This is a genomic window from Paraburkholderia monticola (assembly GCF_001580545.1).
Classification (GTDB): Bacteria; Pseudomonadota; Gammaproteobacteria; order Burkholderiales; family Burkholderiaceae; genus Paraburkholderia; species Paraburkholderia monticola.
The window spans coordinates 113,411-228,753 of sequence record NZ_LRBG01000012.1 but is presented as its reverse complement, the minus strand read 5'-3'; the positions used below and the strand labels follow the sequence as shown (position 1 = coordinate 228,753).

Here is a 115,343-nt window from a genome sequence, read left to right as displayed (position 1 = left end):
TCGACATCCTGAAGGGCGCCAACATGAGCTACCGGCGCGACGCGGTGCGCACGATCCGCTTCGATGCGCGTCTGCGTGGCGCGGGCGCGCAGGTGCACAACGACATGGCGTTCAGTCTCGCGGTCAAAAACGCGGGCTGGAAGCTCGTGTACGACCCGCAGGTCGCGGTCGATCATTTCCCGGCCGAACGTTTCGACGACGACAGACGCGACGCGCAGACGATGGCCGCGCTGCGCAACGCCGCGTTCAACTTCCATCTGATCCTGCGCGACCAGTTGCCGCCGCTGCGCCGCGAAACCGCATGGTGGTGGTGGACGCTGGTCGGCACGCGGCTCTATCCGGGCCTCACGCATGCGGCGCTCGCGCTGCTCTCGAAGCAGGCGCCATTGCGGCTGTCGCGCTGGCGCGCGGTGCGCGACGGCGCGCACGAGGCGCGTCGCGCGGTGTCGTGACGCGTATGCGCCACGAGGCCTCTTTCCACCCGCAACGCGGAGTGTCTGCATGAGTACCAAGGTTCATGTTCATCTGTTTTACGGCGCCGATCCGCGCTTTTATCGCAAGGGCGACGACATCGGCTGCCTGTACGGCTATCACCATGCGCAGTCCGAAGCATTTGCGCTGACCTATTCGCAGGACGCGCGCGAAAGCCGGCCCGTGCGGCTCCTGCGCCGTGCGCTGAAGGCCGCGCTCGGCTTCGATCTGATCCATACGTGGCGCAATCGCGCCGAGATGCTGCGCTCGGACGTGATCTGGACGCATACCGAGCAGGAGTGGCTGGCCGCCGCGCTGATGCTGCTGCTGTGCGGCCGCAAGGCGGGGCGGGGCGCGTCGCCGCTGCTGCTCGCGCAGAGCGTGTGGCTGATCGACAAGTGGCCGTCGTACGGCATCGTGCGCAGCTGGCTGTATCGCAAGCTGATGACGCGCGCGGATCGGCTGACCACGCTCGCGAGCGAGAACGCCGGGCTGTGCCAGGACTATTTCCAGCGCGATGCGACGCCGCTGCTGTACGGCCTGAACACGCGCGACTTCCCGGTCGTGCCGCCGACGCACTGGACGCCGCGCACGCCGCTGCGCATCGCGGCGATCGGCAACGATCGCGACCGTGACTGGGAGACGCTGATCAAGGCGTTCGGCAACGATCCGCGCTACACGGTGAAGCTCGCGACGCGGCGGCGCATTCCCGCGTCGCTGCGCGCGTCGAATGTCGAGATCGCGCTGTTCTCGGGCATCCGGAAGCAGCACGAGCTGTATGACTGGGCCGACGTGATCGTCGTGCCGTTGCGGCCGAACTCGCACGCCTCGGGCATCACGGTGATGCTCGAGGCGGCGGCGGTCGGCAAGCCGATGGTCGCGACCGACGTGGGCGCGCTGCGGGACTATTTTCCCGCCGACGAAGCCGCCTACGTGCCGCCGTTCGAACCGCAGGCGCTGCGCGACGCGGTCGACCGGTTCGCCGCCGCGCCGCACGAAGCGCTGCGCCAGGCGCAGGCGGCCGCGGCCGGTCTGCTCGCGCGCGATCTGACCACCGAGCACTATGCGATGCAACACGTGCGGATCACGCGCGAGATGCTGAACGCGCGGGGGCAGGCGAGCGCGCACGCCAGCGTGTCCTCGCACCCGCAACCGGCCGCGCAGGCCCGGGCGCGCGAATCCCGCGGAGGCCTGTAAGCCATGTCGACGATTCCACGCACGGGCCCGTTGCCGCCTGGCGGCCCCGCCGATGCCGGCCACGCCGATGCCGGCCGCGCCCAAAAATCGGCGGGCGGACCACTCTCCGGTGGCCGCCAGGAATGGCTGCCGCCGCTCCTGCTGTGGCTGATCACCGCGGTGCTGATCGTCGCGCATCAGGGCACGGTGCTCACGCTCGCGTTTCCGGTGCTCGCGGTCCTGACCGGCCTGTGGCTCTACTTAAAGAGCCCGGCGCGCTATCTCGGCTTCATGTGGTGGCTGTGGTTCCTGAGCCCGGAAGTGCGGCGGCTGGCTGACTGGTCGAAGGGCGCGTTCACGCCGACGAGCCTGATTCAGGTCGCGCCGCTCGCGGTCACGATGATCAGCGGCCTGTCGCTGCTGCGTTACTACCGGTTGCTCGGGCAGCGCCGCGGTTTGCCGGTGCTGCTGATCCTGCTCGGCCTGATCTACGCGTTCCTGATCGGCGTGATGTCGAGCGGCCCGCTCGCGGCCACCTACGACCTCGCGAACTGGCTCTACCCGATCCTGATCGGCTTTCACATCATGGCGCACACGCGCCAGTATCCGCAGTATCGCGACACGATCGTGAACACGTTCATCTGGGGCATGCTGGTGATGGGCGGCTACGGCCTGATCCAGTTTTTCATCATGCCGCCGTGGGACGCGCTGTGGATGCTCGGCTCGCAGATGAACTCGCAGGGCGACCCAGTGCCGATGGGCGTGCGCGTGTTCAGCACGATGAATTCGTCGGGACCGTTCGCGTTCGCGATGATGGGCGCGATGGTGTTCGTGATGGCCGCGCAGCATCGCGTGCGCTGGATCGCCGCCGGGCTCGGCTTCTTCTCGTTCGCACTGAGCCTCGTGCGCTCGACGTGGGGCGGCTGGGTCATCGCGCTCCTGATCCAGCTCGTCAAGTCGAACAACAAGGTGCGGGTGCGCATCGTCGGCAGCGCGGTGTTGCTCGCCGGCTTCTGCGTGCCGCTCCTCGCGGTCGGGCCGGTGGCCGAACGGATGCAGGCGCGTCTCACCACGATCGTCAATCTGCACGACGACCAGAGCTACGCGGCGCGTAACGAGTTCTACGCGACCTTCGCGAAGACCGCGTTTACCGACGTCTCCGGCGAAGGCATGGGCGCGACCGGCACCTCGACGAAACTCTCCAACGACGGCGGCCAGCTCGGCCAGTACGGCAACTTCGACAGCGGCGTGATGAACATTCCGTTCGTGCTCGGCTGGCCCGGCACGCTGCTCTACATGTCCGGCATCGTCTGGCTGCTGACGCGCGCGGTGCTCGCCTCGTTCAGGCTGCGCGACGACAAGTTCGTCTCCGCCTGCCTGAGCCTGTGTCTGGCGACCTTCGCGATGCTCGTGTTCACGAACTCGCTGGTCGGCACCGGGGGCCTGCTGCTGTTCATGAGCGCCTTTTCGATACTTTCCGCGGTCCACTACGAAAAAATGAACCGCGCACGCACGCTATTTTTCCACGGAGGCACGCATTGAGAGTCGCCATTGTCACGCACGTAGTGCGCCATAACGACGGCCAGGGGCGCGTCAACCACGAGATCGCACGCGCGGCGCTCGACGAGAACATTCGCGTGACGCTGGTCGCCTCGCACGTGGCACCCGAGCTGCTCGCGCATCCGAACGTGCGCTGGGCGCCGGTGAAGATCGGCCGCTGGTGGCCGACCAATCTGCTGCGCCAGCAGGTGTTCGCGCTCAAGAGCGCGCTGTGGCTGCGCGCGCATCGCCGCGACTACGACGTGCTGCACGTCAACGGCTTCATCACGTGGATGCGCGCCGACGTCAATACCTCGCATTTCGTGCATAGCGGCTGGTTCGCGAGCAAGTACTACCCGTTCGGCCTCACCAAGGGCGTGTGGTCCGCCTACCAGTCGGTCTACACGCGCTGCAACGCGCTGCTGGAGCGCTGGGCGTACCGGCGCTCGAAGGTGATCACCGCGGTGTCGCAGAAGGTCGCCGACGAAATCCGCGCGATTGGCCTCACGCCGCGCAACCGCGTGGACGTGATCTACAACGGCGTCGACACCCAGGGCTTCGCCGCGGCGAGTGGCGACCGCACGAGGTTCCGCCTGCCGGACGATGCGTTCCTGCTGCTGTTCGTCGGCGATTTGCGCACGCCGCGCAAGAATCTCGGCACCGTGCTCGCCGCGTTGAAACACCTGCCCGAGCACGTGCAGATCGCGGTGGCCGGCTTTCTGCCGGGCAGCCCGTATCCGGAACAGGCGAAGGCGCTCGGCATCGCGCATCGCGTGCATTTTCTCGGGCTCGTGAAGGAGATGCCGGTGCTGATGCATTCGGTCGACGCGTTCGTGTTTCCGTCGCGCTACGAAGCGATGAGCCTCTCGCTGCTCGAAGCGATGGCGGCGGGGCTGCCGGTCGTGACCGCGCGCACCGCGGGCGGCGCCGAGATCATCACGCCCGAGTGCGGCATCGTGCTCGACGATCCCGACGACCCGCAGGCGCTCGCTCGCGCGGTCGCGCAACTCGCCGGCGACGATACCGCGCGCCGTGCGATGGGCGAAGCCGCGAGCCAGCTCGCGACCGGCTTCGGCTGGGCGCGCATGGCCGCGCAATACATCGCGCTGTACCGGCAACTGGCCGGGCAGCAGGAAAACCGCCGGCGCAGCCAGACGGAAGCGACGGTCGTCGCGCAGAGCGATGCGCTGACGCTGAACCATCTCGCCGGACAAAAGAGCGTGGAATGAGCGCGCAGACCGCGCGATCCACGCATCGATATCACGACACTGCGCAAGCAGCAGCAAGCAACCGCAAGCAACAGCAAGCAACACACAGGGGCACATCTTCATGACGACTGACTCAATCAAATCACTGCAGATCGGGATGCACTGGTTTCCCGAACGCGCGGGCGGCCTCGACCGCATGTACTACTCGCTGGTCGGCGCGCTGCCGGGCGCGGGCGTCGCGGTGCGCGGCGTCGTCGCCGGCTCGCCGAAAGTCGCCGCCGATACCGGTGGCGCGATCAACGGTTTCGGCTCCGCCGCGCAATCGCTGCCGCTGCGGCTGATGGCGGCACGTCGCGCGCTGCGCCATGAGATCCGCACGTCGCGGCCCGACGTGATTTCCTCGCACTTCGCGCTCTATACGTTTCCGGGTCTCGACGTCACGCGCGGTATTCCGCAGGTGTCGCATTTTCAGGGGCCGTGGGCCGACGAGAGTCACGTCGAAGGTGCCGATTCGCTCGGTCAGCGCGCGAAGCGTTATCTGGAGCAGTCGGTGTACGCGCGATCGTCGCGGCTGATCGTGCTGTCCGATGCGTTCGGCAAGATTCTCACGACGCGCTACGGCATCTCGCCGGAACGCGTGCGCGTGGTGCCGGGCTGCGTCGATGTCGAGCAGTTCAATCTGCCGATCACGCAGGCCGAGGCGCGTCTGCGGCTGCAATTGCCGCAGGATCGGCCGATCGTGCTCGCGGTGCGGCGCCTCGTGCGGCGCATGGGTCTGGAAGATCTGATCGACGCGGTGAAGCTGGTCAAACGCAGCGCGCCCGACGTGCTGCTGCTGATCGCCGGCAAGGGGCGGCTCGAAAGCGAGCTCCAGGCACGCATCGCCGACGCGGGGCTCGAGCACAACGTGAAGCTGCTCGGCTTCGTGCCCGATCAACATCTGGCGGCGCTGTATCGTGCGGCCAACCTCAGTGTCGTGCCGACCGTCGCACTGGAAGGCTTCGGGCTCATCACGGTCGAATCGCTGGCGTCGGGCACGCCGGTGCTGGTGACGCCGGTCGGCGGATTGCCGGAGGCGGTGGCGGGCTTGTCGCCCGATCTGGTTCTGCCGGAAATCGGCGCGCAGGCGATCGCCGCGGGACTCGCCAGCGCGTTGAACGGCACGCTGAAGCTGCCCGATGCCGACGCGTGCCGCCGCTATGCGCGCGAGCACTTCGACAATGCGGTGATCGCGAAACGTGTCGCCGCGGTCTATGCCGAGGCGCTTGCGGGGGACGCGCTGCATTGAAGCGTCGCGGCAGCGGGGCGAGCGAAGCGGAAAGAGGCGAGGCGCCGAGCGTTGCAAGCGGGCCTCGCCTTCGCGTCGCTATTGCGCAATATCGTGCGCAAAACGCGTCTGATTCAGTGCAGTGCGTAAGATGGTGCGCAAAATCAGTGCAGCAATCGGGCAACAGCTCAAACGTGACAATGAGCATTATCGTGCGCAAAATTACGAATTTGAACTATACTGCGCACTATGATGCGCAAAAAGACCTCTCCCTCTCCGATCACCAGCGTTGAGCGCCTCGCGGCCAGCCTGCGGGCTACCCGGCGTGAACGCAAGCTGACCCAGCAGGCGCTCGCCGAGCGCGCGGGCGTCGCGCGCCGTACGATCACCAATGCCGAAGGCGCCGGGAACGTGGGCATCCAGGAGTGGTGCCGCCTCGTTAGCGCGCTTGGCTACGAGCTGGTTCTGCGCCCGCGCGACACCGTGGTGCTGGACGAGCTCGACGCCATCTTCCAGGACGATGAATGATGAGCGACGCCAGGACATGGGACCTCGAGCGGCTGTTCGGCAAAATCCGCACCCTTGAAGTGCACACGCCCCAAGGGACGAGCGGCCTGCTGGCCAAGGAGAGCCGCTACTCGTTCAACTACGCACAGGTGTCCGACGCCGCGGCGGTATCGCTGACCATGCCGGTGCGCCGGGAAAGCTACGCCAGAGGCGATCTGATGGGTGTCTTCGCGATGAACCGCCCCGAAGGTTATCTGCGGCACATCATCGAGGACCGGCTTGCGCGCCTCGGCACGCCAAGCGACCTGTTCCTGCTGTTCCTTGCCGGGTGTAACCAGATTGGGCGGCTGACGTACTCCATGCCGGGGGAACGGGTGCCCGAGCACGAAGGCGAACACCTCGAGGAACTGCTGTCCTCTCCGTCCGGCAAACTCTTTGCGCGCCTCGTCGACCAGTACGCGCTCGGCTCCGGTATTTCGGGTGTCCAGCCCAAAACCGTGGTGCCGATCGCGCAGGAAAGCCCACGCGCGCTCGACGAGCACACCGCGCTGCCCCTCAATTCGGTCATCGTGAAGGCTGAGGGCGACGACTTTCCGGGCATCGCGCGCAACGAGTTCTTCTGTATGTCCGTCGCGAAGGAGGCGGGGCTGGAAGTTCCCCAGTTCTGGCTTTCCGATGACGGCAAGCTGTTTGTGATGGCGCGCTTTGACCGGCACCCGGACGGCTCACCGTTGGGCTTCGAGGACATGGGCGTGCTCACCGGCAAGTCCAAGTACGAGGGCAGTTACGAGATGATTGCGAAGGCCGTCGACATCTACACGGGCTCCGACTATCAGCAGAGTGTGCGCCTCTTCGAGCGGGTCGCCTTGTCGTGTCTATTGCGCGATGGCGACGCGCACATGAAGAACATCGGCATCCTCTACGAGGACCCGACCGGGCCGCGCCGCCTCGCGCCCGTGTTCGACGTCGTGTGCACGGACATCTATCCGGAGCTCGACGGCAAGTTGGCGCTCAAGCTCAATAAGTCCACGGTGTTTCCGATCCCGCAAGTCCTCTTGGAGTACGGCCGCCGCCTGGGTTTGCGCGAGGACGAGTGCAAGTCCACCATGGACAGTCTGCGCAATGCCTACGAGCGTGTCGCCGGCCGGTTCGAAAGCGACCCGCGCTTCGTGGAGGATGGGCTGCTCGCGAACATCCGGCGGGTGATCGAGCGCGTCGGCGTGCAGCCGGTCGTGAGGCCCCGGGTCAAATAACACGAGCTGGGGCAATGCCATTGCTCGACGATACCCCTCCGTCGAAAGCCTGACAGCGCGACCGAAGGCAACGGGTCGAACAGAACGCTTCCCCGGAAATCCGCGAAGAGCCGAAGAAATGGGCCTTAAATAACGGCACTTTCGCTTTGAACTTGAGGCCGGATCAGCCCCCGGACGCGATTTTTCCGCGTTATCTTTCAAATCCTTGAAACGTCGCGATTTGCGTGCATTCCGTCACGTTCGCGTCACACATCCGCGACGATAATCCCCGCGCCCGAAAGCACAAAAACACACGGGCGTCCCGCTAGAAGCGGGAGACCATGTATTTCAAGATCTCGGGGATTCTCAGATGACCATCCGTCACCGCATTACGCTTCTCGTCATTCTGATGCTGGTCGCGCTATCCGCCATTGGGGGATACGCGGTGCTTCAGACCCGCAACAGCGCCGCCGACGTCAGGCAGGTTACCCAGGGCGTGGTGCCGAGCGCGCTCGCGTCGGCCGACCTCGTGTCGCAGGTCAAGGACGTTCAGCTCGCGATGATGACGCTCGTCTATGCGCCCGACGCGAATATGGTCGCGCAGGCTCAGGCGCTACTGAAGAGCAAGGAAGCCTCGTTGCAGGCGGCGCTCGACGTGCAGGCCAAGGCCGCACGAGGTCAGGCGCAAACCGGCCTCGTGAGCCAGGCGCGCGAGAGCCTCGCGAACTATTTCAACGCGGTCAACGACACCGCGAAGATGAAGGCCGACGGCAAGAACGAGCTGGCACAGGCCTATCTGTTCGCGAACGTCGCGCAATACCGCGATGAGCTCGAAGGCATCGTGGAGACGCTGCGCATCGAAAAGAACCGTCAGAAGGACGCCGCGATCGACGCGCTGAACAGCGCGCTCGCCACGACGACGACGGCGATCGGCGCGGCCACGGGCGCTGCCATCGTCCTGCTGGTGCTGATCAGCGCGCTGCTGTATCGCCAGATCACGCGTCCGCTGAGCCGGATGCAGGCGGAGATGAGCGAGATCGCGACGAGCCAGGACTTCACGCGCCGCGTGCCGGTCGGCCGCATGGACGAGATCGGTCATTCGATCGTCGCGTTCAACGGCATGATCGAGCAGATCCAGCACAGCTCGCTGCAACTGAAACAGAAGACCGCCGATATCCAGGCGATGCTGCAGAACATGCAGCAGGGCATTCTGACGGTGGTCGAAGGCGTGATCGTGCATCCGGAGTACTCCGCCTATCTCGAAGCGATCTTCGAGACGCGCGACATCGCGGGCCGACCGTTGCTCGATCTCGTGTTCGGCGGCACCGATATCAGCAGCGACACGCTCGCGCAGATCGAAGCGGCGCTGCAGGCCTGCATCGGCGAAGACAGCATGAACTTCGCGTTCAACCAGCATCTGCTCGTCAACGAGATCGCGAAGCCGATGGCCGATGGCCGCGTGAAGACGCTCGATCTGAGCTGGTCGGCCATCACCGACGAACATGACGTGGTGCTGCGCCTGATGCTGTGCGTGCGCGACGTGACCGAACTGCGCGCGCTCGCCGCCGAGGCCGGCGAGCAGAAACGCCGGCTGGAAATGATCGGCGAAATCCTCGCGGTCAGCCAGGAGAAGTTCCATCACTTCGTCGAAAGCGCGACGGGCTTTATCAGCGAAAACGAGCGGATCATCCGTCAGCATCACGCGCCGAGTCACGAAGCCGTCGCAGAGTTGTTCCGCAACATGCATACGGTCAAGGGCAATGCACGCACGTACAGCCTTCAGCATCTGACCGGCATCGTGCACGAAACCGAGCAGCGCTACGACGCGCTGCGTCGCGCGGAGACCACCGAAGCGTGGGACCAGCAGCTTCTGATCGAGGACCTGCAGCGGGTCAAGGCGGCGCTCGAAACCTACGCGACGATCAACGAAGTGAGCCTCGGCCGCAAGGGTCCGGGCCAGCGCGGTGCGGTGGACCGCTTCCTGATGGTCGATCGCGAGTTGATCCAGCGGCAGTTGGCGCTCGTCGAAAGCGCCGATCCGGCCGACCCGCAGGCCCTCGTATCGATGCGCGACTCGTTGCAGCGCGAGTTGCGGTTGCTCGGCACCGAATCGATCTTCGAGGCGCTCGCGGGCGTGCTCGAATCGCTGCCGTCTCTGGCTGCGGAACTCGGCAAAGAGGCGCCGGTGGTCAGCATCGACAACAACGGCTACCGCGTGCGCAGCGAGGTCAGCGGCACGCTGCGCAATGTATTCACGCACCTGCTGCGCAATTCGGTCGACCACGGCATCGAGTCCGCCGCCGAGCGTGTCGCGCTCGGCAAGGATGCGGCCGGCGTCATCGAACTGGAAGTGGGCGTCGATCATCACGCGTTGCAGATCACGATCAGCGACGACGGTCGCGGTCTCGCGCTCGCGAAAATCCGGGCGGCCGCGATCGAACGCGGCTGGATCGACGCCGATGCCGCACTCAGCGACGAAACGATTGCCGAGTTGATCTTCCGTTCCGGCTTCTCGACCGCGCAGAGCGTCAGCGAGATTTCAGGGCGCGGGGTCGGCATGGATGCCGTGCGCGATTTCGTGCGGCGCGAGCAGGGCCGCATCGAATTGCGCTTCACCGACGATCGTCGCGGCGCGGACTATCGCCGCTTCCAGACCGTCGTGTCGTTCCCCGAGGACTGGGCGGTGGACAGTCTCGACGCATCCGCCGAGGAGGCGCGGCAGCGTGACGTGGATGCGGTAGCGGGCACGCGGCCTGATGGATTGACCGAAGCGATGGGAGCAGGGCGTGTTTGAAAGCTATCTTCTGGCGGCGGGCGTGGGCGGTATCGTCGCAGCACTCGCCGCGGGAATTTTTTATCGTCGCAAGCTTCGCGCTGTCGTGAACGCGCAGCGTGTCGACGCGCTCGCGCGGCAGGCCGTCGAACAACAGTTGCATGAAGCGAACGGGCTCGTCGAGCAGGCGAGCCGCGAGCGCGCCGCGTTGGAGGCGATGCTCGCCGATCTGCGCGCGCAGGCCGGGCAGTGGGCGCACGAGCGCGATGCGTTGCAGGCGTCCCTCGACGCCGCCGCCGCGCACAGCGACGAATGGCTGCAACATGCCGCGAAGATCGCGCAGGAGGCCGCCCGCCTGAAGGCCTTGACCATCACGTTCGAGCGTTGGCACGAGCAGATGATTTCGCTGATGTCGCAGAACCGCGACATGCACAAGAAGAACCAGGAGCTGTCGTCGATCGTGCAGCACGTGCTGATCGTGTCGCTGAACGCGTCGATCGAAGCGGCGCGCGCCGGCACCGCGGGCCGTGGCTTTTCCATCGTCGCGGGTGAAGTGCGCTCGCTGGCGTCGCGCTCGCAAGAGTTGTCGAAGAGCTATCGCGAGAGTCTGCATCGCAATGACCTGACGACGGCCGCGACGTTTCAGGACATTCAGGCCGGCGGCAAGATGATCACCGCGTCGCTCGGCGGCGTCGAGGTGCTCGCGAACCAGTTTCAATCCCGGCTCGAGCAGGCCGCAGCGTGATTAGCGATCAGGCGAAGCAAAGCATCGCGGACATCTTCTGTCACGCGGCTCGCGCGAGATTGCCCGCGACGCCGGGCGACCCGTGCGAGATCACCGCGGTGCCGAGGTGGGATCGCGAGCATCCCGCTGGTCCTTACGCGATGGCGTTGACGATCTCGTCGATCGGCTTCCGGCTGCTGTTCGTGCTGCACTTCGGCAAGGACGACGCGACGCGCGCCTACTACGCGAGCGGCGACACGACCCGTTCGCTGTCGGAGACGCTGATGGAACTCGGCAATCTGTGCTGCGGCTACATGAACCAGCAACTGGTCACGCACTTCCCCGATCTCGGCATGTCGACGCCGTATGAATTGAATAGCGCCTGTGTCGAGTATCTCGACGAGTTGCGACCCGATCAGGTCTGGACCTACGAGCTGACGATCGGCGCAGCGGTGCGCCTTGGTGTCACGCTTTGCCTGTGCGCTCAGGCGCCGCTCGATTTCAAAGCCGAGTTTGCCGTGGCCGACGAGGCCGAAGGCGAACTCGAACTCTTCTAGCAACACTTGCATTCGCAGACTGAAACACCATGAATACCAGCAAGCCCGTCAGCAAGGTGCTCGTGCTCGACGATTGTCCAGCCCACGCGCAAGCGCTGAAGCACTTTTTCGACGAACACAACCTGATTGCACTGAAAGTGCGTGACAGCAGCCGGCTCGGCTCGGTACTGGCCACCAATATCGATCTCGGCGGCGTTCTGCTCGCGCACGATTACGGTGGCTCGGTCGAGCAGGCCGCAACGGCCGCCGCGCGGATCAATACGGTGCGGCCCGAACTGCCGGTGATCCTGCGCTCGAGCGGCGACGTGCCGCCCGACCAGCTTCCCCGCGCGTTGACGAGCGCCGCGTGCGCGAGTTTCGATGGCGCCGACATGACGGCCTTGCGCGCGGCCGTCGATCGATACATCTTCAGCCTCGACTTCCCGAATGCGCTCGTGCGCGGTATCGCGGAGATCACGGAAGCGCGGCTCGCCACGTTGTTCGATGACGTCACGGTGCGACGGGACACGCCGAGCATCGTGCGGGATCGGATCATCTTCGGCGAGGTGTTCAGCCTGATTCCGCTCGAAGGCACCTGGTGCCGCGGTTATATGTTGATGCAGGCCGAAGAGGAGCCGCTGCTCGGCATGATCGAACGCGATCGCGCGGCACGGCAGGTCGGCGTCGGCCCGGCGCAAGCGGGCTTTCGCGATCTGAACAACGTGCTCGGCGAACTGACCAATCTGATCTGGGGGGCGTTCAAGGACCGCTTCCTTGGCGAGCGGCACGCTCGCGAAGCGAGTCAGGTGCAGGTGCCGCTACTCGTCAATCACAAGCATCGCTACATCTCGTTCGGTTCGGACAATCCGCAGCTGCGGTTCGAATATCGATTGACCGACGAGGCGAGCGGACAGTCGGTGGCGATCGACCAGCGCTTCGTTTTCAATCTGAGCTGGTCACCCGAAGATTTTTCTGAAAACACGGTGGATGTCGACGATCTCGTCGAGTCCGGCGAACTGGATCTGTTTTGATACAACGCGTCGGTGACGCAAGGGAATGGCTATGGCAAAGATTCTGGTGGTGGACGATTCGAGCACGGTACGCGATGAAGTCGCGGGCTTTCTGACGAAAAACGGTCTCGATGTCGCGACGGCCATCGACGGCAAGGATGGGCTTGCCAAGCTGAAGACGGATTCGGGTATCCGCCTGATCGTCAGCGACGTGAACATGCCGAACATGGACGGCCTGACGATGGTCGAAAAAATCCGCGGCGAGCTCGCGAACAAGAGCGTCAACGTGATCATGCTGACGACCGAAAGCAGCCCGGCCATGAAAGAGCGCGGCAAAGCCGCCGGCGTGAAGGGCTGGATCGTCAAGCCGTTCAAGGGCGATGCGGTGCTGGAGACGTTCAGAAAGCTCGCGGGCTGAGCAGCCGTGCGCGGCGAGAGCCGCCGCCCACGGCCGCCGCCTCAGAACGTCTCGTGCTGCTCGTTGCGCGCGATGTCCGCCTGCACCATCATCTGGCACAACTGTTCGAGCGTGGTCTGCGGTTGCCAGCCGAGCGTGTCGCGCGCCTTGTCCGCGCAGCCGATCAGCAGGTCCACTTCGGCCGGCCGATAGAACTTCGGATTCACGCGCACGAGCGTCTTGCCGGTCGCGACGTCGATGCCGATCTCGCGTTCATCCTTGCCCGACCATTCGAGCTGGAAGCCCGCCGCCGTGAACGCCATGCGCACGAAATCGCGAACCGTCTCGGTGCGGCCGGTCGCGAGCACGAAGGTGTCGGGCGTGTCGACCTGCAACATGCGCCACATACCCTCGACGTATTCGAGCGCGAAGCCCCAGTCGCGCTGCGCGCTCAGGTTGCCGAGTTCGAGCACCTCCTGTTTGCCGAGCTTGATCTTCGCGACCGTGTCGCTGATCTTGCGCGTGACGAATTCGCGGCCACGCAGCGGCGATTCGTGATTGAACAGAATGCCGCTGCTCGCGAACAGGTTGTACGACTCGCGATAGTTGATCGTCGACCAGTGCGCGAACACCTTGGCGACACCATACGGACTGCGCGGATAGAACGGCGTGTTCTCGCGTTGCGGCACCGCCTGCACGAGGCCGAACATCTCGGAGGTCGACGCCTGATAGAAGCGCGTCTTCGGGCTCAGGATGCGCAGCCCTTCGAGCAGATTCAGCGCGCCGATGCCGGTCACTTCGGCGGTCGTCACGGGCTGGTCGAACGACACGCCGACGAAGCTCTGCGCGGCGAGGTTGTACAGCTCGTCGGGCTGGCTGCTGCCGAGCAGGCGCAGCGTCGAGCCGAGGTCGGTGAGGTCGTGTTCGACCAGACGCAGATTCGGATGATCGAGCACGCCAAGCTCGAGCATGCGCCAGAAGTTGACCGAACTCGTGCGCCGGTAGGTGCCCGTCACGTGATAGCCCTTGTCGAGCAGCAGCCGGGTCAGATAGGCGCCGTCCTGTCCGGAGACGCCGGTGATGATCGCTTTGCGTGGTTGGCTCATAGCTTGCCTTCTAGTTTGTGAATGAAATAAAGCACAACGTCCGAAAAAATTTGCTCACGGTGTGTCGTCGAGCAGCCGTCGCACCAGCGGTTCGACGACCCGATAATCCTGTTCGGCCTTGAGCCGGTAGAGCTCCGGCTTCGGATGCGCGCCGTCCGACATCAGCGCCTTCCAGTCCGGCAGGCTGCTCACATAGGCATACTGATCGACGAGCGGCACGCGCTGCTCGGCGGCGACGCGGCGCGTCATCGCGACCATCTCCGCCAGCTTCGCGTTGAGCCGCTTGTCGGGCATCGGGTTCGAGGTCTGCAAAACCGGCTCCTTGCCGAGTTCGCGTGCGATCTGCACGAGCGTCGTTTCGGCCGCGTAGAACTGCGCGGGCGTCTGGTTTTGCATCACCTCGTTGATGCCGTAGTTGATCAGCACGATCCGGGCGGGCGAGGCCGTGAGGCGTTCGCGCCACGGCAAGCCCGCCGTCGGGCCCGCGCGGCGATTGCCGGTGCCGTCGCGCAACTGCGCGGCCATCGTGCCGCCGACGCCGTAGTTCATGACCTGCACGCGTTCGCCGTCGTGCGCCTGCAAGGCCTGCTGCAACCCGGTCACGGCGTTGCGCGCTTGCGGACCGCAGTGGCCGTCGGCGCAGGTGATGCCGAGCGTCGTCGAATCGCCATAGGCTTCGATCAGCACGGGCGTGGGCGATGGCGCGACGGCCGCGCTCGTTGCGGGCGCGAGCAGCGTCAGCGCCGTGACGACGCCCGACACACCCGCAGCCATACCGGCGCGGCGACTCATGCGCGCGTTTGCGGCGCTTGCCGCGCAACGTTGGCACCGGTGCTGGCCGTCGTTCTCGCGCCGCGCGCGCCGAAAATCAGGCGCTTCTCGAAGGCGAACCACGTGATGCTCGCGTACACGAGCGTGATTGCGAGCGCGATCGCGGCGCTCAGATAGCGATTCAGATGCAGTGGCCAGACCATGTACAGCACGCTCAGGTGGATCAGATAGATCGTGTAGCTGATCGTGCCGATATAAACGAGCACGGGATTGCAGAGGAGCCGCTTCACGATGCCCTTGCTCTGCAGCGCGATCACGACGATCGACGTGCACAGCACCAGCGACACGCTATAGAGCCCCGCATTCGACAACGGTGTATTGGCCGCGCGAAAACGCGGGAAGTGCAGATGCAGCCACGCCAGCACCGCGAGCGCGGCCAGCGCGCCGAGCACCGCGAGTGCCTTGAACGGTTCGAGCGCGTCGCGATCGCGCCGCACGGCCACCGCGAGCAGTGCGCCGGCCGCGAGCAGATCCATGCGGAACGGCGTGAGGTAATAGATCGGCCAGAACGTGTCGAACCACGGGGTCGCGACGGCGCGCAGCACCGGCACCAGCACGATCAGCGCGGCCGCCACCAGCCCGAGCAGACGCTCGGGCACGAGCAGGATCACGAACGGCCAGAAGATATAGAACTGCTCTTCGACCGCGAGCGACCACAGCACGTTGAGGCTGTCGTGACCGCTCTGATTCAGCGCATCGCCGATATTGGTGGCGAAAAACGCATACCAGTACCAATGCTGCGCCCAGGCGAGGCCGAACAGCACCGACGACACGGCCATCAGCAGCAGGTAGGGCGGCAGGATGCGGCGCGCGCGCCGCGCATAGAAATAGCTGAAATACGACTGCTGCCGCGACTTGCGATCGAGCAGGATCCCGCTGATCAGAAAGCCGCTCAACACGAAAAACAGATCGACGCCCATCCATAGCGGCGCTTTCAGCGCGTGCTGCGCGAATACCGCGAGCACGGCGATCGCACGCAGACCGTCGAGCTGCACGATGCGGGAGTGGGAGGGCGCGAGGGGCAATGCGCTGGCTGTCATGAACCGTCCAGGGTGTTAGCTGCGATCGATTCTAGGGAAAAGAAAATCGCGAAAAAACTGCTGGCAATTGGCTAAATGAATCAGATTGAAACAGGTTATTTCTTTAGCCATTCCAGATGGATTTATATGTTTGTATCTGAGCATCAGTGCGCCCCGTAATAAATGCGCATTGCGTGATATCGCATCGGTAAGAAAGGCGAATCGTCACGCGAGGCGTCGGCGTTGATCGCAAGCGAGCTTTTTGTCGATTTATAAATCCGTTTCTTTCCATGCATTTAAGTTGGCGAATATTTTTGAATTATTTTCTATTTTCGTCGCCGGATTTTTTCCGATTAACTTAGTCGTGCGGACGACTGCCTTCAGGCGCTGCGCTTGCCTCGCTTGCGCGTCGTTTCGCTTCGCCACATCACCGAATTTCGCCCCACGCGGGCGCAGGTCCGCATGCATTGCGTCGACCGGACATCGATTGGAGGATCCACCTTGCCCTGTTTCGCGTTCAATCGCCGGTTCGCGCTGACGGCCTGCTTTGCCGGCGTCATCGCGGCGTCGGCCTGCATGCCCGCCGACGCCGAAACCGCGTTGAACGCGAGAACCTCATGGATCGGCAATAGCTTCGGCTTTGGCGATGGCACATGGACGCAGATCAACATCACCGCGCTCGCGGTCACGCCCGATGGCAAGGTGTATACGAACGCGCCATGGGACGAAAGCGGCGCCGAAGCGAGCGTCTACCAGGACGGCAAGATGCTCGGCTTCGCGGGCGGCACGCATGGCTGGGGCAACGCCGGTGGCAATGCGATCGCGCTGAACCGCAAGTACGCGTTCGTCGCGATCGCGGTAGGCAATGAGAAAGGGCATCTGGTCGAGCCGGGCGTATGGCCGGAGAAGGGCAAGCAATGGTTCGGCATTTCGCGGCGCCTGATCGACGATCCGAAACGGGTCGCACCATTTCAGCCCGCCGCGAAAACTGCCGACCCGCATGCGCAACTCGCGGCCGGCTTTCTGATGATGAACGAAGTGCCCACCGGCACGAACGCGGAGATCGGCGGGCTCGCCGCAAACGACACGACAGTGTTCGCGGCCAATACCGCGCGCAACCGCATCGAAGTCTACGATGCCGAGTCGATGCAGCAGAAGGCGACGTGGAGCGTGCACGAGCCTGGGCGTATTGCGCTCGCGCCCGACGGCACGTTGTGGGTGCTGAGCGGCACACGCAGCGATCGCGCGCCCGTCATCGAGCACTATACGGCGACCGGGCAGCGGATCGACGAGAGCTTCACGCTGCCGTCCGATACCGTCGCGGTCGATGTCGCCGTCGATGCGCAAGGCCGCGTGCTGATCGCCGACAACGGCCCGCGCCAGCAGGTGCTGTTCTTCTCGAAGCGCGACGGCCGCTACACGGAGTCGGGCACGCTCGGCGAGCGCGGCGGCATTTTCAGCGGCGTCGCGGGGCAGCCGGGGCCGTCGCGTTTCAACGGGCTGACCGGCGTCGGCATCGATGCGCGCGGTAACGTCTACGTGTCGACCAACGGCGTAGGTCCGCGCTACGAGCCGATCGGCGCGGGTCTCGGGGCGACGCTCGAAAGCTATGCGCCGAGCGGCAAGCGCAACTGGCAGGTCGAGGGGCTGCTGTTCGTCGACGGCGCATGGATCGATCCGGCGAGACCCGACAGCGTCTATACCGGCAACAAGCGCTTCGAACTCGATCTGTCGAAGCCGGCCGGACAGGACTGGAAATACGCCGGTTTCCTGTCGAACCGTTTCAAGTACCCGGACGATCCGGTGTTTCACACCGACCAGTATCCGGGCCTGCCGATCGCGCGTCGGTTGAAGGGGCACACGTTCCTCTTTCTGACCGATATGTACGCGGACCATCTGAAGATCTACCGCTTCGATCCGCAGCACGACGGCGAGACCGCGATTCCGTCGGGCTTTATCGCCGGGCGCGAACGCGCGGTCGCGAAGGTGCCGAATGCGCCGCCGGGTGGCGACTGGATCTGGCGCGATGCGAATGGCGACGGCCGCTTCGATCGCGACGAATTCACGCCGAACACGAGCGGCACGAAGCTCGCGGGCGGCTGGGGCTGGTGGGTCGATACGGCCGGCGACATCTGGCGCACGCGCGACACGAAGGGCATCTACCGGTTCCGTTTCGGCGGACTCGACGCGAAGGGTAACCCAGTCTACTCGTATTCGAACCTGACGCAATACCCGGTGCCGGTACCATTCACCGAACTGCATCGCGCGATCTACGAACCCGCTACCGACACGATGTACGTGAGCGGCTATACGGCCGATATGCCGACCGAGCAGGGTTTCTGGAAGGAGGTGGGACGAGTGCTCGTGCGCTACGACAAGTGGTCGAGCGGCAAGCCGGTGCAGCGCTATGCGATTGCCTTGCCGTGGCAGACGCAGAGCAAGCCGATCGCGACGATCATCGGCCTCACCGTCGAGGGGCAATACGTGTTCGGCGTCGAGCCGGTCGGCGCGGTGCACGTGTGGGACAAGGACACGGGCAAGGAACTCGGCGTGATCCGGCCGGGCCCCGAAGTGGGACGCGCCTCGGGCTGGGTCGACGTGCCGAACGGTATCAGCGCGGCAAAGCGCAATGACGGCGAGTACCTCGTGTTCGTCGAGGAAGACGCGCGCGGCAAGGTGCTGATGTACCGATGGAAGCCCTGAGGTCCGCCGAGCTCACCGATGCAGCCGCGCGCAATCTAACCGCAAAACCCAAGGGATTCGATGGATAAGGGCATTCTCAGAAACGTAGCGATCAATTTCTTCGGGCTCGTGCTGCCGACCTTCGTGTCGCTCGTGACCGTGCCGTCGTATATCCGGCTGCTCGGCGTCGAGCGCTACGGCGTGATCAGTCTCGTGTGGACCTTGATCGGCTACTTCGGGATTCTCGATCTCGGCATGAGCATGGCCGCGCAGAACCACATTTCGAAAGCGCGAGCCTCGGGCGATCAGCACGAAAGCGCGCGCGTGTTCTGGAGCGCGACGTGGCTCAATCTGACGACGGGCGTGATCGGCGGTCTGATCATCTACTTCGGCGCGTTCCTGTACACCGCGTATTTCACGAAGGTATCGCCCGAGTTGCAGCACGAGGTCTATATGGCGCTGCCGTGGCTCGCGGTCGCGATTCCGATCGCGAACGTCTCGTGGGTCTTCGCCGGTGCGATCAACGGCGCGGAACGCTTCGGCGTCTACAACACGAACCAGACGATCGGCACGTTCCTGTTCCAGTTGCTGCCGCTCGGTGCCGCGCTGTGGCTCGGCGCGACCTTGCAGAACGTGCTCGCCGCGGCCGTGGTCGCGCGGATTCTCGCGGCCGTGCTGCTCGGCCGCTCCGCGCTGAAAGTGCTTGAAATACGCAGCATTCTGCCGCCGCAGCTCGGCGTCGCGAAGGGGCTGTTCAACTTCGGCGGCTGGATGCTGATCGCGAGCGTGACGACGATGGTCGCCGATTCGCTCGATCGCGTGATGCTCGGCTCGCGGCTCGGCGCGCGTTTCGTCACGTACTACACGGTGCCGCAGAATCTCGTCACGCGTCTGAATATCGTGCCGACGGCGCTGGTGCGCACGCTGTTTCCGCGCCTGTCCGCGGTCGGCCGCGCCGATGCCGACACGATCACGCAGCAGTCGCTCGAATTTCTCAACGGCGTGTTCACGCCGGTCGCGCTCGTCGCGATGCTGGTGCTGGAGCCGTTTCTGCATCTGTGGGTCGGCAACGAAATCGCGACGGTCGCGGCACCCGTGGGTCGCATCATGATCGTCGCCGTGTGGCTCGTTGGCCAGGCGAACGTGACGCGCATCCTGATCCAGTCGCAGGTCAATCCCGCTACCGCCGCGCGCGTCGGTCTCGTCGAGCTGCCGCTGTTCGCGGGCGGCTTGTGGCTCGGCATCACGCATTTCGGGCTGACCGGCGCGGCCGTGGCGGTCGGCGTTCGCGCGCTATTCGACTACGCGGTGCTGCTGCATTTCGCCGCGATCCGCGCGCGCCAGATCGCGCTCGACATGCTCGCCCATCTCGCCTTTCTGCTCGCCAGCCTGTGGCTCGCGAGCTTCCTGCCGAGCCTCGCGCTCGCGATCGCCGCCGGCATGTTGATGGTCGGCGCGAACGTCGCGTGGTCGATCACGATGACGCCCGCCTTGCGCAATCTTGCGCGTTCACTGCTATTGCGACTGAATCCGAGGAAAAGCGCATGAATCAAGACGTCCTTGAAGACAACCTGTTGAGGCCTGCGACACGCAGCGCGCTCGACGAACTCACGAGCGCGCCCGGCGTGCAGCCCGCAACGCGCCGCAGCGCGCCGCGCGCGAACAGGAACGTGCGCATCGCCATCGTGCACGACTGGCTCGTGACCTACGCGGGCGCCGAGAAAGTGCTCGAGCAGATCATCGCGTGCTTTCCGGATGCGGACCTGTTCAGCCTCGTGGATTTTCTCGACGATCGCAGCTTCCTGCGCGGCAAGCCGGTGACGACCTCGTTCATCCAGAAGCTGCCGCTCGCGCGCAGCAAATACCGCTCGTATCTGCCGCTGATGCCGCTCGCGATCGAGCAGCTCGACGTGTCCGCGTACGACGTCGTGATCTCGAGCAGCCATGCGGTCGCGAAGGGCATTCTGACCGGCCCCGACCAGGTGCATATCAGCTACGTGCATTCGCCGATCCGCTATGCGTGGGATTTGCAGCACCAGTATCTACAGCAATCGAAGCTGACCAACGGCCCGAAGTCGGCGCTCGCGCGGCTGATTCTGCATTACATCCGCAACTGGGATATCCGCACCTCGAATTCGGTCGACGGCTTCGTGGCGAACTCGGCGTTCATCGCGCGACGCATCAAGAAGGTCTATCAGCGCGAGGCGCAGGTGATCTTTCCGCCGGTCGACATCGAGGCCTTCACACTGTGCACGCAGAAGGAGGATTTCTATCTGACCGCCTCGCGCATGGTGCCGTACAAGAAGATCGATCTGATCGTCGAGGCGTTCGCGCAGATGCCCGAGCGCAAGCTCGTCGTGATCGGCGACGGACCCGACATGGCGAAGATTCGCGCGAAGGCGGGGCCGAATGTCGAGATCATGGGCTATCAGCCGTTCAAGGTGCTGAAGGACCGCATGAGCCGCGCGAAGGCATTCGTGTTTGCGGCCGAAGAGGACTTCGGCATTTCGGTGGTCGAGGCGCAGGCCTGCGGTACGCCGGTGATTGCGTACGGCAAGGGCGGGGCGCTCGAAACCGTGCGCGATGTGTCGGAGCCTGAACCGACCGGCATGTTCTTCGATGAACAGGATACGGAATCGATCGTCGCGGCGGTCAATCGCTTCGACGGGCTCGCGCACCGGTTCCTGCCCGAAAACTGTCGCGGCAACGCCGAGCAGTTTTCGGCCGCGCAGTTCCGCGAGCGCTTCTTCGCGCAGGTGCGCGCGGCGGTGCCCGCGTTGCGCACGGCGACGCTGCCCGCGTACCAGCCGTATCGGCCGGATACGCAAGACGTCGCGAACGTGCCGCGCATTCTCGCGGTCGACCAGAGCGGCGTGCTCGGCGGGGCCGAGCTGTCGCTGCTGGAGATCGTCAAGGCGCTGCGCTCGCGCATCGAGGTCGTGCTGTTCGACGATGGGCCGTTCCACACCGCGCTCGCGAAGACCGGCGTCGAAGTCAGCGTACTCGATGCGGGTGTGCTGAAAAACGTGCGCAAGCAGGGCGGTTCGATGCCGAAAGGCCAGGCGTTGAAAGGGCTGCTATCGCTCGTGCGCGAAACCGCGAAACGCGCGCACAAGATGGACGTGATCTATGCGAACACGCAGCGAGCGATGGTGATCGGCGCACTGGCCGGCAAGCTCGCGAGACGGCCGGTGGTCTGGCATCTGCGCGACATCGTCAGCGCCGAGCATTTCGGCGGCAAGCAGCTCGCGATCATCAAGTGGTGCGCGCGGCTCGGTCTCACGCATGTGATCGCCAATTCCGCCGCGTCGGCGCAAGCGTTCGCCAAGCTGACGCGATTCGATAGCAGCCGCATCGACGTCGTGTTCAACGGGATTGCCGCGGAGCCGTTCGACGCGTTGCGCACGGTGCCGCAAGCGGTGTTGCGCGAGCGCCTCAATCTGCCGCGCGACGCGTTCCTCGCCGGCTCGTTCAGCCGCCTCGCGCGCTGGAAAGGGCAGCATGTGCTGCTCGAAGCGATGGTGCTCAACCCGCAGATGCATGCGGTGCTGGTCGGCGCGGCGCTGTTTGGGGAAGACCAGTACGAGCTCGAACTGCGTGCGTTCGTCGCCGCGCACCAGCTTGGCTCGCGCGTGCATTTTCTGGGCTTTCAGCACGATATCGCGGCCTGCATGTGTGCGGTCGACGCGGTCGTGCACACGTCGATTACGCCGGAGCCGTTCGGTCGCGTGATCGTCGAGGGGATGCTCGCGCAGCGGCCCGTCGTCGCGTCGCGCGCGGGCGGGGTGCTCGAAATCATCGATGACTACGAGAACGGTGTGCTGTGTACGCCGGGCGATGCGCATGCGCTCGCCGATACGCTTGCCGAATTGCGCTCGAACGATGCGTTGCGCGACAAGCTGGTCACCAATGGTTATCGGACCGCGCAGGAGCGCTTTGGTACGCGCAGCTATGTGGATGGGGTGGCGGGGATTCTGAAGGGTGTGGCGGGGCGGTAAGGCGGTCGCTTTTACGCGGGGGAGACCGAGGGCTTGGCCGGTCCTTGCATGGCGTGACGGAGCGAAGGTCGAATGACCTTCGCTCCGTTTTTTTTGCTGTTATTCGTCTGCATCATGCCTGGTGAGCTCATCAAGTCTGTTTTTTGTTATTCGGGTCATACAGTCCAAAAATACCATATAACGGATTGACGCCGGGCCTAGTAAGTACGTATCAGAGTAACACTCATTATCGCGAACCGTTTTCCAATGTTGCTGAGCCGTCTCGAAATAAGATAGAGCTGGTCGTTCTCCATTCGACTTCAAATCCGCATCGTTCTTTTGGAGATTCGCGTAAATCAACGGTACCCGGTTGGTTAGGATGTCGTTGGCCTTTTCAAAGTAAAAATGAGAGTATTGCCAAAAATCCTCCGTGTTCAATGAGTCTATTTTGAAACGACTTTGTGTTTCAGAGTCGGTCTTTTCCGGAAAAGGAAGTTTTATGAAGATGTACTTTTGAATAATAAAATTCGTCAGAGTATATTGGGTTGCCAAAAATTGTGGGCGATAAAACGAAAACATAAGAAATGAAGTTGTGGCACGTAGCATATGCGTGCCAGGACGTGATGAAAAATCAAATATGTGACATGGCAAATCAGTCAATTCTTCTAGCTTGCCGCAGGCGCCCCGTTACCTTCCCGTTTCTGCGGCTCGACTGGACATTTTCTGAATATTCAGAGATATCAGGCGAATTAACCATTTAAACGAGTCGCAGCGAACAACTTCAATTTGAGATATGACGGGTTTGACAAACATTGGCAAGAATTTAAGAATCGTCAATGTTTGTCAATACTGGATCTATCCCAAATTAAAGCTGTTGACTACGATCCGCTTAGATGGTTAATTCGTCGGGTGTTGTCTGGTAGAAAAGAAGTGGACGAATGGAGCAGCAGAACCAGAAGGGCAGTGAAGCCAAGGAGCAGTGCCATTTGCCGCATCACATGTTGCAGTGCTGGCTAAATGACCTGATGGGGTTGCGTGCACGAATCAACGGATGGGGGTGCATATGAGGATGCGTCCGGCAGCGGAGATCGTTGCTGAAATGAAGGCTCGTTTTGCAGATCTATTTGAGGGATCAGACGGGCTTGACTGTTTCAGTTGTTGCTTGACATTCCAGATATACAAGGGCTTCCCGGATGTGTCTCACGGAACGTCGATGAACGTGCAAGCCGGAGAACAGATTCCGATTAATTCGATCATGGCTCTCCCATCGGGTTACGAGATGAACCAGGCTTTAGGGCATGGCGGGGAATGCCTCTGTCGCGATCGACCTGCGGGTCGTTTCGATGAGCGGTTCATCGTAAAAGATGATGAAGGTAGTCCAGTCGCGAATGTGCGCTATCGCATCTTCGCTAACGGCAAGCAAATTTGTACCGGCATGACAGATTCAGCCGGACTGACAGAGCGGGTTGTAACGCAGGGGCTGAAATTTGTGATGCTAGAAGTGGAGAGATAACATATGAACGACAGTCAGTACGGGTTTAGATCCCCCACCGAGGATGAAGATGACGAGTGGGTCCTCGTTCATCATGGTGCGGTGACTAATACGAACCCTGGATCACTTGTGGAAGTGACAATTAATACCCGGCCAATTTGCTCGAACATGACAAATAAAGAGTTTAGAAAAGAGGTCATGCGTGCACGCGATGTCGGTGTTGAGTTAGTCAAGAGACGCATTGAAGGTCTGGCACGCTGGGACGTGACAGAGCAGGAGCGCGTTACAACCTTTTTCGCACGCGCGGATGAATCCACAAGAAGAGTACTCAGTAGTGGTCTGTCACGATTGGTCACAGCAATGCAGGAACTGGTGCCCGAAAAAATCATTCGATGGGACAGTAAAACAGGCAAGGCGCTTTCATGTGGCCTCAAACCAACTTCCCGAGATACTCAAGCCTCCGTATGCAGGCCTGATTCGGAAAAGCGGATTATCGTTATTCATACGGATTTTTGCAAGAGTCCATTTGGCTTACTGCGGGACGCGTGCAAGATAAAGACGATGATCCACGAATGTACACACTTTACAGATACTTTTAATTCGCGCGACATCGTGTATGGCGATAGGGAATCAGGGCTGCGGATATGGGCGAATAATCATCCAGATGAGGCGATTGAAAATGCGGATAGCATAACCGGATATATAGCAACGTTCGACAAAGTAATATCATGATGAGCGAGAGGATGAGATCTTGGCGCTGCGCACTGGTCGCTGCACTAACCTTATTTACTGGTTTTTGTGGACTGGCTTACGCAGGCCACTCGATGGATAGCGTGGTAGTCAGTAAGCCATCCGCCACATGCCGATTCCTGAAAAGCGTGTATTTGGAGTTGCCATTCAACACGACTGCGCTTTCGAAGGAAAATCGGCAGTTAATTGAAAATGCTGTGAAGGTGGCAAAAAAATGGCCCGATGTGGATATTCAGGCAATCGTAATCGCCGGCGCATATATTGGCGAACGTGATCTGGATATCTTGCAGGGCCGCCGTGGGGAGGTGGTGAAAACGTATCTGAGAAAACTTGGAATTCTAAGTAAAAACATTTATGTCGAACCTGTAACTATGACGGACAGTTATGTGACGAAGCGCCCTGACGGCGAACTTGCTGTTCGGCAAATCGAGATCGAATTAACTCCGATTTGTCGGGGTAGCTGCGAATGGATGTGCGACGATCCAAGGCTTTGGCCACCTGACCCGCCTACCAACCCGTAAACATAGTAACTAGGCCCTGCTTCGGCGGCGCCCCGAAAGCTAGGCCACGCAGGCAAGCGTCGGTTTGCAGGACATACAGGATGCCGTTCAGTGCTGTGCGCTCGTCAGCCTTGTACGAGGACAATCCCCTCTGGGCGACGGCGTGAACACCCAAATCGACGGCTCCAGCGCCACCCATAATTCGTTGCTGATTTGTCGTCTCGCCATGCCGGCACGGATACGGTGGGCATGACTCGATGTCCAGGTCCTGTTACCGCCTTTTAGGCCTCAGGCTCGCCGACCACCTCATCGCGGGCAGTTCGACCAGCCGATAAAACACATAGGCAGCCGGCACGGCGACCACCATATAGCCAAACGACGGCCAGATCGACATCTGCAGCGACGAGCGAAACAGCCACGACGACAGCAGCACGAAGATCGGCAGATGGATCAGATAGAGCGAGAAGCTGAAGTCGCCGAAGCGCGACAGCAAACGCGACACCGCGCGCGCCCAGGTACGAAGCAGCGGACGCACGCCCCGCGCTTCACGAGGTGAGCCATTGCGCCCATCGAGCGCCTTATACAGATAGCACGCGAACCCGAGCGCCCAGATCTGGAACGCACCGTATTGGCCGAAATGAAACGCGACGCAGCCGGCCGCGATCAACGCCGCCGCCAGCACATAGAGCACCGCGGGCGCCCGCGCCTCGCGCGCGCTGCGCGCTTTCGCGTCGGCGATCCACGCGCCGAGCATCCACGAGAACCAGTACGACGTGAAGAACTGCAGATCGTGACGTTCGAGAACGTACGCAGACGCGAGGTTGATCGCGGCGACGAGCCCGAGCGCGGCATTCATGCCGATGCGTCGCCGCAGCGCGAACAGCAACGGATAGATCGCATAGAACTGCACTTCGAGCGACAGCGTCCACAACGCGCCGTTCGAACCATACGTTTTGCCCGCTACACCCTGCAGCGAGAACAGGTTGACCAGAAACGGCTGCCAACCGATGTCGCGAATCTTGTGACTGACGGGCGGCAATTGCAGGCTCGCCGAATCGAGCGCGAAGGTCAGCACGAGCGCCGCGAGCAGCACCGGATAGATACGCGCGAAGCGCCGCAGCCAGAAGTTGCCCGCATCGAGCCGGTAGGCGGGATTGTCGGCGAGCCGCAGCGCGCCGCCGCGATGAATGCAGTAGCCGCTGATCACGAAGAACAGCGGCACGCCGGCCGAGCCCCATGCAATCGGAAACGTCAGATACGCGGCAAGCGTGCTCGGGCTCAGCGCATGTCCGACGCTCTGATGAAACGCCTGCATGCCGACCCACACGATCTGGCGGCAATGAAAATACGCGACCAGCAGCGCGGCGAAGCCACGCAGCGCGTCGATCACGTACTCCTTGCCGGCGCCATCGATACGCGCAGCGCTGCGCGAGTGCGCCACGGCCGGTGTGTTCTGCGTGCGCGGCAGTGGCGGGAGGGGCAGGGATGAGCCGGCGGCATCCAGTGCTGGGTCGCTCATACGCGGTCCTTGTCTGAAGCGGAAATGGGAAAAGAGGAGGCGCAATCGCCATTCGACCGGGTGCCTCGCGCACCCGCGATGCATCCATGCTAGAGCACCGCAATGCTAAAAAATGAATAAAAAATTGCATTGCAAATTAATTGGAACATTGATTTTGTGACGAATTGTAATGACTGGTCGGTGTATCCGAGGTCGAATTATTTGCCGCTTTTGTCGTGCTAATTTAAAGCAAGGATTTTCTGACACGAGGTGAAGTCATGAACCTGCATTTACTCGCCGGCGCGGCCGTGCTGCTGATTCTGGTAGCCGCCTCCGCCTATCGCGATGCGTTGCGCAACGAGCCAATCCGGCGCTATCGCATGAATCCGGGCAAGCAGCCGCCGGTCGACGAACAGCAATGACGCGCTGCCGGAGTCGGCCGTTCGATTACCACGGCAGGCGCGCCGGCGTTCGTCCGAAAGGTAAGACTTTCGGATTTTATTGATTTTTCATTAACGAATAGCGTAATAATTGCCGCTAATTTTTCGCGATATGGCATATCGATTAATGTGCCGAATTATCTGGATTAAATCGGAGAATACGCTTGCCTGAACCTCGCAGAGTTTTCTGCTAGTCTTGCGCCGACATCGATTGGCCGCCAGGTCCGCGAACACACCAACCTCTAACCGATGTGGGAATGTCTACCATGCTGAAAGTCACCAAAGCCGTGTTTCCCGTAGCGGGCCTCGGGACACGATTCCTGCCGGCTACCAAAGCAAGTCCGAAGGAAATGCTGCCGATCGTCGACAAGCCGCTGATCCAGTACGCAGTCGAAGAAGCGATCGCCGCCGGTATCACCGAGATGATCTTCGTGACGGGCCGCAGCAAACGCGCGATCGAAGATCACTTCGACAAATCCTATGAAATCGAATCCGAGCTCGAAGCGCGCAATAAGCAGAAGCTGCTCGATCTGGTGCGCAGCATCAAGCCTGCCAACGTCGACTGCTTTTACGTGCGCCAGGCCGAAGCGCTCGGTCTGGGCCATGCGGTGCTGTGCGCCGAGAAACTGGTGGGCGACAGCCCGTTCGCGGTGATTCTCGCCGACGACCTGCTGCATAGCTCAAAGCCGGTGATGAGCCAGCTCGTCGATACGTTCAACCACTATCACAGCTCGGTGATCGGCGTCGAAACGATCGCGCGCGAGGACAGCCGCTCGTACGGCGTCGTCGACGGCCGCGAGTGGGAAGACAACGTGATCAAGCTGTCGGGCATCGTCGAGAAGCCGGCCCCGGACAACGCACCGTCGAATCTCGGCGTGGTGGGCCGCTACGTGCTGATGCCGACGATCTTCAAGCATATCCGCGCGCTGCAGCCTGGCGCGGGCGGCGAGTTACAGCTGACCGACGCGGTGCAGTCGCTGCTGACCGAAGAGCAGGTGCTCGCGTACCGTTACTTCGGCACGCGCTTCGATTGCGGCAGCAAGCTCGGTTACCTGAAGGCGACCGTCGAATTCGCGCTGCGTCATCCCGAGGTGAAGGCGGACTTCGAGGCGTATCTGCAGGCGTATATGCAGAACGAAGTGCAAGCCGGCGAGGCCGGGCAATTGACGGCCGAAGCCGCATGAACTGACAAGGCCCTGAAAAAAAACGGGCGCCGCATCACGCGGCGCCCGTTGTCGTTTCAGCTAGACCTGGGCGGCCTTACGCCTGCTTCTTCACCTCGAGCCGGAACTTGTGCAGCAGCGGTTCGGTATAACCGCTCGGCTGCTGACGCCCCTCGAATACGAGTGCCTGCGCGGCCTTGAATGCGATTCCGTCGAAGCCGGGCGCCATCGGCTGGTAGAGCGGGTCGCCCGCGTTCTGCCCATCGACGACCTTGGCCATGCGCTTGAACGTCTCCTCGACGAGCTCGCGTTGGATCACGCCGTGATACAGCCAGTTCGCAATGTGCTGGCTCGAAATACGCAGCGTCGCGCGGTCTTCCATCAGGCCGACGTTGTGAATGTCCGGCACCTTCGAGCAGCCGACACCCTGGTCGATCCAGCGCACCACGTAGCCGAGAATGCCCTGCGTGTTGTTGTCGACCTCGGCGCGGATTTCGTCGTCGCTCCATTGCGCCTTTTCGACGACAGGAATCGTCAGCAGGCCGTCGAGCAGTTCGTCGCGCGCCTTGGCGTAGTCGGTGCGTTCGAGCTCCTGCTGGACCGCCTGCACGTCGACCTGGTGATAGTGCAGCGCGTGCAGCGTCGCGGCGGTCGGCGAGGGCACCCACGCGGTGTTCGCGCCAGCCTTCGGATGCGCGATCTTCTGCTCGAGCATCGCGTGCATCAGATCGGGCATCGCCCACATGCCCTTGCCGATCTGCGAGCGGCCGCGCAAGCCCGCGCTCAAGCCGACCAGCACGTTGCTGCGCTCGTACGAGGTGATCCACTTGCTCGACTTCATGTCGCCCTTGCGCATCATCGGGCCCGCTTCCATCGCCGAGTGCATCTCGTCGCCGGTGCGATCGAGGAAGCCGGTGTTGATGAACGCGACGCGCGCCGATGCTTCCGCGATACAGGCGAGCAGATTCACGCTGGTGCGGCGCTCCTCGTCCATGATGCCCATCTTGATCGTGTTGCGCGGCAGCTTCAGCAGATCTTCGACGCGCGCGAACAACTCGCTCGCGAACGCGACTTCGGCCGGGCCGTGCATCTTCGGCTTGACGATATAGATCGAGCCGGTACGCGAGTTCAGCTTGTTCTGGCGGTCGCGCAGCGCGCACAGCGTCGTGATCACCGCATCGAGAATGCCTTCGGGAATTTCGTGGCCGTCTTTCGTCAGCACGGCCGGGTTCGTCATCAGATGGCCGACGTTGCGCACGAACAGCAGCGAGCGCCCGTGCAGCTTGACCTGCGACTTGCCGTCGGCGCCGGTGTACTCGCGATCGGCGTTGAGCCGGCGCGTGAAGGTCTTGCCGCCCTTGGTGACCTCTTCCGTCAGGTCGCCGTTCATGAGGCCGAGCCAGTTGCGATAGAGCAGCACCTTGTCGTCGGCGTCGACGGCCGCGACCGAATCCTCGCAATCGATGATCGTGCTGACCGCCGCTTCGACGACGACGTCCTTCACATGCGCGGCATCGGTCTTGCCGATCGAATCGTTCGCATCGATCTGGATCTCGACGTGCAGGCCGTTGTGCTTGACGAGCACCGCCGACGGCGCGCTCGCGTCGCCCTGATAGCCGACGAACTGCGCGGGCGTTTGCAATGCGCTCGTGCCGCTTTTCAGCGCGACAACGAGCTGGCCGTTTTCGACGCTATAGCGCGTCGCTTCCGCGTGCGAGCCGTTCGCGAGCGGCGCGGCCTGATCGAGGAACTTGCGCGCATACGCGATGACCGCGGCGCCGCGCACCGGGTTGAAGCCTTTCTGCTTTTCCGCGCCATCGCTTTCGGGGATCGCGTCGGTGCCGTACAGCGCGTCGTACAGGCTGCCCCAGCGCGCGTTCGCGGCGTTCAGCGCGTAGCGCTGGTTCGACAGTGGCACGACGAGCTGCGGGCCGGCCTGCTCGGCGATTTCGCTGTCCACGTGGTCGGTCGTGGCTTTGACGCCGGCGGGCACGGGCACGATATAGCCGATGCCTTCGAGAAACGCCCGGTACGCGCGCAGGTCGCGCACCGGGCCGGGATTGGCCCGATGCCATGTGTCGAGTTCGCTTTGCAGGCGGTCGCGCTCGGCGAGCAACGCACGGTTTTTGGGCGCCAGCTCGTGCACGAGGGCGTCGAAACCCGACCAGAAGGCGGCGCTGTCGATTCCGGTTCCGGGCAGGGCTTCGGTTTCGACGAACTGGTCGAGATTGGCGGCGACCTGCAGTCCGCCGCGCGGGTTCATCTGAGTCATCGACTGCTCCATCTGTTATGGGACCGATGAGGGGGGCATCGGTCCTCGTTGTGCCAAGGGATGGCTTGTGCGCCTGGCGCCTTAAGCGCCGAGCGCCTGAATGGCGGCTTTCGCGATCTGCGCATCCTGCTCCGACTTGACGCCCGACACGCCGACCGCGCCGACCACCTGGCCGTCGACGATCACCGGCACGCCGCCTTCGAGCGTGCTCTGCAACGGCGCGCTGAGGAACGCGGTGCGGCCGTTGTTGATCATGTCTTCATAGACCTTGGTTTCGCGCCGGCCGAGTGCCGCGGTGCGGGCCTTTTCGGTGGCGATGTAGGCGGTCGACGGCGCGGCGCCATCGAGACGCAGCAGCGCGAGCGGATGGCCGCCGTCGTCCGCGAGCACGATCGCGACGGCCCACTTGTTCTTCTCGGCTTCCGCGCGGGCAGCATCGAGAATGCGGGTCGTCTCGGTGACGGTCAACACGGGTTTGCTCAGCATGGTCAATTTCCTGTCTCGGTGATGGGAGGGAGGCTTCTACAGCTTCTATCAGTAACCGGTGATGCGGCGCCCTGGCGCCTGGCTGATCCGACGATTCTACTTCCAGGCGTCCCGAGGGCAAAACGGCGGCTTCCCTGGGCGGCCCTCGGCGCAGGACGCGAAGCCGCTGCTGGAACCGCGCACGCCGGGCGCTTTACAATGCGTGTTGACCAGAAAACCACGTTCCGAGCGAAACCTCAGACCATGACCACCATCAGCGAGCTGTTCGTCTATCCGATCAAATCCTGCGCGGGCATCACGCTGGGCGAGGCGCGCCTGCTGGCGACGGGCCTCGAATATGACCGCAACTGGATGATCACCGACCCGCACGGCGCGATGTTCACGCAGCGCGCGTATCCGCGCATGGCCTTGATCCGTGTCGAACTCGGCGAGCGGGATCTGATCGTGCGCGCGCCGGGCATGCGTGAGCTGCGCACGCCGCTCGATGCCGCGCGGCTCGCGGCGGCCCCGCGGGTCGATACGGCGGTCTGGCGCGACGCGGCCTATGGGCTCGATACCGGCGAAGAAACCGCCGCCTGGTTCACGGAGTTCCTCGGTCTGCCCGCGCGCTTGCTGCGCTTCGATCCCGAGCGCGAACGCGTCGTCGATCCCGACTATACGGACAGCACCGGCGGCGCCACGACGTTTTTTGCCGACGGCTTTCCGCTGCTAGTGGTCGGCCAGGCTTCGCTCGACGATCTGAACGCGCGCCTGAACGGCAAGGGCGCGCCGTCGATCAGGATCGATCGCTTCAGGCCCAACATCGTGCTCGAAGGCCTCGACGCCTATGAAGAGGACTATGTCGAGACGCTCGCCGTCGACGCAGATGCGGACGCGGGCGCGAGCTCGCGTGTCGAGCTGCGTCTCGTCAAGCTGTGCTCGCGCTGCCCGATGCCGACCATCGATCAGGCGCGCGGCGCACCCGATCCCGACTGGCCGAACGAGCCGACCGACACGATGCTCGGCTATCGCGTGAGCGAACGTTTCGACGGCGCGGTCACGTTCGGCAACAACGCGCTGGTCGCGAGTGGGGCGGGGGCGTGGCTGCGGGTCGGGCAGGAGGTGGACGCGGAGCTGGGCTTCGGCGACTGAAGCGCTCAGGCCGCCCGCGCAATCACTGGCGCGGGCAAGCTGTCCCGGCCTTGCTCGCCGCGATTTTCACGTTCCCACCAGGGCGCTTCGGCGCTTTCGCCAACCGCATCGCCCACCAGAATCACCGCGGGACTCCCGAAGCCCGCGCCGAGCGCATCGGCGGCCAGCCGGTCGAGCCGTGTCAACAGGCGCCGCTCGTCGCTGCCGCCCGCCCATTGCACGACCGCGGCCGGCGTCGCGGCCGGCAGATGCGCGAGCAGCGCGGCGGCAATACTGTCGATGCGCCGCATCCCCATATAGATCGCGAGCGTCGTGCGCGTCGCGGCGAGCGCGGCCCAGTCCGGCTCGCCGTGATCTTCGGTGTGCGCGGTGACGAAGCTCACGCCGTGGCAATGCCGCCGATGCGTGAGCGACATGCCGAGCCCCGCCGCGGCCGCGAAACCCGACGAGATGCCATTGACGATATCGACCGCGATGCCGGCCTCGCGCAGCGTCGCGAGTTCCTCGCCCGCGCGGCCGAACAACAGCGCTTCGCCACCTTTGACGCGCACCACGTGCAGGCCCTTTAGCGCATAGCGCCGCATCAGCCGCTCGATGAATGCCTGCGGCGTCGAACGGCAGCCGCCGCGCTTGCCAACGCGAATCACGCGTGCCTGGGGCGCGAGCGTGACGATGTCGGGATTCGCGAGGTCGTCGAGCAGCACGACGTCGGCGGCCGCGAGCGCCTTGACGGCCTTCAGCGTCAGCAGATCGACGTCGCCAGGGCCTGCGCTCAGCAGCGTGACCTTGCCGGTGGTGGTGTTCATGTTCGTGTCCTTGTAACGAAAACGGCGTCCGCTCGTGGTGATCACGAGGGGACGCCGTTGTCCATTGCACTGCTTGTTGACGCGTATGAAGCGTATGAAGCGTTGAGTCCGCACATCGCGACGACGTTGCCGCGATGACGTTGTGCTGGGTCAATGCAAGGTCCGCGCCATCGATCGAACGAACGCTCGCAATCCGTTGCCGCACGCCGCGATTCACGCGCAAAACCCGGTCTCGTCAGCGCCTGCGAGCGCCCTCGTTGCGCACGTCGGGAGTGCTGCGTCGCACCATCCCTGTGCCTTGCCGCATCAAAACGTGTCGTGCGCGCCGTGTGGCGTGAGACCGCGCGATCTGCCGTAAATCCCCGCCGCGCCGCGCTTTCCGGCGTATTTCCTGCAATTGGCACAGCCTTTGCGTTATGCATTGCCATCGGACCAACGGCGGTTCGTCGCGCATGCAGCACAACTGCACGCGCCCAGTAGCACCGAACAGGACAACGGCGTCCCCTGAATTCAGCCCTCGGCTGGATTCGCGGGACGCCGTTTTTATTTCCGCAACCGCTTTCGCCAGACACCAGAGGACAGCGCGCTCATGAAACTCATCGTTATCGGTCACGGGATGGTCGGCCATAAGCTGGTCGAATGCCTGGCGCAAGAGGTCCAAGAGGCCGCGCACGATCTCGACATCACGGTGTTGTGTGAAGAATCGCGACCGGCCTACGATCGCGTGCACCTGTCCGAGTTCTTCGCGGGCAAGACCGCCGACGATCTGTCGCTCGTCGAGCCCGGCTACTTCGAGCGTCACGGCGTGCAACTGAAGCTGAACGCTCGGGCCGTCGCGGTCGATCGCGATGCGCGCACGGTGACGGTTGCGAGCGGCGAAACATTGCCGTACGACAAGCTCGTCTTCGCGACCGGCTCGTATCCGTTCGTGCCGCCGGTGCCGGGCCGCGAGCGGGGCGATTGCTTCGTCTACCGAACTATCGACGATCTCGAAGCGATGCGCGAATGCGGTGCCCGCGCGAGAACGGGCACGGTCGTCGGCGGCGGCCTGCTCGGCCTCGAATGCGCGAAGGCGCTGCGCGACATGGGCCTGCAAACGCACGTGGTCGAGTTCGCGCCGCGCCTGATGGCCGTGCAGGTCGACGACGGCGGCGGCCGCGTATTGCGCCGCCGGATCGAGGATCTCGGCGTGACCGTGCACACGCAGAAGAACACCACGGCGATCGTCGACGGCGAAGCCGGCACGCACCGCATGCAGTTCGCCGACGGCAGCCATCTCGACACCGACATGATCGTGTTCTCCGCGGGCATCCGTCCGCGCGACGATCTCGCGCGTGCCTGCGGGCTCGAACTCGGCGCGCGCGGCGGCATCGTGGTAGACGACGCCTGCCGCACCAGCGATGCGCACATCTATGCGATCGGCGAATGCGCGCTGTGGCAGGGTCAGCTGTTCGGCCTGGTGGCGCCTGGCTACGAGATGGCGCGCGTGGTCGCGAAGCAACTGCGTGGCGACACGGCCGCCTTCACGGGTGCCGACATGAGCACCAAGCTGAAGCTGATGGGCGTCGACGTCGCGAGTATCGGCGACGCGCACGGCAACACGCCCGGTGCGCGCACCTATCAGTTCAGCGACGAACGCAAGCAGGTCTACAAGAAGCTCGTCGTCTCCGACTGCGGCAAGTATCTGCTCGGCGGCGTGATGGTCGGCGACGCGAGCGAATACGGCACGCTGCTGCAGATGATGCTGAACCGCATCGAGCTGCCCGAGTCCCCCGAATTCCTGATCCTGCCGCAAGCGGACGGTCAAGCGAAACCCGCGCTCGGCGTCGAAGCGTTGCCCGCGGCCGCGCAGATCTGCTCGTGCAACAACGTGTCGAAGGGTGCGCTGTGCGCGGCCGTCTGCGCAGGCGCGACCGACATCGGCGCGTTGAAGAGCGCGACCGGTGCCGGCACCTCGTGCGGCGGCTGCGTGCCGCTCGTCACGCAAGTGATGAAGGCGGAGATGAAAAAGCAGGGACTCGCGGTCAACAACCACGTCTGCGAGCACTTTCCCTATTCGCGCCAGGAGCTGTATCACCTCGTCCGCGTCGAAGGGCTGCGCAGTTTCGGCGCACTGCTCGCAAAGCATGGCCGCGGGCTCGGTTGCGATATCTGCAAACCGGCGGTCGCGAGCATTCTGGCGTCGTGCTGGAACGAATTCGTGCTGAAGAAGGAGCACGCGTCGTTGCAGGACACCAATGACTACTACCTCGCGAACATCCAGCGCGACGGCACCTATTCGGTCGTGCCGCGCATGGCGGGCGGCGAGGTGACGCCCGACGGCCTGATCGCGGTCGCGCAGGTCGCGAAGAAATACGGCCTCTATACGAAGATCACGGGCGGTCAACGCGTCGATCTGTTCGGCGCGCGCGTCGAGCAGTTGCCGTTCATCTGGGAAGAGCTGATCGCGGCCGGTTTCGAATCGGGCCACGCGTATGGCAAATCGCTGCGCACGGTGAAGTCGTGCGTCGGCTCGACGTGGTGCCGCTATGGCGTCGGCGATTCGGTCGGCCTCGCGGTCGAACTCGAAAATCGCTACAAGGGGCTGCGTACGCCGCACAAGATCAAGTTCGGCGTGTCGGGCTGCACCCGCGAATGCGCGGAGGCGCAGGGCAAGGACGTCGGCGTGATCGCCACCGAGAAAGGCTGGAATCTGTACGTGTGCGGCAACGGCGGCATGAAGCCGCGTCACGCGGAGCTGCTCGCCGCGGACCTCGATAAGGCCACGCTGGTGCGCTATATCGATCGCTTCCTGATGTTCTACGTGCGCACCGCCGACCGCCTGCAACGCACCAGCGTGTGGCGCGACAACCTCGAAGGCGGGCTCGAGTATCTGATCGACGTGGTCGTCAACGACCGGCTGGGCGTCGCCGCGGATCTCGAAGCGGAGATGCGGCACGTGGTCGACACGTACGAGTGCGAATGGAAGAAGGCCGTCACCGATCCCGAAACGCGCAAGCGCTTCCGTCATTTCGTCAACAGCGGCGAGTCCGACAGCAACGTCGCGTTCGTCGAGGAGCGCGGACAGATCCGGCCGGCCACGCCCGACGAGCGGCAGTTGCGGCACATCACGATTCCTATTGCCGTCGAGACGGTTTGATCTCACCCGATTCCCGCTTACTTACTGATCAAGGAGCCCAGTCATGAAGAACGAACGCTTGCCCCGCACGTGGACCGCGATCTGTCCGCTCGACGAGATCGTGCCGAATACCGGCGTTTGCGCGCTGGTGAACGGCGAACAGGTCGCCGTCTTCCACGTGGACGGCGGCGCAACGCAGTCGCCTGCCGCGCCCACGGTCTACGCCATCGAAAACTTCGATCCGGGCTCGCATGCGGCGGTGCTCTCGCGCGGTCTCGTCGGCAGTCTTGGCGAGCGCGTCGTGGTCGCCTCGCCGATCTACAAGCATCACTTCGATCTGCGCACCGGCGAATGCCTCGAAACGCCGTCGTATTCGGTCAGCGCGTTTGCCACGCGCGTCGAAAACGGCCAGGTGTTCGTCGCGGTTTGACGTCACGACTTCGCTTCATCGTTCGCATTTCTACCCAGATCATTCGCGCATGTCTGCTACCAGCGTAAAAAGCGTGTGTCCGTATTGCGGCGTCGGCTGCGGCATGGTGCTGCACGTCGAGGACGGCCAGGTCGTGAAGATCGCCGGCGACAAGGAGCATCCGGCCAACTTCGGCCGGCTCTGCACGAAGGGGCAGTCGGCCCACGTCGCGCTGCGCAAGTCGGGCCGTCTCGAAGGCGCGTTCGTGCGTCATGCGCGCGACGAAGACCCGGTGCCGCTGCCGATGGCGCAAGCGTTGAGCAGCACTGCGGCGCGTCTGCGGCAACTGCTCGACGAGCATGGTCCGGATGCGCTGTCGTTTTATGTGTCGGGGCAGATGTCGCTGGAAGCGCAGTATCTGATCAACAAGCTCGCGAAGGGATTCATCGGCACCAACAATATCGAAGCGAATTCGCGCCTGTGCATGGCGAGCGCGGCGAGCGGCTACAAGCTGTCGCTCGGCGCGGACGGGCCGCCGGGCTCGTACGAAGACTTCGATCACGCGGACCTGTTTTTCGTCAGCGGTGCGAATATGGCCGACTGTCATCCGATCCTGTTCCTGCGCATGATGGATCGCGTGAAAGCGGGCGCGAAGCTGATCGTGGTCGATCCGCGCCGCAACACGACCGCCGAGAAAGCCGACCTGTTCCTGCAGATCAAACCCGGCACCGATCTCGCGCTGCTCAATGGCCTGCTGCATCTGCTGCACGAAAACGGCGCCACGGATGCGGCATTTATCGCCGCGCACACCGAAGGCTGGGACGCGATGCCCGCGTTTCTCGCGCAGTACACGCCGGAGCACGTCGCCCGCATCACGGGTCTCGCCGCCGACGACATCCGCCGCGCCGCGCAGATGATCGCCTCGGCCCAGGACTGGATGAGCTGCTGGACCATGGGCCTGAACCAGAGCACGCACGGCACGTGGCACACCAATGCGCTGTGCAATCTGCATCTGGCGACGGGTCGCATCTGCCGGCGCGGCAGCGGACCGTTCTCGCTGACGGGTCAGCCGAACGCGATGGGCGGCCGCGAAATGGGCTATATGGGAGCGGGTTTGCCGGGGCAGCGTTCCGCGCTGGTCGCCGCGGACCGCGCGTTCGTCGAAGAGCTGTGGGGCATCGCACCGGGCACGCTGAAAGCAGAGGTGGGCAACGGCACGATCGACCTGTTCGAGCGCATGGCCGCGGGCGAGATCAAAGCGTGCTGGATCATCTGCACGAATCCGGTCGCGACCGTCGCGAACCGGCAAACCGCGATCGCCGGTTTGCGCGCGGCCGAGCTCGTGATCGCGCAGGATGCGTTCCTCGACACCGAAACGAATCGCTACGCCGACGTGCTATTGCCCGGCGCGCTGTGGGCGGAAGCCGAAGGCGTAATGGTCAATTCCGAGCGCAATCTCACGCTGATGCAGCAGGCCATCGAACCGCCCGGCGCGGCGTTGCCCGACTGGCAGATCATCGCGCGCATCGCCTGTGAAATGGGCTTTGCCGAGGCGTTCAGCTACGCGAGCGCCGACGAAGTGTTCGCCGAACTCACGCGCGCGGCCAACCCGGCGACGGGCTACGACCTGCGTGGTGCGAGCCACCGTCGGCTGAAGGACTCGCCGCTGCAGTGGCCGGTCGCCTCGGCCGGGTCATCCGAGCGCAATCCGGTCCGCTATCTGAATGACGGCGTGAGCCAGACGCTGAGGGAGTCGGACGACGGCAGCCTCCCACGCATTGCGTTTCCGACCGCCAGCGGCCGCGCGAAGTTTTTCGCGCGCGAGTATGCGCCTGCCGCCGAGTTGCCCGATCGCGAGTTCCCGATCGTGTTGAACACGGGCCGCCTGCAGCATCAATGGCACACGATGACCAAGACCGGCAAGGTCGCGATGCTGAACAAGCTGAACCCGGGGCCGTTCGTCGAGATTCATCCCGACGACGCGGCCGAGCTCGGCATTCGCGCGAAAGACGCGGTCGAGATCCGTTCGCGCCGCGGCCGCGCGATCCTGCCCGCGGTCGTCACCGATCGTGTGAACGCGGGGCAGTGCTTCGCGCCGATGCATTGGAACGACGTGTTCGGCGACGACCTGTGCATCAACGCGGTGACCAACGACGCGATCGATCCCATTTCCCAGCAGCCCGAACTGAAAGTCTGCGCGGTCTCGCTGAGTCCGGTCACGACTGGCGACGTTGCACTGACACCCGATGACGACGGGCTCTCCACATCTGCCGACGCAGCGGTATTAGCGCTCGGCGCCAAGGATCAACCTATGCCCCGTATCGAAGCCCTCACGACCTTGCTGCAATTGCCGCCCGAGCCCGTGCTGGCGCCGTCGCTCAGCGATGCGGAACGGGCGTATCTGGCGGGCTTCGTCAACGGCTTGCGTTCCGCCGAAGCTCAAGGCCTCACCAGCGTGCCGGTACTGCCGCACAGCGCGCCGTTCGATGCGGTGAAGCGCCTGTATGTGGATGGTCTGCTGGCGGGACTGTATAGCCGTAGCGCCACGACGGCGAGCGCCGCGGAGCCGAAGCCGGCGCAAGCGGACGAGTCGCGCGAATCCGGTGTGCGGATCGTGCGCGCGCGGCCGAAGGTCACGCTATTGTGGGCCTCGCAAACCGGCAACACCGAATCGCTGACCGAGCGTTACGCGACCCGTCTGATGGAATCGGGCTTCGAAATCCGCACCGCGTGCATGGCCGACTATCCGTTCGCGACGCTCGCCAAAGCGCAATACGTGCTGCTGATGACGAGCACGTTCGGCGACGGCGATGCGCCCGACAACGCTCAGGACTTCTGGACGCACCTGAGCGCAGATAGCGCACCGCGCCTCGATGGCGTGCGCTTCGCGGTGCTGGCATTGGGCGATCGCAACTACGATCAGTTCTGCGGTCACGGTCGCCGCCTCGACGAGCGGCTCGCCGCCCAGGGCGCGCTGCGTCTGACCGAGCGGGTCGATTGCGATAGCGAATATCAGTCGGGCGCCGACGCCTGGCTCGAACGGGTGATCGTGTGCATCAAGCAGGCGGATGCCGCGTTGCATGCGGTACCGCCGGGCGGCATGATCAACGCGGTGGTGGGCGCGGTGCCGACCAAGGCGCGGCCGGCCGCGTCGCGGGTGGTCGGCAACCTTCGGCTGAACCGGCAGGGCGCCGCGAAGGATACGCGCTACGTCTCGCTGCAAACGGGCGAGACGAACCTCGAATACGAAGCCGGCGACGCGCTCGGCGTATGGCCGAGCAATTGCCCCGAGCTCGTCGACGAACTGATCACGCTGAGCGGTCTGCAAGCGGAGACAGCGGTGCAGGTCGCCGGTATCGGCGAGATGCGGCTCGCCGATGCGCTCGGCAAGCACTACGAGATCGCGCGACCGAGCGCCGAGGCGCTCGCATTCGTGGCCGCGCGCAGCGGCAATGGCGCGCTGCGCGATCTGCTCGTGCCCGAACGCAAGGCCGATCTGAAGCAATGGCTGTGGGGACAGCAGCTCGCCGATGTCTTGCACGAATATCCGGTGAGCCTCACGGCCGCCGAGCTGACCGGCCTATTGAAGCGCATGCAGCCGCGTCTGTATTCGATCGCATCGAGCCCGAAGGCGCATCCGGGCGAAGTGCATCTGACGGTATCGGCGGTGCGTTACAACAATGGGCGCAGGCACCGCAAGGGCGTGTCGTCGACGTTTCTCGCGGATCGCGCGAACGACGCCGAGGTGCCCGTGTTCGTGCAGAAGTCCGCGCACTTTCGTCCTCCTCATCAAGCGGACACGCCGATGATCATGGTCGGGCCGGGCACCGGTATCGCGCCGTTTCGCGGCTTTCTGCACGAACGGCAGGCGCGCGGCGAGCGCGGACGCAACTGGCTGTTCTTCGGCGAACAGCATGCCGCGACCGACTTCTACTATCGCGACGAACTCGAGACGATGCGCGCGAGCGGTCTCTTGACCCGGCTCGACGTCGCGTTTTCGCGCGACCAGGCGGACAAGATCTACGTGCAGGACCGCATGCGCGAACACGGTGCGCAACTATGGGCATGGCTCGAAGACGGTGCGCATTTCTACGTATGCGGTGACGCGAACCGGATGGCGCGCGATGTCGATGCGGCGCTGAAGGACGTGATCGCGACACACGGCGGCATGAGCGAAGAGAAAGCCCTCGAATACGTGAGTCGTCTGACGCGCGAAAAGCGTTATGCACGCGACGTTTATTGAGTAGAAGGCGCGCTGACAGGCGCCGTGATGGCATGGCGATTGCATGTTCAATCCCGATGAAAAACTCTGGGCGACATGCCGGCGCAAAAGATCAGTAACGCAACGACCGGATTACCAGGCAACTTATTTACTGAGGATCTCTGATGAAAAACGTGATGCACTCTCTGCGAAGCGGTGACTGGCGCGCGCTCGTCGCCTGCTTTCTGTATTTCGACACGGGCTTCACCGTCTGGGTGCTGTATGGGCCGCTCGCGCCGTTCATCAGCAAGAGCATCGCGATGACACCCGCGCAGCAGGGTCTGCTCGTCGCGGTACCGGTGTTGTCGGCGGCGATTCTGCGCGTGACGCTCGGCAATCTGTATCAGTCCGCGCATGGCAAACGGATTGCGTTGATGGGCGTGTTGCTGTCGGCGGTGCCGACGATCGTGCTGCCGTTGCTGCAAGCGGTGCCGTCGTATGAAATGCTGCTGGTGCTCGGCGTATTTCTCGGCGTCGGCGGTGCGAGCTTCGCGGTCGCGCTGCCGATGGCCGGCAGCAACTATCCGCCGAAAGTGCAGGGCCTCGTGTTGGGGCTCGCGGCAGCCGGCAATATCGGCGCGGTGCTCGACGGCTTCCTGTTCCCGCAACTCGCGACGCGCTACGGCTGGCAAGTCGCGGCCGGCGGTGCACTGCCGCTGCTCGCTATCGCCGCAATCACGCTGTACTTCTGGGCCAACGACGCGGGCGTCAAGACGGGCAGCGTGCTGCGCGCCTTCGGCAGCTTCGCGACGACGCTCGTCGGTCTGATCGTGCTCGTGCTGCTGGTCGAGGCAGGGCTGTTCGGCGCGGGCAATACCGGCGTGCTGCTGTTGCCGGTGATCGGCGCGCTGCTGGCGATCGCGGTGCTGCCCAAGCGCTACCGCTCGGTGCTCGCCGAGCGCGACACGTGGGTCATCATGCTCGTCTATAGCATCACGTTCGGCGGTTTCGTCGGCATGTCCTCGTATGTGTCGCTGCTGCTGACCAATCTGTATCAGCTGTCGAAAATCGATGCGGGTCTGTTCATGGCGCTGCTCGCCGCGACCGGCGCCATGGTGCGCCCGCTCGGCGGGCTGATCGCCGACCGCGTCTCGGGCGTGCGCGCGCTGACCGTATTGCTGGCGATCATCGCGGTCTGCGATTTTCTGTTCGCCTCCGCGATGCCGTCGTTCGCGGGAGGCATCGCGCTGCTGCTGTGCATGTATGTCGCGTTCGGTCTCGGCAATGGCGCGACGTTCCAACTGGTGCCGCATCGCTGGGCGGGCCGCACCGGGTTGATGTCGGGCATCGTCGGCGCGGCGGGCGGCATCGGCGGCTTCTATCTGCCGGTCGTGATGGGCATCGCGAAGGAGAGCACCGGCAGCTACCAGATGGGCTTTGCGACGTTCGGCACGCTGGCCGCCTGCGCGTTCCTCGCAATCGTCGCGCTGCGCCGGCCGTGGATGGCGTGGTCGATGCAAACCGGCGTCATGCATGCGCATGCGACCGAGTAAGGCGAGGTGTGCGGCGTAAACTCGTTGTGGCGCCGCACCCACCATGCGCTGAAAAAAAGCGCAGTCGAATGCTTGCATATTGTCGGCGCTGTTTCTAATATGCAGCCAGGAGGCGGCATATGAACCCATCGACCGATCGCATCGAAAAGCAGATTCTGTTGAAGGCGCCGCGCTCGCGGGTCTGGCGCGCGCTGTCCGACGCCGAGGAATTCGGCAAATGGTTCGGCGTGAATCTGACCGGCCAGCAGTTCGTCGCGGGGCAATCCACGCAGGGGCACATCACCTATCCGGGCTATGAGCATCTGTTGATGAACGTGCAGGTCGAGCGTGTCGAACCCGAGCATCATCTGTCGTTTCGCTGGCATCCGGCCGCGATCGATATCACGATCGACTACACGCCGGAGCCGACCACGCTCGTGGAGTTCGATCTGACCGAGGTCGAGTCGGGCACGCTGCTGCGCGTCGTCGAATCGGGCTTCGATCAATTGCCGATCGGGCGCCGCGAGGAAGCGTTCCGGCTGAACGACGGCGGCTGGGGGCAGCAGATGGTCAACATCGAACGATATGTCGGCGCGAGCTAAGGCAGCGTCGCCGAAGGTGGGCCTGAGGGCGGCGACATTGCGCAGTTCGGCGGCGGTGTTCGCGGCGCTCGGTGACGAGACGCGTTTGCGTCTCGTCGCGGCGTTGTGCGCGGGCAGTGCGATGTCGATCGCGCAACTGACGGCCGGCACCGACATCACACGGCAGTCGGTCACGCAGCATTTGCAGGTGCTGGCCGATGCGGGTCTCGTGCACGACCTGAAGGTCGGACGCGAACGCCTGTGGGCATTCGAGCCCACGCACCTCGACGCGGCGCGCCGCGCGCTCGATGCCATTTCACGGCAGTGGGATCAGGCGCTGCTGAGGTTGAAGACGATGGTCGAGGAGTGAAGGGCGCGGCGCTCCAGCGATGCCGCGCCACGCCTCATCAGAACTTGTGCCGCAACGCGACCCGCACGGCGACCTGCGTGCCCGTCGACGACGGCGCCTGCGTCCCCGGAATGAACGCATGGTCGAGAATTGACTGCGTCGAGCCGCCGCTCACGCGTTGATACTCGCCTTGCACATACACGTCGGTGCGCTTGCTCAAGTTGTAGTCCGCCATCAGACCGGCCGAGTGAATCTTCGGCGTCACGCTGCCTGACGAGGCGTCGTAATTCATCATCGTGTACACATACTGCGCGCCGACGAAGCATGCCGGCGTGAACTGGTATTTGCCGTTGATTTCGAAGTTCTGATACTTCAGCGTATCGAGCCGCACGCCGGGCGCCGCGAGCGGCAGGCCGATATAGCCGTTGCCGGTCGGGTTCCGGTAGTTCGAGTTCGTATACGCGAAGCCCGCGGTCGCCGAGCCGAACGTGTAGTTGATGCCGCCGCCGAAAATGCGCATGCGTCCCGCGATGAAGCTCGCGTCGTTCGCGGTGATCGCGCCGACCGAGCCCGCCCCCGGATTGTTCGCCTGCAGATACGCCGCCGCGATCAGCAGGCCGCCGTTCTGATACTGGCCGCCGAAGCTGTAGGCGCGGTTATTCGCGAAGTTCGTGTCGTTGCTGAAGCTGTACACGCCGCCGAATTGCAGGCCTGCGAGGTTCGGGCTCGCGTATTTGACGCTATTGCCGAGGCGAAACGAGTTGTCGGTGTTGTCGTTGTCGTACGGGTGCGCGAAAAGGTAGCCCGCCCAGTTGCCGTTGGCCGTGGTCTGCGCGAGGTAGTCGACGACCGAGTCGTACTGACGGCCAAGCGTCAGCGTGCCGTAGCTGTCGCTGGACAGACCCACGAACGCCTGGCGGCCGAACATGCGGCCGCCTTGACCGAGCCGTCCCGAGCTGACGTCGAAGCCGTTTTCGAGCTGGAACACCGCCCGGGTGCCGCCGCCCAGATCTTCGGCGCCCCTCAGGCCCCAGCGGCTGCCCTGCGCATAGCCGCTCGCCATTTCCCAGACCGCGCCGCCACCCGCGTTGTTCGTGTAGTCGATGCCCTCGTCGAGCACGCCGTAGAGCGTCACGCTGCTTTGCGCGAACGCGCGAGGTGCCGTGAAGGCGGCGAGCGCGCTGAACGTGGTGAAGGCGACAGCGGTGGCGAGGCGTTTTCTTTTCATTCGATGCTCCGGCGTGTTGGCGAAAAGGCCGGATTCTGCAATTCGAGATGGGTCTCGCGTATAAGGCTGATCCCTGGTTAAACATGATTTTTTCGAATGTTTGTCCGGCGAATTACTCGCTTGTGGCCATCCGGGACGCGGACAAAAATTCCGTTCATGCAACTTTGGCATCCCCGCGATAGCCGGCGCATCTGCGGCTTTCGCGTTACGCATTCAGGAGACGACCATGCGACTCGATCGCAACTTTGCTAACGGCCGCTTCATCGAGGCTGCCAGCGCCGAACTGATCGCCGTGCGTAATCCGGCCACCGGCGCGGTCATCGCGCAGGTGAGCGGCGCGACCGAGGCCGAAGCGCTTGCCGCCGTCGACGCCGCGGCGCAGGCGCAAAAGGCGTGGCGCAAGCTGCCGGCGGTGGAACGCGCCGCGTATCTGCACAAGCTCGCCGATGCGCTCGACGCATGCGCACCGGCCATCGGCGCGGCACTCGCGCTCGAGTCGGGCAAGAGCGTCGCCGACGCGACGAACGAAGCGATCTACGCCGGCCAGATCACGCGCTACCACGCGGAGTGGGCGCGGCGCATCGAAGGGGAAGTGATTCCGAGCGATTCGGCCGACGAAAACCTCGTGCTGCATCGCGAGCCGATCGGCGTGGTCGCGTGCCTGATTCCGTTCAACTACCCGGTCTATACGTTCATGCGCAAGGTCGCGCCCGCGCTGATCGCGGGCAACACCGTGGTCGTGCGGCCGAGCAACAACACGCCGAGTTCCGCATTCGAAATCGCGAGAGCCATCGAAAAGGCCCGCCTGCCCGTGGGCGTCGTCAACGTTCTGGCGATGAACCACGCGAGCGCCGAATCGCTCTGCACGCATCCGAAGGTCGGCATGATCACGTTGACGGGCAGTGTCGCCGCGGGCCGCAAGGTGCTGGACTACTGCAAGGCAAACATCGCGAAGCCATCGCTCGAACTCGGCGGCAAGACGCCGGCGATCATCGAGGCCGACGCCGATCTCGAGAAGGCCGCGCGCGAACTGGTTGCGTCGAAGACCACGCATTGCGGCCAGTTGTGCACCGCGATCGAGCGCGTGTATGTGCAGGAAAGCGTGCATGACCGGTTCGTCGCACTCCTGAAAAAACACATGAGCGCGGTCGAGTTCGGCGATCGCAGCAAGCAGGCTTCATTGATGGGGCCGCTCGTGAGCGATGCGTCGCGCGCCTCGATTCATGCGATGGTCGAACGTGCCATCGAAGCCGGCGCCACGCTCGAAACGGGCGGCACAGTGCCCGCCGGCGACGGCTTTTTCTATCCGGCCACGCTGCTCGCGAACTGCCGCCAGGACATGGAGATCATCCAGGAAGAGACGTTCGGGCCGATCATGCCGGTCGTCAAATATCGCACGCTCGACGAAGCGCTCGAGATGGCCAACGATCATCAGTTCGGTTTGTCGTCGGTGCTGTACACCGAGAACTATCGCGCCGCCATGAAGGTCGCCAACGGCATCGAGGCGGGCGAGCTGTACGTGAACCGCACGCCGGCCGATCCCTATCAGGGCTTTCACGCAGGCTGGAAGCGTTCCGGTCTCGGCGGCGACGACGGCAAGCACGGCATGCTCGAATTCACGCAGACCCGCCTCGTGGTCATGAAGTACTGAACTCTCGCGCGGCGCCACCCGCCGCGCAATTTCACCCAGCAAATCCATAACAACATGACGGAGACCCGGCGGTCGAACGGACCGTTGGCGCGTCTCCAAGGAGCGCTCACGTGTCATCCCAGCCCGTTCGAACCGCCGCGTCGCTTCCGTTGAACGACGCCGCTGTCACCACCGCCGCGCAAGCCAGTAACGGCCGGCGCTACCTGCAACTCGCGCTGCTCGTGATCGCGGCCGGCGCGATCTATCCGATCCTCTATCTGCGGCAGGTCTATCAGCCGACGATGCTCGAGGTTTTCCACATCACCGATAGCCAGCTCGGCTATCTGTATTCGTCGCTCGGCACGATCTTTCTGCTCAGTTACCTGCCGAGCGGCTGGCTCGCCGATCGCATCGCGCCGCGTCTGTTGATCTGCTTCTCGCTGATCGCGACCGGTGTACTCGGGCTCTGGTATTCGACCGCGCCGTCGTTCAACACGCTGATGCTGATCTTCGGCGGCTGGGGGCTGTCCACCGGTCTGACGTTCTGGGCCGCCGTGATCAAGCGCGTCAACATGATCGCGGGACCTGAAGAGCAGGGCCGTTTCTTCGGGCTGCTCGACGGCGGGCGCGGTCTGATCGAGGCGATGCTGGCGACGATCGCGATCACGCTATTCGCATGGATCACGCAGACGCGCGGCGAGTCCGTCGCGGTCGGCTTCAGGATGGTGGTCTACCTGTACGCGTTTCTGTGCATCGCGCTCGGCGTGCTGCTCGCGCTCGTCAAGGACCCGCAAGCCGCGCGCGATGCCGCAAGCGATGCCAGCTCAGCCGATCGAGCGCGCCGTGGCAACGTGCTCTCCGATCTCGCGACGCTCGCGAGGATTCCCGAGCTGTGGCTCGTCGCGGCGATCGTGTTCTGCGGCTATCAGGTGTTCTGGGCGACCTACAGCTTTTCGGCCTATCTGCACGAAGGCGAAGTGGGTCTGACGGTCGTGATGGCCGGCACGATCACGACGCTAAAGCTATGGATGCGGCCGATCGGCGGCATCGGCGGCGGCTTTCTCGGCGACCGCTATTCGAAGGTCTCGGTGCTCGTGATCGCGCTGTTTCTCGCCGCGCTCTCGCTCGTCGGTCTGATGGCCGCGCCGCGTATTGCGAGTCATGTGCTGCTGGTGTTTCTGGTGCTGTTCATCGGCATCCTGACTTACGCGATCCGCGGCCTGTACTGGTCGCTGCTCGATCGCTGCAACATCCCGAGCGCGACGATGGGGCTCGCGATCGGCCTGATCTCGGTGCTCGGCTACTCGCCCGACGTATTCCTGCCGCTGATCAACGGTTATCTGACGCAGACGTTCCCCGGCGTCTTCGGCTACCAGCTGTACTTCGGCTATGTGGCCGCGATGGCGGCGGCGGGGGGCTTCGCCGGACTCGCACTTGGAAACATGCTCAAACGAAAAGGGGTTGCCTGAATGAAAGTCGTCTCGCTTGAAACGCATATCGTCGCCGTACCGCCGCCGCATCTCGGCGGCATGTACTGGATCTTCGTCACGCTGAAGACCGATTGCGGTATCGAAGGCGTCGGCGAAATCTATTCGGCGACGTTCCATCCGAAAGCGATGGTCCACATCATCGACGACGTCTTCAGCCGCTATCTGCTCGATCGCGATCCGCATCATATCGAGCGGCTGTGGCGCGAAACGTATTCGAGCGGCTTCACGCAGCGTCCCGATCTGACGATGATGGGCGTCGTCAGCGGCCTCGAAATGGCGTGCTGGGACATCATCGGGAAGGCCGCGGGCAAGCCGGTCTACGAGCTGCTCGGCGGCATCGTGAATCCGCGTCTGCGTTCGTACACGTATCTGTATCCGAAGAACAGCCGCGGCGAATACGACTACGACGATCCCGATCTCGCCGCAGAGTGCGCGGCGCAAAACGTGAAGCGCGGCTTCACGGCCGTGAAGTTCGATCCGGCGGGTCCCTACACCGCGTATTCGGGACATCAGCTTTCACTGGAAGTGCTCGACCGCTGCGAGACGTTCTGCCGCCGCGTGCGCGAAGCGGTCGGCAGCAAGGCCGATCTTCTGTTCGGCACGCACGGGCAAATGGTGCCGTCGTCCGCGATCCGGCTCGCGAAGCGGCTCGAGAAATACGATCCGCTGTGGTTCGAAGAACCGGTGCCGCCGGGCCAGGAAGGCGCGATGGCGCAGGTCGCCCGGCACACCAGCATTCCGGTTGCGGCCGGTGAGCGTCTGACCACCAAGTACGAATTCTTCAAGTTGCTCGAAGCGGGCGCCGCGTCGATCCTGCAGCTGAACGTCGCGCGTGTCGGCGGGCTGCTCGAAGCGAAGAAAGTGGCCGCGCTCGCCGAGGTCTACTACGCGCAGATCGCGCCGCACCTGTACAACGGGCCCATTGGCGCGGCGGCCAGCATCCAGCTCGCGGCCTGCACGCCGAATTTCCTGATTCAGGAAAGCATCGGCACGTGGGACGGTTTTCATGCGGCCGTGCTGAAGAAGCCGATTCAATGGGAAGACGGCTACATCATTCCGTCGCGCGAGCCGGGGCTCGGCGTCGAGCTGAACATGGACGTGCTCAGGCAGCACACGCCGTACACGGGCGAGCGTCTGCATCTGCAGATGGCCGCGCAACCGGCCGACGTCAAGGATCTCGCGCCGGCCAGGGGCTGAAGCACGAGCCGATATTCAATCGATTGAGCGCCGTCAGGCGACACACAGCATGAATTACGACTACATCATCGTCGGCGCCGGTTCGGCGGGCTGCATTCTCGCGAATCGCCTGTCGGCGTCTGGCCAGCATTCGGTGCTGCTGCTCGAAGCGGGCGGCAAGGACGACTCGTTCTGGTTCCGGATTCCGGTGGGTTTCACGAAAACCTACTACAACGAAACCTACAACTGGATGTACTACAGCGAGCCCGAAAAGGAACTCGACCACCGCTCGCTCTATTGCCCACGCGGCAAGGTCCAGGGCGGCTCGGGTTCGATCAACGCGATGATCTTCGTGCGGGGGCAGCAGCGGGATTTCGACGATTGGGCCGCCGCCGGCAACGTGGGCTGGTCGTATCGCGACGTCCTGCCGTATTTCCGCAAGCTCGAATCGCATCCGCTCGGCAACACCGAACAGCACGGCGCGGACGGCCCGATCCGCATTTCGCCGATGAAAGACGCGGCGCATCCGATCTGCCGTGTGTTCCTGACGGGCTGCGAGCAGGCCGGCTACGCGCGCAGTGACGACTTCAACGGCGCGCAGTTCGAAGGTGCCGGCATCTACGACGTCAACACCCGCAATGGCAGGCGTTCGTCGAGCAGCTTCGAGTATCTGCACCCGGCGTTATCGCGGCGCAATTTGCGCATCGAACATGGCGTCCTCGCCCGGCGCGTGCTGTTCGACGGGCAGCAGCGCGCGATCGGCGTCAGCGTCCTGCAGAACGGCATCGCGCGGCAGTTCATGGCGAATCGCGAAGTGATCCTCGCCGCCGGCGCGGTCGATTCCCCCAAACTGCTGCAGCTGTCGGGCGTCGGCGCGAGCGAGCTGCTAGCGAAGCATCGCATTGCGCTCGTGAAGGAATTGCCGGCGGTCGGACAGAATCTCCAGGACCACCTGTGCGTGAGTTTCTACTACCGCTCGAACGTGAAGACGCTGAACGACGAGATGCGGCCGCTACTCGGCAAGCTGAAGCTCGGCCTGCAATATCTGTTGACCCGCAAGGGACCGCTCGCGATGAGCGTGAACCAGGCGGGCGGCTTCTTCAAGGGCAACGATCAGGAAGCGCTCCCGAATCTGCAGCTTTACTTCAATCCGCTTTCGTATCGAATTCCTAAAAGCAGCAAGGCGAGTCTCGAACCCGAGCCGTATTCGGGCTTCCTGCTGGCCTTCAACCCGTGCCGGCCGACCAGCCGCGGCTCGATCGAGATCGCATCGAATCGCGCCGAAGATGCCGCGAAAATCCGTATCAACGCATTGACCACGCAGAAGGATCTCGACGAAGTCATTCAGGGCTGCGAGCTGGTGCGCAAGATCATGGCGTCCCCGGCGTTGCAGGCGATGACCGTCGAGGAAATCTCGCCGGGGCCGCAGGTCGACACGCGTGAGGCTTTTCTGCGCTATTTCCGCGAGCAGTCGGGTTCGATCTATCACCTGTGCGGGTCGTGCGCGATGGGCGACGATCCGCGGACGTCGGTCGTCGATGCGCGTTTGCGCGTGCATGGCATCGCCGGCCTGCGCGTGGTCGATGCGTCGATCTTCCCGAACATCACGTCGGGCAACATCAACGCGCCGACGATGATGGTCGCGGAGAAGGGCGCCGAAATGATTCTCGAAGACGCGCAGGCCGAAGCCGCGCAGGCGGCGACGCCGGCCGAGTTCGCCGCCGCGGCTTGACGGCGGCGAGCCAACTCACTGCGCTTCGCCCAGCGTCGCGGCCTCCGACGCATCGAGCGCCCGCGTGCTCAACCAGATCTCCTGCTGCAGCCAGTCGCGAAACAGCGCGACGTGCGGCAGCGGATCCTGCTTGTCGCGGGTGACGAACCAGTACGACTGGTGTCCGTCGACGTGTACGTTCAACACCTGCACGAGCTGCCCCGTCGCGAGTTCGTGCGCGATCATGTGGCGATCGGCGATCGTCACGCCGAGCCCGTCGATGGCCGCGCGAATCGCGTGATCGAGCAGGTCGAATTCATATCCGCCGCGCGTATCGACGTTTTCGATGCCGGCCGCCTTCAGCCAGTGCTGCCAGGTGAGATAGCGCTGGTCGGCGCTTGCGAGCACGTGCAGCAGCGTGAAGCGGTTCAGATCGATGCCGGCGCGGCCGGTTTCGCGCGCAAGCAGCGCGGGCGAGCAGACGGCGATGTGCCGCTCATTCATCAGCAGCTGATTGTCGACGCCATCCCATTCGCCGTTGCCGAAACGGATCGCGCAATCGAGCACGCCGGACTCGGCGAGCTTGTCGTCGAGCCGCGTCGACAGGCTCAGTTCTAGATGAGGATGCGCGTCGCGCAGCCGCCCGAGGCGCGGCATCAACCAGCGGCTCGTGAAAGTGGGCGGCGCATTCAGGCGCAGGCGGTTGCGGTGGGTCTTCTCCTGCAGGCCGCGCACCGTCAGCTCGATGCGGTCGAACGACTGCTGCAGCGCCTGCAGCAGGATGCGGCCGGCCGGCGACAGCTCCAGATGATGATGGTGACGAAGCAGCAGCGTCTCGCCGAGCTGCGCCTCGAGCTGCCGCACCTGGCGGCTCACCGCGCTTTGGGTGACGTTCAGAAGCTCCGCGGCGCGCGTGAAGCTGCCGGTGCGGCCTGCCACTTCGAAGGCTTTCAGCGCGTTGAGCGCCGGCATTTTGCGTTTCAAGGTATTCGGACGAAAGGTGCGCGCGACGGCGAAGCCGAACATTTTACCGACTTGCGGCCGTCCGTCCGGGAAGCGCGAGGCAATACAAAAGGGGCCAACAATAGGCCCCCTAACCGCAGCAAACAGGGAAGAAATGCAGGAAGGAAAGCGCGTTAGCGGCTAGTCGGCGATCCGCTTGTCGGCCAGCGCGTTCTGACAGTCGGCGAGAACCTGTCGGACGAGCCGCGCTTGCGGGTCGAGTTCGTCGGTATCGAGAATTTCCTCCACCGCGTCGCGCGCCCAATCGGTGTCGACGAAGCGTGCGTGGCGCCGCGCGATTTCGACCGCGGTGGCCGTCAGCTTCGCGATGCACAGCCAGTCGGCCTCGCGCGCGCGGCGGTCGAGCCACTTGTGCGCGGACTGCACGTGAAACGCCGCGTCGGGCCAGTCTTCGTTCAGATAATAAGCGCCGAGGCTTCCGCATGTGAGCCAGCACAACAGCTCCAGACGGTCACGGGGACTCAGATGTTGGCGTACATCACTCATGGCGACGCTCGCTGCAGTAGATGGCTTCCCGGTGAGGCCGGCGGGCGCCGGTCTCCGCTTTTTACAAACATTAGCATGCGGAATTCCCGGGCGGCAATTCCCGACCTACCCTGGCGTGCGGCGTCGCAACAGGCGGACTTCGGGCGAGCGCTCAGCGAGGCGCCCGAAAGCGCCGGACGACCCGCGAACCGCCTGCCGGCGCGGCCTCAGCGTTCGCCGCGCGTCGCGACGATGAAAAGCCGCGGAAACGGCAGCAGCACCGTGCCGTCCCCGAGCGCCGGATAGGCTTTGGCGATTTCGTCGCGATAGCGCTGCAGGAACGCGCTGCGTTCGGCGTCGTCGAGCGCGGCGAGAAACGGCCGCAGCGCGCTGCCCTTGAACCACTCGACCACCGCGTCCGCGCCCGCGAGCGGGTGGTGGTAGACCGTGCGCCACACGTCGACGCGCGCGCACAGCGGCTTGAGCAGCGCGTAGTACCAGTTCGCGTCGTGACGCATCGTGCGCTCGACGCCCTTCAGCTTCGGCGCCCAGGGTCCGTCGACGGCGATTTCGCGCAGCAGCCGGTGCGCGGGCTCGTCGAGATTGACGGGCATCTGCACGGCGAGGCTGCCGCCGGTGGCCAGCTTCGCCACCAGCGCGGGGAACAGCCGCTCGTGGTCCGGGACCCATTGCAGCACCGCGTTCGCGAGGATCACGTCGTAGGGGCCGCGCGCGTCCCACGTCGAGACGTCGCCGATGTCGAAGCGAAATTGCGGCAGACGCGCGCGGGCCGCCGCGATCATGTCGGCGGAGCTGTCGATGCCGCTGACCGTCGCGCCCGGCACGCGCGCGGCCAGCACCTCGGTCGAATTGCCCGGCCCGCAGCCGATGTCGACCGCGAGCCGTGCCCCGTCCAACGGCACCGCCGCGAGCAGATCGCGCACCGGGCGCGTGCGCTCGTTCTCGAACATCACGTACTGCTTCGCCTGCCAATCGCTGTGCTCGTTGGTGGTGTGGTCGGTCATCGTTTGCTCCTTGGTGGGGTTCGGTGCGGCCATTCTCGGTCGCCCGCTGCCCCGAGTAAAATGAATTTATGATTCCGATTACTTCATTTTTCTAATGAAAATCGACACCCTCGGCGTGCAGGCCTTCGTCGCGATTGCCGATCGCGGCAGCTTCCAGAGCGCGGCGGATTCGCTGCACGTGACCCAAACGGCGATCACGCAGCGTCTGCGCAAGCTCGAAACCTATCTCGGCGTCACGCTGATCGAGCGCACCACGCGGTCGATGGCGCTCACCGAAATCGGCCGCAATTTTCTGCCGCAGGCGCGCCGGCTGCTCGGCGAGCTGGCCGACGCGCTCGTCGAGATCCGCGAAACGGGCATCGCGCGGCGCGGCGACGTGTCGATCGCGTGCGTGCCGACCGTCGGCGTGCAGTATCTGCCGCGCATCCTGCAGGCGTATTCGGCGCGCTATCCGCACAACCGCATCAAGATTCTCGATCACGCGTCCTCGGCGGTGGAGGAGGCCGTGTTGAGGCGGGAGGTCGAGTTCGGCATCAACTTCGCGCGCGAGCATCATCCCGATCTCGCCACCGTGCCGCTCACCGAAGACCGCTACGTGCTGATCTGCCACGAGGATCATCCGCTCGCGAAGCGGCGGCGCATCGCGTGGCGGCAGCTGCAGGCGGTCCCGCTGATTTTCGCCGGCGAGGTCAGCGGCAACCGCGCGCTGCTCGACGTCGCGCTGGAATCGCGCGAGCTCGCGCTGCGTTGGTTCTACGAGGTCCAGCGCAGCTCGACCGCGGTCGGGCTCGTCGCGCAACGGGTCGGCGCGGCCGTCGTGCCGGCGCTCGCGCTGCAGAAGGGCGCGTATCCGACCGTGCGTACCGTCGAGCTCACGCAGCCCACCGTGTCGCGCACGCTGGTGCTGGTCGCGCGCAAGACCGCGCAGCTGTCGCCGGCCGCCCAGGCGCTGTACGACATGATCCGCGAGCAGGCGACGCTCAAAACCGGATGACGGCGCGCGATGCGCAAGGCAAACTGGCTCGCTTCGGCGTTTCGTTCGTTCGAGCCGCTCACCCACCCACCCACCCAAACGACCACCCGCTCATGCTGCAGATACTCGGCAAGACCACTTCGATCAACGTGCGCAAGGTGCTATGGACCTGCGCGGAACTGGGGCTTTCGTTCGAACAGGAAGACTGGGGCTCGGGCTTTCGCTCGACCGATGTCGCCGAATTCCGCGCGCTCAATCCCAACGCGATGGTGCCCGTGGTTCGCGATGGCGAGTTCGTGCTGTGGGAGTCGAACACGATCATCCGCTATCTCGCCAACCGCTATCGCGGCGAGCACCTGTATCCGGCCGATCCGCTCAGGCGCGCGCGCTGCGATCAATGGATCGACTGGCAGGCGAGCGAATTGAACCGCTCGTGGAGCTACGCGTTTCTCGGGCTCGTGCGGCGCTCGCCCGAGCATCAGGATCCGCGGCAGATCGCGGCGTCGTGCGCGAACTGGTCGAAGCATATGGCGATCGTCGAGCAGCAGCTCGCGCGCACCGGCGCGTATATCGCGGGCGAGGCGTTCTCGCTCGCCGATATTCCGATCGCGCTGTCCGCGAACCGCTGGCTCGAAACGCCGCAGCAGCACGATGATTTTCCGGCGCTGGCCGCGTATATGGCGCGGCTGGCCGAGCGCGACGGGTATCGCCGGTATTGTCGTAACGGCACGCCGTGATTACAGAAAGCCGTCGTCAAAGCTTGCAAATTGCTTCGCGCAACCGCTGCTGCGCAGGGCATGGCGGGTCGCCTACAATGGCGGCCATTTAGCGATATTGAAGGTCCAACGATGCGGGTAACGAAATTCGCGCTGGCTTTGTTGACGGCGTGCTTCACTCTGAACGCGAGCGCCGAGATGACGGCCGCCCAATACAAGCAATGGGCGCACGCCGACAACAGCTCGGTCTACGCGGCATACATCACCGGCACGATCAACGCGTACGGGTGGGCGAACGGCGATCTGGTGTCGCGGAAATTGAAGCCGCTGTTCTGTCCGCCGGAAACGCTCGCGATCGGCAATCAGACGGTTTATCCGATGCTCGACGCGTTCTTCGCGAATCACCCGGGCATTTCCGACGATTTCCCGATCGGCCTCGCGATTCTTCGCGTGCTGCAGGGCGCGTATCCGTGCTGAGGTAGTGAGGGCAGGTGGCGCGCTCGCGCCGGGAAAGCGGGGCGGGGAGGGGAGAGAGTAGGGAAAGGGCGAACTCGCAAGGCGAGCCCGCCCCGCAGCATCAAACCTGCACGAGATTCGGGATCTGCACGTCCGGATTGACGTCCGCTTCGTAATCGACGCCCTTCATTTCAAAGCCGAACAGACGCAGAAAATCGGTCTTGTAACCGGCGAAATCGGTGAGCTCGTAGATGTTGTCGTTGGTCACCTGGTTCCACAGTTCCTGCACGCGGCCTTGCACCTGGGGAGCGAGCTCCTTGTAGTCGGCGCGCAGACGGCCTTCGTCGTCGAGATGCGGCTGGCTGCCGTAGAGGCTGTCCTTGTACAGGCCGTACACCTGCTCGATGCAGCCCTCGTGCGTGCCTTGCTCCTTCATCACCTTGAACAGCAGCGACAGATAGAGCGGCATCATCGGAATCGCCGAACTGGCCTGGGTGACGACCGCCTTCAGCACCGCGACGCGCGCGTCGCCGCCCTTGGCCGCGAGCTTTTCGCGGATGCCGAGCACTTTCTGGTCGAGATCCTTCTTGGCCGCGCCGATCGAGCCGTTCCAGTAGATGTCGTGGGTGATCTTCTCGCCGAGGTAGGTGAACGCGGTGGTCTTGGCGCCGTCGGCGAGCACGCCCGCTTCGCCAAGCGCGTCCATCCACATCTGCCAGTCCTCGCCGCCCATCACCGCGACGGTGTGCGCGATTTCTTCCGGCGTGGCCGGTTCGAGCACGGTTTCCTTGATCACTTCCTTGTCGGTGTCGATGCCGCGCAGGTTGACGGCCTTGCCGATCGGCTTGAGCACCGAACTGAACACCTCGCCCGTCTTCGGATGCTGGCGCTTCGGCGCCGCAAGGCTATAGACGACCAGATCGACCTGGCCGAGATCGCGTTTGATCACTTCGATCGTGCGCGCCTTCACTTCGTCGGAGAACGCATCGCCGTTGATGCTGGTCGCGTACAGGCCTTCGGCCGTGGCGAACTGCTCGAACGCGGCGGTGTTGTACCAGCCGGCCGTGCCAGCCTTGGTTTCGCTGCCGGCGCGCTCGAAGAACACGCCGAGGGTCGCCGCGCCCGAGCCGAACGCGGCGCTGATGCGCGCGGCGAGGCCGTAGCCGGTCGACGCGCCGATCACGAGCACCTTCTTCGGGCCGTTCGCGATGGGGCCGCGTGCCTTCACATACTCGATCTGTTCCTTGACGTTGGCTGCGCAGCCGGTCGGATGGGTCGATACACAGATGAAGCCACGCACACGCGGTTTGATGATCATGAAGCACCTCTTGTCGGAATTGGCGACATTATAGTGGCCCCGCCGCGGCCGCACGCCCCCCTGAGAACGAAGCAAAAATCGGCGCACCCCCCACATCTTGGTACGATTGCGCCTTTCCCAGCCGACGACAGCACGTGAAGCGCCTCTTTTCCTCCTTCCTGGCGGCCCTCGACAAAGGGCTGACCCTCGCGAACCCGCTATTCGCGAAGGCCGCGTGGCACCTGCGCCACCCGACTCGCCGCACGTTCGCGTGGGGGCTCGCCGCGCTACCGGTGCTATTCGTGCTGTACGTGCTGCTGCTGATTCCGTTCACGCCGAGCATCGGCGACATCCGCAAGGCGAAGATCGAGCAGCCGGCGCAGATCCTGTCGGCCGACGGCAAGCTGCTCGCCGAGTTCAAGCCCTCGAACCGCGAGTGGGTCAAGCTGAAGGACATCTCGCCGACCGTGGTGAACGCGCTGATCGCGACCGAGGATCATCGCTTCTACCAGCATTTCGGGCTCGACTGGCGGCGCACCGCGTCGGCCGCGTTGCACACGTTTTCGGGCGACCGCCAGGGCGGCTCGACGATCACGCAGCAGCTCGCGCGCAATCTGTATCCCGACGAGATTGGTCGCGCGCCGACGCTGACGCGCAAGCTGAAGGAAGCGATCACCGCGCTGAAAATCGAGGCGTTCTACACCAAGGACGAAATCCTCGAAACCTACCTGAACACGGTGCCGTTCCTGTACAACGCGTACGGCATCGAGATGGCCGCGCGCACCTATTTCGACAAGTCCGCCTCCGAGCTGAACGTGCTCGAAGCGGCGACGCTGACCGGCATGCTGAAGGGCAACGCGTACTACAACCCGGTGATCAATCCGGAGCGCGCGTTGCAGCGGCGTAATACGGTGCTCGGGCAGATGGTCAAGTACGGCAAGCTGACGCCCGCCCAGTACGACTTCCTGAGCCGCAAACCGCTGCACCTGGAGTTCGAGCGCCAGATCGAGCCGCCCGGACCCGCGCCGCACTTCACGCAGCAGCTGCGCAAGTGGCTCGTCGCGTGGGCCGATCGCAACGACTACAACATCTATTCCGATGGACTCGTGGTGCGCACGACGATCGATTCGCGTCTGCAGACGATGGCGACCCAGGCGGTCACGCTGCAGGGCAACCAGTTGCAAGGCATCGCGAACTCGGCATGGGGCACGCGCGCGGGCTGCTCGGCGGACAAGGATCTGCTGCGCACGTTCCTGCGCGAAACGCCTGACTTCCGCGCGGCAAAAGACAGCGGTCTCTCCGACGACGACGCCCTCAAACGCCTCCTCGCCGATCGCAAGCTCGTGCAGAGCGTGTGCGACACGAAAACGCGCGTGCAGGCCGACTTCCTCGCGATGGATCCGCGCAGCGGCGAGATCAAGGCGTGGGTCGGTAGCCGCGACTTTACCGAAGACCCGTTCGATCACGTGCAGCAGGCGCGCCGTCAGCCGGGTTCGACCTTCAAGCCGTTCGTGTACGCGGCGGCCTTCGAGGCCGGCGCGAAACCGGACGACAAACTGCCCGACAACCCGGTGCAGATCGAGCTGGCCGGCGGCGAAGTCTGGAAGCCGAGCGACGAGGACGAACCGAGCGGCCGCATGATCAGCCTGCGCGACGCGCTCGCGTATTCGCGCAACCGCATCACCGCGCAGGTGATGGAGTCGGTCGGCCCGAACAAGGTCGCGAAGCTCGCGCGGGCGATGGGCGTGCGCGACAGCCAGCTCGAGGCCGTGCCGTCGCTCGCGCTCGGCACGAGCCCGGTGACGCTGAAGGAAATGGTCTCGGCCTACGGCACGATCGCGAACCTCGGCAGCTATGTCGAGCCGCTGATGGTCACCCGCATCGAGGACCGCAACGGCAACGTGCTCGCGGAATTCCAGCCGGCCGCGCCGCAGCGCGAACTGCCCGCCGACACCGCGCGCACGCTCGTCGACGTGATGCGCGACGTGGTGAGCCGCGGCACCGGCGCGAGCATCCGGACGCGCTTCGGCGTGCGCGGCGACGTCGCGGGCAAGACCGGCACGACCCAGGGCAACGCCGACGGCTGGTTCATCCTGATTCAGCCGCAACTGGTGGCGGGCGCGTGGGTCGGCTTCAACGACAGCCGTGTGACGCTGCGCAGCGATTACTGGGGGCAGGGCGCGCATAGCGCGCTGCCGATCGTCGGCGATTTCTTCCAGCGCGCGCAGCGCTCGCGGCTCGTCGACAGCCACCTGAAGTTCGACACCGAGCAGCAGCCCGGCTGGTTCGCGCAGCGCGCCGAGCGCCTGCGTGAGTGGTTCGGGCATCTGTTCACGCACACGCCGGCGCGGCCGGACAAGCAGGTCGTCGCGCATGCTCCGGTGCGGCGCGCGCCGGTGGCACCAGTGGCGCCGGTGGCGCCTGCCGTAGCGCCGACGGCGTCAGAGGCAGCGGGTGCGTCCGCGGTGCAGGGTGAAGCGCGCGCGTTACCGCCGTTGCTGCCAGCGCCGGGCCCGGAAGCGGTCCCCGCGCCGGCGCTGGGCAATACCGTCGACGGCGAAACGCATGGCGCCGGTGCGGCGGCGCTCGCGCCAACCCCGACGCCGGACGACGTGGTGCCGTCCGATGCCGGGGGGCAGGGCGCAGAAGGGTCGAATAACGGCAGCGGGGCGAACTGAAGGTGACCCGGGCGGCCCGCTAGGACCTGGCGACCCCCGGTTCACCCGGCGACCGCGCATGCGGATTGCCGTGCGTCGTCTCGAGCGACGTATCGTGATGCAGCAGCAGCACCGCCGCCATGCCGACCAGCCCCGCGCCCGAGAGGCACAGCAGCCCGGCGCCGAAGCCCCCGGTGCTGTCCTTGATCCAGCCCATCGCGAACGGCCCGAAGAAGCCCGCCAGGTTGCCGAGCGAGTTGATCGCGGCGATGCCGCCCGCGGCCGCCGCGCCCGACAGGAACGCGGCCGGCAAGGTCCAGATCACGGGCAGGCAACCGAAGATGCCGAACCCGGCGATCGATAGCGCGATCATCTTCTGCACCGGATTGTCCAGTCCGGCCGAAGCGGCGATGCCGGCGGCCGCGACGAACAGCGCAATCGCGACATGCCAGCGGCGTTCGAGCCGGCGATCCGAATGCCGTCCCCACAAAATCATGCTGGCGAGGCCGACCACGTACGGCAGCGAGGTCACGAAACCCGTCTGCAGATTGGTGAGGCCGAACGACTTCACGATCTGCGGCAGGAAGAAACTCAGGCCGTAATTGGTTGCGTTGGCGCCGAAATAGATCAGCGCGATGGCGAGCACGCGCGGATTGATCAGTGCCTCCTTCACGCTGAAGTGGCGCACGGCCTCGCGATGCTCACGCTCCTGTTTCTGGCGCGCCATCAGCCAATCCCGTTCGTCCTTGCTGAGCCAGGTGGCATCGGCGGGCTTGTCGGTCAGATAGAACAGCACCGCGACCGACAGCAGCACGGCCGGCATCGCCTCGATCAGATAGAGCCACTGCCAGCCGCCGAGTCCGCCGCGGCCGTCGAGCGACAGCAGCGCGCCGGAGATCGGACCGCCGATCACCGTCGACAGCGGAATCGCCGCCATGAAATAGCCGACCACGCGCCCGCGATAGGCGGCCGGGAACCACAAGGTCAGCAGAAAGATGATGCCCGGGAAAAAGCCGGCTTCGGCGATGCCCAGCAGAATGCGCAAGCCGAAAAACACGTGTGCGGCCGACAGCCCGGTAAAGCGCGCGATGTCCGGGATGAACGCCATCGCACCGGCGAGAATACCCCAGGTGAACATGATCCGCGCGATCCAGCGGCGCGCGCCGAAGCGTTCGAGCAGCAGGTTCGACGGCACTTCGAAGAAGAAGTAAGCGATGAAGAACACGCCCGCGCCGAAGCCGAACGCGCTCGCGGACAGATCGAGCGCCTTGTTCATCTGCAAGGCCGCGAAGCCCACGTTCACACGATCGAGATAGGCGATGAAATAGCAGAGCATCAGAAACGGGATGAGCCGAATCGTGACGCGATGAAGGGTACGTGCCTCGAGATCCATTGATGTCTCCTCCGGTTCGATCACCGGTGCATGCCGCCATGTTGTGGGGTCTGTTTGCACTTCGATATGCCTCTCCGTCGAAAAGGCATCGTTACAGACTAGACGGTCGATGGCGATTCCGGAAGTTCTTTTCTTAACCAAACGGTCCGCTCATTGCCGAGGTCGGGTCCGCGTGACGCTGGGGTCCATTGTTAAGACTCGCGCAACAGTGTTTTCAGTTGTAGCGGCTGATCTCGTGAGAACGTTTGCGGATAATTGCTGCCTGACTATTCGGTTAAAAATGCAGGTGTTCCACGATGTCGAAACAGGGTTCGGACAGTCTTGCCGGCGCGCGAGCGGCAAGCACGGAAAAGAAGAGGGCGCCGCTGCTCACGCGCCTGCGCGGTGTCGCCGCCGCGACGCTCGCGTGCGCGAGTCTGGTCGGATGCGCGTCGAGCACGGATGTGGTGGCGAGCGACAAGCCCGGCACCTTCACGGTCGCCGCCAGTGCGACCGGTGGTCGCATGGCCTGGGCGCACGCGCACCAACTCGCGACGAACGAAGCGCGCGATTACTGCGAGCGTCGCGGCATGCAAAGCAGCGTGAATATGGAGACCGTCAGCGGTATCGGCGTGATGACCGAGCACGGGTCGTCGGTCAATTTCGAGTGCCATCCGCGGTTCTGAGGCAGCGCGGCTCGTTGCACGTGCATCGATGTGGGCGGGCGGCCAACGCCGCCGCCCTATGACGATTACTTTTTATCGAATGTGACCAGATGCTGGTCGTTCGTATCCGCGACGAAAATCGCGAGCAGTCTGGCCGGCTCGGTCGTGCTCGCGTTCTCGCTGACCATGTGATGCGCGCCGGGCTTCTCGGTCCACGATTCGCCCGCATGGTAGACGCGCTCGGCGCCGTGATCGACACGGCTGCGGATCGCGCCCGACAGCACATATCCCACCACGAACGCCTGACCATGCCGATGGGGCGCCGATTTGCCGCCCGGCGGATAGTCGACGACGAGCGCGGTCATCGTCTTGCCGGGCACATTCGCGATCGGTTCGGCGAAGGCGGGCGTGATGGTTTCGTGCGGGGCGGCGCTCGCCTCGGCGCTGTCGGCGGCATGCGCGGACGCGCACTGCAACGCGCCCGTGGCTGCGACGCCGGCGAGCAATGCCGACGCGAATAAAGTGCGGAGCAGGTTCATGGCGTCACTCCGCGTCGGCCTGACACAGCGCGTCGGCCGCGCGCTCGGTCACGTGGGCGTCTTTTGCCCACTGCGCCGCGACCTCGGCCAATTCGCCACGCGCTCGTTCGAGCGCCGCGGCCCGCGCTTCCGGGTCCGCGAACTGCAACGGCTGCGCATCGACGAAAGTCGGCCGGGCGACGCCCAGAAAGCCGAATGCCGCCCTGAGCGCCGGGGTCAACGCATCCATCGATTCATACGGCGAGCCCGCGCGCAAATCCGCGCCGCGGCTGGTGATGAACAGCACCTTCTGGCGTCCGAGCTGCCCGACGATGCTGCCGTCCTCGGCGTGCACGTAGGTGACACCGGTGCGCGTGACGCTATCGATGAACGCCTTGAACGCCGAGGGCATCGACCAGTTGTACATCGGCATCGCGAAGACGAGTGCGTCGGCGGCGAGCAGGCGTGCGCACAATGCATCCGACGGTGCCAGCGTCGCCCGCATCGCCGGCGTGCGCTCGTGCGCGGCCTTGTAGGTCGCGATGGCGAACGCTTCGGTCACGTGCGGTGGCGTGTCGAGCGTCACGTCCAGGTAGTCGAGCTCGAACTCGACGCGCTCGTCGCGAAGACGCTCGAGAAAATAGCGACTCAGCGCGCGGGAATTGGATCGCTCGCGCTTTGCGCTAGCGTCGACGTGCATGATCTTCATGTTGTCCGTCCTTGCGGTGGGTTTAACGTGAGATCAGATTAGACGCTCGACTGGTTTGGCGAAATAACCGGTTCCATGGAATTCGAGGTAGCCACTTTTTAGCCACTTTTCGAGGTTCGCGTGGGCGGTACGCTGGTACAGCCCGGTCACGGCTCTGATTCGTCGCCAGGGATTTCGTCGAGAAACCGGGCCAGCCGGTGGGTGTCGGCGTCAGTCCAGCCCTCGGGAGGCACAACGCTGGCCCAACCCCTGATGTAGTCCTCCGCCGAGTAGTTGTGCCCGAAGCCCTGCGGCACGCCGAGCTGGTGGATCACGTCGGCCACTGCCTGCACGCCCGAAACGAGCGGAAACCAACGCATTGCGTCAGGCATGTCAAAGCCGCGGGGGCGCGCCAACCATTCCGGCGGCCGCCAGAACGCCTCGACACTCCAGAACACGGCCGGATCGGCCGGATGCTGCAGATAGACGATTCGCGGGGAAGGCCAGGCGGCGTCCAATGCCACTTGATGCGGATCGCGGTTCTGGAACCGTACGGTGCGGCCCCCGTCGAAGATCGGCTGCCAGAAGGGCGATCCGCGATCGCGCTCGCGCGTGAGTTGCGCATGGATAGGATTGCTCTGTTTGGCGCCGGCAATGAGAACGCCATCGGTGCGGGCCACCATGTTGGCTACCGAGGAAGAAGCGTGCGCTGCCACGAAAGGTGCTTCCACCCCCGCGGCACCGAGGCTCTTGCCGAACAGAACAAGCTTTGGCCGCCGTTGCGGCGGGAGCTGCGACCACCGGGCACGAACGGCGTCGAAGAGCGTGATACCCGCCTCGTTCGCGAGCCCAGCGTCCATAAAGATCGCGTACCGGCTGGGCAGGAAAGAATATTGAATCGCTACGATCGCCGTGTCGCCACGGTACAGCTGCTCAAGCGAAGCGGCGGCGTTGGGGACGATCCATCCCGTGCCGGTGGGTATCCAGACGACCAGCAGTTTCCGATCGAAGCCGCCCGCGCGCTCGAGCTCGCGGACCGCGAGCTGCGCGCGCTCTTCGAGCGTGTCCGCGGAACGCACGCCTACGTACACTCTGACTGGCTCGACGAGGCTGGCATCAGCCCCGTGGAACAGCGCAAGACGCTGCGTGCTGGTGACGGCCGCCACGAAGTCGCGGCCCATGCGTCCCAAACTGTCCCATGCGACGAACGATTCGCTGCCGCCGGACACCGCTGACGACTCGGGTGCCACGGTTCCCTCGGTCGTGTCCTCGTTCGCCCGCGAGTGGACGAAGTTGACGGCCGAGGTGAGGGCGGGAAGTACCACTCCACGACCGAGCGCGATGCCAATCAGGATGATGAGCAATGCTGTTGCCGGCACCGATACGATCGACGGCACGTGGCGTTGAATCAACCGCCTCACGGCGGCGACACCGCGGGCCACGACTCGCGCGACGACCACCAGCAGCGCTGCGGCGAACGGCGAGATCACGCCCACCAGCACGCCGTCCGACCAGACGAGAGATGCCATCCCCATGAAGCTGCGCTGTTCGTTCTGCCAGCCGAGCCATAGCTTCGCGCCGAGGACCAGCGCAATGAGCCAGACCACCACCAGAGCGATCCAGCTACGCCGGCGGATCTCGTTGCGCGGCAAGCGGCCCCAGCGCGCCACGAGTCGATGCGCGCCATATCCGGCCAGGGTGCCGAGCCCATAGCCAATGGCCACGCAGATCGCGCTGATCACAGTTTGCGTTGCCCACGAGCGCGGGATCATCGTTGGCGTCAGTGACTGCCACCAGAAAAGCAGCGCGAGCAACGAGCCGCTGAGCGTCGGCGTATCGATTGCGCCACGGGGCGACGGAGCTACGGGCTGATTGGAGTTCCGCATGCGCGCTCGCTGGGATTGAACAAGACATGAGGCGATAGGAAACGGGACACACATGTATCTGATACACGACATTAGTACGCTTCGCTCTCACATCAAATATGTTGATAATTTGTCTTATGTCAAATTAAAGATCGGCTGCTTGCAGGTCGTTTGCGATCTGCGGCAGCCATGACCTCGCGGTGGACTCTGAGGCGCCGCCCTCGAACCATGAACGCCATCGACGTCGAACACCCTGACCTCGCCGGCGGCTCGCGCGTCACGATCGAGAGCGACAGGCGCGTCGATTCGCACACAGGTCGCTTGTTTGCACGCATTCATTAAGTCGCGTTCTTCGGCAACCGGCTTGCGAGGCTTCGCTCACAAAAGCAACCGATTGCACCCAACTCCTTATGAAAGGCTCACCAGTCTTACCTGCGCCACCCGAATCTTCGTGGAAAAAATCCACGCATTCCCGAACATGACCACGTTTTTATGAAAAATGGCTTGACTGGAAGATATCGGCACCGTACTTTGCAATCGATTGCATAAATATCTCGCTTTCCTCGTTCTGTCTGGCGCACATGAGGTACCGGGACCGGAACAGGCAGCATGCAATTAAGCAGTCGACCGGACGACTCGTCGCTGTAGAGAATCCGTCTTCTGGCCGACATACATACAAGAAAATGGATTGGTGTGACCTCGCCCGACAACGACGCGCGGCGTGCCGATCGAGGATGGAGAGATGTCATGAAGAAGATGCTGGTCGCGGTCGCGGGGACGTGCGCGCTTACGGGCATGGCGCGCGCGCAAAGCAACGTCACGCTGTATGGCTTGATCGATGCGGGCGTGAACTACACCACCAATGTCCAGACCTCGAAGCCCGCCAATGGCGCGCCGGTCGGCGGCTCCCAGTTCGCGATGCTCGACGGCGGGCTCGGCGGCATCAGCGGCAGCCGATGGGGCCTCAAGGGCACCGAAGATCTCGGTGGCGGCTGGAAAGCGCTGTTCCAGCTCGAATCGGGCATGAACATCAACAATGGGTCGCTGGGCCAGGGTGGCGCGATGTTCGGCCGTCAGGCGTTCGTGGGGCTGTCGGGAAGTCCGGGTACGGTGACCTTCGGCCGTCAGTACGATTCTATGCGCGACTTCGTGCAAAGCTATGCCGCCACCGGCCAACTGAGCGGCGTGATTGGCGCACGTCCGGACGACCTCGACAATCTCGCCGATTCGCGTCGTCTGAACAACGTGATCAAGTACACGAGCCCGAAATTCAAGGGCTTTACGTTCGGCGGCCTGTACAGCATCGGCGGGATCGCCGGCGCACCTGGGCGCAATCAGTTCTGGTCGGTCGGTATGAGCTATGCGAACGGGCCGTTCGGGTTCGGCAGCGCCTACGTGAATGCGCGCAATCCGAACCTCTCTTACTTCGGCACGAACCCGAACTCGTCGACCAGTCCGACCGGCAACAACATGGGGTTCGCCGGCAGCGCCACGGCGGCGCAGTACAACCCGGTCTATGCGGGCTTCGCATCGGCTCATACGATGCAGATTTTCGGGGTGGCCACGACCTACGGTATCGGCAATTTCACGCTCGGGGTGAACTATACGAATACCCGTTTCGACAGCCTCGGCGACACCGCGACGTCGGGACCGAACCCATACAACTACAGCGGCAGCGCGGTGTTCGACAGCCCCGAGGTGAACATCCAGTATCAGGTGTCGCCGGCACTGCGACTCGGCGCGGCCTACAACTACACGCACCTGAAGCGGGCCAACTACGCCAACGGCGCGACCTACAACCAGTACTCGGCCGGCGCCGACTACGCATTGTCCAAGCGCACTGTCGTCTATGGCATTGCCGTGTTCCAGACGGCCAGCGGGACGGACTCGCTGAACCAGTCCGCGGTCGCTTCGATCGACGGCCTCACGCCGTCCGCCACCAGCCGTCAGGCGTCATTCCGGGTCGGCCTGCGGCATTACTTCTAAAGCGTAAAAGGAAGCGGCCGTCTGGCCGCTTCCTTTTCCCCTTCCCCTTTCCTGTTTCCGCTTCCCTGCTTCGTGGTTGTCGCCGCGATTGCCTTCGCGTTATCGCACGTCCTGCCACGCGGCATGCTGGCGCGCCCGCTGCACATACCGTAGATCGATGCAGGGAGGAAGCGCATCATCGCCGGGCGGATGCGACGTGTAGTGGTCCCGCAAGCGAAGCACCTGGCGCGCCGCTGCTTCGGGGATGTCCATGTCGCGAATCAAGCCGTGCGCCGGGTCGATCAACTCCCGATACACCGCTTGCGCCGCGGCCGGATCGAGACCGGCAAACTCGGACCTCAGCACCTCGGCGCAAGCCGCCGCGTTGGCCGTGTCGAAGATCCAGTTCAGCGCACGGCGGTAGCCCAGCAGAAAACCTTGCAGCGCGTCCGGATGGGCGTCCGCCCACGTCTGCCGCACAGCCCCGACGGTACCGAGATACGCCGGATAGTGGTCTCGCGAGCGGCGTAGCGCAACGAAGCCTTGCTGCTGCGCAAGCGTGTCGAACGGCGAACGCACCAGCGTCGCGTCGTGGCGCCCCGCGATCAGCTCGCGATAACGGTTGCCGGTGCCACCGGCCGCGACGAACGTGACCTCGTCCTGCGCGACGGCGTGATGCGCGAGCATGTCGCGCAAGACGAACGCGAAGCCGGTCGACATCGCGTCAACGGAGAGCGTCCGCCCCCGCAGCGCGTCGACCGACGCGAGTCCGGGCCGGGCCACGAGCGACAGGAAACCCGCGTCGCCGCCCATGAAGGCCATGAGGTCGCTCATCCGGCCGTCGCGGGTTTCTCCTTGCCCTCTCGTGTACGCGAACACGTTGTCGATGCTGGTCAGCGCCAACTGCGCGGTGCCTTCCTGCAATCGGTTGATCATGTCGACCGAGCCCTTGGTGTAACTCATGCTCACCGTTACGCCCTGCTCTTCGAAGAAGCCGCGCTGCTGCGCGATCCATACCGGCAGATTGAAGGCGCCCTCGAAACAGAGCAGCGCCAACGGTTCGAGTCCGTCGGTGCGAGTCGAAACGTTGGACGGGTCCGCGGGCTGCAGGGCGGCAGGCGTCGATGCAGGAACCGAATTCATGACAGGCACCCCCAAGGCCGGCCTCGGCAAATGCCGGGCCGGTATCTGATGAATGGAATCGTCGCGCGCGTCGCGTCGGCATGGCCGCCGGCGCGAAGGTACGCGCGCTGCTTGCCGCGGTGAGTCAGGCCTTCTTTTTCCTGCTCTGGGCTGTCCTTGCGTGCGCCGTACGGCGCGGCGGCGCGGTGGATGCGCGCACCACGAGTTCCGGCTTCAGGCGTACTTCGAGCGGTTCGCTCGCCGGTTCGTCGATCGTGCTCAGCAGAATCCTGGCCGACTGGACGCCGAGTTCGCGCTGCTTGATCCGAACCGTCGTCAACGGAGGATCGATGACGTCGGTAAGCGGCGTGTCGTTGTGACCGACGAGCGAGATATCCGCCGGGCACGCGATACCGCGTCGGCGAAAGACATCGAGACAGCCGATCGCAATCAGATCGTTGCCGGCGATCACGGCGGTGACGTCTTCGAATTGCGTCAGCAACGTCTCGCACGCGCGCGCGCCGGCCTCGCGCGTATAGGCGGTGCTCTCGACTTCCATGTGCTCGTCGAACGGCAGGCCCTGCGCGATCAGCGCGGTCTGGAACCCGAGATGGCGGTGGTAGCTGGTCGATACGTTGAGCGGCCCGAGCACATGACCGATCTGGGTATGACCGAGCGCGACCAGATGGTCGACGGCAAGGCGAATGCTCAGCACGTCGTCGTTCACGACGCAGGACACGCGCCCCCGCTCTTCCGAGCGATTGACCGTGACGACGGGCAGTTCCTGCGCGAGGCAGTACGAAATCAACGGGTCGTCGCGCTCGACGGAAGCCACGATGAGCCCGTCGATCTGGCGCCCCTGCATCTGCTCGACGATATGTTGCTGCTTGACGTAGTCGCTCCCCGCGTTGACCACCAGCGCGGTATAGCCGGCTGGGCTCAGCGCTTCCTCGATACCGAGCAGGATCAGCGGAAACATCGGGTTGGTGATGTCCGGCAGCAGCACGCCGATCAGGTTCGAGCGCTTGGTGCGCAGCGAAGCGGCGATGCTGTTCGGGCGATAGCCGAGATCGCGCGCCGCGGCGAGCACCTGCGCGGCCACTTTCTCGCCAACCAGATGGCGGGTTTTCGGATTGATGACGCGCGATACCGTCGAAGGATGGACGCCAAGTTTCTTCGCCAGATCGCGCAACGTGATCTTCATGGTCGACATTCAGTCAATTCCGGGCTACGCCAGTAAACGTGACGCCGTATTCTATCCTTGATGCGCTACAGGACGCTTACGTGATCATGGCCGTATGCCGCCGCGCGCAAGTGCCCGGCATACGGCGCGCAGACGCTCAATCGACGACCGCGATACCCTGCACTTCCACCAGCATTTCAGGTCTCGCGAGACCCGCCACCGTAATCAGCGCGCTGGCCGGAAAGTTATCGCCGAAGATCTCCTTGCGCAGTTGCGTGAAGGTGTCGCCGAAGCGTGCGTCGGTGATTGAGACCGTCATCGTGACGAGGCTCGCGAGCGTGCCGCCGGCCTGCTCGAGCGTGCCGCCGATCAGCGCGAATATCTCGCGCACCTGGCCTTCGAAATTGCCGGCGAGCGAGCGGCCTTCGCGATCGGCCACCACGGTTTGACCGGCCAGCCACACGATGCGCCCGCCTTGCGTGATGACCGCCGGCGAGTAGGCGCGTGCCTGTGCGTTGTCGCGCTTGATGTAGCTGCGTTGATGCGTCATGCCTCGACCTCCTTGAGTTGATTGGCTTGTGCGTGGCGTTCGATCCATTCGCCGAAGCGGTTCATGAAACCGCTCAGCACCTCGCGCGTCGGCGCGTCGGTCAGCTGTCCCTGGGCGTCGAAGCGCGTCCAGGTTTGCGTGACCAGCACCTCGGGCTTGTTGAGCGTCAGCATGTCGAGGGCCTGGCAGACCTGGCGCAGATGCGCCTGCGCGCGCGCCGTGCCGAACCCCGCGCCGGCACCGACGATCCCCGCCGGCTTGCCCGCGAGCGGCGATGCGCTGGTCGGACGGGAGAGCCAGTCCAGCGCATTTTTCAGCACGCCCGAGAACGAAAAATTATATTCGGGCGTGGCGAGCAGCACGGCGTCGGCGCGACGAACCTTGTCGCTCAGCGCGGCCACCGCGGCGGGCATGCCGGCCCGCTCGACGTCTTCGTTATAGAACGGCAGATCGCCGAGCTCGACGATCTCCAGCACCATGCCCTGCGGGGCGAGCTGCTGGGCGGCGCGCAACAGCGCGGTATTGGTCGAGGCTTTGCGCAGGCTGCCCGACAAGGCAATCACGTGGAGGGTTTTCCGATTCATGAATCGCGACTCGCTTGAGAAAAGTAAATTCAATTTGCCATTTGCCATCCGGAGCCGCGCGTTGGTGCGGTCCCATCGGCTGCTTACTTCATCGCGCACTGGTCGACCAGGTGATCGCGATAGTCGACCTTGATTTTCGAGCGGGTGGCCAGTTCGGCTCCGGCGCTCCCCTTGACGACGTCGACGCGATAAAAATCGACCAGGCCGAACTGGTTGGTATCGAACCTGAAATTGCCGCGCACCGACTTGAAATCCGCCGTCCTGAGCGCCGCGCGCAACGCGTTCTTGTCGGTGACGTTGCCGCCGACCTTGCGCAGCGCGGCGTCGAGCAATTGCGCGGCGTCGTACGAGGCGGCCGCGTACATCGACGGCAGGCGGCCGTACTTCGCCTTGAACGCGGCGACGAACTGCCGGTTCTGCGGATTGTCGAGATCGGGCGAGTACGCCGAGGCGGTAATCGCGCCGACCGCCGTCTCGTGAAGCGCGGGCAGCGTCGTGCCGTCGACCGTGGCCACGGAGATCAACGGCAGCTTGCCGAGCAGCCCGGCCTGGCGATACTGCTTCACGAAGTTGACCGCCTGCCCGCCCGGATAGAACACATAGACCGCGTCGGGATTGGCGGCCTGCAACTGCGCGATTTCAGCGGAAAAATCGAGCTGGTTGAGCGGCGTATAGACCTCGTCGACCGGCTGTTGCTTATACGTGCGCTTGAATCCGTCGACCGCGTCGCGCCCGGCCTGGTAGTTCGGCGCCATCACGTACACGCGCTTGTAGCCGAGGTCCTGGGTGAGCTGGCCGCCCGACTCGTTGATCTGGTTCATCGTGCCGGAGGAAACCGAAAACAGCAGCGGCGCGCAGCCGTTGCCGGCGAGCGGCGCGGGGCTCGCGTTCGAACTGAGCAGCACGACGCCGGCCGAGGTGATCGGCTTGGCGACCGCCATCATCACGTTGCCGTACGTCATGCCGGTGATGATCGAAACCTTGTCTTCCTCGACCAGCTTGCGGGCGGCCTGCACCGCGACGTCGGGACTCAGCTGGTCGTCGGCCTTGACCAGTTGCACGGGCACGCCGCCGAGCTTGTTGTCCTTTTGCGCGACCGCCAGCATGAAGGCGTCGTACTGATCCTGACCGAGCGCGCCACCGGGGCCCGAGAGGGTTCCAAGAAAACCGATCTTCACTTGCGCGCTCGCATTGGCGGCCGCCAATGCGGCACCGAGCAGCACCAGCTTGATACAGGTCGTTCGCATACTCATGGCCACAGTCATCTCCAGGTAAAGACTCGTTGCGTTATCGTCATCGGGTTCGCGTCGTCGCGCTTCGTGGCAGCAGCTTCACGGCCGCAGCTTCACGGCCGCAGCTTCATGGCCGCATTACGCGCCGCGCGCAGGCTTGGGTTCGTAAGGCATCGTCAGCAGGATCGCGGCGGGCAGCGCGCTGTCGTTGCGTAACTGCCGCGCCTCGCCGGGCGCCAGATAACAGCTGTCGTACGGGCGCAGCACGGCTTCTTCGCGACCGTCGCCGATCGTCACCTCTCCGGCGAGCACCAGATACAGCTTCTCCACCGTCGAGGCGGCGAGCGAGGTGCGCCCACCGGGCAACAACCAGGACAGCCCCTGCCAGCCCAGTTGCGCGGGCGACACATCATGCCCCTGCACGCGGCGACAGTGCATGCCGTCGTGATGCGCCGCTTCGTACGACGGCATATCGGTGTACCGCGTCACTTTCATGGCGTCAACAGCACCCGTTCGCGCGCGCCCGCCGCGACTTCCCGATAGGCGTGGTGCGCCTGCGCAAGCGTATAGACGAACTCGGGCTTGACCGGGAACGGCCGCAATACCTCGCCCGCGAAGCCGTCGGCCAGCGCATCGAAGATCGATGCGCATTCGACGTGATCGAGCGCGAGCGTATCGATGCCCACGTACGTGTGCTGTCCGCGGTAGAAGGTGAAGATGTCGAACGGCACGCTGCGCGCGAGCGTGGAGATGAACACCTGCGTCGCGCCTTTCGCCATCGACGCGTTGCCCGCCTCGAAATAGGGGCTGCCGACCGTGTTCAACACGATGTCGACGCCGCGTCCGTCCGTGCATTCGCGTACCCGCTCGGCCACCGGCGTGGTGCTGGCGTCGATCGTTTCGACTGCAGCGTTCGCGTGGCCCTGATAGGGTTCGCCGTTGCGCGTGACGGCGATCGCCTGCAATCCCTGCGCGGTCGCGAGTTGAATCGCGGCCTGTCCGACCTTGCCGTTGGCGCCGAGTACGAGCACGCTCTTTTTGCCTTCCGTGAAGCGCGCGCGACTCAGGCCTTCATACGCCGTCACGAACGGCACGCCGATTCCGCCGGCGGCGAGCAGCGGCACCGCGGCGGGCTTCTCGCGCACGCCCGCGGCGTCGACCACCAGATACCTGCCGTGGCTGCCGTCGCGCCGGATGCCCAACTCGCCGCCGCTGCCCCACACCTCTTTGCCGAGCCACGCGGTCGGCCCCTCGAGCACGGTGCCGGCATAGTCGCGGCCCGGCACGCGCGGCCATACCGCCTGCGGCATCAGGCCCAACGCAGCCTTCACGTCGCTCGGATTGACCGCGGCGCTATGCACTTCGATCAACATCTGGCCGGCGCCGAGCGCCGGTGGCGCGCTTTCGGTCAGTTCGAGTTGCAGGGCGTCGACCGCGTCCACGGCCTGGTAAAGTTTCAATGCCTTCATGCAGCGTTTTCCTTCAAAGAATATTCGTGCGGTGCGCTGGTCGCGGGCCGCATCGGCAATTACAACTGCCGGCCACCGTCGACCACGATGGTCACCCCGGTCGAGAAGCGCAGCCGTGTCGCGCACGCCTCGATCGCGGCGGCGACGTCGTCGGGGCTGCCGATGCGCCCGAGCGGCGTGCGTGCGCCGACCTGTTCGTTGAAGTCGGCGCTGCGTCCCGGCACGAAGCCCGTGTCGACGACGCCGGGACTCACGCCCAGCACGCGAATATGCGGCGCGAGTGCGCGGCCGAGCGCGCGGGTCATGGTGTCGAGCGCGGCCTTCGCCGAGCAATAGGCGATGTTGCTGCCCACACCGGTGGTCGCCGCGATCGACGAAACATTCACCACGAGACCGCCCTCGCCTTCGCGCAGCAGCGGCGCGAATGCGCGCACCGCGGCGAACGCGCCGCGATAGTTGATCGCGAAGATCTCGTCGATCATCGCGTCGCTGAGACCGTCGAGGTCGGCGTGCGGCACCGCGTAGGTCTTGCCCGCCGCGTTCACGAGGATGTCGGCGCGTTGCCATGTGCTCGCGACGTCGGCGGCGAGCCGGACCAGCGAAGCGCTGTCGGTGAGGTCCGCCTGGAAGATCTTGTGACCTTGCCCCGGCAAGCTTTGCAACGCGGCTTCGGCGCTCGAGTCATGCCGGAACGTCACGAGCGCGATCGTCGCGCCGGAGGCCGCGAGATGCCGTGCGGCGGCGAGGCCGATGCCGCCGTTGCCGCCGAGCACGACGGCCACCTGGCCATCGAGAGGAGCGGCGGGATTGGGTGCGTGGGTGGACGTATTCATCGGATTGCGATGCTCATTTGATGGGCGGTTTGGGAAAGGTGCGCGTGCCGGGTTGCAGCACGAAGTCGTAGTCGAGCGTGTAGCGCGCCGGCAGGTCCGCGTCGGCCGCATGATGGACCAGCTGGCCTACGGTGCTTTGCGTTGCGCCGAACACCACGTCGCTATCGAGGTACTCCGCGTCGTCCGCGAAAATCTGCGTGACCAGCGTCTTTCTGCCTTCGCAGGACAGCATGAAATGGAGATGCGCCGGCCGGTACGGATGGCGCCGCTGCCGCGCGAGCAGATCGCCCACCGGCCCATGCGTGGGCACCGGGTAGCCGCGCGGACGCACGGTGCGGAACCGGTAACGGCCCGCTGCGTCGGTGATGAAACGGCCGCGCAGGTTCATGTCGGGCTGCATCTCGTCCTGGTTCTCGTAGAGACCATGCGGCGAGGCCTGCCAGACGTCGACTACCGCGCCGGCGACCGGCTGTCCGTCGGCATCGATGACGCGGCCGGCCACGAATAGCGGCGCGGCGTCGATGGGCGCGCGCGCAATGTTCTCGCCGGGCTCGCATATCGGAGCCTCGGCGCGCCAGAACGGCCCCAGCAAGGCCGCCGCCGTCTGACCTTGCGCGGCCGGATTGCAGCGCAACGACACCAGCGTCGAAATGCCCAGCACGTCCGCGGCGAGCACCGCTTCATTGTGACTGTCGTGGGTGGCCCGGCCGATGCCGACCAGAAAGTCGAGCGCGACTTCGAGCTCCCGTTCGGTCAGGTTCACCTCGCGCACGAATGCGTGCGCATGCCTCACCAAGGCCGCCATCAGCGTCTTCAGACGCTCGTCTTCGGTGTCTTCGAAGGCCTTGATGACCGCTTCGGTCAAGGAACGTTCGTCGCTAATCAAACCATGCGCTGCCATCTTCATCTCCGCAATATTCGTGCAATCGATTGCATCCTAGCGAGCAAGAAAGTCGACGTCAAGCACTTGTTGCCAGGGCGGGTTCTAGCGGCCCGCTGCCAATCACGCGACAACTGCGGGAAAACCCCGAAGAAACCCGCATGCAGCAAGGCATTTCCGCATGGACAGGGGCGTTCGCGAGCGGATGCCCGGTGGCGGCAGGTTGGCTTTATGCAGCGTTTGCCCCGTTCCGCCGCGCTTGTCGAGAAAACTATTTGACAGTAATAAATCCGCTATCGATAATGCAATCGGTTGCAAAAACTAATCGCCGTTCCGTACCGTGATGTGCCAGCGCGCGGCCCGCGCTGGAGATCGACAAGCTTTATGGAGGAGGCAGCACCATGTCTGAACCGGCCCACGTTCGAGGCGTCAACGAACCGTCGCACGTATCCCCGTCGAGCTACGGCATCGACGCGGCGACGGGACAATTCGTTCACCCCGAGGCCTCGCCGTTCCACCCTCATGCGCGCCCGGTCGCGGGGAGTCTCGACTACCTCGAGGATCGCGAGTACCGCCACAACATGACCGTGCAGGCACACTGGCCGATCGTCGTGAGTCCGTCGGTCTGCTGGCAGCAGATCGTCGACTGGGGTGGCCGGCGCTATATGTACAACTACTTCAAGACGCGCCTGAACATCTACGACATCACCGATCCGCGCGAGCTGAAGGTGCTGGTGGAGCGGACGTTTGCGCCCGGCGAATCGTTCGGCGCGTCGACGATCGCCTTCAACGCGAAGCTCGGCAAGTGGATCATGCTGCAGTCGGCCGAAGTGCCGCGCGGCCTGAACGTCATGGGCGACGGCGGCAAATACGCCGAACCCGGCCGGGTGGCCGAGCTGATGGCCAAGCCGATGTTTCGCGGCTTTCGCGTCTTCGAGTTGACGAGCCCGACCGAGTGGCATCTGCTGGCGGAAGTCAGCACCGACGCGCTGCATCCGCACGCTCGCGTGCAACAGGGCTCCGGCGCGCTCGACGTGCCGACCTATCACGGCGGCCGCTACGCGTTCATCGCCGCGGCGCCGGACAACACCTTCGTCAACCAGGAATATCCGAACTACGTCTATTCGCCGGGTCAGCTGATCTACGACCTCGAAGATCCGTGCAATCCCCGCCTCGTCTCGGCGTGGTGGGTGCCGGGCCAGCGTCTCGGCGAGGACGCCGCCTACCGCGCGCTGCGCCAGCACGGCAATCGCACCTCGTGGCTCGGCGCGCGCATGCCGATCGCCGTCGACCCGCCGCTCGAACAGGGCGGCCGGTACGGTTACACGGTGATGGGCGGGCTCGGCTTTCACGTCATCGACCTCGCGGACCCGGCCAATCCGGTGACCGTCGGCAGTCTCGATCTACCGCTGAACGTCGGCGGCGTGGAGGGCGACAACGTCGATGCGTCGCGCGCCGGCGACCTCGGGATCGTGCTGGTCAACGGCTATCCGATGAACGAGGACGGCTACGAGCCGTACAAGGACATCTTCGTGATCGACGTGAAGGACCCGGCGCACCCGGCCATCGTCGGCGTGCTGCCGCGCCCCACCCCGCCCGCCGATGCGCCGTACACCGACTTCGTGCTGCGGCGGGGCAAGTTCGGCCCGAAGCGTCCCGGCTACTACTTTCAGCCCGGCCGCGCGCATCCCGGCGTCGCGATTTATCCGTTCATGAATGCCGGCATCCAGGTGTTCGACATTCGCGATCCGGCGCACGCGAGCATTGCCGCGTACTTCGTGCCGCGCATGACCGGCGACTTCGCCGACACCCACTCCTACGCGACGCCGATGGAGAACGTGTTCATCGAATGGGACCGCAAGCTCATCTGGGCTTTCGGCAACACGGGCATTTATCTGCTGAGCACGCCGGCACTGGGCGAGCCCGATTTCGGGCCGCCGCGCAACTGAGGCCGGCTCGCGCCGGCGATGTCTGAATCACCCGCCAATTTCTGAATTGCGTCCACGGACGCGTTGCTTCGAGGAATAAAAATGAACAGCAGTGTTGTCAAGGAAATCGAACAGATCACTCGCCGCCCACTGCACCTGGCGGGCAGCCCGGCGTTTCGCGAGGCAACGCGCCTGTACGGCTTTTCGGCCGCGCCCGCGCATCCGGTGCCGCTCGGCGTGATCCTGTGCGAGAGCACCCAGGACGTGGTGGCCGCGATCCGGGCCGCGCGTGCGGTTGGCGTACCGCTGTCGGTGCGCGGCGGCGGTCACAACGCGTTCGGCTTCGCGCTGTGTCAGGACGGCATCGTGCTCGATATGCGCAATATGCGCGACGTGCAGGTCGATCCGACACTTCGGCGCACCCGCTGCGGTCCGGGCACGACGTGGGGCGTGTACGACGCGGCGACCCAGTTGCATGGCCTTGCGAGCCCCGGCGGCGTGGTGTCGTCGACCGGTGTGGCGGGTCTGACGCTGGGCGGCGGGATCGGCGCGCTGCGCGGTCTGTTCGGCCTCGCCTGCGATAACCTGCGCTCCGCCGAAGTCGTGCTGGCCGACGGCAGCATCGTGACCGCCGACGCAAACCGCGAGCCGGATCTGTTCTGGGCGTTGCATGGCGGCGCGAGCAATTTCGGTATCGTCACCTCGTTCGAATTCAACGTGCACGCGGTCGGCACGCAGACGGTCACCGGGCCGATCTACTTCTCGTTCGACGAAGCCGTGAAGGTGATCGCCAATTTCCGGCGGATCGCGCCGGAGCTGCCCGACGCCTGCGCGACCGAATTCAATTTCGGCCGCAACAAGGAGGGTCGCACGCAGTTGGGCATCATGGTGCGCTTCATGGGCGACATGGCCGCGGCCGAGCCGACGCTCAAGCGGATTCGCGCGTGCGGCACGCCGATCGCCGACATGGCGGTCGAGCTGCCCTACTGCCAGGCCCAGCGCCTGCTCGACCCGAAGGCGCCGTGGGACGACCGGCACTACTGGAAGACGCAGACGCTGAACGGGATGCATGACGAAGTGGTCGAAGCCGTGGTTCATTTCGTCGAAACCAGCCCGTCGCCGCTCGGCAAGATCGTGATCGAACGGCTCGCCGGCCAGATCAGCCGCATCGACCCGGACAGCGCGGCGATCAATTTCCGCCATGCGCCGTACAACGCGATGATCGTCGGGGAATGGAAGGACGTGGCCGACGACGAAGCCAACCACGACTGGGTCAAACGCTTCGCGGCGGCGCTGGCGCCGTTCAACGCCGGCGGCGCCTATACCAACTACATGGCCTCCGACACCACCGAAGACGATATCCGCGCGGCCTTCGGCGACAAAAAGTACCGGCGCATGCAGAGCATCAAGGCGTCCTACGACCCGGAGAACTTCTTCAACCGTAACCAGAACATCCGGCCCGCAGGGTAATGTCGTCCGCCGGCGGGGAACGCTCCGCCGGCGGCCCGTTCTTTCGACGGAGCGCGCGCGATTTTGCGCCGCTACCCCGACAACCTACCTGACAAGGGCAGCATGACACCTGCACTCTTCATCATGCAGTGCCTGAACGGCCTGCAACTGGGCGTGCTGTTGTTCCTGATGGCGGCCGGCCTCACGCTCGTGTTCGGCATCATGAACTTCGTGAATCTCGCGCACGGCTCGCTTTACATGATGGGCGCGTTCATCGCGGCGACCATCTATAACCACACCGGCTCGTTCGCGCTCGCGGCGTTGCTGCTCATTCCAGCGATGCTGTTGCTCGGGCTCGTCGTCGAATTCGTCGTGTTCAGAAAGCTCTACGAGCGCGATCACCTCGATCAGGTGCTCGCCACGTTCGGCCTGATCCTGTTCTTCAACGAACTGGCGCGCATGATCTGGGGCGCGTCGCCGTACTACATGGAAGTGCCGGACGCGCTCTCGGGCACCGTCGAGCTATTCGGCATCACGTATCCGGCCTACCGCTTCGCGATCATCGTGGTGGGCCTCGCGGTGGCGGCGGGCTGCTATCTGCTGATCCACAAGACGCGCTTCGGCATGCGGATTCGCGCGGGCTCGACGCATCGCGCCACGGTCGGCGCGCTCGGCGTGAACATCGTGTTGCTGAACGCGCTGCTGTTCGGGCTCGGCGCAGTGCTCGCCGGTATCGCCGGGCTGATGGCCGGCCCGCTGCTGTCGGTGCAGCCCGGCATGGGCGAGCCGATCCTGATCCTGACGATGGTGGTGATCGTGATTGGCGGTATCGGCTCGGTGCGCGGCGCGTTTCTGGCCGCGTTGATCGTCGGCGTCGTCGATACCGTCGGCCGCACGTTGCTGCCGGCGTTACTGCGCGGCCTCCTCGAACGGAGCACGGCCGACACCGCCGGCCCCGCGCTCGCGTCGATGCTGATCTATCTGATGATGGCGGCCGTGCTGGCGATTCGCCCGCAAGGTCTGTTTCCGGTCCGGCACGGGTGATGGCACCTATGAAGTTTTCCCTTCGCACGTTCGTGCCCGCGCTGTTGCTCGCGGCATTGGCGCTCGTTCCGCTGTACGCGTGGCTGACGCAGCAACCGTTCTATCTGACGCTGTTCGGTCGCATCGTCATCTTCGCGATCGCGGCCGTCTCGCTCGATCTGCTGATCGGCTATGGCGGCATGGTGAGTTTCGGCCACGCGCTGTTCCTCGGGCTCGGCGCGTATGTGGTCGGCATCATGGGCTATGTCGGCATCGACAACGGCTTCGCCCATCTGGCCGTCACGTTGGCGCTGTGCGCTGCGGTGGGTCTCGTCACGGGCCTGATTTCGCTGCGCACGTCGGGGGTCGCGTTCATCATGATCACGCTCGCCTTCGCGCAGATGTTCTATTTCCTCGCGGTGAGCCTGAAGCGGTTCGGCGGCGACGAAGGCCTGCCGATCGCCTCGGGCAGCCATTTCGGCGGCGTGACGCTCGACAACCCCAACGTCCTCTACTACGTCGCCTTCGCGGTGCTGTGCGTGTGCCTGTGGGCCGGCGCTCGCATGGTGAACGCGCGCTTCGGCATGGTGCTGCGCGGCAGCCGTCAGAACGACCGGCGCATGCGCGCGCTCGGTTTCGCAACGCTGCGCTACAAGCTGGCCGCCTATGTGATCAGCGCGATGGTGTGCGGCGTGGCCGGCATGCTGAATGCCAACCTGACCCACTTCGCTTCGCCGGCCAACATGGCGTGGACGGCCTCGGGCGACCTGATCGCGATGGTCGTGCTGGGCGGGCTGGGCTCGCTCGTCGGGCCAGTGATCGGCAGCGCGGCGATGCTGCTGCTCGAAGAACTGCTCAAGGGCTACACCGAACACTGGATGATCGTGTTCGGACCGCTGATCGTCGTCACCGTGCTGTTGTCGCGCCGCGGGCTCTACGGGCTGCTGGGCGATCTGGAAGTGCGGCGCGCGCGCCGTGCGCTTCAAGTGGAGAGCAAGGCATGAGTCTGTTGCGCGTCGACCGGCTGGTCAAACGGTATGGCGGTCTCTGCGCCACCGATCATTTCTGCGTCGAGGTGCAGGCGGGCGAACTGCACGCGATCATCGGCCCGAACGGCGCCGGCAAGAGCACGCTGATCGGGCTGCTCGCCGGCGAACTGGAGGCCGACGAAGGCACGATTCATCTCGACGGTTTCGACATCACGTCGATGTCGATCGAGCAGCGCGTGCACGCCGGGCTGGCGCGCTCGTACCAGATCACGTCGGTCTTCCCCGAGTTCACGGCGCTCGAGAACGTGGCACTCGCCTGCCAGTCGCTGCAGGGACACAGCTTTCGCTTCTGGCGCGCGGCCGCCAGCGACGCCGCGCTGCGCGAACCCGCGAAGGCGCTGCTCGCGCGGGTGGGACTCGCGGGTCGGATGCACGTGGAGGCCGCGGCGCTCGCGCATGGCGAACACCGGCAACTGGAACTGGCGATGGCGCTGGCGGGCCAGCCTCGACTGCTGCTGCTCGATGAACCGATGGCGGGCATGAGTCAGGCGGAATCGGCGCAGATGACCGAACTGCTCGCCGATCTGAAGGGCGAGCACGCGATCGTGCTGGTCGAGCACGACATGGACGCCGTGTTCGCGCTGGCCGATCGCATCACGGTGCTCGTCAACGGCCGCGCGCTCGCCTGCGGAACGGCCGACGCCATCCGCGCCAACGCCGAGGTGCGCGACGCCTATCTCGGCGACGAGCGCTGCAACGAAACGACCGGAGCCGCGCGATGAATCCGCTGCTGTCCTTATCCAACGTGAATGCGTTCTATGGCGCGAGTCAGGCGCTATTCGGCATGTCGCTCGACATCGAGCCGGGCGCATTCGTCACGCTGCTGGGGCGCAACGGCATGGGCAAATCGACCACCGTCAAGGCGATCACCGGGCTCGTGCGTTGCGCGAGCGGCGCCATCCGGTTCGACGGCAACGCCGTGCACGCGCTGCCGTCGCATCGGATTGCGAAGGCGGGGCTCGGCCTCGTGCCCGAAGGCCGCCAGGTGTTTCCGCGACTGACCGTGCGCGAGAATCTGCTTGCGACGGCGGTCAATCGCCGCGGCGCGGGCGAGCCCTGGACGCTGCCGCGTGTCTACGCGCTGTTTCCGCGTCTGAAGGAGCGCGAGAAGCACCTCACCAGCAATCTGTCGGGCGGCGAACAGCAGATGGTCGCGATCGGCCGCGCGCTGATGACCAATCCCAAACTGCTGATCCTCGACGAAGCGACCGAAGGTCTCGCGCCATTGATTCGCAGCGAAATCTGGCAGTGTCTGGCCCAGTTGAAAACGGGCGGCCTGTCGATCCTGTGCATCGACAAGAACCTCGCGCCGATGCTGACGCTTGGCGACCATCACTACATCGTCGACAAAGGGCGCGTTGCCTGGCAGGGCGATTCGACGGCTTTGCGGCAGGACATCAATCGTTTGCAGACCTATTTGGGCGTGTAGGCGTAGGCGTCCCCGCCGCCCGCGCGAAGTTTCCGTCGGCCCCGGCATTCGCCGCGGCTCATCGTCGTCGTATTCCCTTCCCTTCTGAACCGATATGCAATCGAATAAAACGATTCTTACCTGCGCGGTCACCGGCAACCTCACGAAGCCGGAACAGCATCCGGGACTGCCCATCACGCCCCAGCAGATCGCGAGCGCCTGCCTCGACGCGGCCCAGGCCGGCGCGGCGGTCGTTCACATTCACGTGCGCGATCCGCGGACCGGCCGGCCGTCGATGGATCTCGCGCTGTATCGCGAGGTGATGGAGCGCATCCGGGCGGTGGATGCCGAGTTGATCATCAACCTGACCACCGGGCCCGGCGGCCGCTTCATTCCGGACGATCACGAGCCGAAGCTCGCCGCCGCCGGTACCACGCTGATGGCGCCCGAGCGCCGCGTCGAGCACATCCTCGCGCTGCGGCCGGACATTTGCAGCCTCGACCTGAACACGATGAACTCCGGCAATGACGTGGTCATCAATACGCCGAAATCAGTGACGCGCATGGCGGCGGTGATCCGCGAAGCAGGCGTGAAGCCCGAACTCGAGATCTTCGATTCGGGCGACGTCCATCTCGCGCGTCATCTGATCGAATCGGGCGTGCTCGACGGCCCCGGCTTGTGGACCTTCGTGCTCGGCGTGAAGTACGGCTTCGCGGCCTCGCCCGAAACGCTTCTCTATGCGCGCAATCTGCTGCCGCCGGGTGCGACGTGGGCGGCGTTCGGAATCGGGCGCGCCGAGTTTCCGGTCGTTGCGCAATCGTGGCTCGCGGGCGGACACATACGCGTCGGCCTCGAGGACAACATCTACCTGTCGAAGGGTGTGCTTGCCGAGAGCAATGCGGTGCTGGTGTCGCGAGCCCGCGAAATCGTCACGTCGCTGGGCGGGGAACTGGCGTCCGCCCGTGAAGCGCGCGACATGCTTGGGCTTGCGAGATGAGTGCTTACGCCTGATCGACACGGGAAACTATGGACGCATTGACAGGCACGCGGCGCCGCAGGCGCTGGTCGGCGCAGCAGCGGCTGGCGATCGTGCGGGAGAGTTTCGCTCCGGGGCAATCGGTCGCGACGGTTGCGCGTCGGCACGGCGTGAGTTCGAGTCAGCTGTTCCGTTGGCGTAAGCGCTATAGGGACGGCAGTCTGTCGCCGTCAGAGTCCGGGCAGCGTGTCGTGCCGGCATCGGCACTGACCGATGCGCTCAGGCAGGTCCGCAAACTGCAACGATTGCTCGGCAGGACGATCGCCGAAAACGAAATGCTTCGCGAAGCGGTGGAGTACGGTCGGGCGGACAAATGGGCGGGGTGTGCGCCGCTACCGCCGGAAGATGACTAGCTGCCGCGATGTGAACGAGCAACCGACGTCCTCGAAAAAGAATAGGCATCGCCATCCACCGCCGGAATCAATATTATGAATAGGTCACTGCCATGAAGCGGCCGGCCACCCCGGGCTGGCGCGCTCGGCGGGAAGCGTGCTCACCTCGTCACGGAGGTAGAAATGAATGGACCCCGAGTCTTCCCGCTTCATTTCCTGATCTGGTTCGTGTTCGCGTTTCTGCTTCTGGTCGTGGGGGGCTCGATCGCAGGTGCTGGCTACCTGATCACGAGGGATACGCTTCAGTCCGCAGCTAGCGATTCCGCCCGGCGTATCGGCCGCGAAATGCTGGAAGACGTTCAAGGATATGTCGCGCCGGCAGAAATGGCCGTCACGCTGATCAGCCACAGCAGCCTGGCGGATGCCCAGACGCTCGATGCGAGAATGACGCGCCTTGCGCTGCTGCGCGACGCGCTGGACGCCACACCGGTATTGCAGTCGCTGTACGTGGGCTACGCGAGCGGAGACTTCTTCTATGTGAGGCGTCTCCAGGATGACGCAGTTCGGGCGATGTTCAGCGCACCGCAGAGCGCGGCCTATCTGGTGCAAAGCGTGATCCGGGGCGCGCAAGGCCCGGAAGGACGAAACATCTATCTGGACGCAGCATTGACGCCGATCCAGACAACGGACGCGGCGTCCTTCGCGATGCAATACGATCCCAGAACACGCCCCTGGTACATCGAGGCTGCCTCGGCGGGCGGCCTCATCCGGACCGCGCCGTACGTTTTCTTTACGGACAAGGGCGCAGGCGCGACGCTCGCGATTCCCGGCAGCAACAAGACGGCTGTCGTAGGCGGGGACATCCGGTTGGACATGCTGGGACAGATGCTTTCTCGCATGAGACGCACGGAACACACGCTGATCGCCCTGCTCGACGCCAACGGCCACTTGCTGGCCTCCGGCTCGGCCATCGGCGGGCGCTCGGGTGCGCACGTCGCACAAGGCAGCGCACTGCTACGACCGGCCAGCGAGTTCGGCATACCCATTCTCACGGATCTGGCGTCGCGAGCCGCTACGCTCGGCGCCGCAACGCAAATGCACGAGGTTGCAAGGATCGACGGCCGGGACTGGTACACGTGGGTCGAACGCCTCGCAACCGGTGGCGGCAAGCCATATTTCCTGGTATTGGCCATACCCGAGGACGAACTGCTGACGGGGGCGACCCGACAGGCGGAGGCGGCACTCGGGCTGACGATCCTCGTCCTGCTGGCCGCGATTCCGGTCACGTGGCTCTTCGCTCGCGCCATCTCCCGTCCCCTTCAGGTTCTGGCCGGTCAGGCCGGGGCCATCCGCAAGCTGGAGTTCGATGAGACTTTCGTCATCCGCTCGCGAGTCGCCGAGGTGAATGGTCTGTCGCGTGCGATGGACGAGATGCGGTTGGCTATCCGAAGGTTTCTCGACATCATGCGCGAGGTCGCCTCCGCACCGGATCTGGACCGTCTGCTGCCGATACTGATGAAGCGGATCATGGAGATAGTCGGCAGCCCGGCCGGTGCGCTCTACTTCATGCGTGACGAGACGATGGATCCGGTGTACGGCTGGAGCGGCGATACGGGGGACGTCACATCCGCGTTACAGGATATCCCCCTGGGTGCTGCGCCGCCGGCTGTGCGTCGGGCCATTACAGATGGCGTGGTTTTTTCGCGTGCGCTGGCGGATTCCGCGGTGTTGCCGGAGAAACTCCGTCCGCTGGTCTCGGACAACGCATCCCATGTCGTGATCGTCCCGCTGATCAATCGGGAGCGCGAGCTCGTCGCCGTGATGCTGTTGCTACGTGGCACGCCTTTCGAGGGCCCCGAGCAGGGCTTTATCAGTGCGCTGGCTGGACTGCTCGGCAATTCCATCGAGCTACGGGAGTTGCTGAAGACACAGCGCGAACTCTTCGACGCGTTCATTCGAATGATTGCCGGTGCGATCGATGCCAAGAGTCCGCACACGGGCGGGCACTGCACGCGAGTGCCCGAAGTGGTGAAACTGATTGCCCAGGCCGGTTGCGAGGCGCGCAATGGGCCTTTCGCCGACTTCGCGATGAGTGCGTCCGACTGGGAAGTGCTGCACGTCGCGGCGTGGTTGCATGACTGCGGCAAGGTGACGACCCCCGAGTACATCATCGACAAGGGCACCAAGCTCGAAACACTGTCCGACCGTATCCACGAGATCCGCATGCGCTTCGAGGTGCTCAAACGGGACGCCGAAATTCGATGCCTGCACGAAAGGCTTGCTGGCGAAGATGAAGCGACTGCGACAGCGAAGCGCGACGCCGAACTCCGGCAACTCGACGACGAGTTTGCCTTCGTCGCGGCATGCAACCGCGGCGCCGAGTCCATGGAGCAGACGCATCTCGATCGACTGAAATCGATTGCGTCGCGGACCTGGCTGCGCACACTCGATGACCGCATCGGTATCTCGCAGGAGGAGTTCGCGCGCAAACAGCGCACCGCGCCGGCGGGGTTGCCAGCGCTCGAGTCACTGCTCGCGGACAAGCCGGAACACTGCATCGAAAGGTGCCCATCGGACCGGATACAGCCCGACAACCCCTGGGGCTTCCTGCGCGACGAGCCCGACCTGCTTTACAACCGTGGAGAGCTCTACAACCTGTGTGTCGGACGAGGCACCTTGAGCAGGGAGGAACGCTACAAGATCGAGGATCACATCGTCCAAACCCAGATCATGCTGTCGCGCCTGAGCTTTCCCAAGTATCTGCGCCCCGTACCGGAGATTGCCGGCAATCACCACGAGACCATGGACGGTACGGGTTATCCGAGACGATTGAGAAAACAGGAAATGAGCACCCTTGCCCGCATGCTGGCCGTGGCCGACGTGTTCGAAGCCTTGACCGCGAAGGATCGCCCGTACAGGAAAGCGAAGACGCTGTCCGAAACGGTGCAGATCATGGCCTCGATGAAACAGCAAGGACAGATCGATCCGGATGTGTTCGAACTGTTTCTGACGTCCGGCGCATACCGGACCTATGCCGAGCGGTTCATGGCTGCCGAACAACTGGACGATGTCGATATCGGGCGATATGTCGGCTCGCGGCAGGAGCCCGCGGATTCGACCGAGGGCTAAAGCTGATGACTATGACGCTGCATGCATCACGCGCCGCGCGAGCGTCGCATAGGCGAGCGGCTCGAGACGACCGAGGCCATCCTTGACGCCACGAACGTCGTCGTTTCTGGCTTGCTGCTCCATCTGTGCACACGCATTCGCCACTTCGGTTTCCTGAATCATCGCGAACGAGCCGCGCAGCGCGTGGAGATGGGCAAGAACCGCTTTTAGATCGCCCAGTTCAATGGCGGCATACAGCGCCTCGAGCGATTCCTTCAGCCCCTGGCTGATCGCATGATGGATGGGCTCGGGCAATGGCCCTTGCGAGATGTCGAGCTTCGCTGCGGTGTCGATTGCGGGGCGCTTGCTAGCCTCGGTGACCAACCGCCGTACCGTCGCATCCATCGTGCCGAGCAGAACGGGCTTGAGCAGCACCTCGTCGATTCCGGCTCGCGTGCATCGCGCACGCTCTTCTGCCGCCACCTGCGCAGTAATGGCGATGATCGGCACCGTCGCGCGTTGATCGCGCAGGCACCGCGCGAGCGCGTAACCGTCCATCCCCGGCATATTGATGTCCGTCAACACGAGATCGTAGTGGCGCTCGTTGAAGCGCCGCAACGCTGCGCCACCGCTATCGGCCATATCGGCCTCAAAACCTAGCGTGGCGAGTTGCGCGACGATCAACTCCCGGTTTGCAAGCTGATCGTCGACCACGAGAATATGAACGGCGTGTGCGTCGATCCCGGCGGACTCCCATTCGGTTTTGCCCGCTCCTGAAGCGCTGGCCGGTGTGCCCGCACTCGCCGGAATGGGCAACGTTACGACGAAGGTGCTGCCTTCATTCAACTCACTCTTCACCAGGATCGTGCCATGCATCAGTTCGGTCAGTCGGAGACAGAGCGCGAGTCCGAGCCCTGTTCCGCCATAGCGCCGCGCAATCGAGGAATCAGCCTGGGTAAATGCGTGAAATAGCGTCTCCTGCTGCTGGGGCGTCATGCCGATACCGGTGTCGCTCACACCTATCACGATCGGCGAATCGTCGGCCGTGTCGTCCTTGAGATAGACCTCGAGCAGGACCTCGCCGGTGGCAGTGAATTTGATCGCGTTACTGACCAGGTTGATCGCGATCTGCCGGATTCTGGTTGGGTCACCCAGATAATGCGGCGCGAGCGCATCGTCGATCATGCAGTCGAATTCGAGTCCTTTGGCGTGGGCGACCGGTTCGAACATCGCGGCCACCTGGCGAATGACATCCCCGAGATCGAAGCTGATCGACTCGAGCGTCATCTGCCCGGACTCGACCTTCGAAAAATCGAGAAGGTCGTTGATGATCCCGAGCAGCGCGGTGGACGACGACGTAACCACCCCTACCCGCTCCTGCTGCGACGATGACAGCGCCGAGCGTCCGAGCAACTCGAGATTGCCGAGAATGGCATTGAGCGGGGTCCGTATTTCGTGGCTCATCATCGCGAGGAACGCCGATTTCGCCTCGTTGGCGGCGTCCGCTGCCGCACGCGCCTCGTCGAGCTTGCGCTCGGTGTTCTTCAGCGTCGTCACGTCTGAGAAACTGCAAAGCAGCACGTCTTGTCCTCGATACCTGGTCCGCACCATACTCACGAGCAGATCGTCGACGCGGCCGTCGGCAAGCCTGAGCGACATCTCCAGATCGGACTGCCACGCGGGTGCGCCGGCGCTGCGGTCATAGAGACTGAGCAGGCGCGCGTGCAACCTCGGGTCATCGGGATGCGTATTCGATTCGTAGCTGCGCATCAAGTCGTTCTGCAACAGCACGTCACCGCGCTCGAACGAAAGCAGTGCAAATCCAGAAGGCGCCGCGGCCACCATGGTGCGATTCAGGTTCTCGCTTTCGAACACCCGCTGCGAGCGCACATAGCCTGGGGTGAATATCCTGTGATCGAGCAGGAGCAGGAGTGTCCACAAGAACGCCGTCACCAGCAACATCGCCGCCGAGTAGCCCAGCAGACCTGGCCAAAGGTCGACCAGCATCGTGCGCCAGGTAAAGCCGTAGACGAGCTTCCAGCCCCCGCTCGTCACTGGACCACTTGCAATGAAGAGACCTCTCAGATATTGCCGAGTCACTCGCGTGGATTGCGGGGTCTGTTGTTCCACGCTGAGAATCCGGTCCGTCAGCCCGCGGGTGCCGCCCGTCGGGCCGGTGTCGAGGAGGATCACCTTGCCTGCTGGGTCGACGATCATCGAGGCTTCGTCATGGCGTGTCGAGGCAAGCTCTTCGCGCAGCACACTCACGGGAACGTCGCGAACGACAACGATAAATGGCCTTCCCTTCGAAAACGCGGGCATCACCACTCTGACCGCGGCTTCCCGGCCGAACGGATGCGCTGCCGGCGGGAACCACACTGGATCACGGTTGGCAAACCATCTGGCCGCAACGGCCGGGTCTGACAGATCGCCAATGTCGGGCGCGATGCGGCGCACGAGTTCATCGACATTTTTCACGCCATTCGATTTGAGCGAGTCGTCAACGCCTGGGACCGGAAAGATGGCAATGAAGCGGCGATCAGGCGTATAGACATAGCCTGAGGCACCAATCGGCTGCACCTTGGCGAAGGCGCTAACGCGGGGATTCAACTCGATGCCAAGCGCCAGAAACCGGTCAACTTCCGGGTCAGGCGGCGGTTGCGTAATATCGCCCAATACCAGCACCGAGTCGGCCCCCCGCCTCAGTTGCAGAACGATACGTCCATGTTGCGCGAAAAACCTGTCGACGAGCCCGTCTGGCGCGGCGGGATTCGCATCCCAGCTCTCTTCCGTGTGCCGGACGAAGGTCCGTAGCAGCGTTTCGACTTCGAGGATCTCCTGTTGAAGGCGCGTCCTCCGAACGGCGAAGTCGGTATAGCGATGCTCGATGTAGTCGTTGACCATCGAGTACAGCATCACGCCGGTAAGCAGCGCGATAATCAACGAAATCGCAATGCCAGCGCTGTAGAAAAACGTGCGCTGATGGCGACTCAGAACACCGGGCTCGTGATCTCCTGGCTGGCCTGTGGGCGCCCGGAGCGCACCGCCGTGCTTATCAGATTTTCCGATCTGCGATGGCATGATTGCCTTGCATCCAGCGAAAAAAGAGAGGGACTTTCAGCATCGTAAGGTTGTTCTCGCCTTTCTCTCGCGGTATCCGTTCTGGCTGTCCCGACCTCTCACTGAGACAAGTGTAATCGTCCGTTCTGCCCTGGCTGCAAGACCTGCTACAGGCCAGTTGCAAGCGCTCGCGTCCCCTTGATGGGCATCCGCTGATCGCGGTTCTGCCTGCCCGGCTCATCAACGCGTGAATCGCCGTTGGGCGCGTGAAGCACGCGTTCATGCCGGCTGGAATCCGTGCTTTCGGAATAATACGGCGATTCCGACTCGTTGCGTGTTTGACGTCGATCGGTTGGCCTGTGACGCGTAGCCGTTGCGGTTCGCGCCTGCCCTGGTATCTGCTGGTCTGGTGTTGCCATGGCCATTCCTCATGGATCGATGTCCCAGATAAAGGCGCCCGGTTCGCGAGTGGAGCGGCTCCACGTCCCTGGGGCCACAAGTGGCCTTCACGCAGGCCGGCCGAGGTAATCCACGCCATGCGAGAGCAGCAACGATTTCAACCGGCAACGTGTCTGCTTGAGATCGCCACCGTTCCACGTCGCCCACGCCGATCGCGTATGCAACCAGGATCGAATCCTTGCGGACATCCAGTCATACGTACAGGATGCTGTGGGCTTCCATAGTCCGCGTCCGAAAACTGACCGCCGAGTGGCGGCTCTGTCTCCACCCAATGCGGCTCTGGCAGCCATGCTAGCCCCCGCTCATAACCGCGCGGCTGCCAGCCTTGCCGAACGGGAGTCATACGGACTTCTACTATCTGTCGCCCCGTCGCATTGCAGGCGTTGCCACGCTTTCCGCAATAACAGGCAGTACCGCCCATCTCAAGCGCTGCAGGGGCCCAAATTCCCGCCGACGCGGATTCGGACCCGGCCTATTTTTGGCCCATCTCAAAAATATAAACTGAACCCAGTTAAAGAGATTTGCCAAAGGCCAGGCCTCGATTGACCAGGCGGAATCTCGCCGGTTCTTACTGCGGCCATGAGCTTGCGGAAACGTTATCGCCTCTGCTTTTGCGCCTGATATCGAGCAGCGAAAAATGGCAACGTCGATCTCTAGATAATTCGCAGAACTACGCTTCTCAAAACCTTAAAAGGAACGATGTCATGAACAAGTCATACGTCAGCGTCTGGAATGAAGCTCTTGGCTCGTGGGTAGCGGCCTCCGAAAACACGGTTGCGCGAGGCAAGCGTAGCAAGGCAAAGGTTTCTGCAGTTGTGGCGACTGCGCTGGTTTCGATCGCTGTGGCAGCATCTGGCGACGTATTTGCGGCCGGCGCTTTCAACGGAACTGGCGCGGGTATCTCGATCGGTGTGAGCGGTGCCACCGGCACCAAAGTCCCAACCGCCACTGCAGCCAACGACGTTGCAATCGGTCAGAGCGCGGTCGCTAGTGGCACCACTGCTGAAACCATCTCGGCTGCCACGGCTGTCGGTAATAGTGCCCATGCCACCGGCGAAGGCACTGCGGCCTTCGGTGCTAACGCCTCGGCCACCGCCATTGGTGCTACCGCCTTGGGCGCTGACAGCTCTGCGACCAACGCGTATGCGATAGCCATCGGCAACCACAGTGCCGCGGAGGGGGAGAGTTCGATTGCATTGGGCCGTAACTCGATTGCACAAGGTGATTATTCTGTTGCAGTGGGCACGGCATTCGCAATAGCTGACGGTGCCCTTGCGGCGGGACAGTATGCCCTTGCGGGTGCGGTCAATTCCGTCGCGCTCGGAGCTAACAGCTTTGTGGCAGGGGCCGATTCCGTAGCGCTGGGTTCGGAAAGCTCTGCGTCAGCGGCTAATTCGGTAGCGCTGGGCGCGGGCTCGACCACGACGGCGAACCTGGCCGCAGCGGCTTATAACGCGGGTTCGAGCCCCCTGTCGGGCACGGCGTCGGTGGCGAATGGCGAAGTGTCGGTGGGTTCGGCTGGCAAGGAACGTCGTGTGACGAACGTGGCAGCCGGTTCGGCTGCGACGGACGCGGTGAACGTCAGCCAGTTGCAGTCGGAAGCAGCAAAGTCCAATCTGACTGGTGCCAGCACCGCCGCGGCGCTGGGTGGAGGCTCGACCTATAACCCGGCTACGGGTGCGATTACTGCGCCGAGCTATAGCGTGGGCGACGCGGTCACCAACCTCGATGACCGGGTGACGGCGAACACCACGGACATCACGAAGCTCCAGACCCAGGTGGGCGATGTCGGCACGCAACTGTCGGGCGCGGTGCAGTATGACCGTAACATCGACGGTTCGGTGAACTTCGGTTCGGTGACGCTGGGCGGAAGCCAGAGCGCAGCTCCGGTGATCCTGACCAACGTGGCGAACGGCACGAGCCAGTACGACGCGGTGAACTTCGGCCAGTTGTCGGCCCTGCAGGACCAGGTGACGGGTTTGAACGGCCAGGTGACGGATCTCGGTTCCCAGATGTCCAACGTCCAGGCCGGCATCGAGGACCTCAATGCCTCAAATGCTTCGTCGTCGAACAGCGGCAATGGTGCAGTGGCGAATGCAGCGATGCCGGGTACGGCGAACACGGATGCAGTCAATGTCGGTCAGATGAACAGCTCGGTCGCACAGGGCGTTCAGCAGGCCAACAACTACACCGACCAGCGTATCAACGCGACCAACCAGGCGGTCAACAATCTCGCCAAGAACGCCTACTCGGGAATCGCCGCAGCCACCGCGCTGACCATGATTCCGGAAGTCGATCAAGGCAAGAAACTGTCGTTCGGTATGGGAGCAGCGACCTATAACGGTTACCAGGCGATCGCAATGGGCGGCACGGCTCGCATCACCGACAACATCAAGGTGAAAGCAGGTGTTGGGATGTCCCAGGGTGGTACGACTGCCGGGATTGGTGCCTCGTATCAGTGGTAAGCGGTTGGCGGGAACGGGCAGGTGTGCCCTCTCCCGCTTCTTCACGATCCCCAGACTGCTCTCGTGGGCACACAGTGGATATTTCAGAGAGGCCGAAGCGAGTTACCACCCGGTAACTCGCTTCGGCTTTTGCACAAAGAAGGCCCGTCAGCAATTTATGTCCGGGTCAACAATGGGGATGGCAGGACCGCGAATACGCAGGCATTCGATGAGCGTTCTGAATCTGTAAGTCTTCGGAAAGCCCAGGATCGCTTCCTGTGTTCATTCTGTGGAAGGAGGCGTGTCCGATGTCTTCTGCGACGAAGTCACCATTCCGTTATCCAGTGCATACCGGAACAGGTCGATTTCTCGCTCAATGCCGAGCTTTTCCATCGCTTTCATTTTCTGGGTACTGATGGTTTTCTTGCTGCGACTTAGCCGCTCGGCAATCTCGTTTACCGTCAGACCCGATGCAAAGAGACGCACAACTTCAGATTCGCGCTGACTCAGTACGTCCGAAGAACCCCTGCCACGGCGGTTCCAGTCGATCGACTGAACGATCTCGTTGATGGTGGGCGAATAATACTTGCCGCCGTGATGGACGGCATGCACGGCGGGGATAAGATGGGTAGCGGCGTCGGACTTGCTCACGATGCACGTTACACCTTGCGTCACGAGCGCACGTATGACTGCGGGGTTGTCCAGCATCGTTAGCACAACGATCTTGATGCCAGGATACCGGCGCTTTATCAGCGAAAACAGAGCAATCCCATCGCCGTAATCGCCCGCAGGCATTGCGTAATCGGAGACGAGAACGTCGCATTGCGTACTGGTGAGAAGCGCGATCAGTTCGGTCGAGTTTCGGGCTGTTCCTACCAGCCGGATCGAGTTCACATCTGCAAACTCGTGTTCGATACCGATCAGCATCATGGGGTGGTCATCAGCCAGGATGACCCGAATTTCGGAAGCGACCATATTGTCAGCATCAGTGAAATAGGACATTACTATCATAGCCACCTCGAACTCTATGTGCTCAGCGGGTTTACCTTCACACAATGCGATCCTTCGCTTTCCTATTGACCCAATACATGAGGTGTTTAACTCACCTTGTCGATGCATTGGCGCAAACCGATCGAGCGCACGGCAATTGATGCCGCGAAGCGATCGCTGCATTCGTCGTGACGCACGAAGGAGTATTCTCCAGGGCACGCAGTCGACCGATGTTCTGACTTGAGGAGCCGGGCCAATGGGAAGCATCGACACACTCGTCGTGGCGGCAATCGCCTTTGTCGGCAGCCACTTTCTGCTGTCCCATCCGCTGCGAGCCGGGATGGTCCATGCAATCGGCGAACGGGGCGCCATGGGTGTCTATTCGCTGATTGCGATACTGACATTCGGCTGGATGGTCATGGCTTATGACAGGACGCCCGTCTCCACGCCGCTATGGCCGGCGGGCGACGCGCTGTGGGCGCTTGTGACGGTGCTCATGCTGATCGCATCGATCCTTCTGATGGGCTCGCTGATCCGCAACCCGGCGCTGCCCACCGGCGGCCGGCCCGCTGCGTTGCCCGACGCGGCGCGCGGCGTCTACGCGGTGACGCGTCATCCGATGATGTGGTCGTTCGCGCTTTGGGGACTGTGCCATATCGCCGTGTTCCCGGTCACCCGGAACATCGTACTTGCCACAGCCATCATCGTCCTCGCGCTTGTCGGTGCCGCGTTGCAGGACCGCAAGAAGCGGCGGCTGCAGCCCGATCTCTGGCCCGCATGGGAATCGAAGACGAGCTTTTTGCCGTTCGCAGCGATCGCCGCCGGCCGTGCGCGGCTAGGTGGGTTCGGCATGCATGCGCTGGCGGGTGGCATCGTCGTCTGGCTGGTGGCGACCTGGGCGCATATCCCGCTCACCGGTTGGCCCGCGGGCATCTGGCGCTGGCTTTAGCCACCGGCGGCGATTGCTCCGGATCGCCAATCAATCGGCAGTTCCACGAGATTTGTTCTCGCGACGCAAGACTCTTTGTCCACGGTGTGTGTTCGAATTGGCGGCGCATGCGTCTACAGTGCGCTGCATCGGGTCCATCGATTCGAACGGCCGGCAGGCCGAATCAAGCACACGCCGCATTCCGCGCACGAGGTGATTCACGCGCGGGACATCACGCTCAAGGAGCCCATCATGTCCGTCCCACAGAAACTCGCCGAACTCGGTCTCGAACTGCCTACTCCGCCGCAACCCCTCGGCAGCTATACGGCAGTCAGCGAAGCCGGAAACCTGCTGTTCGTTTCAGGTCAGGTGCCGCTTTCCGAGGGCCGTATGGCCTATACGGGGCGTGTCGGCGAGAGCTTGACGCTCGAACAGGGCCGCAAGGCTGCCCAACTCGCCGCGCTCAACACGCTCGCGCAGATCTCGCGGCATCTCGGTGGCTTCGAGCGCCTGCATCACATCGTTCGTGTCGAGGGGCACGTCAGCAGTGCCGATGGGTTCTACGATCAGCCTGCCGTGGTCGACGGCGCTTCCGATCTGTTCGCCGCCGTGCTCGGCGAGAAAGCGGGACACGCGCGTACGGCGTTCTCGCATAGCCAGTTGCCGGCCAACGCCGCGGTGGTCATCGCCGTCATCGCTCAGATCCTGCCTGCTTGACCGTAGCGCGCTCGCGGGGCAAACGCGTGCGGATGGCCACCCGCGACGCGATCGTCGAAACCAGTCCTTGGGATTCCGATGACAGTCGACGCGACTCGCGCGTGTCACCACTCGGCGATACCGACGTCATAGTTTTCGTCGTGAAACGCGACGAGAAACTCCTCGGGCATCAACCACGAGTCGACGCTGACGCTTTGCGTACCGACGTCGACTGCGATTTTCGCGTCCGGATCCACCGACTTCATCGCATGCTCGATCGTCGGGAGATCGTCCGCGCGGATTTCAGTTTTCATCGAGAATTTCACTTTTCACCTCCAGTCAGCGACGGTCGAGTTCATGCCGACTCGAATCGCCAGATGTTCATCAGGATCACGTCACTCGGGGTTCGCCTCGACCCGCAGCGCCGTCTTGCGAGGCGCGCCGGCCCAATGAATCGCGGCAGCCAGAATGCCGAGCGCGACACCGAACGCGACGATGCCCGTCCAGCCAAAGCGCGTCATCAACCAACCGCTGACGGTCGCCCCGACCGCGCCACCGAAAAACGTCGCCGTCATATAGAGACTATTGATACGGCCCTGCGCTTTCGGATCGACCGAAAACGCGCGCGTCTGGTTGGATACGAGACCCGACTGCACGCCGATATCGAGCACGATCACGCCCACGATCAACAGAGTCAGCGAGTTCGCCGCCCCCGACAGAAGCAGGTACGCGAGCGTGACGATGCCGATACTGGCGCCGATCACCTTGCGAAAGCCGACGCGATCGGTCGCATTGCCGCCCAGTGAGGCGGCGAACGCGCCGGCCGCGCCGATCATGCCGAAGCCACCGGCCCACGCACTGCCGAGATGCCACGGACCGCTCGCGAGCAGCGCGGCGAGGTTGACCCAGAACGCGTTGAAGCAGGCCCACAGCAACGCCTGGATCAGCATCGATTCGCGGATCGGACGATTGTCGCGCGCGAGCGGCCACAGCGAAGCGAGCAGGCGCCCATAGGAAAGATTCGTCGACGGCACGCCGCGCGGCAGCAGCGCCGCGGCCGCAAACCAGACCGGCACCATGAAGGCCGCTTCGGCGCCATACACCGCGCGCCAGCCATACGCCGCGCCAATCACGCCCGCGATCGTGCGGCCGGCGAGGATGCCGACCATGATCCCGCTCACGACGGTCCCGACGTTGCGCCCGCGCTCGCTCGGCAACGACATGACGGCGGCGAACGGCACCAGTTGCTGCGGCACGCAGCTGACGATACCCAGGCCGAACGACGCCGCAACGAGCGCCCAGATGCCGGGCGCAACGGCCGCCGCCACGCCGAACACGAGCGCGAGCGCGATCTGGATCAGCACGAGCTTGCGGCGGTCGAAGCGGTCGCCGAGCGGCAACAGCAACGCGAGCCCGCTAGAAAAACCGAGCAGCGCGGCGGCGGCGACGAGATCGACCGTCGTCACGTCGACGCGCAGGCTCGCGGCGATCAGCGGCAGGATCGGCTGCGTGCAGTAGATGTTGGTGATCACCGCGCCGGCGATGATCGCCATCATGACGATCTTGCCGCGCGATGCGAATGCGGGTGCAGCGGGACGGTCGGTCGAGGTGGTTGACTCGCGCACGGCAAGCTCCTTGTTGGTTCGTTCGCTCCGGCGATGGCGGCGACATGCCGTCACCCGGGATCCAGCTTCGAACGTTACGCTCTTGCATTCACCAGGAGAATCCATCACGATCGAGATTCATCCTTCCACCAATTGATAGGATCATGAATCGCCTCGAAGCGATGTCCATCCTCGTCGCGGTCGTCGATGCAGGCAGTCTGTCGGCTGCCGCGCGCCACCTCGACATGCCGCTCGCCACGGTCAGCCGCAAGGTGGGAGAACTGGAAGCGCATCTGAAGACGCGTTTGCTCCAACGCACCACGCGTAAGCTATCGTTGACCGAAGCCGGCGCCGCATACGTCGCCGCATGCCGGCGCATCCTCGAAGAGATCGGCGAAGCCGAGCGCGCCGCGACCGGCGAATACGCGACACCCAAGGGCGAGCTCGTGGTGAGCGCGCCGATCGTGTTCGGCCGGCTGCACGTCGTACCGGTGATTGCGGATTTTCTGGCGCACTATCCGGACATCGACATCGATCTCGTGTTGACGGACCGCGTCGTGCATCTGATCGACGAGCACGCCGACGTCGCGATCCGGATCGGCGAATTGCCTGATAGCAGCCTCGTCGCGCGCAGAGTGGGCACGGTGCGCCGGGTCATCTGCGGCAGTCCCGCCTACCTCGACGCGAAGGGCGCGCCGGCCGAACCGGCGGATCTCGGCGCCCATCGTTGCATCACGTTCGAGGCGCTCGAGTCGATGCGCGCGTGGACGTTCGGCTCGGGCAAGTCGTCGCTGTCGGTGCCGGTCCGCTCGCGCCTCGCCGTGAATACGGCGGACGCCGCAATCGCCGCCGCGACGCTCGGCGTCGGACTGATTCGCGTGCTGTCCTACCAGGTGGCCGACGCGATCCGCGCGGACGAACTGCGTATCGTGCTCGAAGCGTTCGAATCGGCGCCGCTGCCGGTCCATCTCGTGCATGCGGGGCAAACGCCGCTGCCTTTGAAGCTGCGCGCGTTCCTCGACTTCGCGACGCCGCGGCTGAACGCGCGCATCTCGGGCGAACTGCGCGGCGCGGGCGCGGCCTGAGCGCGCCGCGAATCCACGCTATCTACGATCCCGCGCCGTAGGTCGACTCCCACCCTCCTCCCAGCGCTTTGCACAGTGTGATGAGGTTCGTCGCGGCGGTGGCTTTGCTCTTCTGGAGATTGCTCTGCGCGTCGAGCAATTGCCGCTGTACGTTCAGCACGTCGAGATAGTCGAGCGCGCCCGCCTTGTAGCGTTCCCGCGCGACCACGAGCGCGCGCTCGTTCATGCTGACGGCAGTGGCGAGCCGGTCGCGGCGGCGTTGCTCGGCATCGTAGGTGACGAGCGCGTCGTCGACTTCCCGCCACGCCCGCAGCACCGTTTGCCGGTAGACGATCGCGGCTTCCTGTTGCTGTGCCTCACGCAGTTGCAGCGTGCCCTTCAGCCGGCCGCCTTCGAATATCGGCAACGTAATCGACGGCCCGACGACGAACTGCCCGGACGCCCAGCTGCCGAGACTCGACAATTGCAGACTCTGCAGGCCCGCGCTGCCGTTCAGTGTGATGCGTGGATAGAAATCGGCCTTCGCGACGCCGACGGTCGCGGTCGCCGCGTGCAGGTCCGCCTCCGCCTTGCGGATATCGGGGCGGCGCTGCACGAGCTCGGACGGAAAGCCGATCGGCACCTGCGCGGGCAACGCCGGCACCTCCCGCTCCTCGCCCAGCGTCTGTCGCAGCGCACCGGGTTGCTGGCCAAGCAGCAGCCCGATTGCGTTGATCGTCGTCTCGCTGTGCGATTCGAGCGTCGGAATCAGACTTTCGATGTTCTCCACTTGCGCCGACGCGTTCGACACATCGAGATCCGTCGTGACGCCTTCATGCGCGCGAACCTGGGTCAGCTTCAGCACATCGTTGGCGATCGCGAGGTTCTGTCTCGCGATCCCAAGCAGATCCTGCGTGTCGCGCAACTCGACATAGTCGCGCGCCAGCTCCGCACGGGCGCTCAACAGCACCGCGTTGCGGTCCTCGTATGAGGCCTCGGACAGCGCGCTCGCCGCTTCTACGCTGCGGCGCACGTGCCCCCACAGATCGACCTCCCACGATGCATCGAAGCCGGCCTGATAGAGGTTGTAGGCGGGCGAGCCCGACGAGCCCGGCAACGCCGCCACGCCGAGCGGCGCGCTGCCGGAGGCCGACTGCGGCTGGCTCTGCGTCGGCGTGACGCCGAGCAGCGACAGGATGCCGTTTTCGCTGCCGCGCTCGCGGTTGTACGAGGCGGCGCCATCGAGCGTCGGATATTGCGCGGCGCCGGCGACGCGGCGCTCGGCCCGGCTCTGCAACAGGCGCGCCGAGGCCGCTGCCACGTCGAGGTTGGCGTCCGCCAGTTGCTTTTCCAGATCGTTCAATACCGGATCGTCGAAGAGGGTCCACCACTCTGGCGCCAACCCGGCTTGCACGGGTCTGCTCGGCGACTGCGCGGTTTGCGTTCGATCGAACACCTCGGGCGTGGCCGTCTGCGGACGTTCGAAGTTCGGGCCGACCGTGCACCCCGTCAATGCGACGCAAGTAAGGACCGCCGCGATGATCGCGCGCATGGCGTATTCACTCGCATTCATTTCGTTTCCGCTCCCTCGGCGCTCGCTTCGCCGCCGCGCCCCACCGCGACGTCCGCTTCGACCGACAACCCCACGCTCAATGCCGATGCCCCCGCCTGCGCGCGATCGATCGCGATCTTGACCGGCACCCGCTGCACGACCTTCGTGAAGTTGCCCGTTGCGTTGTCGGGTGCGATCGGCGCGAAGCTCACGCCGGTGGCAGGCGCGAGGCTATCGATACGGCCGCGGATCACCACGCCGGGCAGGCTGTCCACCGTTACCCGCACGCTTTCACCCGGTCGCATGCGGGTGATCTGGCTTTCCTGAAAATTGGCGACCACATACGCATCCGCCAGCGGCACGATCGCCAGCACCGGCGCGCCGGGCGTCACGAATGCGCCTACCCGCGCCGAACGGCGACCCACCTTGCCGTCGACGGGCGCGCGAATCTCCGTATAGGAAAGGTTGAGCTGCGCCTGCCCGAGCGCCGCCTCGGCGTGCGCCAGCGCGCCCGCGGCCTTGTCGCGCTGCGTGCGCAGCACGTCCAGATTCTGCTCGGTGGCCGTCAACGCCGCCTCGTCGTGCGACTGCTGCGCGAGCTGTTGCGCGAGCGTGCTCGAAGCCCGTTGCTGTTCCTGCGCGGTCCCTGCGCCGGCGTCCGAAAGGTTCTGATAGCGCGACGCGTTGGCCCGCGCAAATCCGAGCGACGCGTCGTCGGCGCGCAGCGTGGCGCGTGCCTCGCCGACCAGCGACGGCTGACGCGCGATCTCGGCATCGAAGTTCGCAACCGACGCCTTCGCGGCGGCCACTTCCGCTTCGGCGCTCTGCAATGCCGCCCGAAAGTCGCGGTCATCGATGCGCACGAGCAGCTGGCCCGCCTTCACGTCCTCGTTGTCGTTGACGAGGACGTCCGTGATCTGGCCCGCGACGCGCGGCGCGACGAGCGTGAAGTCCGCGGTGACGTAGGCGTCGTTCGTGGATTCCGTGGTCGGGCTGGCCAACAGCCTCGTGCCGGCCCATGCGGCCACGCCGACGACGACGCTCACAGCGGCAACACGAAAGATCTTCAAAGGGAATGGCAGGGTCGATGACATGGGAATCGCTCCTCAATGCGAAGAAGGCGGCGTGGTGCTCCACGGCGGATAGATGCGCACAGGCAGCACGAGAACCAGTAGAAGAAGCGCAACGGCGACGCAGGCCATCACGCGATAGAGATCGGCGCTAGTCAGAACCACGGCCTGCTCGTGGAGCCGGTGCGCGAGCTGACCGAGACCGTCCGCGGCGACAGCCTGATTCGCCACTAGCGCGCGATTTCCCAACTGGTCGACCAGCATGCTCGAATGGAAATGCTCCCGCGCGGTCCCCACGCCTTCGATGAGCCCGGTTGCCACAGCCGCGGAGAATGTCTTGACGGTATTGAACATCGCCGAAGCGAACGGCCCTTCGGTGGGCGGCAAACCCGTCGTCACGCCCATCAGGATCGACATGATCACCATCGGTTGCGCGACGATCTGCATCGATTGCAGCAGGTAGAAGTTGTCGCGAATCCACTCGGACGTCATGAAGCTGCCGAGCGCGCACGTCGCGACCATCAGCGCGAGCCCCGTGGCGATCACCCAGCGGTGATCGGCGCGGCGCGTATTCAGCAAGGCGGCCGTCAGCGGTAGCATGATCAACAGCGGGACGGCGAGCCACAACGACAGCGGCGCGCTCTGCAGCGGCCTGTATGCATGCACTCCCGCGAGATACCGGGCCGGGATGGCCGCGATGCCCACCAGCAGGATCACGGTGCCAAGCAAGGTCGAGAGTCCGTGCGTGAAATTTCGGCGCGCCAACAGTGGCAGCTTGAAAAACGGCACGGGGTGAAACCATTCGTTGACCAGAAATGCGACGAGCAGCAGCGCTCCCGCGCAGAACATCACGCGAATCAATGCCGAATCGAACCAGTCGAGACGATCACCTTGCAAAAGACCGATCACCAGCATCGCGACGGCGGGAAAGCCGGTCACGAAACCGATCCAGTTGAACGAGCGAAACCGCTCCAGCTTCAGCGGATCCGCGGGAAGCCCCTGCTGGATCGCGAAGCAGCACAGCACGCCGAGCGGAATGATCTGCCAGAACGCCATGCGCCAGTCGACGAACTCGGTCCACAACGCCGCGAGCGGCGTGCCGAGGGCCGGCCCGAACGTCGCCGTCAGCGCATAGCCGGCGAGCCCATACAGCTTCAGATTGGGCGGCAGATAGCGCAGTGCCACGATGATCAGCATCGGCGGAAGGCAGCCGCCCGCGATGCCCTGCAGGATGCGCAATGTGTAAAGCGTCGGCAGATTCGGCGCAAACGGACACAGCAAGCCGAACAACATCGACGCGCGCACCGCGCCAATCGTGAATCGCTTCAGCGTGAACGTGATGCCGAACCACGGCGCAAACACCATCGTCGCGACGTTCGCGGCTTCGAACAGCGCGGTGAGCCACGTGCCATCGTCATGGCCGATCAGGAACGCGCCCTGGATATCGGCCATCGCGGCCGCGGTGACCTGCTCGTTGAGGATCGCCAGCAACGATGCGAACAACATGCCGACGAGCCCGAGCGCAATGCGCATCGTCAACGTTACCTGCGCGGCAGCCGGTTGGGCCGGTGGCGTTTGCACGCGCGTGACATCGCGCTCCAGCGCTAGCGGGACACGCGGCGCTTGCGTTTCAGTCGTCATAGGGTTCGCATTCATAGGGATCAGCGACTCATATCGAGCCGGCTATTGCTTGCGGATAAGATTTCAACTGCTCTCGTTTAGTTAGGTCTGCTGCTCGATGAGGGTGGTGAGCCATTGACTCGCCACGCCTTCTTGCTGTTCATCGATTGCTTAATTGTCAGAGATACAGCGATCTTTTTGAAGTTTTTGCTCGGCCGGTTTTGGGCCATCCACTACGAGAATCTTGCCAGGCCGGTCTGCGTCGACGACTCCGTCGCAAGACGGAGTTCGCGATAGGCGCTCACGAGGGCATCGAGGCTGAATGAACGGTTCAGGCCGCTCGGATTGGGCAGAACCCATGCGCGTGCCCCGCCGAAATCGCGGGCTTGCAAGCCCCATTCGATATCGCGCTGGCCGGTCATTTCGGCGAGCGCCATCTTGCCGAGAAACGCGATGAAGCGCGGCGCGTAGTGTCGTATCTTCAGTTCGAATTGCGCGGCGGCCGCCTGAATCTCCGCCTTCGACAATTGGTCCGCACGTGCCGTGGGACGTGCGACGGCCGCGGTCAGACCATATCCATGGATCAACAATTGCCGGTCGTTCTCGGGGCGAAACTCGTCGTTCGTGAAACCGGCGCGATGGAGAACCTTCCAGAACCGGTTGCCCCTGCCAGCGAAGTGGTGCCCCGTCGACGCCGCCTGCAAGCCGGGGTTGATGCCGCAGAAAAGGATCGACAGGCCGGGCTGAACAATGTCGGGCAGCGATTGCGCCGAATCGTCGTGCGTCACCGATGACACGCCCGTCGGCTGCGCGATGGCGTCATGCTTGCGCACTCGCCTCGCCTCTGAAGCGCATCCGGTATTGCTTCGGCGTGACGTTCAGCCGCCGAGAGAACGTCGTGCGCATATGCGTGGCGTTGTGAAAGCCGCATTTGAACGCGACGGTCTTCAGTGGCGCATCGGTATCCTCGAGCAGCTTCCTCGCCGTGTCGACGCGCACCTGCTCGACGAATACCGAGGGCGTGACCTTCGCATGCCGTGCGAATACCCGCGACAGCGTGCGACGGCTCACCGCGGCCGCGCTCGCCAGTGCCTCGATCGACAGCGTATCGGTGATGTGTTCGCTGACGTAGCGATAGACCTTGGTCAGTATCGGATCCTCGTCCTTGCCCGCGCCGATATACGGGCTGTACTGGGACTGGCCGCCTTCGCGCTGGATATACACGACCAGACGCTTCGCGACCCGCACCGCCAGCTCGTGCCCCCAGTCCTCGGCGACCAGCGACAGACACAGGTCGATGCCTGCGGTCACGCCGGCCGACGTGAAGAGCCGCCCGTCGCGAACGAAGATCCTGTCCGGCTGCACGTTGGCGTGCGGAAACTCATTGGAGAGCCGCTGCGCGTCCGACCAGTGCGTCGTGACGTCCTTGCCGTCGAGCAGCCCCGCATGGGCGAGCACGAAGGCGCCATTGCACACGGAACCGAAGCGGCTCGCGCCGCGCGCCTGATTCTGCAGCCATGTCAGGAATTCATGCGACGGCTGCGCATCGGGCAACTGCGGTCCTCCGGCGACCAGCAGCAGATCCCATTGAATGTCACGGTCGGCATAGCCGAACGAAACCGCCAGCTGCATGCCGTTCGAGCAGGTGACGGTGCCCGCCTCCCGTCCGACCAGTGTGACCTCGTAGCGTTGATGCCCGGCAAGGAACGTATTCGCCTCGGCGAACACATCGAGTGGGCCAGCTACATCCAGTGCTTGCACACCATCGAATACAACAATGGCGACTTTCATACCGTGACCTTCGTGGTGATGACTCTGTTTGCGTTGGGGCATCCCAACGAAGCCGTGCGGCAGCTTATCGCATCGTCAGCCGCACGTGTCGTCAGTGCCTGGAAAAAGTCTTGTGTCTGCACGTAACAAATCACCCGCTGAAAACGGCACCCGGCGCGGGACGCGGCAGGCCCACCCGGATGGCCCAAAACCTCCACTGATTGGCAGGCAAGCGCACCATCGGCACGTTTCCGCCAGGGCATCGACTACCTAGACTGTGTACACGACTGCGGCCACTCACGACCGCACAGCGATCAAAGGCAGATTCATCATGTTGAAGGAACATCAGAGCTCTTTCCTGTTCGGGGGCAACGCGCCCTATGTCGAAGCGCAATATGAGCTTTACCTGGCCGACCCGGATGCGGTCACGAGCGAGTGGCGCGCGTGGTTCGACGCATTGCGCGACACCCCGGCGATCGATGGCAGCGATCGTGACGACGAGCCGCACGCACCCGTCATCTCCAGTTTCGTCGAAATGGCGAAGCGGCCGCCCCGTGCCGTCATCGCCGCTGCTGATGGCGCGACCGACGCGCTGGCCCTCGCGAGAAAGCAGGTGGCCGTGCAGACGCTGATCGCCGCTTACCGGATGATCGGCGCGCGCCGCGCCGATCTCGACCCGCTCGCGTGGACGCCGCCGCGCGCCTACGCCGAATTGACACCGGCGTACTACGGCCTGTCGGCCGCCGACATGGCGACCACGTTCAGCACCGCCGACACATTTCTGTTCGACGACGACGCAACGCTGAACGACATCGTCGCCGCGCTCGAGCAAACCTACACGGGCACACTGGGCGCCGAGTTCATGCACCTCGCCGACGCGCAGCAGCGGCGCTGGTGGCAGATGCGGCTCGAATCCACGCGCGCGATGCCAGCGCTGCAGGCTGTGGAGAAGCGACGTCTGCTGGAACGCCTGAGCGCGGCCGAAGGGCTCGAAAAATACCTGCATGCACGCTATGTCGGGCAGACGCGATTCTCGCTCGAAGGCGGCGAATCGTTGATCGTGCTACTCGATGAACTGATCCGCTATGGCGCGTCGAAGAAACTGCGCACGCTGGTGTTGGGCATGGCGCATCGCGGCCGTCTGAACGTGCTCGTGAATATCGTGGGCAAACCGCTGCGCGCGCTTTTCGACGAATTCGACGGCAAGGATGCCGAGCAATTCCAGGCGGTCGATGTCAAGTATCACAAGGGCTATACCAGTACGGTCGAGACCGACGCCGGTCCGGTTGAAGTCGTGCTCGCGTTCAATCCGTCGCATCTGGAAATCGTGAATCCGGTCGTGCAAGGCATGGCGCGCGCGAAGGCCGACATGGCCGCCAGCGCCGACGGCGACGACGTGCTGCCGGTCGAAATTCACGGTGACGCGGCGATCAGCGGACAGGGTGTCGTGATGGAAACGCTGAGCCTGTCCTATACGCGCGGACACGGCACGGGCGGCACCGTCCACGTCGTCGTCAACAACCAGATCGGCTTCACGACTTCCGATCCGCGCGACACGCGCTCGTCGTTCCATACGACCGACGTCGCGAAGATGATCGAGGCGCCGATCCTGCACGTCAACGGCGACGACCCCGAAGCGGTCGCCATGGCGGTGCGGCTCGCGCTCGACTATCGCACGACCTTCAAACGAAGCGTCGTCATCGATCTCGTCTGCTTTCGCAAGTACGGGCACCAGGAACAGGACACGCCCGGCATCACCCAGCCGCTGATGTATCGCGCCATTGCGAGTCATACGGGTGTCAGAGCGATCTACGCAAACAAGCTGATCCAGCAGGGTGTGCTGAGCGCCGACGCGGCGCAACGCTACGTCAGCGCGCGCCGCGATCTGCTCGAGCGCGCGCACGAAACCGACGGTTCCGATGCGTCGCCGTTGCACGAGGACGCCGGTGACCGGTCACGGCTGGACGCGCCGACAGGCCCCTCCTCCGTCGCCCCGTCGGCCGAAGAACTGCGCGGCTTCGCGCAGCGGATCTCGACCGTCCCCGAGGGCTTCGTGCTTCATCCGCTCGTCAGGAAGATGATCAGCGGCCGGCAGGAGATGGCCGCGGGACAACGCCGGCTCGATTGGGGCATGGGCGAGCATCTGGCCTTCGCGTCGTTGCTCGCGGCCGGGACCAGTGTTCGATTGAGCGGCCAGGACAGCGCGCGCGGGACCTTCAATCACCGTCACGCCGTTCTGCATGATCAGACACGGGTTCATCGTCCGGATGGGGTGTTCGTTCCGCTCGATCATATCGGCCCGACGCAGGGCCGCTTCACCGTCACGAACTCGATCCTCTCCGAGGCCGCCGTGCTGGCATTCGAGTACGGTTATTCGACCGTGAATCGCAATGCGTTGGTGATCTGGGAGGCGCAGTTCGGCGACTTCGCCAATGGCGCGCAGGTGGTGATCGACCAGTTCATCGCCGCGGGCGCGGCAAAGTGGGGACAACGCAGCGGCCTTACGCTGTTCCTGCCTCACGGGCAGGAAGGCCAGGGCCCCGAGCACGCGTCGGCGAGACTCGAGCGCTACCTGCAATTGAGCGCGCAAAACAATATGCGCGTGACGCAACCGACCACGCCCGCGCAACTGTTCCATCTGCTGCTGACGCAGGCACGTGATTCAGATCAGCGCCCGCTCGTCGTGATGACGCCAAAGTCACTGCTGCGCCACCCCGAAGCGACCAGCACGCTCGACGACTTGAGCTCCGGCGAATTCCGCGAGCTTCTGCCGGACGCACAGATCGACGCGTCGCGCGCCGCGCGTGTCGAGCGTGTGATTCTGGCGAGCGGCAAGGTCTACTTCGACCTGCTCGACCATCGTCGCAAGTCCGGAGCGGCCGACACCGCGATCATTCGCATCGAGCAGCTCTATCCGTTTCCGGGCGAACAGCTGGCTGCCGAACTCGCAGGCTTTCCGAAGCTCGATACCGTGGTCTGGTGTCAGGAGGAAGCGCGCAACCAGGGCGCATGGCATTTCGTCGAGCCGCTGCTACGCGAGCTTGCGCTTCCCGGCACGAAGTTGCTGTACGCAGGGCCCGACGCGTCCGCATCGACCGCACCCGGATCGCATTCGGCGCATGTGGCGACGCAATCCGCGCTCGTCTCGCGTGCGTTCACCGGCTGAACGCGCATGCGTGTCGCGATGATGCTCTATGCGGGATTTCAGTTGCTCGAGGTCAGCGGCCCGATGGAGGTGTTTCATCAGGCCAACCGTCTGTATGGCGGCGTCCTCTATGAAGCGCATTTGATCGGGCCATCGCCGGGGCCGGTGTTGTCATCGAACGGGACCGTGGTGGGGGCCACGGCGTGTCTGTTCGATACGCTCCCGCCGTTCGACATCGTCGTGGTGCCAGGCTCGCCGGTGGTCGGTTCGGCGCGCGAGCATCGCGAGCTCGTCGACTGGTTGCGCGAGGCGGGGCCCAACACACGGCGGCTCGCCTGCATTTCCAACGGCGCGTTTTTGCTGGCGCAGGCCGGTCTCGTCGATGGTCGCTGCCTGACCACGCACTGGCGCGACGCCCGGCGCCTCGCCGCCGACTATCCGCGCGTGCACGTGATGTCGAATCCGGGGTGTCTGAAGGATGGCAACCTGTACTCGTCGGGCGGCGCGCGTGCCGGCATTCCCCTCGCCCTGGCACTCGTGCGGGAAGACCTCGGCGAACACGCGGCCGGAGCGATTGGCGCGGCGTTCTCGACGCTGCCGCCTCGAAGCGCCGCACGGACACGGAACACCTGATGATAGACACGAACCTGATTCATAAGGCGCTCGCGAATCCGCTGCGGCGCGACATCCTCTTGTGGTTGAGAGCCCCCGCCGAGACCTTTCCGGACGGCTATGCGGACTTTGGGCGCGGCGTTCCAGTGCAAGCCATCCACGCGCGCAGCGGGCTGTCCCAGTCGACCGTTTCGGCGCATATCGCGGTACTCGTCGAAGCGGGGCTTCTGGTTCCCAGGCGAGCCGGGCAATGGATATTTCTCTCGCGCAACGAAGACGTCATCCGCCGGTTTGTCGAACAGATTCGCTTGCAGTTGTAGAAAGCTGCGGTGCGTGTACTGAAAGCATTGGCCGGGGGTGAGGCGGTGCTCGCTCGCTGAGCCCCGCCCCAATAACCGGCGGCTTCGCGCCGTGTCGCGACAGCCTGCGCCAGCCTCGCTTCAACCCGCCTTTGCCTTGCGCTCGTGCGACGCCACGCGTTCAGTTTGCGGTTGAGACTGCGCGGCAGTCGCGCGTGAAACCATTTCGTTCTGCTGGATGATCTTGTCGATTTCGGCGTCGGCTTGCTTGTCGTACTGCGCGAAAACATCGGTCTGATAGCGCGTGTTCTGCGCCGCGCCGAGCTGCGAACCGGATTCGTCGCGCGTGTCGGTATCGACCGTCATCGAAAGGCCGATGCGCAGCGGATGCGCGGCCAGTTCGGCCGGATCGAGCGCGATGCGCACGGGCAGCCGTTGCACGATCTTGATCCAGTTGCCCGTGGCGTTCTGCGCCGGCAGCGTCGCGAACGCGCTGCCCGTGCCCGCCGAGAAGCCCTCGATACGCCCGTGATAGCGGGCACCTCGACCGTAGACGTCTGAGGTCAGCGTGACCGGCTGGCCAATCCGCATATGCTTGAGCTGCACTTCCTTGAAGTTCGCGTCGACCCAGACACCGTCGAGCGGCACGATTGCCATCAGCGGCGTGCCGGGCGCCACGCGCTGACCCACCTGAACCCGGCGCTGGGCGACATAGCCGGTCACCGGCGCCGGCAAGGTATCGCGTGCATAGGCGAGCCACGCGGTGCGCACTTTCGCGGCGGCGGCCTGCACGTCCGGATGCTGTTGGACCGTGGTGCGGTCGGTCAGCGCGTGGTTGGCCTCGCCCTGCTGGCGCGCGGCATCGAGCGCGGCCTGAGCGACGCTCACCGCGTCGCGGGCGTGCGCGATGTCTTCGGCGGACACGGCACCGGTGTCGGCGACCGCCGCGCGACGGCGAAGATCGTCGCGGGCGCGCGACAGATCGGCTTCGCGCTGCGCGACGTTCGCCGCGTAGAAGTCGTTGTTCACATAGAGGCCGCTGACGCGCCGCACGGTCTGGCCAAGCTGCGCTTCGGCATCGGCGAGCGCCAGCTTCGCATCGGCCGGATCGAGCGTGACGACGGGATCGCCTTCCTTGACGATCTGCGTGTCGTCGGTGTTGACGGCGATCACCGTGCCGGTCACTTGCGGCGTCAGTTGCACGAGATTGCCGCTGACGTACGCGTCGTCGGTGTCCTGGTGATAGCGGCCCTCGGTGAAGTAGTACGCGCCGTAGGCCGCGCTCGCGACCACGACCGCGGCGCCGAGCAGCGCGATCAGGCGCTTGCGGCGCGACGGCGGCGTGGCCGGGTTGTCGGTCTGGGAAGCGCCAGGTGCTTGCGCACCGGGGGCCTGATGGTCGTCGTCCTGATCCGCCAGTTCGCGGTCGGTCGTGATCGAATCGCTCATTGCAGTTCTCCTGATAGGGTTCCTGACGTGCCGTTCAACGTGCTGTTGAGCGGGCGGTCGCGCCGGGATTGACTTGACTGGTGGATAAGGCGGCGACATCCGTGTGATGGTCGGTATCGGCCGACGCATCGACATAGCCGCCGCCAAGCGACGATGCGAGCTCGATCTGCTGGTCGCGGCGGTTCATCTTCAGGTTGGCGACCGCTTCGTCGGCATTCAGCGCCGTGACGTCGGCATTGAGTACCGTCAGTTGATTGGTGAGACCGGCCTTGTATTGCGTGGTCGCCAGTTGATCGGCCTCGCGCGCGGCCTGCTGCGCGGCTTGCGCGTCGCCGAGCTGCGCGTCGCTCGAACGGATCTGCGCGAGCTGCGTTGCCACACCGCTCAGCGCGCCGATCAACGTCTGGTTGTAGGTCGCCACCGCGTAGTCGAACTCGGCGTAGCGGCCCTTCAACTGGGCGCGCAGCTCGCCCGCGTCGAAGATCGGCAGATGGATCGCCGGACCCACCGAGGCGGTGCGGCTCGCGGCGCTCAGGAAGCGGCCGAAGCCGAACGCGTCGAGCCCGATCGCGGCGCTCAGGTTGATGTCGGGATAGAACTCGGCCTTCGCTTCCTTCACCTCGTGCGTGATCGCGTCAACACGCCAGCGCGCCGCAACGATGTCGGGCCGCCGGCTCAGCAGGTCGGCAGGCAGGTTGTCCGGCAGACGTACGTCGTCGCCGACGCCGAGCGCCGGCCGCGTGATCGAGAGGCCGCGGTCCGGACCCTTGCCGAGCAGCGCCGCCAATTGATAGCGAGTGGTCAGGATGCTGCCGTCGAGCGCGCTCACGTTCGCGCGACTCGTCGACAGATTCGCCTCGGCCGTCTTGCGTTCCACTTCGGTATCGAGGCCCGTTGCGATCCGGCCCGCGGTGATGCGGTCGATCTGCTCGCGCCGCGCGACTTCCTGCTGCGCGATGTCGCGCAGTGCGTAGAGCCGCGCCAGCTCGTTGTAACTGCGGGCGATCGAGGTATCGAGCGTGAGCTTGACGACCTCTTCATCAGCCTCGCTCGCGGCCTGCTCCGACACGGCCGCCCGCAACGCCTCGCGGTTCTTGCCCCACAGGTCGAGATCGTAGGAAGCGCTCAGGAGCCCCTTGTTCTCCGTCTGCCAGGAGCCGGCATAGGGCGGCGGAATCAAGGCGGTACTGCTGAACTGCTGGCGTGTCAGCGAGTAGTCGGCGTTGACGTGCGGCAGCGTGCTCGCCCTCGCCGTTTCGCGATAGGCTTGCGCCTGCTCGACTCGCGCGCGCGCCTGGTCGAGCGTCGGGCTGCCTTGCAGCGCCTCGGCGATCAACGCTTTCAGTTGCGCATCGCCGAACTGGTCGACCCAGTCGACGGACGGCCAGTGCCCCTGCTCCTGCGGGAGGCTCTGCGTCGTTTCCAGCTGTTGGGGTGGGTCGATCTGCTTGTCGCTGTGGATGCCCGCATAGTTTGCGCATGCCGACAGCACTGCGAAGGAGATCACCGAAACACCGAGCTTCAGCGAACGGGCGACGGTGTTTGCTTGAGAAGTCTGCGTTTTCATTTTCTGACAAATCAGATTAATGGGTGAAAAAAAGCGCGGCACACGGCCGCGCCGCTCAGTCGTCTGTCAACTTGCGAAGCAGGCGGTTCAGCTCGGCAAACTCGGCCTTCGTGAATTTGCGCAAGCGGGCGTTCAACACATGCGGGGCGATTTCCGGAATCCGCGCGGCGGTTTTCAGCCCCGCCGCGGTCAACGTCAGATTGACCACGCGGCGATCTTCCGGGTCGCGCGATCGTTCCAGCAGTCCCTTGGATTCCAGCTTGTCCAGCATCCGCGTCATCAGGCCGGTGTCGATTCCGAGCAGTTTCGACAGCTCGAAAGGCGTGCTCGCCACACCCTGCTTGAGGGAAAGCAGGATGCCCATCTGCTGGCCGTTGATGTCGAGGTCCTTGAGCGCCGCGTCCATTTCCGCAACGACCACGTTGCGTGCCTTGACGAGCCTGAAACCGATACTGTCTGTCAGCATGAAATTCTTCGTCGTGTAGTGGTCCATGGCGGTGCTCTCCTTGTTGATTTGAACAATATCTGCATTATCAGATAATGTCAAGGAGGAATTTGCGGCGTTCATTTGCCATCCGGACCGGGTTTCCCAATCGGGTTCAATGTCCGCCGGCGCCTGCCGCGCCCGCGGCACCACCTTTGGTCGGCTTCGTGATCCAGATCAGCGGGATGATCACGATAAAGATCACCGCCGAGATCCAGAAGATGTCGTTCAGGCCCAGCATCGTGGCCTGCGCGTTGAGCGAGGCTTCGTAAAAGGCGGTGGCCTTGGGAACGCCTGCGTCCAGCGCCGCCTGCAGATGCGCGATCGCGCCGGTGAACCCTGGGTCGTCCACGCTCGTTTGCTCGGCGAGGCGCGCGTGGTGAAGGATCGTGCGGTCGTTCCACGCGTTGCTCATCAACGACGTGCCCACCGCGCCGGCAAGAATGCGCGCGAAGTTCGACAGGCCCGCTGCCGCCGGAATCTCCTCCGGCGACAGACCCGACAGGATGATCGCGGTGAGCGGCGTGAAGAACAGCGCGGTCGGAATGCCTTGCAGCAGCGTCGGCAAAACCAGCGTCCATGCATCGACGCCGGTGGTGTAGTTCGAGCGCATGAAGAACACCGCGGCGAATCCCGCGAACGCCAGCGTGGCAAGCACCCGCATGTCGGAGCGCGGCATGATCTTGCCCATCACTGGGGCGAGGATCACGGCAAAAATGCCGAGCGGCGCGGTCACGAGCCCGGCGTCCACCGCCCGGTAGCCCAGAAAGCCCTGAATCCACTGCGGCAGGATCACGAGGTTGGCGAAAAAGATCGCGTAGGCGACCGAAATCGCAATCGTGCCGCCGAGGAAGTTACGTCTGGCGAAAAGCCGCAAGTTGACGATCGGCTTTTCCTCAGTCAATTCCCAGATCAGGAAGAACAGGAAGCTGACCACGGCGACGATCGTCAGTGCCCAGATCACGGGCGAGCTGAACCAGTCGAGGTCGCGGCCCTTGTCGAGCATGATCTGCAGCGGTGCGACCCACGCGATCAGCGAGATCAGTCCGACCTTGTCGATCGGGATTTTGCGGGTCGGCGTCTCGCGATCGCGATAGATGGCCCAGATCGCGCCGGCGGCAAAGAGGCCCACCGGCACGTTGATGTAGAAAATCCACGACCAGCTGTAGCTGTCGGTAATCCAGCCGCCCAGCGCCGGCCCCGCGATGGGCCCGACCGTCGCGGTCATGGCCCACAGCGCCAGCGCGTTCGAACTCTTTTCCTTGGGAAACGACCCGAGCAGCAAGGCCTGCGACAACGGCACCAGCGGCCCCGCCACGGCGCCCTGCACGACGCGGGCGGCGAGCAGCGTCAGCAGATTGGGCGCCATGCCGCACGCCGCCGACGACAGCACGAACAGCAGGATCGCCCAGACGAACAGCTTGACCTGGCCGATGCGCTGCGTAAGCCACCCTGTCAACGGAATCGACACCGCGTTGGCCGCGGCAAACAGTGTGATGACCCACGTCCCCTCGTCGATCGATACGCCGAGGTTGCCGGAGAGCGTCGGAATCGCGACATTGGCGATCGACGAATCCAGCACATTCATAAAAGTGGCGAGCGCCACGGCAAACGTGCCGATCGCAAACTTCGCGCCGCTCAGCTGGGCCGGCGCGGCTGGGTTGCTCGATGGATTCATGTCACGTCCTCGTCTCGGTTCGAAGCGCCCGTCCGCAACGGGCATTTATCTGATCTGTCAGATAAATCGGTAAAAAAAATGCCACCTCAGTGGCCAATCAGTCGTGAAAGCAGCGCGCTCAACGTATCGAAGTCCGACTTCGAGAAGTGTGAGAGCCGCTCGCTCCATGCACCCAGTGCAACCCGTGCGTTGCGGGCGGCGACGGCCTGCCCTTCCCGCGTCAACGAAACATCCACGAGGCGGCGATCCCGACCGTTGCGGGCGCGCTCGATCAGGCCGTTACTTTCGAGCTTGTCCAGCACGCGCGTCATCCGGGCGGGATGGACGCCGGCCAGCTTCGACAACGCCGCCGGCGTTCTCACGCTACCGTGCGCCAGCGTGAGCAGGACGGCGCGCTCCTGCAGATTCAGTCCCGCATCCGCGAGCCCTGCCCTCAGTTCGCCTGCAATCAGCTGACGTGCCTGACCTAGCACGGACATCAGCTTCTGCGTGCGCTCGAAGTCTTCGTTGACGGAATCGTCCATCGCTCACCTCCTCGATATCTGACTTGACTATATTTGACAATGCAGATTTATGCAAGCGGGTTTCCTGGCCGTCTGCGATCCACCGCGTCAAAACTGAGTTCAGCCGCTGGCAACAATCGCCGCGATTTTTTGGGGCTATATTGTTCCGGGCACGGGCTCGACCGCTGCCTACTCTCTCTTCAGGAGGAAACCACGATGACTGACGCACCGCTTACGCTGGGTATCGACCACCTCGGACTCACCGTCCGTGATCTGAACCTCACGCGCGACTTCTTCGTGCAGTGTCTGGGCTGGAAGCAGGTCGGCGAAAGGCCCGCTTACCCGGCGGCATTCGTGTCGGACGGACACGTCGTGTTGACGCTCTGGCAAGTCACCGACCCAAGCCGTCTCGTCGAATTCGATCGCAAGGTCCATGTCGGACTGCATCATCTTGCGTTGCGCGTCGGTAGCGAGCAAGCGCTCGACGAGATCTTCTCGCGCGTGTCCGCGTGGCCCGGTGTGAAAGTCGAATTCGCGCCCGAAGACCTCGGCCCCGGGCCCAAACGCCATACGATGGTGTACGAACCGGGCGGGATCAGACTCGAGTTCGACCACGACCCACGCACGCAGGCGTCCTGAACGTCGCCGACTCATGTCTGGACAGGTGTAGTCCCTCGCCTTTTGTTCCTGTGGCTCACAAGTGTTTGTCCATGGCTTGTGTTCAAAAGCGAAGCGCGGCCGCATACATTGAACCCATCGGAGCCTTTAGCCCGATCGCAACTAGCAGGTTCAACTTACTTCGAGGTTCATCATGAGTCACGCTTCCAAAGTCATCGTGGTCACCGGTGCATCGCAAGGCATCGGCGCCGAAACAGTCGACGCATTTCGCAAGCTCGGCCATCAGGTGGTCGCGACATCGCGCAGCATCAAACCATCCGATGATCCTGACCTCGTCACGGTGGCCGGCGACATCGCCGATCCGGCCACCGCTCGACGGGTCATCGAGACGGCCATCGCGCGTTTCGGACGTGTCGATACGCTCGTCAACAATGCGGGCATTTTCCTGGCCAAGCCGTTCACCCAATACACCGCCGAAGACTACGCGACGGTCACGGGCATCAATCTCGCGGGATTCTTCCATATCACGCAGCTCGCGATTGCCGAGATGGAAAAGCGTGAGCGCGGACACGTGGTCAACATCACGACCACCCTCGTCGATCACGCGGTCGAAGGCGTTCCGTCGGTGCTGGCCTCGCTGACCAAGGGCGGCCTCGCCGCGGCGACGCGCTCGCTCGCGATCGAGTATGCGAAGCGCGGCATTCGCGTCAACGCGGTTTCGCCCGGCATCATCAAGTCACCGATGCATGCGCCCGAAACCTATGCGGCGCTCGGCGCACTGCATCCAATGGGTCATATGGGCGAGATGAGCGACATCGTCAACGCGATTCTCTATCTCGACTCGGCGCCGTTCGTGACCGGCGAGATCCTGCACGTGGACGGCGGCCAGAGCGCGGGCCACTGAGCGAAGCGCGCGCAGCTCAGCGCGCGCGAGTGGGCGCCGCTGGGGCCGTGGGTGTCGCCAACTGCTCGACGAGAAAATCGACGAAAGCCCGCACGCGCGAAGTCAGGTAGCGCGCGTGCGGATAGAGCAGGATGAACGGCCGCGTGCGTCCGCCCGCTTCGCGCAACACCTCCACGAGCCTGCCTTCACGCAGGTCGTCCGCCACCACGAAGCGATACGTCTGAAACAGGCCCGCGCCGGCACGCGCAAGCGTCACGCCGGCAAGCGCGTCGCCGGAGGTGGCATAACTGCCCCTCGTCGGCACGTCACCATCGTCGTGCGGGTCTTCGAAGGTCCAGGGGAGATGGCGTCCGCTGCTTGGCAGTTCGAACTGGATGCATTCATGCGCCTGCAGGTCCGCCACGGTTTTGGGCACGCCCTTGCGCTTCAGATAGGCGGGTGTCGCCACCACGACCATTTCCGCATCTTCGAGCTTGCGTGCCACGAGATTCGAATCGGCCGGCGCGCGTCCGCGTATCGCGAGATCGAAACCTTCGTCCGCGAAGTCGATATTGCGGTTGCTCAGGTGCGTCTCGACCTGCACTTGCGGATAGCGCTCGCGAAAGGCCGGCAGCAGCGGCAAGACACGATAGTGCCCATAGGGCGTCGGCATGCTGATGCGCAGCACGCCGGCCGGCGTGGTCTGCTCGCCCGTCACTTCACGCTCGGCGTCCGCGAGTTGCGACAGGGCCTCACGGCATTGCTCGAAGTAGCGCCGCCCCGCGTCGGTCAGGCGGATCTGGCGCGTGGTGCGCACGAACAGGCGCACGCCGAGCCGCTCCTCGAGCCGCGCCACCGACCGGCTCACGGCCGCCGGGGTGACGCTCGCGGCGTTGGCCGCCAGCGTGAAGCTTCCCAGCTCCGCCGCGAGGCAGAAAAGCTCGATGCTGCCGAGCAGCAGATCGTCGAATTTGCGTTGCATGCCAGTTCGCCTTTGTCGTTTGGCTCATCGACCTGTCGATCCCGGCCGCGCTGGAAGCATGGAACTCAGACTGCTCAGTTCCACGCCGCATGCAGCCGCGCGATGCTTTCCCGCGTTTCGCGTTCGAGCTGCGCCATCAGTTCGCCCGCCGGCAACGAGCGCGCAAGCGGCGCGGCCTGGCCCGCCCATTGCGCGCCGTAGCCGAACTCCCCCTTGGCCTTGGCCGCCGCATTGAGCGCTTTGCCCGCGTCGTAGGTGATCGGATAGGACGGCGTGCGCGGCGCCCGCGGGTCCTCGCCGAGCGCGGTGAAGCGATTGACGATGCTGCGCGCGAGGCGCCCCGAAATGGCCGACGTGAAGGTCGTCGAGCGCGCCGCATCGCTGAGCAACGCGCGGCGGTAACCGTCGTCGATCGAGGTCTCAGGACACGCGACGAACGCCGTGCCCAGTTGCGCCGCCTGCGCGCCCAGCGCGAGCGCGGCCGCGATGCCCGCGCCGTCCATGATGCCGCCCGCCGCGATCACGGGCACGTCGAACTCGCTGACCAGCAGGCGCGTGAGCGCGAAGGTGCCGAGGC

General features: G+C 64.1%; 97 protein-coding genes and 1 pseudogene (2 of these 98 running past the window's edge). 55 read left to right on the top strand and 43 right to left on the bottom strand.

Features of this window, described 5'->3' with window-relative positions:
* The 12 genes from CI15_RS15675 to CI15_RS15620 all read left to right on the top strand — a co-directional run.
* On the top strand, positions 1–452 hold the final stretch of the coding sequence (locus CI15_RS15675; RefSeq protein ID WP_062129372.1) for a glycosyltransferase family 2 protein. 472 nt of this gene lie to the left of the window's left edge; only the last 452 of its 924 coding nucleotides appear in the window; its start codon lies off the left edge, out of view; it ends in the stop codon at positions 450–452.
* Positions 453–501: 49 nt separating this feature from the next.
* Positions 502–1,668, top strand: a complete 1,167-nt coding sequence (locus CI15_RS15670) for a glycosyltransferase (protein ID WP_062129240.1) — start codon at positions 502–504, stop codon at positions 1,666–1,668.
* Between the two features lie 3 nt (positions 1,669–1,671).
* Complete coding sequence (locus tag CI15_RS15665) at positions 1,672–3,189, top strand: glucose-6-phosphate isomerase (protein ID WP_062129239.1); 1,518 nt, start codon at positions 1,672–1,674, stop codon at positions 3,187–3,189.
* The gene (locus CI15_RS15660; protein WP_062129238.1) at positions 3,186–4,415 is read left to right on the top strand and encodes a glycosyltransferase family 4 protein; all 1,230 of its coding nucleotides are present in this window, start codon (positions 3,186–3,188) and stop codon (positions 4,413–4,415) included. The genes CI15_RS15665 and CI15_RS15660 overlap by 4 nt, the downstream gene beginning before the upstream one ends.
* A gap of 100 nt (positions 4,416–4,515) precedes the next feature.
* Entirely contained in the window at positions 4,516–5,682 is a 1,167-nt protein-coding gene (locus CI15_RS15655) for a glycosyltransferase family 4 protein (protein WP_062129237.1), read from the top strand.
* A gap of 228 nt (positions 5,683–5,910) precedes the next feature.
* The gene (locus tag CI15_RS15650) at positions 5,911–6,189 is read left to right on the top strand and encodes a helix-turn-helix domain-containing protein (protein ID WP_062129236.1); all 279 of its coding nucleotides are present in this window, start codon (positions 5,911–5,913) and stop codon (positions 6,187–6,189) included.
* Positions 6,186–7,421, top strand: coding sequence for a type II toxin-antitoxin system HipA family toxin (locus tag CI15_RS15645; RefSeq protein WP_241495850.1), 1,236 nt, complete (start codon positions 6,186–6,188; stop codon positions 7,419–7,421). The genes CI15_RS15650 and CI15_RS15645 overlap by 4 nt, the downstream gene beginning before the upstream one ends.
* Positions 7,422–7,770: 349 nt before the next feature.
* On the top strand, positions 7,771–10,194 hold the full coding sequence (locus tag CI15_RS15640) for an ATP-binding protein (protein ID WP_062129235.1): 2,424 nt from the start codon (positions 7,771–7,773) through the stop codon (positions 10,192–10,194).
* Entirely contained in the window at positions 10,187–10,918 is a 732-nt protein-coding gene (locus CI15_RS15635) for a methyl-accepting chemotaxis protein (protein ID WP_062129234.1), read from the top strand. Before CI15_RS15640 ends, CI15_RS15635 begins: the two co-directional genes overlap by 8 nt.
* Positions 10,915–11,454 (top strand): hypothetical protein, encoded by a 540-nt coding sequence (locus CI15_RS15630; protein WP_062129233.1) that lies wholly within the window; start codon positions 10,915–10,917, stop codon positions 11,452–11,454. The genes CI15_RS15635 and CI15_RS15630 overlap by 4 nt, the downstream gene beginning before the upstream one ends.
* Positions 11,455–11,483: 29 nt before the next feature.
* Entirely contained in the window at positions 11,484–12,464 is a 981-nt protein-coding gene (locus CI15_RS15625) for a chemotaxis protein CheX (RefSeq protein ID WP_062129232.1), read from the top strand.
* A 31-nt stretch (positions 12,465–12,495) separates the two neighbouring features.
* On the top strand, positions 12,496–12,861 hold the full coding sequence (locus tag CI15_RS15620) for a response regulator (RefSeq protein WP_062129231.1): 366 nt from the start codon (positions 12,496–12,498) through the stop codon (positions 12,859–12,861).
* Positions 12,862–12,902: 41 nt separating this feature from the next.
* On the opposite strand, the gene gmd is transcribed toward CI15_RS15620, so the two are convergent.
* The 4 genes from gmd to CI15_RS36520 all read right to left on the bottom strand — a co-directional run bounded on the left by gmd (position 12,903) and on the right by CI15_RS36520 (position 16,264).
* The gene (gene gmd, locus CI15_RS15615) at positions 12,903–13,946 is read right to left on the bottom strand and encodes a GDP-mannose 4,6-dehydratase (protein WP_062129230.1); all 1,044 of its coding nucleotides are present in this window, start codon (positions 13,944–13,946) and stop codon (positions 12,903–12,905) included.
* 54 nt (positions 13,947–14,000) lie between these two features.
* Positions 14,001–14,738: an SGNH/GDSL hydrolase family protein gene (locus tag CI15_RS15610; RefSeq protein WP_062129229.1), complete on the bottom strand. Its 738-nt coding sequence runs from the start codon at positions 14,736–14,738 to the stop codon at positions 14,001–14,003.
* The gene (locus tag CI15_RS15605; protein WP_062129228.1) at positions 14,735–15,817 is read right to left on the bottom strand and encodes an acyltransferase family protein; all 1,083 of its coding nucleotides are present in this window, start codon (positions 15,815–15,817) and stop codon (positions 14,735–14,737) included. The genes CI15_RS15610 and CI15_RS15605 overlap by 4 nt, the downstream gene beginning before the upstream one ends.
* 249 nt (positions 15,818–16,066) lie before the next feature.
* Complete coding sequence (locus CI15_RS36520; protein ID WP_153041118.1) at positions 16,067–16,264, bottom strand: hypothetical protein; 198 nt, start codon at positions 16,262–16,264, stop codon at positions 16,067–16,069.
* Positions 16,265–16,372: 108 nt separating this feature from the next.
* Here CI15_RS36520 and CI15_RS15600 point away from each other — a divergent pair, with 108 nt between their 5' ends.
* From CI15_RS15600 to CI15_RS15590, 3 genes are read left to right on the top strand one after another with little or no spacing between them, the layout of a single operon-like run.
* Positions 16,373–18,499, top strand: a complete 2,127-nt coding sequence (locus tag CI15_RS15600) for an NHL repeat-containing protein (protein ID WP_241495852.1) — start codon at positions 16,373–16,375, stop codon at positions 18,497–18,499.
* A 60-nt stretch (positions 18,500–18,559) separates the two neighbouring features.
* The gene (locus CI15_RS15595; RefSeq protein WP_062129226.1) at positions 18,560–20,026 is read left to right on the top strand and encodes a flippase; all 1,467 of its coding nucleotides are present in this window, start codon (positions 18,560–18,562) and stop codon (positions 20,024–20,026) included.
* Entirely contained in the window at positions 20,023–22,476 is a 2,454-nt protein-coding gene (locus CI15_RS15590; RefSeq protein ID WP_062129225.1) for a glycosyltransferase family 4 protein, read from the top strand. Before CI15_RS15595 ends, CI15_RS15590 begins: the two co-directional genes overlap by 4 nt.
* A gap of 99 nt (positions 22,477–22,575) precedes the next feature.
* Here CI15_RS15590 and CI15_RS38245 read toward each other — a convergent pair whose 3' ends face one another.
* Complete coding sequence (locus CI15_RS38245; RefSeq protein ID WP_075643706.1) at positions 22,576–23,034, bottom strand: lysozyme inhibitor LprI family protein; 459 nt, start codon at positions 23,032–23,034, stop codon at positions 22,576–22,578.
* A 634-nt stretch (positions 23,035–23,668) separates the two neighbouring features.
* On the opposite strand from CI15_RS38245, the gene CI15_RS15585 reads away from it, so the two are divergent.
* The 3 genes from CI15_RS15585 to CI15_RS35350 all read left to right on the top strand — a co-directional run bounded on the left by CI15_RS15585 (position 23,669) and on the right by CI15_RS35350 (position 25,218).
* Positions 23,669–23,968: a hypothetical protein gene (locus CI15_RS15585; RefSeq protein WP_241495849.1), complete on the top strand. Its 300-nt coding sequence runs from the start codon at positions 23,669–23,671 to the stop codon at positions 23,966–23,968.
* 3 nt (positions 23,969–23,971) lie between these two features.
* Entirely contained in the window at positions 23,972–24,679 is a 708-nt protein-coding gene (locus CI15_RS35355; protein WP_075643705.1) for a M35 family metalloendopeptidase, read from the top strand.
* 92 nt (positions 24,680–24,771) lie between these two features.
* The gene (locus tag CI15_RS35350; protein WP_241495848.1) at positions 24,772–25,218 is read left to right on the top strand and encodes an OmpA family protein; all 447 of its coding nucleotides are present in this window, start codon (positions 24,772–24,774) and stop codon (positions 25,216–25,218) included.
* 250 nt (positions 25,219–25,468) lie between these two features.
* On the opposite strand, the gene CI15_RS15575 is transcribed toward CI15_RS35350, so the two are convergent.
* Positions 25,469–26,716 (bottom strand): acyltransferase family protein, encoded by a 1,248-nt coding sequence (locus tag CI15_RS15575; protein WP_062129223.1) that lies wholly within the window; start codon positions 26,714–26,716, stop codon positions 25,469–25,471.
* A gap of 257 nt (positions 26,717–26,973) precedes the next feature.
* Between CI15_RS15575 and CI15_RS37300 the strand changes: the two genes are divergently transcribed.
* Both CI15_RS37300 and galU read left to right on the top strand, forming a co-directional pair.
* Positions 26,974–27,117 carry a hypothetical protein gene (locus CI15_RS37300; protein WP_162842052.1) on the top strand — a complete coding sequence of 48 codons (144 nt, stop codon included), beginning with the start codon at positions 26,974–26,976 and terminating at the stop codon, positions 27,115–27,117.
* Between the two features lie 284 nt (positions 27,118–27,401).
* The gene (gene galU, locus CI15_RS15570) at positions 27,402–28,319 is read left to right on the top strand and encodes a UTP--glucose-1-phosphate uridylyltransferase GalU (RefSeq protein ID WP_062129222.1); all 918 of its coding nucleotides are present in this window, start codon (positions 27,402–27,404) and stop codon (positions 28,317–28,319) included.
* A 76-nt stretch (positions 28,320–28,395) separates the two neighbouring features.
* Here galU and CI15_RS15565 read toward each other — a convergent pair whose 3' ends face one another.
* Positions 28,396–30,570, bottom strand: coding sequence for a malate synthase G (locus CI15_RS15565; protein ID WP_062129369.1), 2,175 nt, complete (start codon positions 30,568–30,570; stop codon positions 28,396–28,398).
* 81 nt (positions 30,571–30,651) lie between these two features.
* The gene (locus CI15_RS15560; RefSeq protein ID WP_062129221.1) at positions 30,652–31,056 is read right to left on the bottom strand and encodes a heme-binding protein; all 405 of its coding nucleotides are present in this window, start codon (positions 31,054–31,056) and stop codon (positions 30,652–30,654) included.
* A 243-nt stretch (positions 31,057–31,299) separates the two neighbouring features.
* Here CI15_RS15560 and CI15_RS15555 point away from each other — a divergent pair, with 243 nt between their 5' ends.
* Positions 31,300–32,187, top strand: a complete 888-nt coding sequence (locus CI15_RS15555; RefSeq protein ID WP_062129220.1) for an MOSC domain-containing protein — start codon at positions 31,300–31,302, stop codon at positions 32,185–32,187.
* Between the two features lie 5 nt (positions 32,188–32,192).
* Here CI15_RS15555 and cobA read toward each other — a convergent pair whose 3' ends face one another.
* Positions 32,193–32,993, bottom strand: a complete 801-nt coding sequence (gene cobA / locus CI15_RS15550) for a uroporphyrinogen-III C-methyltransferase (protein ID WP_062129368.1) — start codon at positions 32,991–32,993, stop codon at positions 32,193–32,195.
* Between the two features lie 589 nt (positions 32,994–33,582).
* On the opposite strand from cobA, the gene nirB reads away from it, so the two are divergent.
* The 6 genes from nirB (at position 33,583) to CI15_RS15520 (ending at position 43,204) form a co-directional block, all read left to right on the top strand.
* Positions 33,583–36,132 carry a nitrite reductase large subunit NirB gene (gene nirB, locus CI15_RS15545; protein ID WP_062129219.1) on the top strand — a complete coding sequence of 850 codons (2,550 nt, stop codon included), beginning with the start codon at positions 33,583–33,585 and terminating at the stop codon, positions 36,130–36,132.
* A gap of 43 nt (positions 36,133–36,175) precedes the next feature.
* Complete coding sequence (nirD, locus tag CI15_RS15540; protein WP_062129218.1) at positions 36,176–36,541, top strand: nitrite reductase small subunit NirD; 366 nt, start codon at positions 36,176–36,178, stop codon at positions 36,539–36,541.
* Between the two features lie 49 nt (positions 36,542–36,590).
* Positions 36,591–40,763, top strand: coding sequence for a bifunctional nitrate reductase/sulfite reductase flavoprotein subunit alpha (locus CI15_RS15535; protein ID WP_062129217.1), 4,173 nt, complete (start codon positions 36,591–36,593; stop codon positions 40,761–40,763).
* Positions 40,764–40,906: 143 nt separating this feature from the next.
* Positions 40,907–42,274 carry an MFS transporter gene (locus tag CI15_RS15530; RefSeq protein WP_062129216.1) on the top strand — a complete coding sequence of 456 codons (1,368 nt, stop codon included), beginning with the start codon at positions 40,907–40,909 and terminating at the stop codon, positions 42,272–42,274.
* Between the two features lie 119 nt (positions 42,275–42,393).
* Positions 42,394–42,855 (top strand): SRPBCC family protein, encoded by a 462-nt coding sequence (locus tag CI15_RS15525; protein ID WP_062129215.1) that lies wholly within the window; start codon positions 42,394–42,396, stop codon positions 42,853–42,855.
* Positions 42,839–43,204 carry an ArsR/SmtB family transcription factor gene (locus tag CI15_RS15520; RefSeq protein ID WP_062129214.1) on the top strand — a complete coding sequence of 122 codons (366 nt, stop codon included), beginning with the start codon at positions 42,839–42,841 and terminating at the stop codon, positions 43,202–43,204. Before CI15_RS15525 ends, CI15_RS15520 begins: the two co-directional genes overlap by 17 nt.
* Before the next feature lie 37 nt (positions 43,205–43,241).
* On the opposite strand, the gene CI15_RS15515 is transcribed toward CI15_RS15520, so the two are convergent.
* Positions 43,242–44,411 (bottom strand): porin, encoded by a 1,170-nt coding sequence (locus CI15_RS15515; protein WP_062129213.1) that lies wholly within the window; start codon positions 44,409–44,411, stop codon positions 43,242–43,244.
* Between the two features lie 226 nt (positions 44,412–44,637).
* Here CI15_RS15515 and aldA point away from each other — a divergent pair, with 226 nt between their 5' ends.
* The 4 genes from aldA to CI15_RS15495 all read left to right on the top strand — a co-directional run bounded on the left by aldA (position 44,638) and on the right by CI15_RS15495 (position 50,439).
* Entirely contained in the window at positions 44,638–46,062 is a 1,425-nt protein-coding gene (gene aldA, locus CI15_RS15510) for an aldehyde dehydrogenase (RefSeq protein ID WP_062129212.1), read from the top strand.
* A 110-nt stretch (positions 46,063–46,172) separates the two neighbouring features.
* A complete protein-coding gene (locus tag CI15_RS15505; RefSeq protein ID WP_062129211.1) occupies positions 46,173–47,510 on the top strand; it encodes an MFS transporter in 1,338 nt (445 codons plus the stop codon).
* The gene (locus CI15_RS15500) at positions 47,511–48,728 is read left to right on the top strand and encodes a mandelate racemase/muconate lactonizing enzyme family protein (protein WP_062129210.1); all 1,218 of its coding nucleotides are present in this window, start codon (positions 47,511–47,513) and stop codon (positions 48,726–48,728) included.
* A gap of 49 nt (positions 48,729–48,777) precedes the next feature.
* Positions 48,778–50,439 (top strand): GMC family oxidoreductase, encoded by a 1,662-nt coding sequence (locus CI15_RS15495; RefSeq protein WP_062129209.1) that lies wholly within the window; start codon positions 48,778–48,780, stop codon positions 50,437–50,439.
* A 15-nt stretch (positions 50,440–50,454) separates the two neighbouring features.
* Here CI15_RS15495 and CI15_RS15490 read toward each other — a convergent pair whose 3' ends face one another.
* The 3 genes from CI15_RS15490 to tam form a co-directional block, all read right to left on the bottom strand.
* Positions 50,455–51,390, bottom strand: a complete 936-nt coding sequence (locus CI15_RS15490) for a LysR substrate-binding domain-containing protein (RefSeq protein ID WP_062129367.1) — start codon at positions 51,388–51,390, stop codon at positions 50,455–50,457.
* 171 nt (positions 51,391–51,561) lie between these two features.
* Positions 51,562–51,927: a hypothetical protein gene (locus CI15_RS15485; protein WP_062129208.1), complete on the bottom strand. Its 366-nt coding sequence runs from the start codon at positions 51,925–51,927 to the stop codon at positions 51,562–51,564.
* Between the two features lie 206 nt (positions 51,928–52,133).
* On the bottom strand, positions 52,134–52,931 hold the full coding sequence (gene tam / locus CI15_RS15480) for a trans-aconitate 2-methyltransferase (protein WP_062129207.1): 798 nt from the start codon (positions 52,929–52,931) through the stop codon (positions 52,134–52,136).
* A 94-nt stretch (positions 52,932–53,025) separates the two neighbouring features.
* Here tam and CI15_RS15475 point away from each other — a divergent pair, with 94 nt between their 5' ends.
* The 3 genes from CI15_RS15475 (at position 53,026) to CI15_RS15465 (ending at position 55,097) form a co-directional block, all read left to right on the top strand.
* Positions 53,026–53,925: a LysR family transcriptional regulator gene (locus tag CI15_RS15475; protein WP_062129206.1), complete on the top strand. Its 900-nt coding sequence runs from the start codon at positions 53,026–53,028 to the stop codon at positions 53,923–53,925.
* 92 nt (positions 53,926–54,017) lie between these two features.
* Complete coding sequence (locus CI15_RS15470) at positions 54,018–54,641, top strand: glutathione S-transferase family protein (RefSeq protein WP_062129205.1); 624 nt, start codon at positions 54,018–54,020, stop codon at positions 54,639–54,641.
* Positions 54,642–54,818: 177 nt separating this feature from the next.
* The gene (locus CI15_RS15465; protein ID WP_241495847.1) at positions 54,819–55,097 is read left to right on the top strand and encodes a hypothetical protein; all 279 of its coding nucleotides are present in this window, start codon (positions 54,819–54,821) and stop codon (positions 55,095–55,097) included.
* A gap of 100 nt (positions 55,098–55,197) precedes the next feature.
* On the opposite strand, the gene fabV is transcribed toward CI15_RS15465, so the two are convergent.
* Positions 55,198–56,394, bottom strand: a complete 1,197-nt coding sequence (gene fabV / locus CI15_RS15460) for an enoyl-ACP reductase FabV (RefSeq protein WP_062129203.1) — start codon at positions 56,392–56,394, stop codon at positions 55,198–55,200.
* Positions 56,395–56,528: 134 nt separating this feature from the next.
* Between fabV and CI15_RS15455 the strand changes: the two genes are divergently transcribed.
* A complete protein-coding gene (locus CI15_RS15455; RefSeq protein ID WP_062129202.1) occupies positions 56,529–59,051 on the top strand; it encodes a penicillin-binding protein 1A in 2,523 nt (840 codons plus the stop codon).
* 19 nt (positions 59,052–59,070) lie between these two features.
* On the opposite strand, the gene CI15_RS15450 is transcribed toward CI15_RS15455, so the two are convergent.
* Positions 59,071–60,423: an MFS transporter gene (locus CI15_RS15450; protein WP_062129201.1), complete on the bottom strand. Its 1,353-nt coding sequence runs from the start codon at positions 60,421–60,423 to the stop codon at positions 59,071–59,073.
* A gap of 296 nt (positions 60,424–60,719) precedes the next feature.
* Between CI15_RS15450 and CI15_RS15445 the strand changes: the two genes are divergently transcribed.
* Complete coding sequence (locus CI15_RS15445; RefSeq protein ID WP_062129200.1) at positions 60,720–61,088, top strand: hypothetical protein; 369 nt, start codon at positions 60,720–60,722, stop codon at positions 61,086–61,088.
* Positions 61,089–61,153: 65 nt separating this feature from the next.
* Here CI15_RS15445 and CI15_RS15440 read toward each other — a convergent pair whose 3' ends face one another.
* The 3 genes from CI15_RS15440 to CI15_RS15430 all read right to left on the bottom strand — a co-directional run bounded on the left by CI15_RS15440 (position 61,154) and on the right by CI15_RS15430 (position 64,159).
* On the bottom strand, positions 61,154–61,606 hold the full coding sequence (locus CI15_RS15440; RefSeq protein WP_062129199.1) for a cupin domain-containing protein: 453 nt from the start codon (positions 61,604–61,606) through the stop codon (positions 61,154–61,156).
* Positions 61,607–61,610: 4 nt separating this feature from the next.
* A complete protein-coding gene (locus CI15_RS15435) occupies positions 61,611–62,294 on the bottom strand; it encodes an FMN-dependent NADH-azoreductase (protein ID WP_062129198.1) in 684 nt (227 codons plus the stop codon).
* 146 nt (positions 62,295–62,440) lie between these two features.
* Positions 62,441–64,159 carry an alpha/beta-hydrolase family protein gene (locus tag CI15_RS15430; RefSeq protein WP_062129197.1) on the bottom strand — a complete coding sequence of 573 codons (1,719 nt, stop codon included), beginning with the start codon at positions 64,157–64,159 and terminating at the stop codon, positions 62,441–62,443.
* Positions 64,160–64,885: 726 nt separating this feature from the next.
* Between CI15_RS15430 and CI15_RS15425 the strand changes: the two genes are divergently transcribed.
* On the top strand, positions 64,886–66,124 hold the full coding sequence (locus tag CI15_RS15425) for a porin (protein ID WP_062129196.1): 1,239 nt from the start codon (positions 64,886–64,888) through the stop codon (positions 66,122–66,124).
* A 99-nt stretch (positions 66,125–66,223) separates the two neighbouring features.
* Here CI15_RS15425 and CI15_RS15420 read toward each other — a convergent pair whose 3' ends face one another.
* From CI15_RS15420 to CI15_RS15380, 9 genes are all read right to left on the bottom strand, one after another.
* Complete coding sequence (locus tag CI15_RS15420; RefSeq protein WP_062129195.1) at positions 66,224–67,246, bottom strand: ABC transporter substrate-binding protein; 1,023 nt, start codon at positions 67,244–67,246, stop codon at positions 66,224–66,226.
* Positions 67,247–67,370: 124 nt separating this feature from the next.
* The gene (locus CI15_RS15415) at positions 67,371–68,438 is read right to left on the bottom strand and encodes a LacI family DNA-binding transcriptional regulator (protein ID WP_062129194.1); all 1,068 of its coding nucleotides are present in this window, start codon (positions 68,436–68,438) and stop codon (positions 67,371–67,373) included.
* Between the two features lie 127 nt (positions 68,439–68,565).
* On the bottom strand, positions 68,566–68,958 hold the full coding sequence (locus CI15_RS15410; RefSeq protein ID WP_062129193.1) for a RidA family protein: 393 nt from the start codon (positions 68,956–68,958) through the stop codon (positions 68,566–68,568).
* Complete coding sequence (locus CI15_RS15405; protein WP_206597769.1) at positions 68,955–69,641, bottom strand: NADPH-dependent FMN reductase; 687 nt, start codon at positions 69,639–69,641, stop codon at positions 68,955–68,957. Before CI15_RS15405 ends, CI15_RS15410 begins: the two co-directional genes overlap by 4 nt.
* Positions 69,626–70,795, bottom strand: coding sequence for an ABC transporter substrate-binding protein (locus CI15_RS15400; protein ID WP_338152546.1), 1,170 nt, complete (start codon positions 70,793–70,795; stop codon positions 69,626–69,628). Before CI15_RS15400 ends, CI15_RS15405 begins: the two co-directional genes overlap by 16 nt.
* A 117-nt stretch (positions 70,796–70,912) precedes the next feature.
* Positions 70,913–71,269, bottom strand: coding sequence for a cupin domain-containing protein (locus CI15_RS15395; RefSeq protein WP_062129191.1), 357 nt, complete (start codon positions 71,267–71,269; stop codon positions 70,913–70,915).
* Positions 71,266–72,243, bottom strand: a complete 978-nt coding sequence (locus tag CI15_RS15390) for a quinone oxidoreductase family protein (RefSeq protein ID WP_062129190.1) — start codon at positions 72,241–72,243, stop codon at positions 71,266–71,268. Before CI15_RS15390 ends, CI15_RS15395 begins: the two co-directional genes overlap by 4 nt.
* A 59-nt stretch (positions 72,244–72,302) precedes the next feature.
* Complete coding sequence (locus CI15_RS15385) at positions 72,303–73,076, bottom strand: SDR family NAD(P)-dependent oxidoreductase (protein WP_062129189.1); 774 nt, start codon at positions 73,074–73,076, stop codon at positions 72,303–72,305.
* A 13-nt stretch (positions 73,077–73,089) separates the two neighbouring features.
* Positions 73,090–73,977, bottom strand: a complete 888-nt coding sequence (locus CI15_RS15380) for a dioxygenase family protein (RefSeq protein ID WP_062129366.1) — start codon at positions 73,975–73,977, stop codon at positions 73,090–73,092.
* Between the two features lie 380 nt (positions 73,978–74,357).
* Between CI15_RS15380 and CI15_RS15375 the strand changes: the two genes are divergently transcribed.
* The 9 genes and pseudogenes from CI15_RS15375 (at position 74,358) to CI15_RS15335 (ending at position 85,310) form a co-directional block, all read left to right on the top strand.
* On the top strand, positions 74,358–75,905 hold the full coding sequence (locus CI15_RS15375; protein WP_062129188.1) for an LVIVD repeat-containing protein: 1,548 nt from the start codon (positions 74,358–74,360) through the stop codon (positions 75,903–75,905).
* An 81-nt stretch (positions 75,906–75,986) separates the two neighbouring features.
* Positions 75,987–77,354: an FAD-binding oxidoreductase gene (locus CI15_RS15370; RefSeq protein ID WP_062129187.1), complete on the top strand. Its 1,368-nt coding sequence runs from the start codon at positions 75,987–75,989 to the stop codon at positions 77,352–77,354.
* 102 nt (positions 77,355–77,456) lie between these two features.
* The gene (locus CI15_RS15365) at positions 77,457–78,377 is read left to right on the top strand and encodes a branched-chain amino acid ABC transporter permease (protein ID WP_062129365.1); all 921 of its coding nucleotides are present in this window, start codon (positions 77,457–77,459) and stop codon (positions 78,375–78,377) included.
* Between the two features lie 8 nt (positions 78,378–78,385).
* Positions 78,386–79,360: a branched-chain amino acid ABC transporter permease gene (locus tag CI15_RS15360; protein WP_062129186.1), complete on the top strand. Its 975-nt coding sequence runs from the start codon at positions 78,386–78,388 to the stop codon at positions 79,358–79,360.
* Positions 79,357–80,127, top strand: a complete 771-nt coding sequence (locus CI15_RS15355) for an ABC transporter ATP-binding protein (protein WP_062129185.1) — start codon at positions 79,357–79,359, stop codon at positions 80,125–80,127. Before CI15_RS15360 ends, CI15_RS15355 begins: the two co-directional genes overlap by 4 nt.
* A complete protein-coding gene (locus CI15_RS15350) occupies positions 80,124–80,834 on the top strand; it encodes an ABC transporter ATP-binding protein (RefSeq protein ID WP_062129184.1) in 711 nt (236 codons plus the stop codon). Before CI15_RS15355 ends, CI15_RS15350 begins: the two co-directional genes overlap by 4 nt.
* Positions 80,835–80,928: 94 nt before the next feature.
* Entirely contained in the window at positions 80,929–81,810 is an 882-nt protein-coding gene (locus tag CI15_RS15345) for a beta-keto acid cleavage family enzyme (RefSeq protein WP_062129183.1), read from the top strand.
* Between the two features lie 29 nt (positions 81,811–81,839).
* Positions 81,840–82,163, top strand: a pseudogene (locus tag CI15_RS15340) (transposase); the annotation flags it as partial.
* 201 nt (positions 82,164–82,364) lie between these two features.
* A complete protein-coding gene (locus CI15_RS15335; protein ID WP_062129181.1) occupies positions 82,365–85,310 on the top strand; it encodes an HD domain-containing phosphohydrolase in 2,946 nt (981 codons plus the stop codon).
* A 9-nt stretch (positions 85,311–85,319) separates the two neighbouring features.
* Here CI15_RS15335 and CI15_RS15330 read toward each other — a convergent pair whose 3' ends face one another.
* Positions 85,320–88,370: an ATP-binding protein gene (locus tag CI15_RS15330; protein ID WP_153041116.1), complete on the bottom strand. Its 3,051-nt coding sequence runs from the start codon at positions 88,368–88,370 to the stop codon at positions 85,320–85,322.
* 1,142 nt (positions 88,371–89,512) lie between these two features.
* On the opposite strand from CI15_RS15330, the gene CI15_RS35345 reads away from it, so the two are divergent.
* On the top strand, positions 89,513–91,273 hold the full coding sequence (locus CI15_RS35345; protein WP_075643704.1) for a YadA family autotransporter adhesin: 1,761 nt from the start codon (positions 89,513–89,515) through the stop codon (positions 91,271–91,273).
* A 261-nt stretch (positions 91,274–91,534) separates the two neighbouring features.
* Here the strand turns inward: CI15_RS35345 and CI15_RS15320 are convergent, their stop codons facing one another.
* Positions 91,535–92,254 (bottom strand): response regulator, encoded by a 720-nt coding sequence (locus tag CI15_RS15320; RefSeq protein WP_062129363.1) that lies wholly within the window; start codon positions 92,252–92,254, stop codon positions 91,535–91,537.
* Between the two features lie 244 nt (positions 92,255–92,498).
* On the opposite strand from CI15_RS15320, the gene CI15_RS15315 reads away from it, so the two are divergent.
* Positions 92,499–93,191 carry an NnrU family protein gene (locus tag CI15_RS15315; protein WP_062129179.1) on the top strand — a complete coding sequence of 231 codons (693 nt, stop codon included), beginning with the start codon at positions 92,499–92,501 and terminating at the stop codon, positions 93,189–93,191.
* 231 nt (positions 93,192–93,422) lie between these two features.
* Positions 93,423–93,887, top strand: a complete 465-nt coding sequence (locus CI15_RS15310) for a RidA family protein (RefSeq protein WP_062129362.1) — start codon at positions 93,423–93,425, stop codon at positions 93,885–93,887.
* A 104-nt stretch (positions 93,888–93,991) separates the two neighbouring features.
* Here CI15_RS15310 and CI15_RS15305 read toward each other — a convergent pair whose 3' ends face one another.
* Together CI15_RS15305 and CI15_RS15300 are read right to left on the bottom strand one after the other, a co-directional pair.
* A complete protein-coding gene (locus CI15_RS15305) occupies positions 93,992–94,192 on the bottom strand; it encodes a hypothetical protein (protein WP_062129178.1) in 201 nt (66 codons plus the stop codon).
* A 69-nt stretch (positions 94,193–94,261) separates the two neighbouring features.
* Positions 94,262–95,491, bottom strand: coding sequence for an MFS transporter (locus CI15_RS15300; protein WP_062129177.1), 1,230 nt, complete (start codon positions 95,489–95,491; stop codon positions 94,262–94,264).
* Between the two features lie 143 nt (positions 95,492–95,634).
* Here CI15_RS15300 and CI15_RS15295 point away from each other — a divergent pair, with 143 nt between their 5' ends.
* On the top strand, positions 95,635–96,555 hold the full coding sequence (locus CI15_RS15295) for a LysR family transcriptional regulator (RefSeq protein ID WP_062129176.1): 921 nt from the start codon (positions 95,635–95,637) through the stop codon (positions 96,553–96,555).
* Between the two features lie 22 nt (positions 96,556–96,577).
* Here CI15_RS15295 and CI15_RS15290 read toward each other — a convergent pair whose 3' ends face one another.
* The 5 genes from CI15_RS15290 to CI15_RS15270 all read right to left on the bottom strand — a co-directional run bounded on the left by CI15_RS15290 (position 96,578) and on the right by CI15_RS15270 (position 102,567).
* Positions 96,578–98,107, bottom strand: coding sequence for an efflux transporter outer membrane subunit (locus tag CI15_RS15290; RefSeq protein ID WP_062129175.1), 1,530 nt, complete (start codon positions 98,105–98,107; stop codon positions 96,578–96,580).
* Positions 98,104–99,180: an HlyD family secretion protein gene (locus CI15_RS15285; RefSeq protein ID WP_062129174.1), complete on the bottom strand. Its 1,077-nt coding sequence runs from the start codon at positions 99,178–99,180 to the stop codon at positions 98,104–98,106. Before CI15_RS15285 ends, CI15_RS15290 begins: the two co-directional genes overlap by 4 nt.
* A gap of 12 nt (positions 99,181–99,192) precedes the next feature.
* Positions 99,193–100,797 (bottom strand): MFS transporter, encoded by a 1,605-nt coding sequence (locus CI15_RS15280; protein WP_241495845.1) that lies wholly within the window; start codon positions 100,795–100,797, stop codon positions 99,193–99,195.
* 212 nt (positions 100,798–101,009) lie between these two features.
* The gene (gene mug / locus CI15_RS15275; protein ID WP_082814217.1) at positions 101,010–101,609 is read right to left on the bottom strand and encodes a G/U mismatch-specific DNA glycosylase; all 600 of its coding nucleotides are present in this window, start codon (positions 101,607–101,609) and stop codon (positions 101,010–101,012) included.
* On the bottom strand, positions 101,596–102,567 hold the full coding sequence (locus tag CI15_RS15270) for a GlxA family transcriptional regulator (protein WP_062129172.1): 972 nt from the start codon (positions 102,565–102,567) through the stop codon (positions 101,596–101,598). The genes mug and CI15_RS15270 overlap by 14 nt, the downstream gene beginning before the upstream one ends.
* A gap of 310 nt (positions 102,568–102,877) precedes the next feature.
* Between CI15_RS15270 and CI15_RS15265 the strand changes: the two genes are divergently transcribed.
* From CI15_RS15265 to CI15_RS15255, 3 genes are read left to right on the top strand one after another with little or no spacing between them, the layout of a single operon-like run.
* Entirely contained in the window at positions 102,878–105,712 is a 2,835-nt protein-coding gene (locus CI15_RS15265; protein ID WP_062129171.1) for a 2-oxoglutarate dehydrogenase E1 component, read from the top strand.
* A gap of 6 nt (positions 105,713–105,718) precedes the next feature.
* Positions 105,719–106,324, top strand: coding sequence for an AraC family transcriptional regulator (locus tag CI15_RS15260; protein WP_062129170.1), 606 nt, complete (start codon positions 105,719–105,721; stop codon positions 106,322–106,324).
* Positions 106,324–106,623, top strand: a complete 300-nt coding sequence (locus CI15_RS15255; RefSeq protein ID WP_062129169.1) for an ArsR/SmtB family transcription factor — start codon at positions 106,324–106,326, stop codon at positions 106,621–106,623. Before CI15_RS15260 ends, CI15_RS15255 begins: the two co-directional genes overlap by 1 nt.
* A 120-nt stretch (positions 106,624–106,743) precedes the next feature.
* Here the strand turns inward: CI15_RS15255 and CI15_RS15250 are convergent, their stop codons facing one another.
* The 5 genes from CI15_RS15250 to CI15_RS15230 form a co-directional block, all read right to left on the bottom strand.
* Positions 106,744–108,051, bottom strand: a complete 1,308-nt coding sequence (locus CI15_RS15250; RefSeq protein ID WP_062129168.1) for an HlyD/EmrA/EmrK family protein — start codon at positions 108,049–108,051, stop codon at positions 106,744–106,746.
* A 34-nt stretch (positions 108,052–108,085) separates the two neighbouring features.
* The gene (locus tag CI15_RS15245; RefSeq protein WP_062129166.1) at positions 108,086–109,618 is read right to left on the bottom strand and encodes an efflux transporter outer membrane subunit; all 1,533 of its coding nucleotides are present in this window, start codon (positions 109,616–109,618) and stop codon (positions 108,086–108,088) included.
* A 55-nt stretch (positions 109,619–109,673) separates the two neighbouring features.
* A complete protein-coding gene (locus CI15_RS15240) occupies positions 109,674–110,111 on the bottom strand; it encodes a MarR family winged helix-turn-helix transcriptional regulator (RefSeq protein ID WP_062129164.1) in 438 nt (145 codons plus the stop codon).
* A 106-nt stretch (positions 110,112–110,217) separates the two neighbouring features.
* Positions 110,218–111,780: a DHA2 family efflux MFS transporter permease subunit gene (locus CI15_RS15235; protein ID WP_062129162.1), complete on the bottom strand. Its 1,563-nt coding sequence runs from the start codon at positions 111,778–111,780 to the stop codon at positions 110,218–110,220.
* Positions 111,781–111,866: 86 nt separating this feature from the next.
* Positions 111,867–112,304: a MarR family winged helix-turn-helix transcriptional regulator gene (locus CI15_RS15230; protein ID WP_062129160.1), complete on the bottom strand. Its 438-nt coding sequence runs from the start codon at positions 112,302–112,304 to the stop codon at positions 111,867–111,869.
* Between the two features lie 195 nt (positions 112,305–112,499).
* Between CI15_RS15230 and CI15_RS15225 the strand changes: the two genes are divergently transcribed.
* Both CI15_RS15225 and CI15_RS15220 read left to right on the top strand, forming a co-directional pair.
* The gene (locus CI15_RS15225) at positions 112,500–112,922 is read left to right on the top strand and encodes a VOC family protein (RefSeq protein WP_062129158.1); all 423 of its coding nucleotides are present in this window, start codon (positions 112,500–112,502) and stop codon (positions 112,920–112,922) included.
* Positions 112,923–113,094: 172 nt separating this feature from the next.
* Positions 113,095–113,805, top strand: coding sequence for an SDR family NAD(P)-dependent oxidoreductase (locus CI15_RS15220; protein ID WP_062129156.1), 711 nt, complete (start codon positions 113,095–113,097; stop codon positions 113,803–113,805).
* Between the two features lie 16 nt (positions 113,806–113,821).
* On the opposite strand, the gene CI15_RS15215 is transcribed toward CI15_RS15220, so the two are convergent.
* Both CI15_RS15215 and CI15_RS15210 read right to left on the bottom strand, forming a co-directional pair.
* The gene (locus tag CI15_RS15215; RefSeq protein WP_062129154.1) at positions 113,822–114,766 is read right to left on the bottom strand and encodes a LysR family transcriptional regulator; all 945 of its coding nucleotides are present in this window, start codon (positions 114,764–114,766) and stop codon (positions 113,822–113,824) included.
* Positions 114,767–114,840: 74 nt separating this feature from the next.
* Positions 114,841–115,343, bottom strand: the 3' portion of a protein-coding gene (locus tag CI15_RS15210; RefSeq protein ID WP_062129152.1) for an NAD(P)H-dependent flavin oxidoreductase. Its footprint extends 598 nt past the window's final position; the window shows 503 of its 1,101 coding nt (coding positions 599–1,101); its start codon lies beyond the right edge, outside the window; the stop codon is at positions 114,841–114,843.

What these genes read in the sequence shown, in the direction of transcription:
- CI15_RS15670 (WP_062129240.1), top strand. Translation starts at nt 502, where the DNA reads ATGAGTACCAAGGTTCATGTTCATCTGTTTTACGGCGCCGATCCGCGC.
- CI15_RS15665 (WP_062129239.1), top strand. Translation starts at nt 1,672, where the DNA reads ATGTCGACGATTCCACGCACGGGCCCGTTGCCGCCTGGCGGCCCCGCC.
- CI15_RS15655 (WP_062129237.1), top strand. Translation starts at nt 4,516, where the DNA reads ATGACGACTGACTCAATCAAATCACTGCAGATCGGGATGCACTGGTTT.
- CI15_RS15650 (WP_062129236.1), top strand. Translation starts at nt 5,911, where the DNA reads ATGATGCGCAAAAAGACCTCTCCCTCTCCGATCACCAGCGTTGAGCGC.
- CI15_RS15645 (WP_241495850.1), top strand. Translation starts at nt 6,186, where the DNA reads ATGATGAGCGACGCCAGGACATGGGACCTCGAGCGGCTGTTCGGCAAA.
- CI15_RS15640 (WP_062129235.1), top strand. Translation starts at nt 7,771, where the DNA reads ATGACCATCCGTCACCGCATTACGCTTCTCGTCATTCTGATGCTGGTC.
- CI15_RS15625 (WP_062129232.1), top strand. Translation starts at nt 11,484, where the DNA reads ATGAATACCAGCAAGCCCGTCAGCAAGGTGCTCGTGCTCGACGATTGT.
- CI15_RS15620 (WP_062129231.1), top strand. Translation starts at nt 12,496, where the DNA reads ATGGCAAAGATTCTGGTGGTGGACGATTCGAGCACGGTACGCGATGAA.
- gmd (WP_062129230.1), bottom strand. Translation starts at nt 13,946, where the DNA reads ATGAGCCAACCACGCAAAGCGATCATCACCGGCGTCTCCGGACAGGAC.
- CI15_RS15610 (WP_062129229.1), bottom strand. Translation starts at nt 14,738, where the DNA reads ATGAGTCGCCGCGCCGGTATGGCTGCGGGTGTGTCGGGCGTCGTCACG.
- CI15_RS15605 (WP_062129228.1), bottom strand. Translation starts at nt 15,817, where the DNA reads ATGACAGCCAGCGCATTGCCCCTCGCGCCCTCCCACTCCCGCATCGTG.
- CI15_RS36520 (WP_153041118.1), bottom strand. Translation starts at nt 16,264, where the DNA reads ATGCATGCGGACCTGCGCCCGCGTGGGGCGAAATTCGGTGATGTGGCG.
- CI15_RS15600 (WP_241495852.1), top strand. Translation starts at nt 16,373, where the DNA reads ATGCCCGCCGACGCCGAAACCGCGTTGAACGCGAGAACCTCATGGATC.
- CI15_RS15595 (WP_062129226.1), top strand. Translation starts at nt 18,560, where the DNA reads ATGGATAAGGGCATTCTCAGAAACGTAGCGATCAATTTCTTCGGGCTC.
- CI15_RS15590 (WP_062129225.1), top strand. Translation starts at nt 20,023, where the DNA reads ATGAATCAAGACGTCCTTGAAGACAACCTGTTGAGGCCTGCGACACGC.
- CI15_RS38245 (WP_075643706.1), bottom strand. Translation starts at nt 23,034, where the DNA reads ATGTTTTCGTTTTATCGCCCACAATTTTTGGCAACCCAATATACTCTG.
- CI15_RS15585 (WP_241495849.1), top strand. Translation starts at nt 23,669, where the DNA reads ATGAACGTGCAAGCCGGAGAACAGATTCCGATTAATTCGATCATGGCT.
- CI15_RS35355 (WP_075643705.1), top strand. Translation starts at nt 23,972, where the DNA reads ATGAACGACAGTCAGTACGGGTTTAGATCCCCCACCGAGGATGAAGAT.
- CI15_RS35350 (WP_241495848.1), top strand. Translation starts at nt 24,772, where the DNA reads ATGGATAGCGTGGTAGTCAGTAAGCCATCCGCCACATGCCGATTCCTG.
- CI15_RS15575 (WP_062129223.1), bottom strand. Translation starts at nt 26,716, where the DNA reads ATGAGCGACCCAGCACTGGATGCCGCCGGCTCATCCCTGCCCCTCCCG.
- CI15_RS37300 (WP_162842052.1), top strand. Translation starts at nt 26,974, where the DNA reads ATGAACCTGCATTTACTCGCCGGCGCGGCCGTGCTGCTGATTCTGGTA.
- galU (WP_062129222.1), top strand. Translation starts at nt 27,402, where the DNA reads ATGCTGAAAGTCACCAAAGCCGTGTTTCCCGTAGCGGGCCTCGGGACA.
- CI15_RS15565 (WP_062129369.1), bottom strand. Translation starts at nt 30,570, where the DNA reads ATGACTCAGATGAACCCGCGCGGCGGACTGCAGGTCGCCGCCAATCTC.
- CI15_RS15560 (WP_062129221.1), bottom strand. Translation starts at nt 31,056, where the DNA reads ATGCTGAGCAAACCCGTGTTGACCGTCACCGAGACGACCCGCATTCTC.
- CI15_RS15555 (WP_062129220.1), top strand. Translation starts at nt 31,300, where the DNA reads ATGACCACCATCAGCGAGCTGTTCGTCTATCCGATCAAATCCTGCGCG.
- cobA (WP_062129368.1), bottom strand. Translation starts at nt 32,993, where the DNA reads ATGAACACCACCACCGGCAAGGTCACGCTGCTGAGCGCAGGCCCTGGC.
- nirB (WP_062129219.1), top strand. Translation starts at nt 33,583, where the DNA reads ATGAAACTCATCGTTATCGGTCACGGGATGGTCGGCCATAAGCTGGTC.
- nirD (WP_062129218.1), top strand. Translation starts at nt 36,176, where the DNA reads ATGAAGAACGAACGCTTGCCCCGCACGTGGACCGCGATCTGTCCGCTC.
- CI15_RS15535 (WP_062129217.1), top strand. Translation starts at nt 36,591, where the DNA reads ATGTCTGCTACCAGCGTAAAAAGCGTGTGTCCGTATTGCGGCGTCGGC.
- CI15_RS15530 (WP_062129216.1), top strand. Translation starts at nt 40,907, where the DNA reads ATGAAAAACGTGATGCACTCTCTGCGAAGCGGTGACTGGCGCGCGCTC.
- CI15_RS15525 (WP_062129215.1), top strand. Translation starts at nt 42,394, where the DNA reads ATGAACCCATCGACCGATCGCATCGAAAAGCAGATTCTGTTGAAGGCG.
- CI15_RS15520 (WP_062129214.1), top strand. Translation starts at nt 42,839, where the DNA reads ATGTCGGCGCGAGCTAAGGCAGCGTCGCCGAAGGTGGGCCTGAGGGCG.
- CI15_RS15515 (WP_062129213.1), bottom strand. Translation starts at nt 44,411, where the DNA reads ATGAAAAGAAAACGCCTCGCCACCGCTGTCGCCTTCACCACGTTCAGC.
- aldA (WP_062129212.1), top strand. Translation starts at nt 44,638, where the DNA reads ATGCGACTCGATCGCAACTTTGCTAACGGCCGCTTCATCGAGGCTGCC.
- CI15_RS15500 (WP_062129210.1), top strand. Translation starts at nt 47,511, where the DNA reads ATGAAAGTCGTCTCGCTTGAAACGCATATCGTCGCCGTACCGCCGCCG.
- CI15_RS15495 (WP_062129209.1), top strand. Translation starts at nt 48,778, where the DNA reads ATGAATTACGACTACATCATCGTCGGCGCCGGTTCGGCGGGCTGCATT.
- CI15_RS15490 (WP_062129367.1), bottom strand. Translation starts at nt 51,390, where the DNA reads ATGCCGGCGCTCAACGCGCTGAAAGCCTTCGAAGTGGCAGGCCGCACC.
- CI15_RS15485 (WP_062129208.1), bottom strand. Translation starts at nt 51,927, where the DNA reads ATGAGTGATGTACGCCAACATCTGAGTCCCCGTGACCGTCTGGAGCTG.
- tam (WP_062129207.1), bottom strand. Translation starts at nt 52,931, where the DNA reads ATGACCGACCACACCACCAACGAGCACAGCGATTGGCAGGCGAAGCAG.
- CI15_RS15475 (WP_062129206.1), top strand. Translation starts at nt 53,026, where the DNA reads ATGAAAATCGACACCCTCGGCGTGCAGGCCTTCGTCGCGATTGCCGAT.
- CI15_RS15470 (WP_062129205.1), top strand. Translation starts at nt 54,018, where the DNA reads ATGCTGCAGATACTCGGCAAGACCACTTCGATCAACGTGCGCAAGGTG.
- CI15_RS15465 (WP_241495847.1), top strand. Translation starts at nt 54,819, where the DNA reads ATGACGGCCGCCCAATACAAGCAATGGGCGCACGCCGACAACAGCTCG.
- fabV (WP_062129203.1), bottom strand. Translation starts at nt 56,394, where the DNA reads ATGATCATCAAACCGCGTGTGCGTGGCTTCATCTGTGTATCGACCCAT.
- CI15_RS15450 (WP_062129201.1), bottom strand. Translation starts at nt 60,423, where the DNA reads ATGGATCTCGAGGCACGTACCCTTCATCGCGTCACGATTCGGCTCATC.
- CI15_RS15445 (WP_062129200.1), top strand. Translation starts at nt 60,720, where the DNA reads ATGTCGAAACAGGGTTCGGACAGTCTTGCCGGCGCGCGAGCGGCAAGC.
- CI15_RS15440 (WP_062129199.1), bottom strand. Translation starts at nt 61,606, where the DNA reads ATGAACCTGCTCCGCACTTTATTCGCGTCGGCATTGCTCGCCGGCGTC.
- CI15_RS15435 (WP_062129198.1), bottom strand. Translation starts at nt 62,294, where the DNA reads ATGAAGATCATGCACGTCGACGCTAGCGCAAAGCGCGAGCGATCCAAT.
- CI15_RS15430 (WP_062129197.1), bottom strand. Translation starts at nt 64,159, where the DNA reads ATGCGGAACTCCAATCAGCCCGTAGCTCCGTCGCCCCGTGGCGCAATC.
- CI15_RS15425 (WP_062129196.1), top strand. Translation starts at nt 64,886, where the DNA reads ATGAAGAAGATGCTGGTCGCGGTCGCGGGGACGTGCGCGCTTACGGGC.
- CI15_RS15420 (WP_062129195.1), bottom strand. Translation starts at nt 67,246, where the DNA reads ATGAATTCGGTTCCTGCATCGACGCCTGCCGCCCTGCAGCCCGCGGAC.
- CI15_RS15415 (WP_062129194.1), bottom strand. Translation starts at nt 68,438, where the DNA reads ATGTCGACCATGAAGATCACGTTGCGCGATCTGGCGAAGAAACTTGGC.
- CI15_RS15410 (WP_062129193.1), bottom strand. Translation starts at nt 68,958, where the DNA reads ATGACGCATCAACGCAGCTACATCAAGCGCGACAACGCACAGGCACGC.
- CI15_RS15400 (WP_338152546.1), bottom strand. Translation starts at nt 70,795, where the DNA reads ATGAGTATGCGAACGACCTGTATCAAGCTGGTGCTGCTCGGTGCCGCA.
- CI15_RS15395 (WP_062129191.1), bottom strand. Translation starts at nt 71,269, where the DNA reads ATGAAAGTGACGCGGTACACCGATATGCCGTCGTACGAAGCGGCGCAT.
- CI15_RS15390 (WP_062129190.1), bottom strand. Translation starts at nt 72,243, where the DNA reads ATGAAGGCATTGAAACTTTACCAGGCCGTGGACGCGGTCGACGCCCTG.
- CI15_RS15385 (WP_062129189.1), bottom strand. Translation starts at nt 73,076, where the DNA reads ATGAATACGTCCACCCACGCACCCAATCCCGCCGCTCCTCTCGATGGC.
- CI15_RS15380 (WP_062129366.1), bottom strand. Translation starts at nt 73,977, where the DNA reads ATGGCAGCGCATGGTTTGATTAGCGACGAACGTTCCTTGACCGAAGCG.
- CI15_RS15375 (WP_062129188.1), top strand. Translation starts at nt 74,358, where the DNA reads ATGTCTGAACCGGCCCACGTTCGAGGCGTCAACGAACCGTCGCACGTA.
- CI15_RS15370 (WP_062129187.1), top strand. Translation starts at nt 75,987, where the DNA reads ATGAACAGCAGTGTTGTCAAGGAAATCGAACAGATCACTCGCCGCCCA.
- CI15_RS15365 (WP_062129365.1), top strand. Translation starts at nt 77,457, where the DNA reads ATGACACCTGCACTCTTCATCATGCAGTGCCTGAACGGCCTGCAACTG.
- CI15_RS15360 (WP_062129186.1), top strand. Translation starts at nt 78,386, where the DNA reads ATGAAGTTTTCCCTTCGCACGTTCGTGCCCGCGCTGTTGCTCGCGGCA.
- CI15_RS15355 (WP_062129185.1), top strand. Translation starts at nt 79,357, where the DNA reads ATGAGTCTGTTGCGCGTCGACCGGCTGGTCAAACGGTATGGCGGTCTC.
- CI15_RS15350 (WP_062129184.1), top strand. Translation starts at nt 80,124, where the DNA reads ATGAATCCGCTGCTGTCCTTATCCAACGTGAATGCGTTCTATGGCGCG.
- CI15_RS15345 (WP_062129183.1), top strand. Translation starts at nt 80,929, where the DNA reads ATGCAATCGAATAAAACGATTCTTACCTGCGCGGTCACCGGCAACCTC.
- CI15_RS15335 (WP_062129181.1), top strand. Translation starts at nt 82,365, where the DNA reads ATGAATGGACCCCGAGTCTTCCCGCTTCATTTCCTGATCTGGTTCGTG.
- CI15_RS15330 (WP_153041116.1), bottom strand. Translation starts at nt 88,370, where the DNA reads ATGCCATCGCAGATCGGAAAATCTGATAAGCACGGCGGTGCGCTCCGG.
- CI15_RS35345 (WP_075643704.1), top strand. Translation starts at nt 89,513, where the DNA reads ATGAACAAGTCATACGTCAGCGTCTGGAATGAAGCTCTTGGCTCGTGG.
- CI15_RS15320 (WP_062129363.1), bottom strand. Translation starts at nt 92,254, where the DNA reads ATGTCCTATTTCACTGATGCTGACAATATGGTCGCTTCCGAAATTCGG.
- CI15_RS15315 (WP_062129179.1), top strand. Translation starts at nt 92,499, where the DNA reads ATGGGAAGCATCGACACACTCGTCGTGGCGGCAATCGCCTTTGTCGGC.
- CI15_RS15310 (WP_062129362.1), top strand. Translation starts at nt 93,423, where the DNA reads ATGTCCGTCCCACAGAAACTCGCCGAACTCGGTCTCGAACTGCCTACT.
- CI15_RS15295 (WP_062129176.1), top strand. Translation starts at nt 95,635, where the DNA reads ATGAATCGCCTCGAAGCGATGTCCATCCTCGTCGCGGTCGTCGATGCA.
- CI15_RS15290 (WP_062129175.1), bottom strand. Translation starts at nt 98,107, where the DNA reads ATGAATGCGAGTGAATACGCCATGCGCGCGATCATCGCGGCGGTCCTT.
- CI15_RS15285 (WP_062129174.1), bottom strand. Translation starts at nt 99,180, where the DNA reads ATGTCATCGACCCTGCCATTCCCTTTGAAGATCTTTCGTGTTGCCGCT.
- CI15_RS15280 (WP_241495845.1), bottom strand. Translation starts at nt 100,797, where the DNA reads ATGACGACTGAAACGCAAGCGCCGCGTGTCCCGCTAGCGCTGGAGCGC.
- CI15_RS15270 (WP_062129172.1), bottom strand. Translation starts at nt 102,567, where the DNA reads ATGAAAGTCGCCATTGTTGTATTCGATGGTGTGCAAGCACTGGATGTA.
- CI15_RS15265 (WP_062129171.1), top strand. Translation starts at nt 102,878, where the DNA reads ATGTTGAAGGAACATCAGAGCTCTTTCCTGTTCGGGGGCAACGCGCCC.
- CI15_RS15260 (WP_062129170.1), top strand. Translation starts at nt 105,719, where the DNA reads ATGCGTGTCGCGATGATGCTCTATGCGGGATTTCAGTTGCTCGAGGTC.
- CI15_RS15255 (WP_062129169.1), top strand. Translation starts at nt 106,324, where the DNA reads ATGATAGACACGAACCTGATTCATAAGGCGCTCGCGAATCCGCTGCGG.
- CI15_RS15250 (WP_062129168.1), bottom strand. Translation starts at nt 108,051, where the DNA reads ATGAGCGATTCGATCACGACCGACCGCGAACTGGCGGATCAGGACGAC.
- CI15_RS15245 (WP_062129166.1), bottom strand. Translation starts at nt 109,618, where the DNA reads ATGAAAACGCAGACTTCTCAAGCAAACACCGTCGCCCGTTCGCTGAAG.
- CI15_RS15240 (WP_062129164.1), bottom strand. Translation starts at nt 110,111, where the DNA reads ATGGACCACTACACGACGAAGAATTTCATGCTGACAGACAGTATCGGT.
- CI15_RS15235 (WP_062129162.1), bottom strand. Translation starts at nt 111,780, where the DNA reads ATGAATCCATCGAGCAACCCAGCCGCGCCGGCCCAGCTGAGCGGCGCG.
- CI15_RS15230 (WP_062129160.1), bottom strand. Translation starts at nt 112,304, where the DNA reads ATGGACGATTCCGTCAACGAAGACTTCGAGCGCACGCAGAAGCTGATG.
- CI15_RS15225 (WP_062129158.1), top strand. Translation starts at nt 112,500, where the DNA reads ATGACTGACGCACCGCTTACGCTGGGTATCGACCACCTCGGACTCACC.
- CI15_RS15220 (WP_062129156.1), top strand. Translation starts at nt 113,095, where the DNA reads ATGAGTCACGCTTCCAAAGTCATCGTGGTCACCGGTGCATCGCAAGGC.
- CI15_RS15215 (WP_062129154.1), bottom strand. Translation starts at nt 114,766, where the DNA reads ATGCAACGCAAATTCGACGATCTGCTGCTCGGCAGCATCGAGCTTTTC.